Origin of the sequence: Streptomyces sp. NPDC101490 (genome assembly GCF_044767145.1) — a bacterium.
Classification (GTDB): domain Bacteria; phylum Actinomycetota; class Actinomycetes; order Streptomycetales; family Streptomycetaceae; genus Streptomyces.
In genome coordinates, this window is sequence record NZ_JBIWNI010000003.1 from 495,851 (window position 1) to 607,070 (window position 111,220).

At 72.8% G+C, this 111,220-nt stretch carries 104 protein-coding genes, 1 other RNA gene and 1 pseudogene (1 of these 106 only partly in view); 55 read left to right on the plus strand and 51 right to left on the minus strand.

Going from position 1 to position 111,220, the window contains the following annotated elements; all coding sequences use genetic code 11:
• Nucleotides 1-191: 191 nt before the first annotated feature.
• Nucleotides 192-1,469, minus strand: a complete 1,278-nt coding sequence (locus ACIRQY_RS09835; protein ID WP_403923381.1) for an extracellular solute-binding protein — start codon at nt 1,467-1,469, stop codon at nt 192-194.
• Nucleotides 1,470-1,816: 347 nt separating this feature from the next.
• On the opposite strand from ACIRQY_RS09835, the gene ACIRQY_RS09840 reads away from it, so the two are divergent.
• Nucleotides 1,817-2,851 (plus strand): LacI family DNA-binding transcriptional regulator, encoded by a 1,035-nt coding sequence (locus ACIRQY_RS09840; RefSeq protein ID WP_403923383.1) that lies wholly within the window; start codon nt 1,817-1,819, stop codon nt 2,849-2,851.
• Between the two features lie 76 nt (nt 2,852-2,927).
• Nucleotides 2,928-3,890, plus strand: coding sequence for a phosphatase PAP2 family protein (locus ACIRQY_RS09845; protein WP_403923385.1), 963 nt, complete (start codon nt 2,928-2,930; stop codon nt 3,888-3,890).
• Between the two features lie 99 nt (nt 3,891-3,989).
• On the opposite strand, the gene ACIRQY_RS09850 is transcribed toward ACIRQY_RS09845, so the two are convergent.
• Nucleotides 3,990-6,977 carry a bifunctional [glutamine synthetase] adenylyltransferase/[glutamine synthetase]-adenylyl-L-tyrosine phosphorylase gene (locus ACIRQY_RS09850; protein ID WP_403923387.1) on the minus strand — a complete coding sequence of 996 codons (2,988 nt, stop codon included), beginning with the start codon at nt 6,975-6,977 and terminating at the stop codon, nt 3,990-3,992.
• 845 nt (nt 6,978-7,822) lie between these two features.
• Between ACIRQY_RS09850 and ACIRQY_RS09855 the strand changes: the two genes are divergently transcribed.
• Nucleotides 7,823-9,964, plus strand: a complete 2,142-nt coding sequence (locus ACIRQY_RS09855; protein WP_403923389.1) for a PIG-L family deacetylase — start codon at nt 7,823-7,825, stop codon at nt 9,962-9,964.
• Nucleotides 9,965-9,971: 7 nt separating this feature from the next.
• Here the strand turns inward: ACIRQY_RS09855 and ACIRQY_RS09860 are convergent, their stop codons facing one another.
• The gene (locus ACIRQY_RS09860) at nt 9,972-10,181 is read right to left on the minus strand and encodes a hypothetical protein (protein ID WP_403923391.1); all 210 of its coding nucleotides are present in this window, start codon (nt 10,179-10,181) and stop codon (nt 9,972-9,974) included.
• Here ACIRQY_RS09860 and ACIRQY_RS09865 point away from each other — a divergent pair.
• Complete coding sequence (locus tag ACIRQY_RS09865) at nt 10,180-10,611, plus strand: VOC family protein (protein ID WP_351779690.1); 432 nt, start codon at nt 10,180-10,182, stop codon at nt 10,609-10,611. The two genes, ACIRQY_RS09860 and ACIRQY_RS09865, sit on opposite strands and share 2 nt — an antisense overlap.
• Nucleotides 10,612-10,756: 145 nt before the next feature.
• On the opposite strand, the gene ACIRQY_RS09870 is transcribed toward ACIRQY_RS09865, so the two are convergent.
• The 3 genes and pseudogenes from ACIRQY_RS09870 to ACIRQY_RS09880 form a co-directional block, all read right to left on the minus strand.
• Nucleotides 10,757-11,251: a GNAT family N-acetyltransferase gene (locus ACIRQY_RS09870; protein ID WP_403923393.1), complete on the minus strand. Its 495-nt coding sequence runs from the start codon at nt 11,249-11,251 to the stop codon at nt 10,757-10,759.
• Between the two features lie 70 nt (nt 11,252-11,321).
• Nucleotides 11,322-11,408, minus strand: a pseudogene (locus tag ACIRQY_RS09875) (glutamine synthetase); the annotation flags it as partial.
• Nucleotides 11,409-11,676: 268 nt separating this feature from the next.
• Nucleotides 11,677-12,036, minus strand: a complete 360-nt coding sequence (locus ACIRQY_RS09880) for an HNH endonuclease (RefSeq protein WP_403923395.1) — start codon at nt 12,034-12,036, stop codon at nt 11,677-11,679.
• Nucleotides 12,037-13,229: 1,193 nt separating this feature from the next.
• Here ACIRQY_RS09880 and ACIRQY_RS09885 point away from each other — a divergent pair.
• Nucleotides 13,230-14,006: a GntR family transcriptional regulator gene (locus ACIRQY_RS09885; protein WP_403923397.1), complete on the plus strand. Its 777-nt coding sequence runs from the start codon at nt 13,230-13,232 to the stop codon at nt 14,004-14,006.
• On the opposite strand, the gene ACIRQY_RS09890 is transcribed toward ACIRQY_RS09885, so the two are convergent.
• Both ACIRQY_RS09890 and ACIRQY_RS09895 read right to left on the minus strand, forming a co-directional pair.
• Nucleotides 13,990-14,280: a hypothetical protein gene (locus tag ACIRQY_RS09890; RefSeq protein ID WP_403923399.1), complete on the minus strand. Its 291-nt coding sequence runs from the start codon at nt 14,278-14,280 to the stop codon at nt 13,990-13,992. The two genes, ACIRQY_RS09885 and ACIRQY_RS09890, sit on opposite strands and share 17 nt — an antisense overlap.
• Before the next feature lie 259 nt (nt 14,281-14,539).
• A complete protein-coding gene (locus ACIRQY_RS09895; RefSeq protein ID WP_351779696.1) occupies nt 14,540-15,901 on the minus strand; it encodes a glutamine synthetase family protein in 1,362 nt (453 codons plus the stop codon).
• Nucleotides 15,902-16,149: 248 nt separating this feature from the next.
• On the opposite strand from ACIRQY_RS09895, the gene ACIRQY_RS09900 reads away from it, so the two are divergent.
• The 4 genes from ACIRQY_RS09900 (at nt 16,150) to ACIRQY_RS09915 (ending at nt 18,490) form a co-directional block, all read left to right on the plus strand.
• A complete protein-coding gene (locus ACIRQY_RS09900; protein ID WP_351779698.1) occupies nt 16,150-16,557 on the plus strand; it encodes a hypothetical protein in 408 nt (135 codons plus the stop codon).
• 71 nt (nt 16,558-16,628) lie between these two features.
• On the plus strand, nt 16,629-17,306 hold the full coding sequence (locus ACIRQY_RS09905) for a DUF3105 domain-containing protein (protein ID WP_351779700.1): 678 nt from the start codon (nt 16,629-16,631) through the stop codon (nt 17,304-17,306).
• A gap of 2 nt (nt 17,307-17,308) precedes the next feature.
• Nucleotides 17,309-17,929 carry a DUF305 domain-containing protein gene (locus ACIRQY_RS09910; RefSeq protein WP_403923881.1) on the plus strand — a complete coding sequence of 207 codons (621 nt, stop codon included), beginning with the start codon at nt 17,309-17,311 and terminating at the stop codon, nt 17,927-17,929.
• 141 nt (nt 17,930-18,070) lie between these two features.
• A complete protein-coding gene (locus tag ACIRQY_RS09915; protein WP_351779706.1) occupies nt 18,071-18,490 on the plus strand; it encodes a CBS domain-containing protein in 420 nt (139 codons plus the stop codon).
• Here the strand turns inward: ACIRQY_RS09915 and ACIRQY_RS09920 are convergent.
• From ACIRQY_RS09920 to ACIRQY_RS09930, 3 genes are read right to left on the minus strand one after another with little or no spacing between them, the layout of a single operon-like run.
• The gene (locus ACIRQY_RS09920; protein ID WP_403923402.1) at nt 18,475-19,383 is read right to left on the minus strand and encodes an alpha/beta fold hydrolase; all 909 of its coding nucleotides are present in this window, start codon (nt 19,381-19,383) and stop codon (nt 18,475-18,477) included. The two genes, ACIRQY_RS09915 and ACIRQY_RS09920, sit on opposite strands and share 16 nt — an antisense overlap.
• Nucleotides 19,380-20,213: a DUF998 domain-containing protein gene (locus tag ACIRQY_RS09925; RefSeq protein ID WP_403923404.1), complete on the minus strand. Its 834-nt coding sequence runs from the start codon at nt 20,211-20,213 to the stop codon at nt 19,380-19,382. Before ACIRQY_RS09925 ends, ACIRQY_RS09920 begins: the two co-directional genes overlap by 4 nt.
• 13 nt (nt 20,214-20,226) lie before the next feature.
• Complete coding sequence (locus ACIRQY_RS09930; RefSeq protein ID WP_403923406.1) at nt 20,227-21,705, minus strand: APC family permease; 1,479 nt, start codon at nt 21,703-21,705, stop codon at nt 20,227-20,229.
• 255 nt (nt 21,706-21,960) lie between these two features.
• Between ACIRQY_RS09930 and ACIRQY_RS09935 the strand changes: the two genes are divergently transcribed.
• Together ACIRQY_RS09935 and ACIRQY_RS09940 are read left to right on the plus strand one after the other, a co-directional pair.
• On the plus strand, nt 21,961-22,797 hold the full coding sequence (locus ACIRQY_RS09935; protein ID WP_403923408.1) for a DUF4190 domain-containing protein: 837 nt from the start codon (nt 21,961-21,963) through the stop codon (nt 22,795-22,797).
• 62 nt (nt 22,798-22,859) lie between these two features.
• Nucleotides 22,860-24,620, plus strand: coding sequence for an NAD+ synthase (locus tag ACIRQY_RS09940; protein WP_403923410.1), 1,761 nt, complete (start codon nt 22,860-22,862; stop codon nt 24,618-24,620).
• A 195-nt stretch (nt 24,621-24,815) separates the two neighbouring features.
• Here ACIRQY_RS09940 and ACIRQY_RS09945 read toward each other — a convergent pair whose 3' ends face one another.
• The 3 genes from ACIRQY_RS09945 to ACIRQY_RS09955 all read right to left on the minus strand — a co-directional run bounded on the left by ACIRQY_RS09945 (nt 24,816) and on the right by ACIRQY_RS09955 (nt 28,423).
• A complete protein-coding gene (locus tag ACIRQY_RS09945) occupies nt 24,816-25,838 on the minus strand; it encodes an endonuclease/exonuclease/phosphatase family protein (RefSeq protein ID WP_351779719.1) in 1,023 nt (340 codons plus the stop codon).
• 193 nt (nt 25,839-26,031) lie between these two features.
• Nucleotides 26,032-26,751, minus strand: coding sequence for a TetR/AcrR family transcriptional regulator (locus ACIRQY_RS09950; RefSeq protein WP_351779722.1), 720 nt, complete (start codon nt 26,749-26,751; stop codon nt 26,032-26,034).
• Nucleotides 26,752-26,773: 22 nt separating this feature from the next.
• A complete protein-coding gene (locus ACIRQY_RS09955; RefSeq protein ID WP_403923413.1) occupies nt 26,774-28,423 on the minus strand; it encodes an MFS transporter in 1,650 nt (549 codons plus the stop codon).
• Between the two features lie 431 nt (nt 28,424-28,854).
• Here ACIRQY_RS09955 and panB point away from each other — a divergent pair, with 431 nt between their 5' ends.
• From panB to ACIRQY_RS09975, 4 genes are all read left to right on the plus strand, one after another.
• Nucleotides 28,855-29,718 carry a 3-methyl-2-oxobutanoate hydroxymethyltransferase gene (gene panB / locus ACIRQY_RS09960; RefSeq protein ID WP_403923415.1) on the plus strand — a complete coding sequence of 288 codons (864 nt, stop codon included), beginning with the start codon at nt 28,855-28,857 and terminating at the stop codon, nt 29,716-29,718.
• A gap of 283 nt (nt 29,719-30,001) precedes the next feature.
• Nucleotides 30,002-30,463, plus strand: a complete 462-nt coding sequence (locus tag ACIRQY_RS09965) for a DUF2690 domain-containing protein (protein ID WP_403923417.1) — start codon at nt 30,002-30,004, stop codon at nt 30,461-30,463.
• 107 nt (nt 30,464-30,570) lie between these two features.
• Entirely contained in the window at nt 30,571-31,563 is a 993-nt protein-coding gene (locus tag ACIRQY_RS09970) for an ATP-binding cassette domain-containing protein (protein ID WP_403923419.1), read from the plus strand.
• Nucleotides 31,560-32,426, plus strand: coding sequence for an ABC transporter permease (locus ACIRQY_RS09975; protein ID WP_351779732.1), 867 nt, complete (start codon nt 31,560-31,562; stop codon nt 32,424-32,426). The genes ACIRQY_RS09970 and ACIRQY_RS09975 overlap by 4 nt, the downstream gene beginning before the upstream one ends.
• Before the next feature lie 25 nt (nt 32,427-32,451).
• On the opposite strand, the gene ACIRQY_RS09980 is transcribed toward ACIRQY_RS09975, so the two are convergent.
• A complete protein-coding gene (locus ACIRQY_RS09980; RefSeq protein WP_403923421.1) occupies nt 32,452-35,787 on the minus strand; it encodes an AfsR/SARP family transcriptional regulator in 3,336 nt (1,111 codons plus the stop codon).
• 107 nt (nt 35,788-35,894) lie between these two features.
• Here ACIRQY_RS09980 and ACIRQY_RS09985 point away from each other — a divergent pair, with 107 nt between their 5' ends.
• Nucleotides 35,895-36,689 (plus strand): site-2 protease family protein, encoded by a 795-nt coding sequence (locus ACIRQY_RS09985; RefSeq protein WP_351779738.1) that lies wholly within the window; start codon nt 35,895-35,897, stop codon nt 36,687-36,689.
• A 177-nt stretch (nt 36,690-36,866) separates the two neighbouring features.
• On the opposite strand, the gene ACIRQY_RS09990 is transcribed toward ACIRQY_RS09985, so the two are convergent.
• Nucleotides 36,867-38,198, minus strand: coding sequence for a tetratricopeptide repeat protein (locus ACIRQY_RS09990; protein WP_403923423.1), 1,332 nt, complete (start codon nt 38,196-38,198; stop codon nt 36,867-36,869).
• Between the two features lie 223 nt (nt 38,199-38,421).
• Nucleotides 38,422-39,423 carry an RNA-binding protein gene (locus ACIRQY_RS09995; RefSeq protein ID WP_403923425.1) on the minus strand — a complete coding sequence of 334 codons (1,002 nt, stop codon included), beginning with the start codon at nt 39,421-39,423 and terminating at the stop codon, nt 38,422-38,424.
• Nucleotides 39,424-39,728: 305 nt separating this feature from the next.
• On the opposite strand from ACIRQY_RS09995, the gene ACIRQY_RS10000 reads away from it, so the two are divergent.
• On the plus strand, nt 39,729-40,280 hold the full coding sequence (locus tag ACIRQY_RS10000) for a GH25 family lysozyme (RefSeq protein ID WP_351779743.1): 552 nt from the start codon (nt 39,729-39,731) through the stop codon (nt 40,278-40,280).
• A 46-nt stretch (nt 40,281-40,326) separates the two neighbouring features.
• Here ACIRQY_RS10000 and ACIRQY_RS10005 read toward each other — a convergent pair whose 3' ends face one another.
• Both ACIRQY_RS10005 and npdG read right to left on the minus strand, forming a co-directional pair.
• Nucleotides 40,327-40,518, minus strand: coding sequence for a hypothetical protein (locus tag ACIRQY_RS10005; RefSeq protein ID WP_366441469.1), 192 nt, complete (start codon nt 40,516-40,518; stop codon nt 40,327-40,329).
• Nucleotides 40,519-40,595: 77 nt separating this feature from the next.
• Nucleotides 40,596-41,327, minus strand: coding sequence for an NADPH-dependent F420 reductase (gene npdG / locus ACIRQY_RS10010; RefSeq protein WP_403923428.1), 732 nt, complete (start codon nt 41,325-41,327; stop codon nt 40,596-40,598).
• 102 nt (nt 41,328-41,429) lie between these two features.
• On the opposite strand from npdG, the gene ACIRQY_RS10015 reads away from it, so the two are divergent.
• Entirely contained in the window at nt 41,430-42,032 is a 603-nt protein-coding gene (locus tag ACIRQY_RS10015; RefSeq protein WP_403923430.1) for a hypothetical protein, read from the plus strand.
• A 414-nt stretch (nt 42,033-42,446) separates the two neighbouring features.
• On the plus strand, nt 42,447-43,781 hold the full coding sequence (locus ACIRQY_RS10020; RefSeq protein WP_351779755.1) for an MFS transporter: 1,335 nt from the start codon (nt 42,447-42,449) through the stop codon (nt 43,779-43,781).
• 174 nt (nt 43,782-43,955) lie between these two features.
• Here ACIRQY_RS10020 and ACIRQY_RS10025 read toward each other — a convergent pair whose 3' ends face one another.
• Complete coding sequence (locus ACIRQY_RS10025; RefSeq protein WP_366441466.1) at nt 43,956-44,186, minus strand: hypothetical protein; 231 nt, start codon at nt 44,184-44,186, stop codon at nt 43,956-43,958.
• Between the two features lie 61 nt (nt 44,187-44,247).
• On the opposite strand from ACIRQY_RS10025, the gene map reads away from it, so the two are divergent.
• The gene (gene map, locus ACIRQY_RS10030) at nt 44,248-45,105 is read left to right on the plus strand and encodes a type I methionyl aminopeptidase (protein ID WP_351779760.1); all 858 of its coding nucleotides are present in this window, start codon (nt 44,248-44,250) and stop codon (nt 45,103-45,105) included.
• Nucleotides 45,106-45,220: 115 nt separating this feature from the next.
• Nucleotides 45,221-45,871, plus strand: coding sequence for a biliverdin-producing heme oxygenase (locus ACIRQY_RS10035; RefSeq protein WP_351779762.1), 651 nt, complete (start codon nt 45,221-45,223; stop codon nt 45,869-45,871).
• Here ACIRQY_RS10035 and ACIRQY_RS10040 read toward each other — a convergent pair.
• From ACIRQY_RS10040 to ACIRQY_RS10050, 3 genes are all read right to left on the minus strand, one after another.
• Nucleotides 45,861-46,541 (minus strand): PhzF family phenazine biosynthesis protein, encoded by a 681-nt coding sequence (locus tag ACIRQY_RS10040; protein ID WP_384855602.1) that lies wholly within the window; start codon nt 46,539-46,541, stop codon nt 45,861-45,863. The two genes, ACIRQY_RS10035 and ACIRQY_RS10040, sit on opposite strands and share 11 nt — an antisense overlap.
• An 82-nt stretch (nt 46,542-46,623) precedes the next feature.
• The gene (locus ACIRQY_RS10045; RefSeq protein ID WP_403923433.1) at nt 46,624-48,333 is read right to left on the minus strand and encodes an HtaA domain-containing protein; all 1,710 of its coding nucleotides are present in this window, start codon (nt 48,331-48,333) and stop codon (nt 46,624-46,626) included.
• Between the two features lie 243 nt (nt 48,334-48,576).
• Nucleotides 48,577-50,019, minus strand: coding sequence for an HtaA domain-containing protein (locus ACIRQY_RS10050; protein WP_403923435.1), 1,443 nt, complete (start codon nt 50,017-50,019; stop codon nt 48,577-48,579).
• 126 nt (nt 50,020-50,145) lie between these two features.
• Between ACIRQY_RS10050 and ACIRQY_RS10055 the strand changes: the two genes are divergently transcribed.
• The 7 genes from ACIRQY_RS10055 (at nt 50,146) to ACIRQY_RS10085 (ending at nt 57,995) form a co-directional block, all read left to right on the plus strand.
• On the plus strand, nt 50,146-51,177 hold the full coding sequence (locus tag ACIRQY_RS10055) for a hemin ABC transporter substrate-binding protein (RefSeq protein ID WP_403923437.1): 1,032 nt from the start codon (nt 50,146-50,148) through the stop codon (nt 51,175-51,177).
• Nucleotides 51,178-51,218: 41 nt separating this feature from the next.
• Nucleotides 51,219-52,349 (plus strand): FecCD family ABC transporter permease, encoded by a 1,131-nt coding sequence (locus tag ACIRQY_RS10060; protein ID WP_403923884.1) that lies wholly within the window; start codon nt 51,219-51,221, stop codon nt 52,347-52,349.
• The gene (locus tag ACIRQY_RS10065) at nt 52,346-53,395 is read left to right on the plus strand and encodes a heme ABC transporter ATP-binding protein (RefSeq protein WP_403923439.1); all 1,050 of its coding nucleotides are present in this window, start codon (nt 52,346-52,348) and stop codon (nt 53,393-53,395) included. Before ACIRQY_RS10060 ends, ACIRQY_RS10065 begins: the two co-directional genes overlap by 4 nt.
• Nucleotides 53,396-53,597: 202 nt before the next feature.
• Nucleotides 53,598-54,758 (plus strand): iron uptake system protein EfeO, encoded by a 1,161-nt coding sequence (gene efeO / locus ACIRQY_RS10070; RefSeq protein ID WP_351779777.1) that lies wholly within the window; start codon nt 53,598-53,600, stop codon nt 54,756-54,758.
• Between the two features lie 50 nt (nt 54,759-54,808).
• Nucleotides 54,809-56,080: an iron uptake transporter deferrochelatase/peroxidase subunit gene (efeB, locus tag ACIRQY_RS10075; RefSeq protein WP_403923442.1), complete on the plus strand. Its 1,272-nt coding sequence runs from the start codon at nt 54,809-54,811 to the stop codon at nt 56,078-56,080.
• Between the two features lie 27 nt (nt 56,081-56,107).
• Nucleotides 56,108-56,989 (plus strand): iron uptake transporter permease EfeU, encoded by an 882-nt coding sequence (gene efeU, locus ACIRQY_RS10080; RefSeq protein WP_403923444.1) that lies wholly within the window; start codon nt 56,108-56,110, stop codon nt 56,987-56,989.
• The gene (locus ACIRQY_RS10085; RefSeq protein WP_403923446.1) at nt 56,946-57,995 is read left to right on the plus strand and encodes a hypothetical protein; all 1,050 of its coding nucleotides are present in this window, start codon (nt 56,946-56,948) and stop codon (nt 57,993-57,995) included. Before efeU ends, ACIRQY_RS10085 begins: the two co-directional genes overlap by 44 nt.
• 136 nt (nt 57,996-58,131) lie before the next feature.
• On the opposite strand, the gene ACIRQY_RS10090 is transcribed toward ACIRQY_RS10085, so the two are convergent.
• The gene (locus ACIRQY_RS10090; RefSeq protein WP_403923448.1) at nt 58,132-58,911 is read right to left on the minus strand and encodes a bifunctional DNA primase/polymerase; all 780 of its coding nucleotides are present in this window, start codon (nt 58,909-58,911) and stop codon (nt 58,132-58,134) included.
• Between the two features lie 103 nt (nt 58,912-59,014).
• Complete coding sequence (locus ACIRQY_RS10095) at nt 59,015-59,638, minus strand: TetR/AcrR family transcriptional regulator (protein ID WP_403923450.1); 624 nt, start codon at nt 59,636-59,638, stop codon at nt 59,015-59,017.
• A 282-nt stretch (nt 59,639-59,920) separates the two neighbouring features.
• Here ACIRQY_RS10095 and ddaH point away from each other — a divergent pair, with 282 nt between their 5' ends.
• Complete coding sequence (gene ddaH, locus ACIRQY_RS10100; protein ID WP_403923452.1) at nt 59,921-60,751, plus strand: dimethylargininase; 831 nt, start codon at nt 59,921-59,923, stop codon at nt 60,749-60,751.
• A gap of 81 nt (nt 60,752-60,832) precedes the next feature.
• Here the strand turns inward: ddaH and ACIRQY_RS10105 are convergent, their stop codons facing one another.
• Together ACIRQY_RS10105 and ACIRQY_RS10110 are read right to left on the minus strand one after the other, a co-directional pair.
• Nucleotides 60,833-61,816 carry a small ribosomal subunit Rsm22 family protein gene (locus tag ACIRQY_RS10105; RefSeq protein WP_403923454.1) on the minus strand — a complete coding sequence of 328 codons (984 nt, stop codon included), beginning with the start codon at nt 61,814-61,816 and terminating at the stop codon, nt 60,833-60,835.
• A 227-nt stretch (nt 61,817-62,043) separates the two neighbouring features.
• Complete coding sequence (locus ACIRQY_RS10110; RefSeq protein ID WP_403923456.1) at nt 62,044-63,450, minus strand: Bcr/CflA family efflux MFS transporter; 1,407 nt, start codon at nt 63,448-63,450, stop codon at nt 62,044-62,046.
• A gap of 82 nt (nt 63,451-63,532) precedes the next feature.
• Here ACIRQY_RS10110 and ACIRQY_RS10115 point away from each other — a divergent pair, with 82 nt between their 5' ends.
• The 5 genes from ACIRQY_RS10115 (at nt 63,533) to ACIRQY_RS10135 (ending at nt 68,706) form a co-directional block, all read left to right on the plus strand.
• On the plus strand, nt 63,533-64,531 hold the full coding sequence (locus ACIRQY_RS10115) for a Gfo/Idh/MocA family oxidoreductase (protein ID WP_351779801.1): 999 nt from the start codon (nt 63,533-63,535) through the stop codon (nt 64,529-64,531).
• Between the two features lie 369 nt (nt 64,532-64,900).
• Entirely contained in the window at nt 64,901-65,644 is a 744-nt protein-coding gene (locus tag ACIRQY_RS10120; RefSeq protein ID WP_403923458.1) for an SDR family oxidoreductase, read from the plus strand.
• A 350-nt stretch (nt 65,645-65,994) separates the two neighbouring features.
• Nucleotides 65,995-66,306 carry a hypothetical protein gene (locus tag ACIRQY_RS10125; protein WP_403923460.1) on the plus strand — a complete coding sequence of 104 codons (312 nt, stop codon included), beginning with the start codon at nt 65,995-65,997 and terminating at the stop codon, nt 66,304-66,306.
• 226 nt (nt 66,307-66,532) lie between these two features.
• Nucleotides 66,533-67,216: a polyprenyl diphosphate synthase gene (gene uppS, locus ACIRQY_RS10130; protein WP_403923886.1), complete on the plus strand. Its 684-nt coding sequence runs from the start codon at nt 66,533-66,535 to the stop codon at nt 67,214-67,216.
• Nucleotides 67,216-68,706: an oxygenase MpaB family protein gene (locus ACIRQY_RS10135; protein WP_403923462.1), complete on the plus strand. Its 1,491-nt coding sequence runs from the start codon at nt 67,216-67,218 to the stop codon at nt 68,704-68,706. Before uppS ends, ACIRQY_RS10135 begins: the two co-directional genes overlap by 1 nt.
• A gap of 83 nt (nt 68,707-68,789) precedes the next feature.
• On the opposite strand, the gene ACIRQY_RS10140 is transcribed toward ACIRQY_RS10135, so the two are convergent.
• The gene (locus ACIRQY_RS10140) at nt 68,790-69,113 is read right to left on the minus strand and encodes a nuclear transport factor 2 family protein (RefSeq protein WP_351779814.1); all 324 of its coding nucleotides are present in this window, start codon (nt 69,111-69,113) and stop codon (nt 68,790-68,792) included.
• 250 nt (nt 69,114-69,363) lie between these two features.
• Between ACIRQY_RS10140 and ACIRQY_RS10145 the strand changes: the two genes are divergently transcribed.
• Complete coding sequence (locus ACIRQY_RS10145; protein WP_403923465.1) at nt 69,364-69,801, plus strand: hypothetical protein; 438 nt, start codon at nt 69,364-69,366, stop codon at nt 69,799-69,801.
• Nucleotides 69,802-69,917: 116 nt separating this feature from the next.
• On the opposite strand, the gene ACIRQY_RS10150 is transcribed toward ACIRQY_RS10145, so the two are convergent.
• Entirely contained in the window at nt 69,918-70,379 is a 462-nt protein-coding gene (locus ACIRQY_RS10150; protein ID WP_351779819.1) for a VOC family protein, read from the minus strand.
• Between the two features lie 433 nt (nt 70,380-70,812).
• On the opposite strand from ACIRQY_RS10150, the gene ACIRQY_RS10155 reads away from it, so the two are divergent.
• Both ACIRQY_RS10155 and ACIRQY_RS10160 read left to right on the plus strand, forming a co-directional pair.
• Nucleotides 70,813-71,334: a DUF1203 domain-containing protein gene (locus ACIRQY_RS10155; protein ID WP_403923467.1), complete on the plus strand. Its 522-nt coding sequence runs from the start codon at nt 70,813-70,815 to the stop codon at nt 71,332-71,334.
• A gap of 130 nt (nt 71,335-71,464) precedes the next feature.
• Nucleotides 71,465-72,610: a Fic family protein gene (locus ACIRQY_RS10160; RefSeq protein ID WP_403923469.1), complete on the plus strand. Its 1,146-nt coding sequence runs from the start codon at nt 71,465-71,467 to the stop codon at nt 72,608-72,610.
• Between the two features lie 145 nt (nt 72,611-72,755).
• On the opposite strand, the gene rnpB is transcribed toward ACIRQY_RS10160, so the two are convergent.
• An RNA gene (rnpB, locus tag ACIRQY_RS10165) (RNase P RNA component class A) lies at nt 72,756-73,154 on the minus strand.
• 77 nt (nt 73,155-73,231) lie between these two features.
• On the opposite strand from rnpB, the gene ACIRQY_RS10170 reads away from it, so the two are divergent.
• Nucleotides 73,232-74,062: a MerR family transcriptional regulator gene (locus ACIRQY_RS10170; RefSeq protein WP_403923471.1), complete on the plus strand. Its 831-nt coding sequence runs from the start codon at nt 73,232-73,234 to the stop codon at nt 74,060-74,062.
• Nucleotides 74,059-74,919 (plus strand): hypothetical protein, encoded by an 861-nt coding sequence (locus ACIRQY_RS10175; RefSeq protein ID WP_403923473.1) that lies wholly within the window; start codon nt 74,059-74,061, stop codon nt 74,917-74,919. Before ACIRQY_RS10170 ends, ACIRQY_RS10175 begins: the two co-directional genes overlap by 4 nt.
• On the opposite strand, the gene ACIRQY_RS10180 is transcribed toward ACIRQY_RS10175, so the two are convergent.
• Complete coding sequence (locus ACIRQY_RS10180; protein ID WP_351786525.1) at nt 74,864-76,306, minus strand: RNB domain-containing ribonuclease; 1,443 nt, start codon at nt 76,304-76,306, stop codon at nt 74,864-74,866. The genes ACIRQY_RS10175 and ACIRQY_RS10180 overlap by 56 nt on opposite strands.
• Before the next feature lie 314 nt (nt 76,307-76,620).
• Here ACIRQY_RS10180 and yaaA point away from each other — a divergent pair, with 314 nt between their 5' ends.
• Both yaaA and eda read left to right on the plus strand, forming a co-directional pair.
• The gene (yaaA, locus tag ACIRQY_RS10185; protein ID WP_403923475.1) at nt 76,621-77,388 is read left to right on the plus strand and encodes a peroxide stress protein YaaA; all 768 of its coding nucleotides are present in this window, start codon (nt 76,621-76,623) and stop codon (nt 77,386-77,388) included.
• Nucleotides 77,389-77,629: 241 nt separating this feature from the next.
• The gene (eda, locus tag ACIRQY_RS10190; RefSeq protein ID WP_403923477.1) at nt 77,630-78,271 is read left to right on the plus strand and encodes a bifunctional 4-hydroxy-2-oxoglutarate aldolase/2-dehydro-3-deoxy-phosphogluconate aldolase; all 642 of its coding nucleotides are present in this window, start codon (nt 77,630-77,632) and stop codon (nt 78,269-78,271) included.
• Nucleotides 78,272-78,316: 45 nt separating this feature from the next.
• Here eda and ACIRQY_RS10195 read toward each other — a convergent pair whose 3' ends face one another.
• The 5 genes from ACIRQY_RS10195 to ACIRQY_RS10215 all read right to left on the minus strand — a co-directional run bounded on the left by ACIRQY_RS10195 (nt 78,317) and on the right by ACIRQY_RS10215 (nt 84,062).
• On the minus strand, nt 78,317-79,144 hold the full coding sequence (locus tag ACIRQY_RS10195; RefSeq protein WP_403923479.1) for a GNAT family N-acetyltransferase: 828 nt from the start codon (nt 79,142-79,144) through the stop codon (nt 78,317-78,319).
• Between the two features lie 52 nt (nt 79,145-79,196).
• Nucleotides 79,197-80,906, minus strand: a complete 1,710-nt coding sequence (locus ACIRQY_RS10200) for a bifunctional RNase H/acid phosphatase (RefSeq protein ID WP_403923481.1) — start codon at nt 80,904-80,906, stop codon at nt 79,197-79,199.
• Nucleotides 80,906-81,649: a C4-type zinc ribbon domain-containing protein gene (locus ACIRQY_RS10205; protein WP_351786592.1), complete on the minus strand. Its 744-nt coding sequence runs from the start codon at nt 81,647-81,649 to the stop codon at nt 80,906-80,908. Before ACIRQY_RS10205 ends, ACIRQY_RS10200 begins: the two co-directional genes overlap by 1 nt.
• Nucleotides 81,646-82,464 carry a Nif3-like dinuclear metal center hexameric protein gene (locus tag ACIRQY_RS10210; RefSeq protein WP_351786511.1) on the minus strand — a complete coding sequence of 273 codons (819 nt, stop codon included), beginning with the start codon at nt 82,462-82,464 and terminating at the stop codon, nt 81,646-81,648. The genes ACIRQY_RS10205 and ACIRQY_RS10210 overlap by 4 nt, the downstream gene beginning before the upstream one ends.
• Before the next feature lie 560 nt (nt 82,465-83,024).
• Complete coding sequence (locus ACIRQY_RS10215; RefSeq protein WP_403923483.1) at nt 83,025-84,062, minus strand: ABC transporter substrate-binding protein; 1,038 nt, start codon at nt 84,060-84,062, stop codon at nt 83,025-83,027.
• Between the two features lie 263 nt (nt 84,063-84,325).
• Here ACIRQY_RS10215 and ACIRQY_RS10220 point away from each other — a divergent pair, with 263 nt between their 5' ends.
• Together ACIRQY_RS10220 and ACIRQY_RS10225 are read left to right on the plus strand one after the other, a co-directional pair.
• Complete coding sequence (locus ACIRQY_RS10220) at nt 84,326-85,501, plus strand: hypothetical protein (RefSeq protein ID WP_403923485.1); 1,176 nt, start codon at nt 84,326-84,328, stop codon at nt 85,499-85,501.
• Nucleotides 85,502-85,551: 50 nt separating this feature from the next.
• Nucleotides 85,552-85,686, plus strand: a complete 135-nt coding sequence (locus ACIRQY_RS10225; protein ID WP_351786503.1) for a hypothetical protein — start codon at nt 85,552-85,554, stop codon at nt 85,684-85,686.
• Nucleotides 85,687-85,938: 252 nt separating this feature from the next.
• Here ACIRQY_RS10225 and ACIRQY_RS10230 read toward each other — a convergent pair whose 3' ends face one another.
• From ACIRQY_RS10230 to ACIRQY_RS10240, 3 genes are all read right to left on the minus strand, one after another.
• Entirely contained in the window at nt 85,939-86,883 is a 945-nt protein-coding gene (locus tag ACIRQY_RS10230; protein ID WP_351786500.1) for a 3-oxoacyl-ACP reductase, read from the minus strand.
• A gap of 11 nt (nt 86,884-86,894) precedes the next feature.
• Nucleotides 86,895-87,971 carry a Zn-dependent alcohol dehydrogenase gene (locus tag ACIRQY_RS10235; RefSeq protein ID WP_351786497.1) on the minus strand — a complete coding sequence of 359 codons (1,077 nt, stop codon included), beginning with the start codon at nt 87,969-87,971 and terminating at the stop codon, nt 86,895-86,897.
• 151 nt (nt 87,972-88,122) lie between these two features.
• Nucleotides 88,123-88,995: a MaoC/PaaZ C-terminal domain-containing protein gene (locus tag ACIRQY_RS10240; protein WP_351786495.1), complete on the minus strand. Its 873-nt coding sequence runs from the start codon at nt 88,993-88,995 to the stop codon at nt 88,123-88,125.
• A gap of 594 nt (nt 88,996-89,589) precedes the next feature.
• Here ACIRQY_RS10240 and ACIRQY_RS10245 point away from each other — a divergent pair.
• Nucleotides 89,590-90,195 (plus strand): response regulator, encoded by a 606-nt coding sequence (locus tag ACIRQY_RS10245; protein WP_403923488.1) that lies wholly within the window; start codon nt 89,590-89,592, stop codon nt 90,193-90,195.
• Between the two features lie 4 nt (nt 90,196-90,199).
• On the opposite strand, the gene ACIRQY_RS10250 is transcribed toward ACIRQY_RS10245, so the two are convergent.
• From ACIRQY_RS10250 to ACIRQY_RS10265, 4 genes are all read right to left on the minus strand, one after another.
• Nucleotides 90,200-91,648: an MFS transporter gene (locus ACIRQY_RS10250; RefSeq protein ID WP_403923490.1), complete on the minus strand. Its 1,449-nt coding sequence runs from the start codon at nt 91,646-91,648 to the stop codon at nt 90,200-90,202.
• A gap of 85 nt (nt 91,649-91,733) precedes the next feature.
• Nucleotides 91,734-92,924, minus strand: coding sequence for a lipid-transfer protein (locus ACIRQY_RS10255; RefSeq protein ID WP_403923492.1), 1,191 nt, complete (start codon nt 92,922-92,924; stop codon nt 91,734-91,736).
• A gap of 11 nt (nt 92,925-92,935) precedes the next feature.
• Nucleotides 92,936-95,377, minus strand: a complete 2,442-nt coding sequence (locus tag ACIRQY_RS10260; protein ID WP_403923494.1) for an acyl-CoA dehydrogenase — start codon at nt 95,375-95,377, stop codon at nt 92,936-92,938.
• A gap of 255 nt (nt 95,378-95,632) precedes the next feature.
• The gene (locus tag ACIRQY_RS10265) at nt 95,633-96,244 is read right to left on the minus strand and encodes a DUF6058 family natural product biosynthesis protein (RefSeq protein ID WP_403923496.1); all 612 of its coding nucleotides are present in this window, start codon (nt 96,242-96,244) and stop codon (nt 95,633-95,635) included.
• 244 nt (nt 96,245-96,488) lie between these two features.
• Here ACIRQY_RS10265 and ACIRQY_RS10270 point away from each other — a divergent pair, with 244 nt between their 5' ends.
• Nucleotides 96,489-96,950 carry a GyrI-like domain-containing protein gene (locus ACIRQY_RS10270; RefSeq protein WP_403923498.1) on the plus strand — a complete coding sequence of 154 codons (462 nt, stop codon included), beginning with the start codon at nt 96,489-96,491 and terminating at the stop codon, nt 96,948-96,950.
• Nucleotides 96,951-97,139: 189 nt separating this feature from the next.
• On the opposite strand, the gene ACIRQY_RS10275 is transcribed toward ACIRQY_RS10270, so the two are convergent.
• Together ACIRQY_RS10275 and ACIRQY_RS10280 are read right to left on the minus strand one after the other, a co-directional pair.
• Nucleotides 97,140-97,904 carry a hypothetical protein gene (locus tag ACIRQY_RS10275; protein ID WP_403923500.1) on the minus strand — a complete coding sequence of 255 codons (765 nt, stop codon included), beginning with the start codon at nt 97,902-97,904 and terminating at the stop codon, nt 97,140-97,142.
• A gap of 206 nt (nt 97,905-98,110) precedes the next feature.
• A complete protein-coding gene (locus ACIRQY_RS10280; protein ID WP_403923502.1) occupies nt 98,111-98,656 on the minus strand; it encodes a hypothetical protein in 546 nt (181 codons plus the stop codon).
• Between the two features lie 103 nt (nt 98,657-98,759).
• Here ACIRQY_RS10280 and ACIRQY_RS10285 point away from each other — a divergent pair, with 103 nt between their 5' ends.
• Entirely contained in the window at nt 98,760-99,161 is a 402-nt protein-coding gene (locus ACIRQY_RS10285) for a DUF4259 domain-containing protein (RefSeq protein WP_403923504.1), read from the plus strand.
• A gap of 142 nt (nt 99,162-99,303) precedes the next feature.
• Here ACIRQY_RS10285 and ACIRQY_RS10290 read toward each other — a convergent pair whose 3' ends face one another.
• Nucleotides 99,304-99,567 (minus strand): hypothetical protein, encoded by a 264-nt coding sequence (locus ACIRQY_RS10290; protein WP_403923506.1) that lies wholly within the window; start codon nt 99,565-99,567, stop codon nt 99,304-99,306.
• Nucleotides 99,568-99,763: 196 nt separating this feature from the next.
• Between ACIRQY_RS10290 and ACIRQY_RS10295 the strand changes: the two genes are divergently transcribed.
• Nucleotides 99,764-100,273 (plus strand): hypothetical protein, encoded by a 510-nt coding sequence (locus tag ACIRQY_RS10295; protein ID WP_403923508.1) that lies wholly within the window; start codon nt 99,764-99,766, stop codon nt 100,271-100,273.
• A 51-nt stretch (nt 100,274-100,324) separates the two neighbouring features.
• Here the strand turns inward: ACIRQY_RS10295 and ACIRQY_RS10300 are convergent, their stop codons facing one another.
• Entirely contained in the window at nt 100,325-100,819 is a 495-nt protein-coding gene (locus ACIRQY_RS10300) for a hypothetical protein (RefSeq protein WP_403923510.1), read from the minus strand.
• On the opposite strand from ACIRQY_RS10300, the gene ACIRQY_RS10305 reads away from it, so the two are divergent.
• The 5 genes from ACIRQY_RS10305 to ACIRQY_RS10325 all read left to right on the plus strand — a co-directional run bounded on the left by ACIRQY_RS10305 (nt 100,820) and on the right by ACIRQY_RS10325 (nt 103,958).
• Nucleotides 100,820-101,116: a hypothetical protein gene (locus ACIRQY_RS10305; RefSeq protein WP_403923512.1), complete on the plus strand. Its 297-nt coding sequence runs from the start codon at nt 100,820-100,822 to the stop codon at nt 101,114-101,116.
• Nucleotides 101,117-101,338: 222 nt separating this feature from the next.
• On the plus strand, nt 101,339-101,485 hold the full coding sequence (locus ACIRQY_RS10310; protein WP_351786461.1) for a hypothetical protein: 147 nt from the start codon (nt 101,339-101,341) through the stop codon (nt 101,483-101,485).
• A gap of 5 nt (nt 101,486-101,490) precedes the next feature.
• Nucleotides 101,491-102,615 (plus strand): methyltransferase domain-containing protein, encoded by a 1,125-nt coding sequence (locus ACIRQY_RS10315; RefSeq protein ID WP_403923514.1) that lies wholly within the window; start codon nt 101,491-101,493, stop codon nt 102,613-102,615.
• A 325-nt stretch (nt 102,616-102,940) separates the two neighbouring features.
• Nucleotides 102,941-103,360: a hypothetical protein gene (locus ACIRQY_RS10320; protein WP_403923516.1), complete on the plus strand. Its 420-nt coding sequence runs from the start codon at nt 102,941-102,943 to the stop codon at nt 103,358-103,360.
• A 418-nt stretch (nt 103,361-103,778) separates the two neighbouring features.
• Nucleotides 103,779-103,958, plus strand: coding sequence for a hypothetical protein (locus ACIRQY_RS10325; protein ID WP_403923518.1), 180 nt, complete (start codon nt 103,779-103,781; stop codon nt 103,956-103,958).
• A 195-nt stretch (nt 103,959-104,153) separates the two neighbouring features.
• Here ACIRQY_RS10325 and ACIRQY_RS10330 read toward each other — a convergent pair whose 3' ends face one another.
• Nucleotides 104,154-106,037, minus strand: a complete 1,884-nt coding sequence (locus ACIRQY_RS10330; RefSeq protein ID WP_403923520.1) for a hypothetical protein — start codon at nt 106,035-106,037, stop codon at nt 104,154-104,156.
• A 455-nt stretch (nt 106,038-106,492) separates the two neighbouring features.
• Here ACIRQY_RS10330 and ACIRQY_RS10335 point away from each other — a divergent pair, with 455 nt between their 5' ends.
• On the plus strand, nt 106,493-108,616 hold the full coding sequence (locus ACIRQY_RS10335) for an FG-GAP repeat domain-containing protein (protein ID WP_403923522.1): 2,124 nt from the start codon (nt 106,493-106,495) through the stop codon (nt 108,614-108,616).
• Here the strand turns inward: ACIRQY_RS10335 and ACIRQY_RS10340 are convergent.
• The 3 genes from ACIRQY_RS10340 to ACIRQY_RS10350 are packed head-to-tail and all read right to left on the minus strand — an operon-like array spanning nt 108,592 to nt 110,126.
• Entirely contained in the window at nt 108,592-109,032 is a 441-nt protein-coding gene (locus tag ACIRQY_RS10340; RefSeq protein ID WP_403923524.1) for a hypothetical protein, read from the minus strand. The two genes, ACIRQY_RS10335 and ACIRQY_RS10340, sit on opposite strands and share 25 nt — an antisense overlap.
• Before the next feature lie 4 nt (nt 109,033-109,036).
• Nucleotides 109,037-109,318, minus strand: coding sequence for a DUF397 domain-containing protein (locus ACIRQY_RS10345; protein WP_403923526.1), 282 nt, complete (start codon nt 109,316-109,318; stop codon nt 109,037-109,039).
• Nucleotides 109,278-110,126, minus strand: coding sequence for a Scr1 family TA system antitoxin-like transcriptional regulator (locus ACIRQY_RS10350; protein WP_403923528.1), 849 nt, complete (start codon nt 110,124-110,126; stop codon nt 109,278-109,280). Before ACIRQY_RS10350 ends, ACIRQY_RS10345 begins: the two co-directional genes overlap by 41 nt.
• Before the next feature lie 85 nt (nt 110,127-110,211).
• Between ACIRQY_RS10350 and ACIRQY_RS10355 the strand changes: the two genes are divergently transcribed.
• Nucleotides 110,212-110,619 (plus strand): ATP-binding protein, encoded by a 408-nt coding sequence (locus ACIRQY_RS10355; protein WP_403923529.1) that lies wholly within the window; start codon nt 110,212-110,214, stop codon nt 110,617-110,619.
• Nucleotides 110,620-110,665: 46 nt separating this feature from the next.
• On the plus strand, nt 110,666-111,220 hold the 5' portion of the coding sequence (locus tag ACIRQY_RS10360) for a class I SAM-dependent methyltransferase (RefSeq protein WP_351786430.1). Its footprint extends 75 nt past the window's final position; the window shows 555 of its 630 coding nt (coding positions 1-555); it begins with the start codon at nt 110,666-110,668; the stop codon falls past the right edge of the window.

Here is a 111,220-nt window from a genome sequence, read left to right on the forward strand (position 1 = left end):
TAACCCGCCTCGTCCGCCCACCCCCGGCAGGACCCCCCCCCGGGCGTACCTGTTGGTGGAGATGGCGCGCTGCGCCGCGCGGCGGGGCGTACCTGTGCCGCGGCGCCGGCCGCGGGCGACGCTGTCGCCCGCGGCCTTCGCCACCGACTGGCTGGGAGTGTCCACAGCCATGAGCCGGCCTGCCTTCTTTCTTACTTCCAGTCCTTCAGGAGCTTGCGGTAGGAGTCACCGATCGCCTTGGCACCGGCCTCCGGCGTGCTCTGGCCGGTGAGCACCTTGGTGTACTCGACCTTGACCGGCTCGAAGAGGCTGCCGCCCTCGGGGATCCACGGGCGCTGCACGGCCTTGTCCACGACGGGCTTGAAGAAGGTGATCATCTCGTTGGTCGCGACGTCCGGCTTGATGTAGACGGACTGGCGGGTCGGGAGGAGGCTGAGCTCCTTGGCGACCGTGGCCTGGGTCTCGGCCGAGGTCATGTACTCGGCGAAGGCGTAGGAGGCGTCGAGGTTCTTGGAGCCCGCGTAGACGGCGAGATTGTGGCCGCCCTGCGGGGCGCCCTGTCCGGCCGATCCGGCCGGGACCGGGGCGATGCCGAGGTTCGCCCTGTCGGCGAACTCCTTGCCCGCGTAGGTGTCGGCGACGGCCCACGGGCCGTTGATCATCATGGCGACCTTGCCGTCCTTGAAGGACGACTGCATGTTGTCCCAGCCGTTGGTCGCGTCGGTGATCGCGGCCTTCGAGTCGACGAGGTCCTTGACGGTCGCGAGCGCCTTCACGCCCTTCTCGTCGTCGATGACGATCTTCTTCTGCTCGGCGTCGACCAGGTCGCCGCCCTCGCCGTACAGGAAGGAGAGGAACCAGTACGGGTCGTCGCCGCGCAGGTACAGACCGGTCTTGCCGGTCTTCTCCTTGATCTTCGCGGAGACGGTCTTGAGCTCGTCGATGGTCTTGGGGACCGCGACGCCCGCGTCCTTGAAGATCTTCTTGTTGTAGAAGATGCCCATGGAGTCGATGACCTGCGGGACGGCGTACGTCTTGCCGTTGTACTTGGTCGAGGCCGCGGCCTGCTCAAGGAAGTCGTCGGCGCCCTTGAGCGCGGGGGTGCCGTCGAGCGGGGCGAGGTAGCCGAGGTCGGCGAACTCGGGGGTCCAGGCGACCTCGGAGCGGATGACGTCGGGGGCGCCGGAGCCGGACTGCGCGGCGTTCTTGAACTTGTTCTGCGCCTCGCCGAACGGGACGTTCACGTACTTGACGGTGACCTTGGGGTACTTCTTCCTGAAGTCCTCGGCGACCTTCTTGAAGACCTTGTCCTCGGAGCCGACCGTGGAGGTGTCCCACCAGGTCACGGTGCCGGAGAGCTCGCCCGAGCCCGTGGAGCCGCCGCCGTTCGAACCGCTGTCGCTCCCGCACGCCGCCAGGGTCACGCCGAGGGCCGCGACCAGCGCGGTGGCCGCTATGCCACGCCGCATGTGAACTCCTTCAACTGATCCCGGGGGACGAGGGTCTGGAACCTTCCTCATGCGACCGCTCCCTTGCGGCGCTCCGGGTTGCCAGGAACGTAACAGGGATGAAAACGAGCCGAAAGACCTTGCGGGAATTTTCTGCAAGGACCGGCGATCGTTACATCCACGTGTCCCTAAGGTTGCCGTCGCATCGCTTGACAGCAGCTGAGAGGGGGGTTCTGGGTGCGTTCCGGCCGCTTGTGCGCACCTCTCGCCCCCTGCGGGTGCCCCGCAAGAACTGCAAGACCTTGCGGGGTGGCTTGCACCAGCTGTCCGGTGGGCAATACGCGCGGTGACCGGTACAGTCCATCCACATGACCGCGCGGCTCTCCGACATCGCAGCCCAGGCGGGGGTCAGTGAGGCCACAGTCAGCCGCGTGCTCAACGGCAAGCCCGGTGTGGCCTCCGCCACCCGCGAATCCGTCCTCGCCGCGCTCGACGTGCTCGGCTACGAGCGTCCCGTCCGGCTGCGGCAGCGCAGCGCGGGGCTCGTCGGCCTCATCACCCCCGAACTCGACAACCCGATCTTCCCCGCGCTCGCGCAGGTCATCGGGCAGGCCCTGACCCGGCAGGGGTACACCCCGGTCCTCGCCACCCAGACCCCCGGCGGGTCCACCGAGGACGAGCTCACCGACATGCTGGTGGAGCGGGGCGTCGCCGGGATCATCTTCGTGTCCGGGCTGCACGCGGACACCACCGCCGACATGACCCGCTACGACCGGCTGCGCGGCAAGGGTGTCCCGTACGTCCTGCTCAACGGCTTCTCCCCCAGGGTGCGGGCGCCCTTCGTCTCCCCCGACGACCGGGCCGCGATGCGGCTCGCGGTGACGCATCTGGCGGCGCTCGGCCACACCCGGATCGGGCTCGCCGTCGGGCCCAAGCGGTTCGTGCCGGTGCTCCGCAAGATCGAGGGCTTCCAGCAGGGCATGGCGGAGCGGTTCGGCCTCTCCTCCGACGAGTCCGAGGCGCTGATCCAGCACTCCCTGTACACCCTGGAGGGCGGCCAGGCCGCCGCCGGGGCGCTGATCTCCCTGGGCTGCACGGCGGTCGTGTGCGCCAGCGACATGATGGCGCTCGGCGCGATCCGCGCGGCCCGGCAGCAGGGGCTCGACGTGCCGAGGGACGTCTCGGTCGTCGGTTTCGACGACTCGCCCCTCATAGCGTTCACCGATCCGCCGCTGACCACCATCCGGCAGCCGGTGCAGGCGATGGGGCAGGCCGCGGTGCGGGCGCTCCTGGAGGAGGTCGGGGGCACCCCGACCCCGCACTCCGAGTTCGTCTTCATGCCCGAACTGGTCGTCCGCGGCTCGACCGCGTCGGCCCCGTCATCCTCCAGGCCTCCTTCCTGAGACGGACCCGGGTGCGTCCCGAACCCGTCCGAGGGATGATCGGTCGGGGGGAAGGGATCTGGCAGACTCTCTCCCTATGGGTGAAGCGACCGTGAAGAGTGTGGACGACCGGACGACCCCGTCGCCACCCATGGTGGGCGACGGACGGCTGGCGCGCCTGCGCGCCCGGGTTCCCCGGCGCCCCACGATCTGGTTCGAGATCCTGCTCATCGCGGTGAGCTACTGGGTCTACTCCCTGATCCGCAACGCGGTGCCGGAGCAGAAGGCCCAGGCGCTGAAGAACGCGGACTGGATCTGGCAGGCCGAGGAGTCCCTCGGCCTGGCCTTCGAGCACACCGTCAACCACGCCGTGAACTCGGTGACATGGCTGATCGTGTCGATGAACTACTACTACGCCACGCTGCACTTCATCGTGACGATCGGTGTGCTGGTGTGGCTCTACCGGTGGCAGCCGGGCCGTTACGCGGCGTTCCGCACGGTCCTGTTCGCCACCACCGGTGTGGCCCTGGTCGGTTACTACCTGTACCCGCTCGCGCCGCCCCGGCTCATGAACGGCCAGGACTTCATCGACACCGTCCTGGTCCACCACACCTGGGGCTCGATGGCCTCGGGCAACCTCAAGCAGGTGTCGAACCAGTACGCGGCGATGCCGTCGATGCACATCGGCTGGTCCCTCTGGTGCGGCGTCACGATCTTCCTGCTCGCCAAGGCGCCCTGGGCGAAGATCCTCGGCCTGCTCTACCCGACGGCCACCCTGGTCGTCATCGTCGCCACCGCCAACCACTTCTGGCTGGACGCGGTCGGCGGCATGATCTGCCTGGCCTTCGGCTTCCTCGTCTCCTACTGCTGGTACGGCTCCCGGCCGCACCGCCTGCCCAAGCTGGTGGAGCCCAAGGCGGGCCCGGTGGCACGCGGCGGCCCCGCCCCGGCACGTACGGGCGACACGGGCGACACGGACGACTCAGGCGACACGGACGACGCCCACCGCACGCCGGAGAAGTCCGGCTCCGCGCAGTCCTCGGTCGGCTCCGGGCGCTGACCGGCGCGGCGACCGGCCCCAGGGGCCCGGCGCCCGAAGACGGGGGCCCGGCGCCCGAGAGCCGACGGCCGCCGTCCCACCGGTCCGCGCCCCCGAGGGCTACGCCCCGTAGAACAGCTCCTCGACGACGGCCCTCGCCCGGCGGGTGATCCGCCGGTAGTCGTCGACCATCTCCCCCACGTGCCCGGCCTCGTACCCCAGGTAACGGCCCACCGCCGCCAGCTCCCTCGGAGCGGTGGGGAAGGTGTCCCCGGCCCGGCCGCGCACCAGCATCACCGCGTTGCGCACCCGGCTCGCCAGCACCCACGCCTCGTCCAGGGTCGCCGCCTCCTCCGTCGGGATCAGCCCGGCCGCGTGCGCGGCGGCCAGCGCCCGCCGGGTGCGGGTCGTCCGCAGCCCCGGCTCCGCCCAGCCGTGCCGCATCTGCAGCAGCTGGACCGTCCACTCGACGTCGCTGAGCCCACCGCGCCCCAGCTTGGCGTGGAGCGTCGGATCGGCGCCGCGCGGCAGCCGCTCCGACTCCATCCGGGCCTTCAGCCGCCGGATCTCGCGGATCGCGTCCTCGCCGAGGCCCTCCGCCGGATAGCGCAGCGGGTCGACCAGCTCGACGAACCGCTCCCCGAGGTCCCGGTCACCGGCCATCGGCTCGGCGCGCAGCAGCGCCTGGCTCTCCCAGACCAGCGACCAGCGCTGGTAGTAGGCCGCGTACGACTTCAGGGTGCGGACCAGGGGACCGCTCTTGCCCTCCGGCCTGAGGTCCGCGTCGATGAGCAGCGGCGGGTCGGCGGTGGGCAGCTGGAGCAGCCGGCGCATCTCCGCGACCACCCGGTTCGCGGCCCGCGCCGCCTCCTGCTCGTCGACGCCCTCGCGGGGCTCGTGCACGAACAGGACGTCCGCGTCGGAGCCGTACGCCAGCTCGTGCCCGCCGAAGCGGCCCATGCCGATGACCGCGAACCGGGTCGGCAGCTCGTCGCCCCACTCGGCGCGCACGGCGGCCCGCAGCGCGCCCGCGAGCGTCGCCGCGTTCAGATCGGTGACGGCCTCGCCCACCCGGTCCACCAGCGCCCCCGGATCGGACTCCCGGGGGCTCTCCTCCGTGCCGTACGAGCCGATGAGGTCGGCGGCGGCGGTCCGGAACAGCTCCCGCCGCCGCACCCCGCGCGCCGCCGCGACGGCCTGCTCGGCGTCGTCCGCGCGGCCCACCGCCGCCAGGACCTCCTGCTCCAGGTGCTCCCGGCCGCGCGGTGTCAGACCGCCCGGGTCGCCGAGCAGCGCGACGGCCTCGGGGGCGCGCAGCAGCAGGTCGGGGGCGAACCGTCCGGCGGACAGCACCCGGGCCAGGTTCTCGGCGGCGGCGCCCTCGTCCCGGAGCAGCCGCAGGTACCAGGGGGTCTTGCCGAGGGCGTCGGAGATCTTGCGGAAGCCGAGGAGTCCGGAGTCCGGGTCGGCCGAGTCCGCGAACCAGCCGAGCAGCACCGGCAGCAGCGTCCGCTGGATCGCGGCCTTCCTGCTCACCCCGGAGGACAGCGCCTCCAGGTGCCGCAGGGCGGCGGCCGGGTCCGCGTACCCCAGCGCTTCGAGGCGCTGTCCGGCCGCCTTCGGGCTGAGCCGGATCTCGCCGGGGGCGAGCTGGGCGACCGCGTCGAGCAGCGGCCGGTAGAAGAGCTTCTCGTGCAGCCGCCGGACGACGGCCGCGTGCCGCTTCCACTCCTTGTTCAGCTCGGCGACCGGGTCGGTGCGCAGTCCCATCGAGCGGCCCAGCCGCCGCAGATCGGCCTCGTCCTCGGGGACGAGGTGGGTGCGGCGCAGCCGGTACAGCTGGATGCGGTGCTCCATGGCCCGCAGGAAGCGGTACGCCTCGTCGAGCTGGGAGGCGTCGGCCCGGCCCACGTACCCCCCGGCGGCGAGGGCGGCCAGCGCGTCGAGGGTGGTGCCGCTGTGCAGGCTGGGGTCGCTGCGGCCGTGCACCAGCTGGAGCATCTGGACGGCGAACTCGACGTCCCGCAGTCCGCCGGGGCCCAGCTTCAGCTCCCGGTCGACCTGGGCGGCCGGGATGTTGTCGACGACCCGGCGGCGCATCCGCTGCACGTCGGTGACGAAGTTCTCCCGCTCGGCGGCGTGCCAGACGAGCGGGGAGACGGCGGCGATGTACTGGGCGCCGAGCTCCGGGTCGCCCGCCACCGGGCGCGCCTTCAGGAGCGCCTGGAACTCCCAGGTCTTCGCCCAGCGCTGGTAGTACGCGAGATGGGAGGAGAGCGTGCGCACGAGGGGGCCGTTGCGGCCCTCGGGGCGGAGATTGGCGTCGACCGGCCAGATGGTGCCCTCGACGGTGGTCTCCGAGCAGATCCGCATCAGATGCGCGGCGAGCCGGGTCGCGGCCTGGATCGCCTTGCCCTCGTCGGCGCCCTCGACCGGCTCCCCGACGAAGATCACGTCCACGTCGGAGACGTAGTTCAGCTCATGGCCGCCGCACTTGCCCATCGCGATCACCGCGAGACGGCACTGGGCGGCGTCGGCGGGCGCGGCGGTACGGGCGATGGCGAGGGCCGCGCGCAGGGTCGCCGTCGCCAGGTCGGCCAGCTCGGCGGCGGTCTCCGACACGTCGGTGGTGCCGCACACGTCCCGGGCCGCTATGGCCAGGAGGCAGCGGCGGTAGGCGATCCGCAGGGCCACCGGGTCGTCGGCCGCCGCGAGCTCGTGCTCGAACTCGGGGACCCCCGGGTGCAGGTCGGCCGCCTCGTAGGTGACCAGGGACTCCCAGTCGCGGGGGTGCCGGGCCAGATGGTCGCCGAGCGCCTCGGAGGCGCCGAGCACCCCGAGGAGCCGGTCGCGGAACGGCTTCGCGGAGAGCAGGGTGGCCGTGAAGGTCTGCCGTTCGGTCTCCGGCTGCGCCTCGACCAGCCGGACCAGGCCGCGCAGGGCGAGGTCGGGGTCGGCGGTGGCGCCGAGCGCGTCGAGGAGGACGGAGTCGCCGCGCAGCGCGGACAGCTCGGGCACGTCCAGGAGCCGTTCCGCCCCGGACGGGTCGGTGAACCCGTGCCGCAGCAGCCGTGAGAACGTGCTGCTCCTGCGTCCCGGAACCGTCATTCCGCCGCTCCCTCCGAGCAGTCCGCCCCGGGGTGGAGCCGGGGTGGAGCGAGCCTATCCGGAGCGGACCACCGGAGTGCGCGGGCCGTGGCTTCACAGCGCGTCACGGGGTGGCTCGGTGCGGCCGGGACGACCGGGGTGTCAGCCGGGGTGTCAGGGGGACATCGCCGGGGTGCGGTCGGGGTGGCCCAGGAGGTGGCCGGGGGCAGGGCACGGAAGGGGCTCCCGGCACATCGCGTTCGAGGCTTCGCGGCCGGAGCCTCGGGTCCGGTCTCCGGGTCCGGTCTCCGGGTCCGAGGCGCGGGCCCCGGGCCGGGCCTCGGGGGCGCGGCTCCCGTGCGGACGCCCGGCGCTGACACGAATGGGCCTGTGGCAGACCACGGACGACACTCACGGCGTGTCACCGAACGGGCCTCAGGCGAGGTCGTGGAGGGGGCGGAGAGGGGGCAGGGAGGGGTCCGACCTCAGGGGCCGCGGACCCGCACCGCGCCACCGCCGGGGCCTGCGGCACGTCAACGGGGCGGGTGCTCGTCGTGGGCCGTGGCGGGGTGCTGCGGCACACCCTCCGGCGGGGCTCCCGGCACGTCGGGCGGCGGGCCCGTACGGGTCAGGGGCGGGGGTCACAGCGCGTCACGCGTGACGTCCGGCACAAAGGTGGCTTTTCGTGTCGGATGAACCGTATCCCTTGAAAGTTCGTCTTGCTCAGGGCGGATGGCTCAGTCCGCCGAGCCCGACCTCTCCGAACCCGCCGGCCCCTCGGGCCGCCCACCCTACAGAACCGTCTCCTGACCGCCCGACCGGCGCCCCCCGTCCGACCCCGGTCCCCGTCGAAAGCGCCATCGACCATGCCCGTACGACTTCGCCGCCGCCTCCCCCTCCCGTCCCGCCGCGGGACCGTGTCCGTCGTCGTGACGGCCGTCCTGGCGGGCGGCGCCTTCGCCGGACTGCTCTCGGTGACGGGCACGTCGAGGACTCCGGAGGCGCACGCGGCACCGGAGGCGAAGGGCCCGGGGACCCGGGTGACCGGTGTGGAGGCGGGCACGGACGCCGGTCCCGTGCGGCGGACGGGCCCCTGGACCGTGACGCCGAAGCAGCCCGGGAAGGGCGGCACCTCCGTCCTCCAGATCGTGGCGCACCCCGACGACGACCTGTTCTTCATGAACCCGGACACCTCCCAGTCGCTGCGCTCCGGCAACCCGCTGACCTCCGTGTACCTCACCGCGGGCGAGTCCGACGGGGTCAACGCGCGCCCCCGCGACATCGCCACGACCACGCCCGACAAGGCGGGCTACGCCGAGGCCCGGCAGAACGGCATCCGGGCCGCGTACGCGGAGATGGCGACCGGTGACCGGACCAGCCCCTGGGACCGGGTCTCGATCCCCACGGCGGGCGGCGGCGCCGCCGAACTGGACACCCTGCGCGCCCTGCCCCGGATCAGGCTGGTGTGGGTGCAGCTCCGCGAGGCCGGTTCGACCAGCGGCGACCGCCCGCACAGCATGAACGGCCTCTGGCACGGCCGGATCGGGACGCTGGAGTCCCAGCGGTCCGCCGGGACGCCGGTCGCGGCGGACTTCACGTACACGAAGGACCAGGTCGTGGCGACGATCACCGGGCTGCTCGACCGGTTCCGGCCGACCTTCGTCCGCATGCAGGACCCGACACCGGGCACGGACCCGAAGACGGGCCGGGCGAAGGACCACCAGGACCATCTGTACGGGGCCCGGTTCACCCAGGCGGCGCTGGCCCGGTACGCGGAGCTGCCCGGTCGCCCGCGCATCGGCGTGCAGAACTACCTGGGCTACCCCACCAGCGCCCTGCCGCACACCCTCGACCCCGAGACGGCCGGGGCGAAGCTGAAGACCCTCAAGACGTACGCCTGGCTGGACGGCGTCCGGTACTGCGGCACGATCGCGGGCTGCGGGGACCTGAAGGTGGCCGCCCGGCCCGCCGGGCGCGGCTGGGCGCAGACCGTGCGCTACGCCCGGGGCACCTCCACCTCCTGGGTGCAGCGCGACGGGAGGGGCGGGCTGAACGCCTTCTCCGTGCTCGACGGGCAGCTCGCGGCCTGGCGGATGCCCGCGCGCGGCGGCTGGCACGGCCCGACGCTGCTGCCCGGCGGCGGAATGGACAGCGGGGTCACCTCGGTGGCGCTGCCCGACGGCCGGATCGCGGTCTACGGCACCCGGACGACGCAGACCGGACTCACCGGGACGGGCACCGGCGGCTACCGCCGGGAGGTCGTGACCACCGCGCAGACGTCCCCGGGCGGCCCGTTCGGCCCGTGGCGCCCGCTCGGCACCCCCGAGCGGGACGACGCGAGCGGCACCTCGGACATCAGCGCGCCCGCCGTGACCGTGGACGGCGCGGGCCTCGCGACCGTACTACTGCGGGACAGCCACCACCGGCTGACCGCGCGCGAGCAGCGCGCGGACGGCAGCTGGGGGCCGTGGGCGGTGCTCGGCGGCACCGACGTGTACGGCGACCCGGTCGCGGCGACGGACGGCGAGGGCCGGAGCTACGTCTTCGCCAGCACCCCCCGCACGGTCCTGGTGTGGGCCCGGCCGGAGCCCGGCGCCCCTCTGAAGGGCCCGGTCAGGACCGGGCTCCCGGCGACGACGCTCGCCCTGAGCGCGAGCCCGGCACCGGACGGCGAGGGCGTACGGCTCTGGTTCCGCAAGCCCTCCTCCGGTGATCTGCGCAGTGCCGACTTCTCGGGCGCGGCCCCGGTCTCCCCGTTCACCGAGCTGCCCGGCGGGGTCGCGGGCTTCGGCCCGGTGAGCGGCGGTGACGGCATCCTCGCCGTCCGGTCGAGGACCGGTTTCCTGGCGACGGCCCCGCACGGCAGGACGGCGTCGGGCCCGGTGTGGACGCTGGAGCGGTTCCTGTTCTCGGGGGCGCCGGACGCGGGCCCGGACGGGGTCGCGGCGATCGGTCTGGACGGCCGGCTGCACTGGACCCCGGCGGGACCGATGAGTACCGCGCCGTAGCCCGCTATCAGGGGGGCGGGGGCGCCCGGCGGCGCGCGTGGGGGCGCGCGTAGTGGGGTGCGAGCGCGCGTTGCGGCCCGAAGTGCGGGACGGGGCGGTCCTGGGGGATGGTGGGTACGGCCCCGGTGTCCACGGCCGCGCCGCGTCCGGCGTACGGCTCCGCCCGGGGCGCGGCCGTACGGGCAGGACCGTCGGCCTCGCTGAGGAGACCCCCCATGAACTGGACCCTGGAAGTCGTCACCGTCCCGGTCACCGACCTGGACCGCGCCAAGAAGTTCTACGCCGAGAAGTGCGGCTTCACCATCGACGTGGACCGGGAGGTGGCACCGGGTCTGCGCGTCATCCAGGCGACCCCGCCGGGCTCGCGCTGCTCCATCTCGATGCAGACCGGGATGCCGAGGATGCCCCGGGCGGCGGAGATGGCCCCGGGCACGCTGAGCGGCCTCCAGCTCTGCGTCACGGACATCGAGGCGGCACGGGCCGAACTCGCCGACCGGGGCGTCGAGGTGTCCCCCGTGCTGCACGTGGGGGCCACGGGCTGGGAGGAGGGCAGGGGCGACACCTGGAACTCGTTCCTGTCCTTCGAGGACCCGGACGGCAACAGCTGGGTGGTCCAGGAGGTCCCGGCGGAACTGTCGGAGCGCTGAGGCGCGTTTCGGAGGTCCCGCCTGCGTGGCGGCGTCTGGCCTGCCCCCGGGCAGACGGCGCTCCTTTTGAAACACCCCCTGGGACCTGTCCGGCCCCACGCGTCGTCGCCTGAAGAGGGCGGCCTCGCGGGGCGGGGCCAGGCCGTCAGAGCGCCAGGTGGTGGTGGCTGAGGCCGTCGGCCTCCGCGACGCGCAGGAGGCCCGCGGCCTCCATGACCCGGTGCGAGGCCACGTTGTCGAGGTCGGCGTCGCCCTTCACCCCGGAGGCACCGGCCCGGCGGGCGAGGCCGACGAGCCCGCGCAGGGCCTCGGAGGCGTAGCCCCGGCCGCGCGCGCCCGGGACCAGCCCGTATCCGACGGTGACGACGCCCAGTTCGTCGGGCGGCCCGTGGAAGCCGATCCCGCCAATGGTCGCACCGCCGTCCCTGAGCCGTATCGCGTACGGCCGGAACACCCCCGGGTCGCCGCGCTCAGTGACCCCCCGCAGGAACCCGGTGCACGCCCGTACGTCCCCGTCGCCGGGATATCCCTCGGCCCACAGGTCCCCGTCCCCGGCGTCCCGGGCGACGGTCCGCCGGGCCTCGGCGACGCTCAACGGGTCCAGCAGGAGCCGCGCGGTGGTGACGCTCTCGTTCCTCACCGCCGCAGTGTGAACGCCCCGGGACCCCGGGGCAACGGAGTTTCCGCGGCCCCGGACCCCGGCGGAACCGCTACAGCACCGGCAGGTTCTTCCGCAGCTCGAAGGCGGTGACCTCGGAGCGGTACTCCTCCCACTCCTGCTTCTTGTTGCGGAGGAAGTGACGACCCGTCCCGGTCGCCTGTCGCGATCCCAGATGCTGCATGTGAGGACGCTCCTCGGTTGGTGGTTGTTGGCGGGTCTCAGTGGCCCTGGGCCGCCCTCGGATGGCCCAGGGACGGCCCAGGCCACCCGAGAGCAGAGTACGTTCAATCACTGCAGGCCCCAGGCCAGCCCTACGTAGAGGACTCATACGGTTCAAGACGAGCACGGCCTACCACGAGGGCGTCGCCTCCACTGAAAGCACGCCGCCAAGGGGAACGAAGAATTCACCCGACCGAACTCCATTGATCGTGCGCATCCTTGGCCACCTCCAAAAATATTACCTTCAACGCTTCGCGATTAGATCCACGTTCCTTCATTGCGTGACAGTTGGGACACAGGGCAATCATCTGAATTGGATGATCTCGACCACCTTCTGCAATACGCTCAACGTGATCCACTTCCAGTATCGCCTCACCGCTGTCTGTCACATCAACGGGCTGACCTCCACACGCGGGATTCTCGCAGGCCCCTTGGCAACGCAACAGCACCGCTTCACGGGCCTTCCTAAGACGGACCGGATCCCGACTTTCACTAACGCGTCGTCGCCCATAGGTATTCCCTTCACGTCGCTCGACACTCTCCACGAGTTTTCTGTACCTAGCGGATTCCGAGGGCGACGCCAAAAGGGAGAGCCCCTTCCCCGCTGCGACAGCTTCATTGTTCTCGGCGCGAATATTTTCACATCGCTGGTGCCGTACGCGTCCCCCAGTGACAGGTTTCTGGCACACAGGACATGGCAGGGTCGCCGTCTGAGGAACCCGCCCAAAGGAGGACTGGTCGCGGCTCGCTAGAGACCGCAGAGCTTCTTGCTCGACCCGCCCTTGCCGGGGCGGACTGGCGGCGCCCGAATCGATCGCCCCCAACGAAGGCGTGACAGCCGTGAGCGGGATTGGCCAGCTCGACGGCGGAGTCGCAGCCTTTCGGGGCAATTTGCCCCCCAGGTCGGGCTCTGGACTTTTCGCTCGAACCATCATGGCACGAATAGAAATTGACTCGCTCGCCACCGATCGACCTAGCCTGTTGAAGGTTTCCTTGATCCATTCCCTAGTGCGCTTAGCAGAATAGGCGTACGACTTCTCACTAGCCCCCGTCGATATCCATCGAATGGGTTGCGGGTGGATAACCCTAATGGTGGCCCGGCTCCTATTGAGTCGCACCTCGGATCCGAATTGCTCTTTAAGCTCCCCTTGTTCACTTCGAACTTGCCCGAATATCTGCGATAGGAGATCTTCAGGGATTCCGGACTCGAAAGAAAAGACTACCGCCACATGCCCATCCCCCGTCACATCGACAGTGGCCATGTACCACTTCTTTCGACTCTTTCCAAGGACGACGTTATGGCCGTGCACTGCCCACTGCCTACTGCCCTCCTTGACGAAATCGAGAAATTTCTCCCTTTCAATTCTTGTTGGTGATCGCATTCACCCTCCCCTATCGAAAGCCGCCCTGCCCCGTACTGGCTTTTTCCTTAGCGATGAGGAACCTGCCGGAAGCTGAGCACCTTGGCGACTCCGCCTCTTCGCCACTGGCAGTGACCAGCAAGCTTCCGGCGATGCCCCAACGCCGTCCTCCGCCGAACGAACAGGGATCTCTGGACCCCAAACGCTGCATGCATCTGAAAGCTGCTATGAGGCACCCAAGGCGCCTACCCCTCCATCGCCACCCGCCCACCGCAGGAGCCAAGAATTGCCGATGATTGAATCACCCCTCCAGCACAACCACACCCACCACTACGCTGGCAAGCACAATCCGCCAGCCAGGGAGTGTGCGCCCAAGGATGGGTCCCAAGACGCAGAGGGTCTACGAGACGATCCGATCCTGGATCGAGTCGGGGCGTTACCGCCCCGGCGACAAGTTGCCGTCCGAGCGGACACTGAGCACCGAGCTTGAGATCGGCCGTACCGCGCTGCGTCAGGTACTCGTACGTCTGGCCAACGAGCACTTCATTAAGGCTCACGACCGCCGCTCCTATCGGGTCCTCGGCGGCGAGAGCGTCCCCACGCCAGCGGAGATGGAGCCCTGGAAGATCCACGGCTCTCGCCATGTCTACGAGAACCGCTGGGTGAATCTGGACCTGGTCGACGTGGAGCCGCCCGGCGTCGAGCGCTTCGAGCATCACGTCGTTCGGCTCTTCCGTGTGGCCATCACCGCTGTGATCGACGACCAAGACCGCGTGCTCATGCTGTGGCGCTACCGCTTTGTGCCAGAGCAGTGGGGCTGGGAGCTGCCCGGTGGAATCGTGGACGCAGACGAGGATGCCGCTACCACTGCGGCCCGCGAGACCGAGGAAGAGACGGGTTGGCGTCCCGGCCCTGTCGAGCACGTCGTCAGCTACCAGCCGATGATCGGCATGGTCGACCCGCCGCACGAGATCTTCGTGGCGCGTGGCGCCGAGAAGGTTGGCGAGCCCACCGATGCCGAGGAGGCGGGCGAAAGCGCCTGGATCCCTCTCGGCGACATCCCGCGCCTCATGTCCGAGGGCAAGCTCATGGGGTCGGGCACGCTTGTGGCCCTGCTCCACATCCTGGCGTCGCGAGCTAGAGGCGACCGGTAAGGAGTTCCACTCGCAGGCGGAACCGCACGGAGCCCGTGCGGTTCGCCAGCAACCTGGCCTTCTGGAGATGGGACCGCGCGTCGTCCAACTCTCCCCGGGCAAGGTGCGCCTGGGTGAGGTCGCAGTACAGCCCGGAGTTCGCGCGTACAAAGGAATCGTCGGCACTGTCGAGCGACGCGTACAGCTCCTCCATCGCTGAGGCGTCGCCGAGCTTGGCGAGGACGTTCCCGCGCCACCGCGTCAGGTGACCGATGTTGAGGAAGATGCTCAACATGTCGGCGTCACGCGTCTCGCCGTCATCGGGGAGGAGCTCGGTCGCCCGCTCAAGTGCCGACCGCGCAGCCGGCCTACACCCATCCGCTTCAAAGCAGCGAGGGGCGGGCCCGCGTAGCCATGGACAAGGTGTACTTGGGCCGCCCGTCCGCGCTTGACGGCCCACAGACGGCCCAGAGCTGATCAGGACTGCGGGCGGGTCGCTTCGGTTGAACCGGGCGACCCGTCCTCACCGCGTTCCCTAAGTCCCTGACCTGCGGTTACAGCACCGGCAGGTTCTTGCGGAGTTCGAAGGCGGTGACCTCGGAGCGGTACTCCTCCCACTCCTGCTTCTTGTTGCGGAGGAAGAAGTCGAAGACGTGTTCGCCGAGGGTCTCCGCGACCAGTTCGCTCTTCTCCATCAGGGAGATCGCCTCGCCCAGGTTCTGCGGGAGCGGTTCGATGCCCATCGCCCGGCGCTCCGCGTCGGAGAGGGCCCAGACGTCGTCGTCGGCGCCCGGCGGGAGTTCGTAGCCCTCCTCGATGCCCTTGAGGCCCGCCGCGAGGAGGACCGCGTAGGTCAGGTACGGGTTGGCGCCCGAGTCGATGGAGCGGACCTCCACCCGGGACGAACCGGTCTTGCCCGGCTTGTACATGGGGACGCGGATCAGGGCGGAGCGGTTGTTGTGGCCCCAGCAGATGTACGAGGGGGCCTCGCCGCCCGAACCCGCCGTGCGGGACGAGCCGCCCCAGATGCGCTTGTACGAGTTCACCCACTGGTTGGTGACGGCGGAGATCTCGCCCGCGTGCCGCAGCAGACCCGCGATGAACGAGCGGCCCACCTTGGAGAGCTGGTACTCGGCGCCCGACTCGTAGAACGCGTTCCGGTCGCCCTCGAAGAGGGACAGATGCGTGTGCATCCCCGAACCCGGGTAGTCGGAGAACGGCTTGGGCATGAACGTGGCCTGGACGCCCTGCTCCAGCGCGACCTGCTTCATGACCAGGCGGAACGTCATGATGTTGTCGGCGGTGGAGAGCGCGTCGGCGTAGCGGAGGTCGATCTCCTGCTGCCCGGGGGCGCCCTCGTGGTGGCTGAACTCCACCGAGATGCCCATCGATTCCAGCATCGTGATGGCCTGGCGGCGGAAGTCCATGCCGACGTTCTGCGGGGTGTGGTCGAAGTAGCCCGAGTTGTCCGCCGGGGTGGGCCGGGTGCCGTCGAGCGGCTTGTCCTTGAGGAGGAAGAACTCGATCTCGGGGTGGGTGTAGAAGGTGAAGCCGAGGTCCGAGGTCTTGGCGAGGGCCCGCTTGAGGACGTAGCGCGGGTCCGCGAAGGACGGCGAGCCGTCCGGCATCAGGATGTCGCAGAACATCCGGGCCGTGCCGGGGGCCTCGGCGCGCCAGGGCAGGATCTGGAAGGTGCCCGGGTCCGGCTTGGCGATCATGTCGGACTCGTAGACCCGGGCGAAGCCCTCGATCGCGGAGCCGTCGAAGCCGATGCCCTCGTCGAACGCCTGCTCCAGTTCGGCCGGTGCGACGGCGACCGACTTGAGGAAACCGAGCACGTCGGTGAACCACAGACGTACGAAGCGGATGTCGCGCTCTTCGAGCGTACGGAGCACGAATTCCTGCTGCTTGTCCATTTCCACACCCATCCTCGCTGGTCAGGCCGCCTGCTCCCACCGCCTCGGGCAACGTCGGGGGGCACCTGAGCATCCCACCACATGGTTTCGCGCACGTTGCACACCCATAGTGCCCGCTCGGGTGTGACTCAGGTAACGGGAGAACACCCGTGCCCCGGTGCCGTACGCCGTCCCGCCACCGTCCCGTCGGCACCGAGAGGTACCCCGTTCGGCCCACGGAGCGTCCGCGCCCACTACGATCTGCGCACATGGGAGCCCCACGGCTCGAACGCCCGTCCCGGCACGCGCGTCCCGTGGCACTGATGAGTGCCGTGGCGACGCTCCTCGCCGCGCTCTTCTTCTGTCTGGGCGCGGGACCGGGCGCGGAACGCCACCACGGCGCCCCCGCCGAACGGGCCCCCCGGGCGGCCACCGCCCCGGCCGGGGTCTTCGCCGGGGTCTCCGCCGCCGAGTACGTCTGTCCGTACGACCGCGGCGGCTGCTCCCTCTTCCCGTCCCTCTCCCCCGCGGTGCTCAGCGCGCCCCCGCTCGATCCGCCGCACGCGGCGGACGGGCCGCCGCGCCCCGCGCCGTCGGCGCACGAGGGCCGGGCGGTGCGTTCGGCCGCCCAGCCCCGCGCACCCGACCTGTACGTCCTTCAGGTTCTCCGGACGTGACGGCGGCGGGCCCCCCGCCCCGCACGTCCCGCACCGAACTCCACCCCACCCCCGAAGAAGGACGACACACCATGGCCGCCAACCGCTCCACCACCGCCGACCGCCGCGCCCGAATAGAGGAGATGCGCCGCGCCGAGCAGGCCCGCGAGCGCCGCAGCCGGCTGATCACGATCGGCATCTCCGGTGTCGTCGTGCTGGGCCTCGTCGGCTTCGGCACCGTCGTCCTGATGAAGAAGTCCGACGAGCAGGACGCCAAGGACGCCGCCGCGAAGGCGCCGATCGCCGCCGAGAAGTCCTGGGACGCGAAGAAGCTCGGCCGCAACCACGTCGAGACGGCCGTGAAGTACGACATGAAGCCCGCGGCCGGCGGCGACCACCACCCGGTCTGGGCGAACTGCGACGGCGTCGTCTACAAGAAGACGATCGCCGAGGTGAACGCGGTGCACTCCCTGGAGCACGGCGCCGTCTGGGTGACGTACAACAAGAAGGCCTCCCCCGGTGACGTGAAGAAGCTGGAGGAGAAGGTTGGCAAGACCAAGTACACGATGATCAGCCCGGTGGACGACCAGGCCGGGGCGCTCATGCTCACCGCGTGGGGCAAGCAGGTCACCGTGGACAGCGCGAGCGACCCCCGGATCGACGCCTTCTTCACCAAGTACGTCCAGGGGCCGCAGACCCCCGAGCCCGGGGCCGCCTGCACCGGTGGCGTCGGTGAGGACGGCATGGGCGGCGCCGGGATGGGCCAGTGAGGCTGAACCGCACGCAGGGCGCGGCGGTCACCGCCGTCGCCCTCGCGCTGCTCTTCGCCGGGGGCGCGGTCACCGTCGCCTCGGGCGGTGAGGAGGCGCCCCGTACGCCCGCCTCCCTGTCGGCGGACGCCGGGTTCGCCCGGGACATGTCCGTCCACCACCAGCAGGCCGTCGAGATGTCGTTCATCGTCCGGGACCGCACCCGGAACGAGGAGGTGCGCCGTCTCGCGTACGACATCGCCAACACCCAGGCCAACCAGCGGGGCATGATGCTCGGCTGGCTGGACCTGTGGGGGCTGCCCAAGACCGAGTCCGGGACCGAGCCGATGGCCTGGATGGGCATGGGCGCCTCCGGTGACACGGGTCCGCTCGACGGGGCCCTCATGCCCGGGATGGCGACCAACGCGCAGCTGGACGAGCTGCGGAAGGCCGAAGGCCGTGCGGCCGAGGTGCTGTACCTGAAGCTGATGACCGAGCACCACAGGGGCGGTGTCCACATGGCCGAGGGCTGCGTCCAGAAGTGCTCGGTGGACGTCGAGCGGAACCTCGCGCAGGGCATGGTCGACGGGCAGCGGTCCGAGATGGCGCTGATGGCGGACATGCTGAGGAAGCGCGGCGCCTGAGGCCCCGCGGACACCGGCGGCACCGGTCCGCGTACGACGGGGCCCCCGTGACCACTGCGGTCGCGGGGGCCCCGTCGCGCGCCGAGAATGAGGGTGCTCGGGGACGTACGCCTGACCGCGTCCGACGAAAGGTGCTCCCCCATGACCACGGCGAAGGACATCATGCATCCCGGGGCCCAGTGGATCCCGGCACACGAGACGCTCGACCGCGCCGCCCAGCTGATGCGGAACCTGGACGTGGGCGCGCTGCCCATCGCCGACGAGAACGAACGCCTCTGCGGCATCCTCACGGACCGGGACATCGTGGTCGGCTGTGTGGCCATGGGGCACGATCCGGCCAAGGTGACCTGCGGGGAGATGGCGAAGGGCACCCCGCGCTGGGTGGAGGCGGACGCGGACGTCGGCGCCGTCCTGGAGGAGATGCAGAGCCATCAGATCCGGCGGCTGCCGGTGATCGAGGAGAAGCGGCTCGTCGGCATGATCAGCGAGGCCGATCTGGCGCAGCACCTGTCGGACGAGCAGATCAAGGGGTTCTGCGCGAGCGTCTACGCGGCCTCCTGACCGGACCCGCGGGATTCCCCCGACCCCGATCCGGACCCGGACCGGCCCAGCCCCTCCGGACCTCCCGGTCCGTGCGGTCCGTGCGGTCCGTCCGGTGCGCCGACGCGCAGGACCGCGTCCGCCACCGCGTCCGGGCGGTCCAGCATGACCAGATGGCCCGACGGCACGGCCGCCTCGTAGCGGGCGCCGAGCCGTCGGGCCAGTGCGCGCTGGCGGGCCTCCCAGCGGGCGGAGCCGTCGGGTGCGGCGAGGACGGTGACGGGCAGGCCGGGCGGGAGCGGGTGGGCGGCCCGCAGGGCGTCGAGTCCGGCGGCGACGGCTCCGTAGCGCGAGTTCTCCAGGAGGGTGCCCCGGAAGACCCGTGAGGTGCGGTAGACGCGGCGGACCAGCTCGGCGGGGGCCGGGTCGTGGCGGACGGCCGCGCGCCGGAGCGCGGGGCCGAGGGCGGCGGGCAGACCGGCGGCGGCGAGTACGGCCCCGAGGGCGCGCGGCACGGCCCGCGGCAGACGCGCGGGGCGGGGGTGCTCCTCCACGGAGGAGTCGACGAGCACGAGGGCGGCGGTCCGGCCGGGGTGGAGCCGGGCGAAGCCCTCCGCGTGGAACCCGGCGATCGAGTGCCCGACGACGGTGACGGGTCCGGGGTGGCCGAGCGCGTCGAGGAGGGCGGCGATCCGGTCGGCCTCGCCCTCGGCGGTGGGCGGCGAGGCGGCGGGGGCGGAGAGGCCGTGTCCGGGCCGGTCGAAGCGGACGACGGTGCGGTGCGGGGCGAGGAGCGGCACGACCGGGTCCCAGTCGAACCAGCTGAGGCCGAGGCCCGCGGCGAGGACGCAGACGGGTCCCGCGCCCTCGACGGTGACGTGGTGGACCGTTCCGGCGATCCGGACGAAGGTCATGGCCGCTCCCGGCGGTCCTCGGTGGCCAGCGCGTACGCGAGGACCCCGATCCAGACGGCGACCAGGAGGACCTGGAGCCGCTGGCCCGCGCCCAGCGACCAGATGCCCTTCCCCGCCTCGAAGGCGGCGACGGCGACGAGGGTCCAGGCGGTGGCGGCGAACTCCAGGACGACAAGGACGGGACCGGTCCTGGCGAGGGGGCGCAGACGTCCGTGGCGGCGGGCGGCGACGGTCAGGGCGACTATGGCGACCAGCGCGCCGGTCATGGCGAGACTGGAGCTGACCGCGTGGGCCGTATGGGTGGCGGGCACGAGCCCGGCGGTCTCACGGGCGGCGCACGCGGGGTCCACGGTCGGGGCGCAGCTGAGCGGGAGGCGGGAGTCGGCGACGGTGGCGGCGCCGAAGAGCGCGAGGGCCGCCCAGCCGACGACCTCCCAGGGCCGTCGGCGTCGGGGCGGGGAGCCCTCGGGGCCCGCCCCGGCCCGGGGTGCCGGGCCGACCGTGGCCGCCCCGGCCCCGGGCGCCGACCCGGCTGCGGTCGTTCCGGCCCCGGGCGGGGAGCCGACGGCGGTCGTCCCGGCCCCGGCCCCGTACCGCCGTGTCGTGGTGAGGAGGCCCGCGAGCGCGCCCGCCAGGACGAGGGCGCCGGCCGCGAGGTCGGTGGCGCGGAAGAGGCCGCCGAGCGGCTGGTCCTGGGCCGCGAGTTCGGAGACGTACGTCCGGATCGGGTCGAGGCCGGTCTGGACGACGACCTCGACGACCCAGGTGGTGTACGCGAGTGCGCCGAGGGCGAGCAGGACGGCGGCGGCGCGGGTGACCTTTGCGGGCATATCGGGTGGGACGTCAGATCGCGTCGGAAGGTTGCCTGTGATCCGGATGGATCCAGCCGGGCTTGCGGTACTTGAGGAGCGCCGCCGGGATGACGAGCCCGAGGACCAGCAGTCCGCCGCCGACGATCAGCAGATAGCGCCAGAGCGGCTGGCCGCCGAACTGCTCCGGCGGAACGAAGCCGATGGCGAGCGCGGCGACCGAGGCGACGAAGCCGGTGCCCGCGACCCAGGCGACGGCGGGCACGCGGAAGCCCCGTTCGACGTCGGGCCGGGTCCTGCGGAGCTTGACCACGGCGACGAACATCAGCAGGTACGCGATGAGGTAGATCTGCACGGTGACGACGGAGAACATCCAGTACGCGCTGGAGACGTCGTCGCTGAAGGCGTAGAGGACGCCGATCAGGGTGGTGACGACGCCCTGCGCGACCATGATGTTCCGGGGTGCGCCGTCCTTGTTGAACTTCTGGAGCGAGGGCGGCAGATAGCCCTCCTGCCGGGAGAGCAGGACGAGCCCCTTGGCCGGTCCCGAGAGCCAGGTGAGCATCCCGCCGAGGGCCGCGCAGACCAGCATGACGCCGACGACCTTCGTCATCCAGCCGATGGAGAAGTGGTCGAAGAACGCCTGGAACGCCTGCATCAGACCGGCGGTCAGGCTGAGCTGCGAGGACGGCATGACCCAGGCGATGGCCAGGGCCGGGAGGATGAAGATCAGCAGGACCAGGCCGGTGGCCAGGAACATGGACCTGGGGTACTCGCGCCCGGGGTCGCGCAGCGAGGAGACGTGGACGCCGTTCATCTCCATGCCCGCGTAGGACAGGAAGTTGTTGACGATGAGGACCAGGCTCGCCAGGCCGGTCCACGGGGGCAGCCAGTGGTCGGGGCTCATGGGCTGCGCGGAGGGGTTGCCCTGGCCGAGGAAGACGATGCCGAGGGCGACGAGGAGCACCCCGGGGACGAGGGTGCCGATGATCAGTCCGAAGGAGGAGAGCCCGGCGATCGTCCGCGTGCCGCGCGAGGAGATCAGGACCCCTGACCAGTAGACGACGACGATGACGATCGCGACGTAGAGGCCGTTCTCGGCGAGGGAGGGGTCGATGACGTACGCGAAGGTGGAGGCGACGTACGCGAGGAGGCTCGGGTAGTACGCGATGGTCATGGCGAACTGGCACCAGACCGCGAGGAAGCCGAGCGGTTTGCCGAGCGCCTCGCTCACCCAGCGGTAGATGCCGCCGCTCCAGCCGGAGGCCAGCTCGGCGCCGACGAGGGCGGTGGGGAGCAGGAAGACGACGGCGGGCAGCAGATAGAGGAAGATCGCGGCGAGGCCGTAGATGGCCATGGTCGGCGAGGGCCGGAGGCTCGCGACCGACGCGGTGGTCATGAACGCGAGGGTCAGCCAGGAGATGAACTGCCTCTTGGTGCCGTCGCCCTGAAGGTCCGCCGGGCCGGCCCCGGCGGACCGCTCCGACTCCGCCGGATCGTCCGTGGTCGTCATGGGGCCATGATCGGCGGGGCCCGTCCGCCCCGCATGTCGAACGGCGGGGGCGGCGGCGGGCACGGAGGCGAGCCCGGGGTGGGCGGGATGTCGGATACGACCCGGTGCGGGGCCGGGGCGATCGGTCGGGGGCGGTCGGGCGCCCCGGCTCCTCGCCTTCGGCCGGTCACGATGCCGCATCGGCGACGAATCCGCTGGCCAGACCCTGTGCGGGCGGTCTAACGTCGGATCTTCTGACCAGCTCGGAGGACTCGCATGACCACGCCCACGCACACCCCCGGACCGCCCGTCTGGGGTCCGCCGCCGCCGTTCCAGGCACCGCCCGCCCGTACGGCGCTCGGGGTCGGCGCCATGGTCGTCGGCATCGTGGGACTGGTCTTCGCGATCGTCCCGTTCCTCTTCTGGCTCGGCGGGATCATGGGCGTCGTCGCCCTCGTCCTCGGCATCGTCGGCCTCGGGCGCGCCAGGCGGGGCGAGACGAACGACCGGGGGCAGTCCGTCGCGGGCATCGTCCTCGGCTCCGTGAGCCTGGTCGTCGCGGCGGTCTGGCTGCTCGTCCTCGCCCTGGCGGTGAACACGATCGAGGACGAGGGCGGGATCCTCCAGATCGAGGCGTCCGCCACGCCCGGCGGGACGTCCGCCACGCCCGGGACCACGCCCGCACCGGAGCCCGAGCCGACCGAGACCGGCCCCGCCGTGCTGGCGTTCGGGAAGACCCACACCTACGACGACGGGGTGAAGGTCACCGTCTCCGCGCCCCGCCACTACCGCCCCGACGCCTTCGCCGCCGGGTACGAGAAGGGCCAGAAGGCGGTCCAGTTCACCATCACCATCGTCAACGGCGGTGACCGGGCCCTGAACGTCACCTCGGCGCTGCCGATGGCGAAGGACGCGAAGGGCGCCGAGGCGGGGACGATCTTCGACGGGAGCCGGGCGACCGAGATGTTCCGGGGCACGGTGCTGCCGGGCAAGCGGGCCACCAGCGACTTCGCCTTCGCCCTGCCGGCCGATGCCGACAAGGAGATCCAGGTGGAGCTGGAGCCGGAGATTCTGCGGTACGACACGGTGATCTGGAGCGGCCCGGTGAAGTAGCCGCCGGTTCCGCGCCCCGCTTTCCCAGGACATCGCGTCGGTCTGACGATTAGACTGGCCGTGTGCCTCAACTACGCCTCGCGCTGAATCAGATCGACTCAACCGTCGGAGACGTCACCGGGAACGCCGAGGCGATCGTGCGCTGGACCCGGCACGCCGCCGGGCAGGGCGCGCACCTCGTCGCGTTCCCCGAGATGGCGCTGACCGGGTACCCCGTCGAGGACCTCGCGCTGCGGCCCTCGTTCATCGAGGCGTCCCGGACGGCGCTGCGCGCGCTGGCCCGCCGCCTCGCGGACGAGGGCTTCGGGGAGGTGCCGGTCGTCGTCGGCTATCTGGACCGGTCCGAGCGGGCCGTGCCCCGGCTCGGCCGTCCGGCCGGTTCTCCGGAGAACGCCGCCGCCGTGCTGTACGGCGGCGAGGTGGTGCTGCGCTTCGCCAAGCACCACCTGCCCAACTACGGCGTCTTCGACGAGTACCGCTACTTCGTGCCGGGCGACACCCTGCCGGTCGTCCGGGTGCGCGGTGTCGACGTGGCCCTGGCGATCTGCGAGGACCTGTGGCAGGACGGCGGCCGGGTCCCGGCGGCGCGGGCGGCGCGGGCCGGACTGCTGCTGTCGGTGAACGCCTCGCCGTACGAGCGGGACAAGGACGACACCCGGCTCGCACTGGTCCGGGGGCGGGCCCGGGAGGCGGGGTGCGTGACCGCGTACCTGGCGAGCACCGGCGGCCAGGACGAGCTGGTCTTCGACGGCGACTCGATCGTGGTGGACGCGGCGGGCGAGGTGGTCGCGCGGGCCCCGCAGTTCGTGGAGGGCAGCGTGATCCTGGACCTGGAGCTTCCGGCCGCCGCCCCGGACGCGCCGGAGGGCGTGGTCGACGACGGGCTGCGGATCGACCGGGTGGTGCTCTCCGAGGAGCCCCTGGCGCCGTACGAGCCGGAGCTGACGGGCGGCCTGGCGCACCGGCTCGACGACGAGGAGGAGGTGTACTCCGCGCTGGTCGTCGGGGTGCGCGCCTACATCGCGAAGAACGGTTTCCGTTCGGTGCTGGTCGGGCTGTCCGGCGGCATCGACTCGGCGCTGGTCGCGGCCGTCGCCTGTGACGCGCTCGGCGCGGAGAACGTGTACGGGGTGTCGATGCCCTCCGCGTACTCCTCGGCCCACTCGCGCGACGACGCGGCCGAGCTGGCCCGGCGCACCGGGCTGCACTACCGCACGGTGTCGATCGAGCCGATGTTCGACGCGTACATGGGGGCGCTGGGGCTGACCGGGCTCGCGGAGGAGAACCTCCAGGCACGGCTGCGCGGCACGACGCTGATGGCGATCTCCAACCAGGAGGGCCACATCGTCCTCGCGCCGGGCAACAAGTCCGAGCTGGCGGTGGGCTACTCGACGCTGTACGGCGACTCCGTCGGCGCGTTCGGGCCCATCAAGGACGTCTACAAGTCGGACGTGTTCCGGCTGGCGCGCTGGCGGAACCGCGCGGCGGCGGAGCGCGGCCGGACCCCGCCGATCCCGGAGAACTCGCTCACGAAGCCGCCGAGCGCGGAGCTGCGCCCGGGGCAGCTGGACACGGACTCGCTGCCGGACTACGCGGTCCTGGACGCGGTCCTCGCGCTGTACGTGGACCAGGACCGGGGGCGGGACGAGATCGTGGCCGCCGGTTTCGACGAGGAGCTGGTGACCCGGACGCTGCGGATGGTGGACGCGGCGGAGTACAAGCGGCGCCAGTACCCGCCGGGCACCAAGATCTCCGCGAAGGGCTTCGGCAAGGACCGGCGGCTGCCGATCACGAACCGCTGGCGGGAGAGCCCGGCCGGCTGACCGCCGGTCCGGCCACCCCGAGGGGGCTTCCCGCCACGACGCGGGAGGCCCCTCGGGCGTACGGCGGTCGAGGAGGCCCGCCGTGACGGCGGTCACCGGTGCGACGGCGGTGAGGCCCGCGCGGACCGGGGCCGGGGAGGTCCGGCTCCGTCCGGCGACGGCGCCGCCGCCCGCCCCGGTGTGGGCGGGTTCGCTTCAGAGCCGGACGCGGGCGGCGATCGGGAGGTGGTCGCTCTTCGTCGCCGGGAGCGCCCAGGAGGACATCGGCTCGACGCCCTTGACCATGATCTGGTCGATGCGGGCCAGCGGGGAGGAGGCGGGCCAGCTGAAGCCGAAGCCGTCGCCCGCCGCGCCCTGGGTGGAGCGGAGCTGGGAGGTGACGGCGTTCAGCGCGCGGTCGTTCATGGTGCCGTTGAGGTCGCCGAGGAGGACGATCCGCTCGTTCGGGTCGTGGGAGATGGCCTCGCCGAGGGCGTTGGCGCTGGTGTCGCGCTGGTTGGCGGTGAAGCCCGCGTTGAGCTTGACCCGTACGGACGGCAGGTGGGCGACGTACACGGCGATGTCGCCCTTGGGGGTGACGACGGTGGCGCGCATGGCGCGGGTCCAGCCGAGCCGGATGTCGACGGGCTGCGCGGCGCGCAGCGGCAGCTTGCTCCACAGACCGACGGTGCCCTGGACGGAGTGGTACGGGTACGCCTCCGCGAGTCCCTTGCGGTACGTGGGGACCATGTCGCCCTTCAGTTCCTCCAGGGCCAGGACGTCGGCGCCGGATTCGGCGAGCAGCCGGGCGGTGCCCTCGGGGTCCGGGTTGTCCGCGTTGACGTTGTGGGTGGCGACGGTCAGGTCGCCGCCGGGGACGGACTTGTCGGCGGCGAGCCCGCCGAAGAGGTTCAGCCACACCACGGCCGGGAGGAGCACGGCGATGAGGGCGGTGGCCGAGCGGCGGACCAGCGCGAGGACCAGCAGCAGCGGCACGAAGAGGCCGAGCCAGGGCAGGAAGGTCTCGGTGAGGCTGCCGAGGTTGCCGATCCGGTTGGGGATGTCGGAGTGGAAGACCATCAACAGGGTGAGGGCCACCGAGCAGAGGGCGAGCAGGATGCCCCGGCGCCAGATGCCCCGGCTGCCCCGGAGCCGTTCGAGGGTGGTCCGGAATCGGGAGGCGGCCGGGCCGTTCCCGGTGCCGCCGTGCTCGGTCTCCGTCATGTCCACCCGTGCCATCGCACTGTCCTCACTGCCTTGCCGCCGTGCTGTCTTGCCCCGTGACCCGGTGTCGACACTAGGCGATGACGGGTCCGTCGTACTCCCCCAGGGACGACACGGGCGCGTGGCGAGTTCCTGGGGACGGCATGAACAGCGGGGCTGTGACAGAACGCGCACATTCGTCCGGGTCCGTGCCGGGGTGCCGCCGGGGTCAGCCGCGCGGACGGAGTCCTTCCAGGACGGTGTCGACGACCCGTTCGGCCAGGCCGGGCTCCAGGGAGCCGCCGGGGCGTATGACGGTGCGCAGCAGCAGCGGGCCGGTGAGGAGGTCGTTGACGAACTCCAGGTCGAGGTCGGCGCGGATCTCGCCGCCCGCCATGCCGCGCCGGACGGCGTCCAGGGCGAGGCGGCGGCGGGGCTCGATGACGGTGTGGTGGTACGCGTCCCAGAGCTTGGGGTAGAGCTGCATCTGCGCGAACACGTTGTGGAGCAGGGTGGAGTTCCGCTTGGCGACCCCGCGCACGCGCATCGACTCCAGGAGGGCGACGAGGTCCGCCCGGACCGAGGTGCCGGGCAGCACCGGGTCCGGGGGCTCGATGGAGCGGAGCAGGTCGACGAGGAGTTCCTCCTTGCCCGCCCAGCGGCGGTAGAGGGTGGCCTTGCCGACCCCGGCGGTGCGGGCGATCCGTTCGACGGACAGCTCGGCGAGCGGCAGCCCTTCGTCGAGGAGCCCGACGACCGCGTCGAAGACGGCCGCCTCGACGCCCTCGCTGCGCGGCCTGCCCCGCCGGGCACCGGCCGTCTCGGGGAGGGCGTCGCACGGCGCGGCGGGCGGGGGCCCGGCCGGGGCCGGGCCGGGGCCTTCGGCGGACGGCCCGGACCGTCGTCCGGCGTCGTGGGGTTCCGGGGTCCCGCCGTCCTGCCGCGACACGTGCGCTCCACCTCTCGTTCGGTTACCGACGTCGGGCCGATTCTCCCGCCCCGGCGCCCGGCGCGGGCACCGAGGCCCCCGGGGCGCCGCCCTCCGGGCCGGTGGCGGCGGCGGTCGCCGGGGCGCGGCCCGGCAGGAAGGCGGCGACGACGGCCGCGCCGACCAGGCCGATCAGCGCGGAGGCGACGGCCGTGACGTGCATGGCGCTCAGGAAGGCGTCGTACGCGGGGGCGATCAGGTCGCGGCCCGCCGGGCCGAGCTTCTGCGCGACGGCGAGGGTGGCCTCGATCGACTCGCCCGCCGTTCCGCGCAGGGCGGCCGGTACGGCGCCGAGGTGCCCCTCGATCTCGCCCCGGTAGGTGGAGGAGAGGACCGAGCCCAGGACGGCCACGCCGAGCGCCCCGCCGACCTGCCGGAAGGTGTTGTTGACGGCCGAGCCGGAGCCCGCCTTCTCCCGGGGCAGCGCCTGCATGATCGCCACCGTGACCGGCGGCATGATGTGCGCCATGCCCACGCCCTGGACGAAGAAGACGGCCTCCATCACCCAGACCGGGGTGCCGGCGTCGAAGAAGGCGAACGCGGCGAGGCCGAAGGCGACCAGGAGCATTCCGGCGGTGCACACGACGCGGGCGCCGAAGCGTTCGACGACGAGCCGCGCGCGGGGCGCGAACACCATCTGCGCGACGGCCAGCGGCAGGATGAGCAGGCCCGACTGGAGCGCGCTGTAGCCGCGCACGCTCTGGAGGTAGAAGGCGGAGAAGAACGTGACGCCCATCAGCGCGAAGAAGACCAGCGCGATGGCGGCGACGGCGGCGGAGAACGCGGGCCGTCTGAAGTACGTCATGTCGATGGCGGGGTGGTCGCTGCGCCGCTCGTGGAGGACGAAGAGGGCGAGGACCGCGAGGCCGCCGAGGGCCGGGGCGAGGGCGGTGACGTCGGTGAAGTCGGCCAGTTCGCCGCCCCGGATGATCCCGTACACGAGGAGGACGAGGCCGACGACGGAGAGGAGTACGCCCGGTATGTCGACCTTGCCGGGGTTCGGGTCCCGGGAGTCGGGGACGAGCCAGGCCATCAGGACGAGGGCGAGCAGCACGACGGGCACGTTGATGAGGAAGATCGATCCCCACCAGAAGTGTTCGAGCAGGATGCCGCCGGTGATCGGGCCGATGGCGATGGCCAGGCCGACGCTGCCCGCCCAGATGCCGATGGCCTTGGGCTGCTCGTCGCGCTCGAAGACGTTCATCAGGACGGCGAGGGTGGCGGGCATCACGAAGGCGGCGCCGAGGCCCATGACGGCCCGGTAGGCGATCAGTTCGCCCGGGGAGCCGGAGAGGGCGGCGAGGGCGGAGCCGATGCCGAAGACGGTGATGCCGAAGAGCAGCACCTTCTTGCGGCCGAGGCGGTCGCCGAGCAGGCCGGAGGTGAAGAGGAGACCGGCGAAGACGAGCGTGTAGGAGTTGATCGACCACTCCAGCTCGCTCTGGGTGGCGCCGATGCCGGTGGGCGCGGGCGCGGCGATCGTCCTGACGGCCACGTTGAGGATCGAGTTGTCGAGGACGACGATCAGCAGGCTGAGCATCAGGACGCCGAGGACGGCCCAGCGGCGCCGGTGGACGGCCTCGGGGACGTGCGGCCCCGCCGGTACGGCGGGTGCGGTGGACGGTTGTGACATGAGCGTCACCCTAAGGTCCATTTCGATACGAGACCGTCTCGTATCGAAAAAGCTGACCGAGGTTTTACGTGGGGCGCCTCCCGCGCCACTCCCGCACCGCGCGAGACCGGAGCCGGTCCCGGCACCGGTCCCGACACCGGGGCCGTACGGCACTCCGGGGCGGGGGCGAGGGCCTGGGCCGGGGCCGGGGCGGGAGCCGGTCCCGACGCGGGGACCCCGACCGGGGTGGGCGCCGTACGGCGCCGGGGCCGTACGGCACGCCGACGCCGGGGCCGTACCCGCCCGCGACCCACCGGAGGACGCCCCGCGACCCGCCGGTGTGAACAGCGCCACTGCGGCCCACTTCCCCGGCCGCCGGGCGAGGTGCCACCATGGATGTGATCCGGGGACGCCGTCAGGGCGCCTCGAGATGACACGAGGAGCCGTTCGCCATGACGCTTCAGGCTGCCCAGAAACCGCCCGCCGACAGCAGCGGGGCGCTGTACGGCGGCAAGGGCACGCGCCGCATCACCGTCCACGACATCGCCGCCGCCAAGACCCGCGGCGAGAAGTGGCCCATGCTCACCGCCTACGACGCGATGACCGCCTCCGTCTTCGACGAGGCCGGCATCCCCGTCCTCCTCGTCGGCGACTCCATGGGCAACTGTCACCTCGGCTACGAGACCACCGTGCCCGTCACGATGGACGAGATGACCCTGCTCTCCGCCGCCGTCGTCCGGGGCACCCGGCGGGCGCTCGTCGTCGGCGACCTGCCCTTCGGCTCGTACCAGGAGGGGCCCGTCCAGGCCCTGCGCAACGCCACCCGGCTCGTGAAGGACGCCGGGGTCGGCGCGATCAAGCTGGAGGGCGGCGAGCGCTCGCTGCCGCAGACCGAACTGCTCGTCCAGGCGGGCATCCCCGTGATGTCCCACCTGGGCCTCACCCCGCAGTCCGTGAACACCATGGGCTACCGGGTGCAGGGCCGTTCCGACGAGGCCGCGCACCAGCTGCTCCGCGACGCCAAGGCGGCCCAGGACGCGGGCGCGTTCGCCGTCGTGCTGGAACTCGTACCGGCCGAACTCGCCGCCGAGGTCACCCGCTCGCTGCACATCCCGACCGTCGGCATCGGCGCGGGCCCCGACACCGACGCCCAGGTCCTCGTCTGGACCGACATGGCCGGGCTCACCGGCGGCAGGGTCCCGCGCTTCACCAAGCAGTACGCCGACCTCCGCGGGACGCTCGGCGACGCCGCCCGCGCCTTCGCCGAGGACGTCGGCGGCGGGGCGTTCCCCGCCGAGGAGCACACCTTCCACTGACCACCGCGGCACCACCCGGCGCCCGCCGACATCCCCCATCGGCGGGCCGCCGGTCACGGCCGGGGCCCGTACGCGCGGGCCCCGGCCGTCCGCCGTCCCGGCCCCCGGGGACGGGAGGCGGCGGGGACGGGGCGAGACGCCACGGGAAGCGACGGGACGGGGACGGGAAAGGGGCGGGAAGGGGACGGGACCGGACGGGACGGGGACGCCGTTGTCCGGCGGGGCGGCCGTGTGGAACGTTCACCACCGCACGCTCCACCCACCCCACTCCCCGGAGGACACCTTGCGCGTCTCCCCCGCCCTCCAGCGCGCCGCCGCCGTCGTCGTCGCGGGCACCGCACTCCTCGCCGGGCTCTCCGGCAGCGCCCAGGCCAACCCCGGCCACGACCTCCGGCACCCCATCGACAGCGGTTGCGCCGCGGACGCCATCACGGCCAGGTCCGCCGCCCTGTACGCGGACGGCGCCCGGATCGGCACCATCCAGCTCCGGTACAGCCCGTCGTGCCGCTCGGTCTGGACCCGGGTCTACTCCGACGGGCCCCGGGTGGATGGCTCCACCCACCGCAACGAGACCAGCACCTACTCCGGCCACTGCTACGGCACCCTCTGGGACTCGGCCCTGGGCCAGTACTACTGCTACACCCCCATGCTCGACGACGCCGGGTACACCTCCTTCGGCGAGGGCATCGCGAGCAACCGCGCGAACACCAGGACCTCGGTCTGGGGCGTCACCGGCTCCTACTGATCCCGAGGGCCCCGCCGACAGACAGCCGACAGCCCCGGCGGGGAGCGCCGGCGGGGCTGTCGGCCGTCTGTCGGGGCGTTGTCGGTGGCGCCGTGTTCCATGGGGGCATGACGCGATCACACACCAACGCCGTCGAGGTCCGGGGCCTCGTGAAGCACTTCGGCGCCACCAAGGCCCTCGACGGGGTCGACCTGGACGTCCGGGAGGGCACCGTCCTCGGCGTGCTCGGGCCGAACGGCGCCGGGAAGACCACTCTCGTCCGCTGTCTGTCCACCCTCCTCGTCCCGGACGCCGGGACCGCCGTCGTCGCCGGGTACGACGTGGTGAAGCACCCCCGCCAGCTGCGCCGCACGATAGGTCTGACCGGGCAGTACGCCTCGGTCGACGAGAAGCTGTCCGGCTGGGAGAACCTCTACATGATCGGGCGGCTGCTCGACCTCTCCCGCCCCGCCGCCCGCCGCCGGGCCGACGAGATGCTGGAGCGGTTCTCCCTCACCGAGGCCGCCAAGCGGCCCGTGATGAACTACTCCGGCGGGATGCGGCGGCGCCTCGACCTCGCCGCCTCGATGATCGGCAGCCCGGCCGTGCTCTACCTGGACGAGCCGACCACCGGCCTCGACCCCCGCACCCGCAACGAGGTGTGGGACGAGGTCCAGCGGATGGTCGCCGAGGGCGTCACCGTCCTGCTCACCACCCAGTACATGGAGGAGGCGGAGCAGCTCGCGAACGAGCTGACCGTCGTCGACCGGGGCAAGGTCATCGCCCGGGGCGGGGTGGACGAGCTGAAGGCCAAGGTCGGCGGCCGGACCCTGAAGGTGCGGCCGATCGACCCGGGGCAGCTGCCCGCGATGGCCGCCGCGCTCCGCGAGACCGGCCTCGACGGCGTCGCCGGTTCGACGATCGTCGCCGACGAGGGCGCGCTGTACGTGCCGATCCTCGCCGACGAGCAGCTGACGGCCGTGGTGGCGCTGCTCGGCGCGCGCGGATTCGGCATCGCCCACATCGGCACCCATCTGCCCAGCCTGGACGAGGTGTTCCTCGCGATCACCGGCCAGAAGACCGCCGATTCCGACGAGATCCACGAGGAGGTCGCCGCATGAGCACGACCACGGTCACCAAGTCCCCCGGCGGCTCCCCGGCCCAGGCTCCGGCCCCGGCCCGGGCGCGGCGCGCGCCCGTCGCGGAGGGCCGGATAGGCCTGCGCGGGAACCTGCGCCACATCGGCGCCCTGGCCCGGCGCAACGCGCTCCAGATCAAGCAGGACCCGGAGTCGATGTTCGACGCCGTCCTGATGCCGATCATCTTCATCCTGCTGTTCGTGTACGTCTTCGGCGGGGCCATCTCGGGCAAGGGCAACAACGAGGTCTACGTCAACTACGTGACCCCGGGCCTGATGGCGATGATGGGCATGAACATCGCGATGGCCGTCGGCGTCGGCATCAACGACGACTTCAAGAAGGGGGTCATGGACCGGTTCCGGACGATGCCGATCGCCCGGTCCTCCGTCCTGATCGCGAAGATCGTCGTCGAGGTCGGCCGGATGCTGATCGCCACCGCGATCCTGCTCGGCATGGGCTTCCTGCTCGGACTCACCATTCACACCTCGGTCCTGCACCTCTTCGCCGCCATCGCCCTGTCGATGGTCTTCGGAGCGTCGCTGATGTGGATCTTCATCCTGCTGGGTCTCACCGTGAAGACCGCCCAGGCGGTCCAGGGCATGGCGATGCTGGTCCTGATGCCGCTCCAGTTCGGCTCGTCGATCTTCGCCCCGCCGACCTCGATGCCCGACTGGCTGGAGACGTTCACCGACTACAACCCGCTGTCGAACCTCGCCGACGCCGCCCGCAACCTGGTCAACGGCGGCCCGGTCGCCCACTCCGTGTGGATGACCCTCGGCTGGTCCCTGGCGATCACGGTGATCACGGCGCCGCTCGCGGTGGCCAAGTTCCGCAAGAAGACCTGAGTCCGCCACGGGGGTGAGCGGGGGATCAGGACTCGGCGCGCCCACTGATCGCGTCGGCGGCGCGACCGAGCAGGGCGGCGGCCTCTTCGAGAGAGAGGCCGCCGCCCTCGGCGCGTGCCGCCTCGAAGTCCTCGTCACCGAGGGCGGACCGGACGGTCCCGGTGGCCCGCCGCAGGTTCTCCGCCTCGGCGGGCGGCAGCAGGTAGCCCGGCGGGAGCAGCCCGCCCCTGGCGCCGAGGAGCACCGCGCCGGTCCGGGCCCACGGCCCGCCGAGCCCGCCGAGCGCCCAGGCGGCGACGACCAGGTGGTTCGCGGGCATCTGCGGGGCGACCGTCATCGACAGGGTTTCGAGCGACCGCTCGTACCCCTGTACGGCGAGGCCGAGCGCGGTGTCGTACGAGCCGTCGAGGGCGTCGAGCCAGCCCAGGCAGCCCAGGGTGAAGCCCTCGAAGAGGGAGAGGGCCACGGTGTCGAAGTCCCGGCGCAGCGCGAGGAGGTGTTCGCGCGCCTCGGCGGTGCGGCCACCGCGGCCGAGCGCGAGTCCGAGGTACATCCGGGTGCCGAGCTGGATCTCGTGGGCGCGGCCCGCGGGGCCGTCGAGGATGTCCCGCAGGATGGTCTCGCCCTCGGCGAACCGCCCGGTCTCGATGAGGGTCCCGGCGTACCGGGCGCGCAGGAGCGCCGTCTGCGACTGGGCGCCGAGCCGTTCCGCGTAGCCGATGGCGGCGGCGAAGTCGGCGGCGGCCAGGTCGAATTCGAGCCGTCGTTCCCTGGCCTCCGCGCGGGAGGAGAGGGCTTCGGCCGCGCCCCAGGAGTCGCCGAGCCGGACGAAGATCTCCAGGCTCTCGTCGGCGTCGCGGATGGCTTCGGCGGCCTGGTCTCCCCGGTTGGCGAGCATGTTGGCGCGCAGTTGGAGGGCGTTGGCGAGGTCCCACTCGTAGCCGTATCCGCGGCAGGCGTCGACGCTGGCGTCGAGCAGCTCGTGCATCCGGCCGGGGTCTCCGACGAGGAGGACCGCGAAGAAGGTGAAGGAGCCGGGGAGACGGCAGGTCTGGGGCAGTCCGGGGTGGTAGCCCGCGGTCATCTCGCGGAGCCGGGCGGTGCCCTCGGGGGTGGTCCAGCGGCTGGTCTCGTGGTTCATGTTGATCAGCTCGACCAGTCGCACCCCGCGTCTGGCCTCCCAGCGCTGCTCGGTGGAGAGCGGCGGCGGGGTGGCCGTGCACGCCTCGTGGAGCGGGACGACGGGCGGGGCGGGCGGGGTGAACGGGTCGGGTCCGAGGGCGGCCACGGCCCGCGCCCAGTGCAGGGCGTCGGTGCGCAGGTCGCGCATCTGCCAGTACCAGAGCAGGGAGTGGACGAGGACCAGGGCCTCGTCCTCCTCACAGGCGTCGACGGCCCGGCGCAGGGCGGTGCGCAGGTTGCCGTACTCGGTGCCGAAGCGGGCCGTGGCGGCCGTCTGTCCGGCGCCGCGGAGTTCGGGGTCGGTGCGGCGGGCCAGTTCCCGGTAGTGGGTGAGGTGGCGGCGTTCGACCCCGGCGCGTTCCCCGGTCTCGGCCAGCCGTTCCCGGGCGTACTCGGCGACGGTCTCCAGGAGCCGGTGGCGCATTCCGGGGCCGTCGGGCGCGGAGACGACGAGGGACTTGTCGACGAGCGAGCCGAGGGCGTGCAGGACGTCGGTGCCCGTGTCGTCGCCGCAGACGGCCTCGGCCGCCTCCAGGTCGCAGCCGCCGGTGAAGACGGACAGCCGGCGCAGGACGGCGCGTTCGTCCTCGTCGAGGAGGTCCCAGGACCAGTCGACGACCGCGCGCAGGGTCTGCTGCCGGGGCAGGACGGTCCGGGAGCCGGAGGTGAGGAGCCGGAAGCGGTCGTCGAGGCGGTCGGCGATCTGGCGGGGGGTGAGGAGCCGGAGCCGGGCCGCGGCGAGTTCGACGGCGAGCGGGAGCCCGTCGAGGCGGCGGACGATCTCGGCCGCCGCCTCGGGGTCGTCGTCGACGCGGAATCCGGGTCGGGCGGCGGCGCCGCGTTCGCCGAGGAGCCGCAGGGCGGTGGCGGCGGGCAGCGGGCCGAGCGGCCGGAGGGTCTCTCCGGGGACGCCGAGGGGTTCCCGGCTGGTGGCGAGGACGCGGAGGCCGGGGCAGTGGGCGAGGAGGGTCTCGGCGAGTGCGGCGGCGGCGCCGACGAGGTGTTCGCAGTTGTCGAGGAGGAGGAGCATCCGGCGGTCCGCACAGTGCTCGACGAGCCGGGCGACGGGGTCGTCCCCGGTTCTGAGCTCCTCCGCGCCCGCGCCGCGCAGGACCGTCTCGCGGGCGTCGACGGCGACGAGGACGGCCTCGGCGACGGCCTCCGGGTCGGTGACGGCGGCCAGCTCGGCGACCCAGACGCCGTCCGGCCAGGCGCCGGTCCCCGCGCCGCGTTCGGCCGCCTCCTGGGAGAGCCGGGTCTTGCCCGCGCCGCCGGGGCCGAGGAGGGTGACGAGCCGGGCGGCCCGCAGGTCGTCCTGGAGGGCGGCGATCTCCTCGTCGCGTCCGACGAAGCTGGTGAGCCGGGCCCGCAGGTTCCCGGGCGGCGGGGCGGCGGGCCCCGGCGGGACGGTGTCCGCGCGGGCGGGCGCGGGTCCGGTGGGGGCGGCGGGCGGCTCCGGGGCCGCGAGCAGTTCGGCGTGCAGGGCGCGCAGCGCCGGGGAGGGGTCGGTGCCGAGGCGGTTGGCGAGGGCGCGGCGGACCGATTCGTAGGCGGCGAGGGCCTCGGCGGCGCGTCCGGTGTCCCGCAGGGCGCGGATGCGCAGGGCCTGGAGGGTCTCGTCCAGCGGGTGGGCGGCGCACAGCGAGGTCAGTTCGGGGAGGGCGGCGGGGGCCCGGCCGAGGGCGAGGGCGGCGCCGAGGGAGGCGCGGCGGGCGTCGAGGCGGCGGGCCTCCCAGCGGGCGGCCTCCGCGTCACGGTCCGGCAGGTCGGCGAGGGCGGGCCCGCGCCAGAGCCCGAGGGCCTCGTCGAGGAGGGCGGCAGCCTTCGCGGGGTCTCCGGCGCCGAGCGCGGTGACCCCGTCCGAGGCGAGGTGCTCGAAGCGGCGGGCGTCGACGTCCTCGGGCCGGGCGTCGAGCCGGTAGCCGCCGCCGTCGGAGACGATCCGGTCGCGGCCGAGGGCCTTGCGGAGCCGTCCGACGAGGGCCTGGAGGGCGGCGACGGCGTCGGCGGGCGGCTGGTCGCCGTGCCAGACCTCGTCGACCAGCTCGGACACGGGGACGGTCCGCCCGGCGCGCAGCGCGAGGACGGTGAGCAGCGCTCGCACCCGGGGGCCGCCGACGGGCACGTCGGTGCCGTCGGGCGCCTGGGCGAGGGTCGGGCCGAGAACGGAGTAGCGCACGGGCCCATTGTCCGTGAGCCGGTGCCCGGTTCCGGAACTCGGCCCGCGACCCGGTACGTTTCCCGCACATCAGGCACCGTACGACCCCGTCCCCTGGAGCTTCCGAGATGACCACGGCCACCAACCGGCGCCACGAGCGGCGGATCAGCCCCGTCTTCCTGGCGATCGTCGCCGTCATGGCCGTCACGGGGTGGGCGGTGTGGACGGACTTCGCCGCCTCGCCCGGCCTCGCGGTCTTCCTCTTCGTGACCTCGGCGTGGGTGGTGTCGCTCTGTCTGCACGAGTACGCGCACGCCCGTACGGCCCTGCACGGCGGGGACATCACGGTCGGCGCGAAGGGGTACCTGACGCTGAACCCGCTGGCGTACACCCACGCGGTGCTCAGTGTGGTGCTGCCCGTGCTGTTCGTGATCATGGGCGGGATCGGTCTGCCGGGCGGCGCGGTCTTCATCGAGCGGGGCCGGGTCCACGGCCGCTGGAAGCACAGTGTGATCTCGGCGGCGGGCCCGCTGGCGAACGTGCTGTTCGCGGTGGTCTGCACGGCTCCGTTCTGGCTGGGCGCGCTGGACGGGGTGCCGGTCGCCTTCCAGTTCGCGCTGGCGTTCCTGGCCTTCCTCCAGGTGACGGCCGCGCTCCTGAACCTGCTTCCGGTGCCGGGCCTGGACGGCTACGGAATCCTGGAGCCCTGGCTGTCGTACAAGGTGAAGCGGCAGGTCGAGCCGTTCGCCCCGTACGGCTTCTTCGTGGTGATCGCGCTGCTGTTCGTCCCGGCGGTCAACGGAGCCTTCTTCGACCTGGTGGACACGCTGCTGCGCTCGCTGGGAGTGCCGGAGCTCACCCGCTACTGCGGCTCGCAGCTCTTCCGCTTCTGGGAGTCGGCCCCGGAGTTCTGCGGGATCTAGACCGGGCTCCAGACGGTGCGGCAAGGGCTTCCCGGCCGAGCTGGTTGACGTGGGACCCCAGGCAGCCGCCTGCGCTCGGCAGAGAGGACGCTGACGCCTCGGACATGCGAGATCGGCCATCAACCATGGCGAACCCCTGCACCTTCACCCGTATCGAGGTAGAGGTGCAGGGGATTCTCATTTCCCACCTAGCGCAATGGCCCGTTCGGAAGTTCGCCGGGCAAGCGAATTTCCTTGATAGGGTGAAAGTAGAGACGGAATTGCTCCGATCTGTCCATCAATTCGCCCTGAGTGAATCGCTGGATACTCATCCAGAACGGCGCCCCAAGTAGCACATGCCGCTTCCAGGTGACCGATTTCAAGCTGCCTCTCGGCGAGTAGTGAGCTAAAAATAAGCTTACTCCGCTGCATGTCCGATGAATCCCGTAAACGGAAATGGTCGTGCAGGGATTCAACACTTCCCTTTACGTCACCTAAAGCATGTCGGACTTCCGCCGTGGAATACGCTAAGGTGGCCGAGCTGAAACCACCGAAGGTTCCCAGTTGACTCTCCGCCTGGTTGACCGCACGTTCCGCCTCGCGCAGGCTGGTGAGCGCGTTCGCCTTTTCTCCGGCGAGGGCGTGGGCGTGTGCCTGCTGTCCGGCCATGAACGCACGCATTCGAGGGGTGGACTCCGGCGCCGCTTCTGCGGCTGCGGTCGCGAGCCTCGCCGCCGGTACTCCATGCCCGAGGTTCGCGGCTTGTACGGACATGCCTCGCAGGACATGGCAGTAGGTGGTGTGGTCCCCGCCCGCACCCGCGAGTTCCAGGGCTTTCACGTAATACTGCTGCGCTCGCCCGTGGGCACCCTCGTCAACGGCCATCCAACCGGTCAGGTAGCAGAGGAACGCGGCAGCCGAAAGCATGGATTTCTGCGTCTCACTGGACGTGTCCGCCTTGAGGTACGGGGTCACGGTGTTGACCAGGAAGGCCGCCGCCATGGGCCGTGCATAGCGCCCGCCGAAATCGTCATCGAGGTCCGAAAGGCGTTCGGTCATCGCCTTGACCGCCTGAACCTCTGGTTGACCGATGCGCAGTCTCGGATTCTTCTTGATTGCCTCCATGCGCCCGACCACGTCTTGCCAACCTGGCACGGTCAGCGCGACGGAGAACAGTCCCGCGCCCAGGACGCTGCGGCGCGAGGGGTCCATGTCCTGACTCCCGAGGTCGATCAGGCCTTCCACGGTGGCCGGGCGACGGTTCGACTCTCCCGGGGGCGCGGGGAATCCCGCTTCGGTGTACGTGACGGGACGGAGCAGCTTTCGTGCGAACGCTTCCAGGACCAGGGGCCGGACGGATTCCTTCGGCAGGTGGCCGCTCAACCACTGGTGCACTGAGGGCTGTTGGTACCTGAGGGGGGTGCCGTGTTCGGTCCCGACGCGGTTGACCGCCTGGGCGAGCTGCCGCATGGTCCACCCGCTCTCGCGGAACAGGCGTTCAAGCGCGGTGTTCGGCTGTCGTGTCGTCACTGGCCCCACTCCCATGCATCAGACCCTCAACGCTCTTGTCCCCCACCCTCTTTCCAACGGTACCGCTGTGCGTAGTCGGACAGTTGCCCAGTGCGAGCACGAGACGGTGCCGCGACAACGTGAGGGGCAGGCCTGCCCTCCGGGCAGACGGCGCACAATCCGAACTCCGACGGCACTTCGGAAGCTCGTTGCCGTTTGGGGTGGGACGTGCGGGTCGTCGCGCTCACCCTTGGTGATGGCGAAGAGCCCAGTGCCGGTCGTTCGGCGTCGGCTGGGTCCGCCAGCGAGCTCGGAGAACTCCGTCGTCGTCAGGCATGACAGCGGTGAACAGAGGCACACGTTCATCCGCGGAGACGGGCAGGAGTGCGGCGGCGGGGGCACTGGACATCCGCGCGGTCAGCTCCGGGAAGTCGTCCTCGTCGGCGATGGCGCTGAGGATACGGCCGGCATCGTCCAGCCAGACGCCTTCGATGAGGCCTTCGGCGGGGAGTGCTCCCAGAACGGTTCCGACGTCGGGGGACAAGGGAGGCCATACCCCCAGGCGGGCCCGGGGAGCCAGTTCGGCGCGGACTGTGCTGAGGGTGTCGACGGCGAGATGGTGCCATCGTGTGGCACCTCCGAGGGGGTTCTCTTCCAGGACTCCGGCGACACCGTCGCGGACGGCCCGGTGCAGGCAAGCCCAGAAGTCGTCGTCGCCGGGCCGCTGGATTCCTTCTTCCTCGTCCTCGAAGCTGTAGGGGGAAGCGTCCATGGTTTCTGGGAACAGCCCGAGTTCGCGGGTCCGGGCCAGCGCCTCCGCGCATGGCCGACTGCTGCTGATGTAGAGGTACTGGTCCCACCCCACGTGGGCCGCGAAGGTGTCCTCGACCTCCAACCTGCACCACGCGCCGTTGTCGCGCAGCATGGCCCGCACCAGTTCCAGCCCGATATCGAGCGGCACTTCGGCCCCGTCGTGGAAGTCGGCCGGACCGGACGGGAAGAGCCCGTCCAGTCCGAAGCCGGCTACCGGAGGCTCGACGCCGAAGTGTGCCAGGGAGGGGACTTGCGGTTCGCGTACGGCCAAGTGATCGATTCCGGTGTCCCTGGCGAATGCCGCGACCGCCTGGAGATAGGCCGCCTCGACCTCGCCGTGATCGCTGGCGGTGTCCTCCGGGCCGGTGTAGGAACCGTGTTCGTCGCGGTCGGAGGGGTCGTACTTGGTGACACAGTAGAAGTAGCTCAGCACGGCACCATCCTCCAGGAAATGCCGAAATGAGACACCGGAGGCAGGGGCACCCGCTGGCACATCGGAGGCCTACTGGCCAGCAGGGCGCCTTGCGCCTTGCGCCTTGCGCCTTGCGCCGCAGGAACCTACGGCTCGATCTTCCCCGACCCGTCACCGCCCCCGAAGCGACCGCATCGGCCGTACGGCGCCCCTCGTACGGGGGACGGGTTCATGCGGACGTTCGAAGTGGGGGCCGGGGATCGTCCTCGGCGGGGCGGGGTAGCCAGCAGGCAGTCCCTCCCTGCTCAGGCACGACGAGGAATCCCATGCTGTACGGCATCGACGTGAGCGCGTTCCAGTCCTCCTACGACACCGCCGGTCTCTCCTTCGTCTTCATCAAGGCGACGGAGGGCCGTACGTACGTCAACCCCAGGCTCGCCAACCAGACCAAGACCGGCCGTGACGGCGGTCTGGTAGTCGGCTTCTACCACTTCCTCTGGCCCGGCGACCTCGCCGCCCAGGCCGCGTACTTCGTCTCCAAGGCGTCCGCGAAGGACGGCGACCTGCTGGCCGTGGACTGGGAGACCACCGGCGACGGCACCCGCGCGAGCTGCGCCGAGAAGGACGCCTTCCTCCGCGAGGTGAAGCGGCTCAAGCCGCGCAACAAGGTGGTGCTCTACACGAACCGCGACTTCTGGCTGAACGTGGACACCACGTCGTACGCCTGTGACGGTCTCTGGATCGCGGACTACGTGCCCGCCGGGCAGCCCCGCGTCCAGACGGCCTGGACCTTCCACCAGTACACCGACACGCCCCACGACAAGAACGTCGCGGCCTTCGCGGACGTCGCGGCCCTCCGCGCCTGGACGGCGGGCTGATCCGGCGGCGGGTCGGTGGGGTCTCCCCCGTTGGCGACCCCGCAGGTCAGGCGTCGGCAGGTCCGGCCGCGGCCTTCTCCACCTTCGCGCGGCGGATGTAGTACCAGGCCATGTTGGAGGAGAGTCCGGCGATCAGGACCCAGACGACGCCGAGGAAGCTGCCCTCGACGAAGGAGACGACGGCCGCGGCGACGGCCAGGGCGCAGACCACGAGGGCGTAGAGGGCGAGGCGGGGCATGGGGGTCGGCTCCTGTCCGGGTACGGCTGCTGTGCCCGTCCAGTGTCCCCCATGCGCCCCGCCCCGCCGGGACCGGCTCAGATGTCGGTGACGCGGAGCCCGGCGTGGGCCTTGTAGCGGCGGTTCACCGAGATCAGGTTGGCGACGAGCGACTCGACCTGGTGGGCGTTGCGCAGCCGCCCCGCGAAGACGCCCCGCATCCCGGGGACGCGCCCGGCGAGGGCCTGGACGATCTCGACGTCCGCGCGCTCCTCGCCGAGGACCATCACGTCCGTGTCGATCTCCTCCAGGGAGGTGTCCTGGAGGAGGACGGCGGAGAGGTGGTGGAAGGCGGCCGTGACCCGGGAGCCGGGGAGCAGCGCGGCGGCCTGTTCGGCGGCGGAGCCCTCCTCGGGCTTGAGGGCGTAGGCGCCCTGCTTGTCGAAGCCGAGCGGGTTGACGCAGTCGACGACGAGCTTGCCGGTGAGCTCCTCGCGCAGCGACTCCAGCGTCTTGGCGTGGCCGTCCCAGGGGACGGCCACGATCACGATGTCGCTGCGGCGGGCGCACTCGGCGTTGTCGGCGCCCTCGACGCCGTGGCCGAGCGCGGCGGCGGCCTCCCGGGCGCGGTCGGCGGCGCGGGAGCCGATGATCACCCGCTGGCCGGCCTTGGCGAGCCGGAAGGCGAGGCCCCGGCCCTGGTCGCCGGTGCCGCCGAGGACGCCGACGACGAGGCCGGAGACGTCGGGGAGGTCCCAGGGGTCCTTGGCCGCCGCCTTGGCGGGGACGGCGGGGGCGGCAGGGGCGGCGGGGTCGCTGGAGGAAGTCATGGGGCCGACATTACCGACCGGTCGGGTGCCGGGAGCCCCGTACGGGTGGAACCCGTACGAGCGCCCGCGCGGCGGCTCCGGTGCCGGGCAGAATGCGGGCGCATGGATGCCGTGAGGGTCGCGTTGCTGCGGGAAGTGCTGGCCGGGACGGAGTGGCCGGGGGCGGCCCGCCGGTTCGCGGGGGCGCTCCGGTCCTCGGTGGTCCCGCACCGGGGCGGGCTGCTGCTGGTCGGCACGGAGGAGTACGAGCCGTGGCACCTGACGGCGCACCTGGTCGACGAGGCCGCCTGGTCGGGTCAGCCGGAGCTGGCGCCGACGCTGGTGCGGCACCGGGTGCTGCCGGGCGCCCCGGCGCATCTGGCGGTCGGCCTGGGGCGGCTGGAGGCGGCGGGGCGCGGGGAGACGCTGCTGATGGTGGCGCCGGAGCGGCCGCACGAGGGGCTGCTCCAGCGGGTGCACGACGCCCGGCGGGCGGGGGCGACGGTGCTGTCGCTGGACGGCGGCGACCCGGAGGTGCGGGGTCTCGCGCACGAGACGCTGACAGTGGCGGAGGGCTCGGAGGTGGACCTCGACACGGTCCAGCACCTGGTGAGCGCGGCGGCCGGGGAGAACAGCCTGCCGTCACCCCGTGGCGCCCGCCGCTTCCGCGACCGCCTGGCGGACCTGGCGGACCGCCTGACGGCCCCACCACCGAACCGGTGGTGAGGGGGGCGGGCGGGGGCTACGGCCGGGGGGCCTGGGACGGAACCGCCCGGGACGGGCTGGGGGCCGGGACCGCCCGGGGCGGCTGGGGACCAGGGCCACACGGGACGGCTTGCGGCCGGGATGACAGCCGGGGTTCGGGTGGTGGGTGGGGCCTGGGTGGTGGATGGGGCCCGGGTGACAGCCGAGGCACGGGCCGCCCTGCGGAGCCCAAATGACAGCCGAGGCACGAGGTGACCAGCGGAGTCCAGGTGACAGCCGAGGCTCAGGTGACAGCCGAGGCCCAGACGACCGGTGAAGCACATGTGACACCTGAGGGACGGGTGACCCGTGGAGCCCAAGTGACGGGCGGGGTGCGACCCGGATGGCCCCTTAATCGGTTGCCGGGAGTGCCGGGGGATCGGAACATGGCCCCTCGTGTCCCCCGCGCTCGCCAAGCTCTCCGCCCTGCTGCCCGACCTCGCGCCCTGGCGCGCCTCCGCCGAGTTCCGGCTGCTGTGGGTCCAGGGCCTCGTCACGTACTTCAGCGGCGCCATGGCGATGATCGCCCTGCCGCTCCAGATCAAGGAGCTGACCGGCTCGCCGCTCGCGGTCGGCGCGATGGGCGCGGTGGAGCTGGTGCCGCTGGTGGTGTTCGGCCTGTACGGCGGGGCGCTCGCCGACGCGGTGGACCGGCGGAAGGTCATCCTGGCGACGGAGGCGGGCCTCGGGCTGCTCGCCCTGCTCCTGCTGGTCAACGCGCTGCTCCCCGAACCGCTGCTCTGGCCGCTGTACGTGGTCGCGGCGGGCGTCTCGGCGCTCGCGGGCCTCCAGCGCCCGGCGCTCGACTCGCTGCTGGCCCGGATCGTGCCGCACGAGCACCAGACGGCGGCGGCGGCGCTGAACTCGCTGCGCTGGCAGATGGGCTCGATCGCGGGCCCGGCGCTGGCGGGCCTGGTCGTGGCGTACGCGGGTCACGCGCCCGCGTACGGGGTGACGATCGCCGGTTTCGCCGTGTCGGTGGTGCTGTGCGTCAGGCTCTCCCCGGCCCCTCCGGCGCACGACGCGGAGAAGCCCTCGCTGCGGGGCATCGCGGAGGGGGCGCGGTACGCCTGGTCGCGGCCGGTGCTCCTGGGGACGTACGCGGTCGACCTGGCGGCGATGTTCTTCGCCTTCCCGAACACGATCTTCCCGTTCCTCGCGGACGAGCTGGACGCCGACTGGTCGCTGGGGCTGATGTACGCGGCGGGCTCGGTGGGCTCCCTGGTGCTGGGGCTGACCAGCGGCTGGACGTCCGGGGTGCGGCGGCACGGGCTGCTCGTGGTCGGCGGCGCCGCCGGATGGGGGCTGGCGATCGCGGCGGCCGGCTGGTTCGGGAACGTGTGGGCGGTGCTGGTCTGTCTGGCGTTCGCCGGGGCCGGGGACATGCTGAGCGGGCTGGGCCGGGCGACCATCTGGAACCAGACGATCCCGGAGGAGCTGCGCGGCAGGCTGGCGGGCATCGAGGTGCTCTCGTACAGCGTGGGTCCGCAGCTCGGCCAGGTCAGGGCGGGTGCGATGGCGGGCTGGACCGGCACCCGGACGGCGGTCTGGACGGGCGGTGTGGCCTGCGTGGCCTCGGTGGGCCTGCTCTGCCTGGCGCTGCCGAAGCTCCTCACGTACGACTCGGACACGGACGAGGACTCGCGGCGGCGCCGCGCCCAGCAGGAGGCGGCCCGGAGGCCGGACGGCCAGGAGACGCCGGAACGGCGGGGAGCGCCGGACCCCGTCTGAACGCGCGGGGCCGCCCGCCGGAACCGGACCCGGAACCGACCGGAACGACCGGAACGACCGGAACGACCGGAACGACCGGAACCAATAAACCACCCGGATCACCCGGGTCACCCGGACCGCCGGATCACCCGGAGGACCGCCCCCGGCGCCCTCTCCGTTTCCCGCGCGGGTCGGTCAGTCCGGGTCCCCCTCCGTGCGGTTCTTGTCGTGCCAGCGGGGGTCCGTCTCCCATTCCAGGTTCCGCTCGCGGGCGGTCTCCATGGCGTGGGCGGCCTCCTCACGGCTGGCGTAGGGGCCGAAGCGGTTCTTCGCCGGGCACTCGGGGCCCTCTTCGACCTTCTTGTGCTCCAGGCAGTAGTACCATTCGCCCGGTTTGCCCACGGTGCGCTTCTTGAACAGGGCCATCGTCGTCGGCTCCTTCCTTCGGGACCATGCTGCCCCAGACCCGGTCGTTAGACTCGCTGGCATGTCTGGCCAGTCGCTTCTCGTACCGGGGGAACTCTCCCCCCATCGTTCCGTCCCGGGCTCCATCCGCCGTCCCGAGTACGTCGGGAAGCCCGCCCCGACCCCGTACACAGGGCCCGAGGTGCAGGACTCCGACACCGTCGAGCGGATGCGGATCGCAGGCCGCATCGCCGCGCAGGCGATGGAGGAGGCCGCCAAGCACATCGCTCCGGGGGTCACCACCGACGAGCTCGACCGGGTCGCGCACGAGTTCATGTGCGACCACGGTGCCTATCCGTCCACACTGGGTTACCGCGGGTTCCCGAAGTCGCTGTGCTCCTCGGTCAACGAGGTCATCTGTCACGGCATCCCGGACTCGACCGTCCTGCGGGACGGCGACATCGTGAACCTGGACGTCACGGCGTACATCCACGGGGTCCACGGCGACAACAACGCCACCTATCTCTGCGGCGACGTCGACGAGGAGTCCCGGCTGCTCGTGGAGCGGACCCGGGAGTCCCTGAACCGGGCGATCAAGGCAGTACGGCCGGGCCGTCAGATCAACATCATCGGCCGGGTCATCGAGTCGTACGCCAAGCGCTTCGGCTACGGCGTCGTGCGGGACTTCACCGGGCACGGCATCAACTCGTCGTTCCACTCCGGTCTGATCGTGCCGCACTACGACTCGCCCCACCACACCACGGAGATCAAGAAGGGCATGACCTTCACGATCGAGCCGATGCTGACGCTCGGCACCCACGACTACGACCTGTGGGACGACGGCTGGACCGTGGTGACCAAGGACCGCAAGCGGACTGCCCAGTTCGAGCACACGCTCGTGGTGACCGACGACGGGGCCGAGATCCTGACGTTGCCCTGAACCTCGCACGGGGTAGTTCTTTTACCGACAGGACGTCGGGAACCAGTTGACTTAGGCAAGCCTAACTTGGCAGGATCGTCACTGGTTCCCGTCCCATCGGTCCCGGAGGCATGCCTTGGACACCCCTTTCTCGACGCTCATCCGCACGGCTTCGCACGAGCAGCACACCGAGGCGGAGACGTCGTCCTTCATGGGTGACCTGCTCGGCGGGCGGCTCGCCGTCGACGCCTACGCCCGCTACACCGAGCAGCTGTGGTTCGTGTACCGCGCCCTGGAGGAGGGCGCGGAGGCCCTGCGCACGGACCCGGTCGCCGGGCCCTTCGTCCAGCCCGAGCTGTTCCGCACCGAGGCCCTGGAGCAGGACCTCGCCCATCTGCGGGGCCCCGACTGGCGCGCCGGGGTCTCCCCGCTGCCCGCCACCGTCGCCTACGCCGAGCGGATCACCGAGTGCGCCCGCGACTGGCCCGCCGGCTACGTCGCCCACCACTACACCCGCTACCTGGGCGACCTCTCGGGCGGTCAGATCATCCGCGACAAGGCGGAGCGCACCTGGGGCTTCGACCGCAAGGGCGACGGCGTCCGCTTCTACGTCTTCGAGGGCATCACCAACCCCGCCGCGTTCAAGCGCGCCTACCGGGAGCTGCTCGACGGGGTGGACGCCGACGACCTGGAGAAGCAGCGGATCGTCGACGAGTGCAAGCGCGCCTTCGACTTCAACAGCGCCCTCTTCGGGCAGCTGGGCGGTGAGTTCCCGCTCAGCGCGTGAGCGTTCCCTCCAGGCGGACCCGTCCGCCCAGTTCCACGATTCCGTCAGGGCCGGGGGCAGTGAGCAGCTGCGAACCCCGGCCCTGCGTGATGTTCAGGGCCCGGCCCAGCTCCGCCGTGAGCAGCAGCGCCGCCGCGCCGGTCGCCTCGTCCTCGTCGATGCCGTCGCCGCGTCCGGGGAAGGCCCGCGCCCTGATCCGGCCCGCCGCCTCCTCCTCCCAGGCCCAGGCGTAGATCCACTCCCCCGGCGCGGGCACGGCGAGGGCCTCGACCTCGGCGGCGGAGCCGTACTGGCGCAGGGTCCTCGGCGGCGCCCACTCGGCGCGCGCCTCGATCCAGGTGAACTCGCCGTCGCCGCGCACCCACACCTCGCCCGCGGGCGGCTGGACGACCTCCAGGTCGAGCAGCCAGGCGGTGCCGACGAGCGGGTGTCCGGCGAACGGCAGCCGCAGTCCCGGGGTGTAGATGTCGACGATCCCGCGCTCCGGGTCGTCCACGAACACCGTCTCGCTGAAGCCGAGTTCCCTGGCGAGTGCCTGACGCGAGGTCTCGTCGGGGTGGGCGCGGGCGTCCCTCACGACTCCGAGCGCGTTGCCGTACCGGCCGTCGCCCGCGCAGAAGACCCGGAGGACGTCGATGTCGGTGGCGGTGCCGTACGCGGTCGTGTTCATGGCGGAATTGAAGCATCCAGGAGAAGGCGGCAGGGCCGCACCCGGAGAAACGGGTGCGGCCCTGCCGTGGCGGGGTGGTGGTTCAGGAGCCCTGCGCGCGGCGGCGCACGGCGACGACGACGCCCGCGCCGGCCGCCACGGTGAGGGCGGAGGCGGTGATGAGGAGGGTGGTCGGGACGTCCGAGCCGGTGGCGGCGAGGGAGCCGGAGCCGCCCATCGGGGAGGTGCCGCCCACGCTGCCGCCGCCGACCGTGCCTCCGCCGCCGACGGTTCCGCCGCCGAAGCTCCCGCCGCCCGTGGTGGCGGAGCCGTCGCCGCCGGAGGTGCCTTCACCGCCGGTGCCGCCGGAGCCGTCCGTGCCGCCGGTGCCCGGGGGCAGGGTGGCGTCGCCGTCGAGCGCGACGCTGACGGTCAGCGGGTCCAGCTCGGTGCCGGCCGGGTAGCCGCCCTGGCCGCCCGGGGCGGTGAAGGTCGCCGAACCGGCCTCGGTCAGCGTCGCCGGGATCCCGGCGAGGGTCACGACGCCCTTGTTCACGGCCCAGTCGGCCTTGGAGAGGTCGAGGGAGGCGAGGGCCACGCCCTTGCGGGTGCCCTGCGCGCTGGTGACGTCGGCGAGGAGGGTGCCGGTGGTGCCGGACGCCTTCACCTGGAGGCCGCCGACGGTCCAGTCGATGCCGTGCGCGTCACAGACGAAGGAGACCTTGCCGGAGAAGGAGGCGTCGAGCTTGCGGGCGTCGGAGTCGAGGTCGGCCTTGAGGAAGCCGAAGTCGTAGGCGGCGCCGTTCCGCTCCGCGCCGTCGGCCGCGGTGACCTTGCCGCCGCAGGTCCGGCCGACGTACCGCTGCCAGCTCTCCTTCACGCCCCAGGTCAGCTTGCCGTTGACCGTCGTGGCTGGGGGCTCGGTGGTGGGCGGGGCGGTCGTCGGAGGGGCCGTGGTGGGCGGGGGCGTGGTGGGCGGGGTCGTCGGAGGCGTGGTGGGGGGTGTGGTGGGAGGCGTGGTGGGCGGGGTCGTCGGGGGCGTGGTGGGCGGCTCGGTGGTCGGAGGAGGCGTCGTCGGGGGCGTCGTCGGCGGCGTGGTGGGCGGCTCCGTCGTCGGAGGCGTGGTCGGCGGCTCCGTGGTCGGCGGCGTGGTCGGCGGGGTCGTCGGGCGACTGCCGACCTTCACCGTGAGGGTCGCCGCGTCCAGCGCGTCCCCCTCCTTGTAGAAGCCCGCGAACGCCGCCGCGCCGTCCTTCGTCAGCTTCGCCGGTATGTCCTTGAAGACCATGGCGCCGCCCGCGCCCTGGCCCGGCCTGACCCGGCTCATGTCGAGGGCCGCGAAGTCGATGTCGTCGTGGGTGGTGAAGGAGCCGTCCTTCTCCTTGGTGACGACGTCGGCGACGATCTCGCCGGTCGGCGCGGCCGAGCCCTTCGTCTTCAGCCTGACGTCCGAGATGCGGATGTCGAGGGCGCCCTGGTGGGCCTCGAAGCGGACCGTGCCCTTGAAGGAGTTGGCGGTGCCGTGGGTACCCATGTCGTACGTACCGGTGCCCTCGACGAAGGTGAAGACGCCGTTGCCGTCGGCCTGGCGGGCGCCTCCCCCCACCGTGGTCTTGCCATGGGCGAACGGCTGGGCGAGGTACGAGCGGAACGACTGCTTGATGCCCCAGTCGAGCGTGCCGTCGACCAGCGTCATCGGCGGCGCGCTCTCGGCCGCGGCGGGCAGGGCGAGGGCGACGGCGCCCGCGCCCAGGGCGGCGGCCGTGGCGACGGCGGCGGCCATGGTGACGGATCGGCGCAGGGGGATGGCCATGACGGGTTTCTCCTAGTGGGGGACGCGGTGCGCGAAGGGGGGGCGCGGGAGGGGAGGTTCGGGGGGCCAGGGCGTGTTTCGAAAGTGGCGTCGTCTGCCCAGAGGGCAGGCCTGGCGGCGTCTGGTGCGTGCGATCGCAAGGCGGAGGGTCGCCCCGATACTGGATGTATCGGGGTGATCCCGACAACGCGGCGAGCGTGCGTGCCAGGCGTCGCCAGGCAGGCGGGACTTTCGAAACCCGCCCTAGGCCGTGGGGCTCTCGCCGCCGGTACGACGACGGCGTACCGCGACGAGGACGCCGAGTGCGGCCACGAGCAGGACGCCCGCGCCGATCGCGAGGTACAGGCCGAGGGACGGCGCGGAGGCCTCGGCGGCGGCGGGTGCCGGGGCCGCCGAGGCGGACGGGGAGGCCGGGGTGGCGGGGGCGGACGGGGCGGCGGACGGGGCGGCGTCGCTGCCGAGGTCCGGGAGCGCGGGCAGGGCGGCCCCGGCGTCGACGGCGACGGCCAGGGACACCGGGTCCATCGCGGTCCCGGCCCGGTACATCCCGCCGAAGGCCTTGGAACCGCCCTCGGTGAGGGTGGCGGGGGCCTCGGTGACGACGGCGAGGCCGTTCTCCGGGGTGAGGTTCCGGGCGGCGAAGGTGACGAGGGGGACGGCCCGGTCGGTCTTCCCTGCGCTGGTGACGTCGGCGCTGAGGGTGCCGGTGCCGCCGGTGACCTTCACCGTGACCTTGCCGAGGGTGAGGTCGAGGTGGGCGCCGGTGAAGCGGACGCTGCCCGCGAAGGCGGCGTCGAGGGTGCCCTTCCCGGGGTCGTACGCGCCCTTGCCCGAGGGGAAGCGGAAGAGCGCGCCGCCGTCCTGGGCGCCGTCGGCGAGGGTCCACCGGCCCTGGGAGACGGCGCCGGTGACGTACTCGCGGAAGGTGCGGCGGACGCCCCAGTCCACGGCGGCGGCGCGGAGGCTCCCGGTGACGGGGGCCTTGGTGGCAGAGGGGCTCGTGGAGCCGGTCGGGGCGGGCGGGGTGGTGGCCGGCGCCGTGCTGGGGGCCGTGGCCCTCGGGGTCCTGACGTCGACGGTGAGGCTGACCGGGTCGAGCCGGGTGCCCGCCGGGTAGTACCCGGCGAAGGCGGTGGCTCCCTGCGCGGTGAGGGTCGCGGGCACGCCGGTGAGGGAGACGGGGCTGCCGCCGCCGCGCATGTCGATGCCGCCGACGGCGAGGGTGGCGAGCGGGACCTGCGCGGAACTGGTCGTCCTGCCGCTGCCCTTGGCCTTGCTCGCCATGTCGGCGTAGAGGGTGCCTCGGCCGTCCCTGATCACGATCCGGGGGCGGCTGATGCTGAGGTCCAGTTCGTTGCCGCCGTCGGGCTTGCGGTGGCCGGTGAAGCGGACGCCGCCGGAGAAGGCGGCTTCGAAGGCGCCGGTGGCGGGGTCGTACGAGCCCTGGGCCGAGTGGAAGCGGAACTGGCTGCCGCCGACCGTGGCGGCTCCGCCGGTGAGGCCCCAACTGCCCTGGGCGACAGGGCCGGTGACATAGCTCTGGAAGGAGGACTTGATGCCCCAGTCGAGCCGTCCGCCCTGCACCGTACGGCTCTCCGCGTGGGCGGCACCCGCGGGAACGAGGGCGGCGAGCAGTGCCGTGAACAGGGTCACGGCGAGCACGCGGGCAGGTCTGGGCAACAACATGGAACCCCTCCGAGGACTGGTAAGTGAGGTAAGGCTAACCTAAGGTATATCCGGCCCGAGAGGGAGCCCTCCGGGGCGGCCAACCTCACGGCCCTACGAAGCGGAACGAAGACAGGACGGTGTCCGGTGCGCAGAACTCGCCTCGCGGGAGCACTGACAGCAGTGCTCGCGCTTGCCCTCGCGGCAACAGGCTGTGGCGGAGGAGGCGGCCAAGCAGGCCCGGACGGAGCAGGAAACGGAACCGGAGCCAGTACATCCGGTCCGGCTTCCACCGGCCCCGACCGGGTCGAGCCGATCACCGACCCGGCCACGCCCCGACTCCCCGTCACCGTCCCCTCCGCCGACGGCCGCCGGGTCACCGTCACGTCCACCGAGCGGGTCGTCCCGCTCAGCGGCTCCCTCAGCGAGATCGTCTTCACCCTCGGCCTCGGCGGGCACGTCGTCGCCAAGGACGTCACCGCCACCTTCGAACAGGCCGACGGACTCCCGGTGGTGACCCGGGCCCATGACGTCTCCGCCGAGAGCGTGCTCTCGCTGCGGCCCACCCTGGTCATCGCCGAGGGCACCACGGGACCGGCCGAGGCCATCGCCCAGATCCGGGAGGCGGGCGTCCCGCTCGTCGTCGTGGCCCCCGCCAAGGGGCTCGCGGACGTCGGCACCCGGATCGACGCGGTCGCCGCCGCCCTCGGCGTGCCCGGCTCCGGCGAGACGCTGAAGAAGCGCACCCAGCAGCGGATCGACGCCGTACGGAAGGGGATTCCGGCCCACGCCGAGCACCCCCGGGTGGCGTTCCTGTACCTCCGGGGCTCGGCCGCCGTCTACCTCCTCGGCGGGGCCGAGTCCGGCGCGAGCTCCCTCCTGGAGGCCGCCGGGGCGATCGACGCGGGCAAGGAGTCCGGTCTGACCAAGGACTTCACCGCCATCACCAGCGAAGCCCTGGCGAAGGCCGCGCCCGACGCGATCCTCGTCATGAGCAAGGGCCTCGGCTCCGTCGGCGGGATCGACGGCCTGGTGAAGATCCCCGGCATCGCCGAGACCCCCGCCGGGACGGACCGCCGGGTCGTCAGCGTCGACGACGGCGTCCTCCTCAACTACGGCCCGCGCACGGACCGGGTCCTGAAGTCCCTGGTCGCCCAGTTGTACGGGGAGTCCAAGTGACCGCGCTCCAGAAGACCCCGCCGGAACCCGGGACGGCGTCCCTGCCGGGAGCGGCCCCCGGAACGGCCACGGGGAAGGCCGCGGACCCCACCCCCGTACCGGCCACGGCGAAGTCCGCCGGACCCGCCCCCGGGAGCCGCGCCGCCCGCCGCACCGCGCCCCTCCTCACCGTCGGCCTGCTCGGCGTCCTGCTGCTGCTCGCCCTGCTCTCCGCCGGGATCGGGGCGTACGAGATCCCGCTCGGCGACGTCCTCTCCTCCGTGCAGCACCGGATCGGGCTGGGCGGGCAGGCGCTCGACCGGACCGCCGAGAGCGTCCTGTGGAACATCCGGTTCCCCCGGGTCGTCCTCGCCGTCCTCGTCGGCGCCTCGCTCGGCTGCGCGGGCGCCCTCATGCAGGGCGTGTTCGGCAATCCGCTGGCCGAGCCGGGCGTCATCGGCATCTCGGCGGGCGCGGCCGTCGGCGCGGTCGGCGCCATCTCGCTCGGACTGACCTTCCTCGGCAACTGGACGGTGTCCTTCTGCGCCTTCGTCGCCGGGCTCGCGACCGTGCTCCTGGTGTACGCGCTCTCCCGTTCCGGCGGCCGTACGGAAGTCGTGACGCTGATCCTCACCGGCATCGCGGTCAACGCCTTCGCGGGCGCCCTCATCGGCCTCTTCATCTTCTTCGCCGACAACGCCCAGGTCACCCAGATCACCTTCTGGCAGCTCGGTTCGCTCGCCCAGGCCACCTGGCCCAAGGTCCTCGCCGTGCTGCCGTGCGCCCTCCTCGGCCTGGCCGTCGCCCCCTTCTACGCCCGCAGGCTCGATCTGCTCGCCCTCGGCGAACGGCCCGCCCGGCACCTGGGCGTGGACGTGGAGCGGCTGCGGATCGCACTGATCCTGGTGGTCGCGCTGCTCACGGCGGCGGCGGTCGCGGTGGCTGGGATCATCACCTTCGTCGGGCTGCTCGTCCCGCACCTGCTGCGGATGGCGAACGGCCCCGGACACCGCTTCCTGGTGCCGGGCAGCGCGCTCGGCGGGGCGGTCGTCCTCAGCGCCGGCGACCTCGCGGCCCGTACGGTCGCGGCCCCGGCCGAACTCCCCCTGGGCGTCCTCACCGCCCTCATCGGCAGCCCGTTCTTCTTCTGGCTGCTGCGCAGGACCCGTCGCAGGCAAGGTGGTTGGGCATGACATCCGCAGCATCCGGAACGACCAGCACGACCAGCACGACCGGAACGACTGGGACGACTGGGACGACTGGGACGACCGGCGCATCCGAGACGGCGGCGACGGCCGAGACGACCGCGACGGCGGTGACGGCGGTGACGGCCCGGACATCCGTGACGCCCGAGGCACCCAAGGCACCCGAGGCGTCCGTGGCCTCCCTGGCGGCCGTACGGCTGCGCGCGCTGCTTCCCCAGCGGCGCACGCGCGCACTGCCCTCCCCCGCCGCTCCCGGCGAGGTGGTCGCCGAGGCGGTCGGCCTGCGGGTCTCGCTCGGGCGGCGGGCGGTGCTCGACGGGGTCGGCGTCCGGGTGCGGGCCGGGGAGGTGCTGGCCCTGGTGGGCCCGAACGGGGCCGGGAAGTCGACCCTGCTCGGCGCGCTGGCCGCCGACATCGCCCCCGCCGCCGGGGAGATACGGATCGGGGGCCGCCCCGCGGCCGACTGGTCCCCCGGCGAACTGGCCCTGCGGCGCTCGGTGCTGCCGCAGTCCGCGGCGCTCGCCTTCCCGTTCCCGGTCGGCGAGGTCGTACGGATGGGCCGGGCGCCCTGGGCGGGCACCGAGCGGGAGGACGAGGACGAGGCGGCCGTCGCCGCGGCGATGGCGGCCACCGAGGTCGAGGAGTTCGCCGCGCGGCCCTTCTCCGGGCTCTCCGGCGGCGAGCGGGCCCGGGTCGCGCTGGCCCGGGTGCTCGCCCAGCGGACCGGTCTGCTGCTGCTCGACGAGCCGACGGCGGCCCTGGACCTGCGGCACCAGGAACTGGTCCTGCGGGTCTGCCGGGAGCGGGCGGCGGCCGGGGACGCGGTGGTGGTCGTGCTGCACGACCTCGGGCTCGCGGCGGCGCACGCGGACCGGATCGGGGTGCTGCACGGCGGCCGGATCACGGCCGAGGGGCCCCCGTCGGAGGTGCTCGACGCGGAGCTGCTGAGCCGGGTGTACCGGCAGCCGGTGGAGGTGTTCCCGCACCCGGGGACCGGTGTTCCGCTCGTCGTACCGAAACGTACTTCCGAGTAACCGAAATCCGTACAATATCTGTCAATCCGCCCGCCCTTGACTCCCTCTTGACCCGGCCATGAAGACCCCGTGGAACCCCCGTTATCCCCTCGTGTCCGGTCTGTCGGAGCTGAGAGGTGAATCACTGGACGGGCGGGTATGGCTGAGGTAAGCCTCGGTTAAGTTAGGTCCGCCTCAGCCGTCCCGTGTTCCTGGAGTCCCCATGCGAGCCGTCCGCCTCTCCGTCGTCACCGCCGCCGCGACCGCGGCGGCTCTGGCCGCCGTCACGGGCTGCACCCAGAAGAGCGACGCGGAGGCGGGCGACGGCACGATCACCGTCGTCGCCAAGGACGACTCCTGCGAGGTCTCGAAGAAGGAGTTCCCGGCCGGGCACGTCAAGCTGTCCGTCGAGAACCGCGGCTCCAAGATCACCGAGGTCTACGTCCTCTACCCGGACGACCGGATCGTCACCGAGCGCGAGAACATAGGCCCCGGCACCAAGGCCAGCCTCACCGCCGAGATCAAGGCCGGTGACTACGAGATCGCCTGCAAGCCCGGCATGAAGGGCGACGGCATCCGCCAGCAGGTCACGGCCACCGGCGGCGGCGTCGCGGGCGGCCCCAAGCGCTCCCCCGAGATGGACGCGGCCGTCGCCGCCTACCGCCAGTACGTGCGGGCCCAGGCCGAGGCGACCCTCCCCAAGGCGAAGGTCTTCACCGACGCCGTGCGCGCCGGTGACATCGAGGCCGCGAAGAAGGCCTACGCCGAGTCCCGCATCGGCTGGGAGCGCACCGAGCCGGTCGCGGAGTCCTTCGGCGACATCGACCCCAAGGTCGACGTCCGCGAGGACGGTCTGGAGGAGGGCCAGGACCCGGCGAAGGACTGGACCGGCTGGCACCGCCTGGAGAAGGCGCTCTGGCAGGACAAGAAGATCGGCACCGCCGAGAAGAGCCTCGCCGACACCCTCGACAAGGACCTCGCGGACTGGGTGAAGCGGGTCGGCAAGGCCGAGATCACCCCGACCTCCATGGCCAACGGCGCCAAGGAGCTCCTGGACGAGGTCGCCAGCGGCAAGGTCACCGGCGAGGAGGAGCGCTACTCGCACACCGACCTCGTCGACTTCAAGGCGAACGTCGAGGGCGCGCAGAAGTCCTTCGACCTGCTCAAGCCGGTCGCGCAGAAGAACGACCCGGAGCTCGTCGCCGAACTCGACAAGCAGTTCGCCGCGCTGAACACGCTCCTCGACAAGTACCGGGCCGACAAGAGCGGTTACGACTTCACCTCGTACGACAAGGTCGGCAAGGCCGAGCGCAAGGAGCTGTCCGACGGCGTCAACGCCCTCGCCGAGCCGCTCTCCAAGCTCGCCGCCGCCGTCGTCAAGTAGTCGCCGGGTCGGCAGGGACGGGAAACGCGGACATGGCAGGGACTGCGGACATGGCAGACGAGACGGACGCACCGGAGGCGGCCGGGGCGCCCGCGCCCTCCCGCCGCAGTGTCATCGGCTGGGGCGGTGCCGGGCTCGCGCTCGGTGCCGCCGTCGCCGGGGGCGCCGCCGCCCTGGTGCACCGCGGGGACACCCCGGTGCCGGTGGCCGACAGCGGTGCGGCCGTGCCGTTCCACGGGGCGCACCAGGCGGGCATCGCCACCGCCGTCCAGGACCGGCTGCACTTCGCCTCCTTCGACGTGACGACGGAGGACCGCGCGGAACTCGTCCGGCTCCTCAAGGACTGGACCCGGGCCGCCGAGCGGATGACGGCCGGTGCCGAGGTCGGCGAGGGGGCGTACGGCGGACTGCCGGAGGCTCCCCCGGACGACACCGGCGAGGCCCTCGGCCTCAGGCCGTCCCGGCTCACCCTCACCCTCGGCTTCGGCCCCTCGCTCTTCGACGGGCGCTTCGGCCTGAAGGACCGCCGTCCCGGCGCCCTGGTGGAGCTGCCCCGGTTCCCCGGCGACAACCTCGACCCGGCCCGCAGCGGCGGCGACCTCTGCGTCCAGGCCTGTGCGGACGACCCCCAGGTCGCCGTGCACGCCATCCGCAACCTGGCCAGGATCGGCTTCGGCAAGGTCGCGGTGCGCTGGTCGCAGCTCGGCTTCGGCAAGACGTCCTCGACGACCCCGGACGCCCAGACCCCCCGCAACCTCTTCGGCTTCAAGGACGGCACCCGGAACATCGCGGGCACCGAGACCGGGCGGCTCGACGAGCACGTCTGGGTCTCCGGCGAGGACGCGCGGGGCGGTGCCGCCTGGATGGACGGCGGCTCGTACCTGGTCGCCCGCCGCATCCGGATGCACATCGAGACCTGGGACCGCACCTCGCTCGTCGAGCAGGAGGACGTCTTCGGCCGCGACAAGAAGGAGGGCGCGGCCGTCGGCAAGGCCAAGGAGCACGACGAGCCGTTCCTGAAGGCGCTGAAGCCGGACTCCCACGTCCGGCTGGCGCACCCCGACACCAACGCCGGGGCGACGATCCTGCGCCGCGGCTACTCCTTCACGGACGGCACGGACGGTCTCGGGCGCCTGGACGCGGGCCTGTTCTTCCTGGCGTACCAGAAGGACGTCCGGACCGGTTTCATCCCCGTGCAGACCTCGCTGGCCCGCGCGGATGCCCTCAACGAATACATCCAGCACGTGGGTTCGGCGCTGTTCGCGGTCCCGCCGGGAGTCCGGGACAAGGACGACTGGTGGGGCCGGGCGCTGTTCTCCTGACGGAGCTGACGGAGAAGGAGCACCGACGTGTTCGGTAACTATCTGATCGGCCTGCGCGAGGGCCTCGAAGCCAGCCTGGTCGTCTGCATCCTCATCGCCTATCTGGTGAAGACCGGCCGCCGGGACGCCCTGAAGCCGATCTGGATCGGCATCGGGGTGGCCGTCGCCGTCGCCCTCGCCTTCGGCGCGGGTCTCGAATTCGGCTCCCAGGAGCTGACGTTCGAGGCGCAGGAACTGCTCGGCGGCTCGCTGTCGATCGTCGCCGTCGTCCTGGTGACCTGGATGGTCTTCTGGATGCGGCGCACGGCCCGGCACCTGAGGTCCGAGCTGCACGGACGGCTGGACGCGGCCCTGCAGATGGGCACGGGCGCGCTGGTCGCCACGGCCTTCCTCGCGGTGGGCCGCGAGGGCCTGGAGACGGCGCTCTTCGTCTGGGCGTCGGTACGGGCCTCCTCCGACGGCACGTACGCGCCGCTGGCCGGGGTGCTCCTGGGCCTGCTCACGGCGGTGCTGCTCGGCTGGCTGTTCTACCGGGGCGCGCTGCGGATCAACCTGGCGAAGTTCTTCACCTGGACCGGCGGGATGCTGGTCGTGGTGGCGGCGGGCGTCCTCGCGTACGGCGTCCACGACCTCCAGGAGGCACGTTTCCTCGGCGGTCTCGCGGACAAGGCCTTCGATATCTCGGCGACGATCCCGCCGGACAGCTGGTACGGCACGCTCCTGAAGGGCGTGTTCAACTTCCAGCCGGACCCGACGGTCCTCCAGGTCACGGTGTGGGCGCTGTATCTGGTCCCGACGCTCGCGCTGTTCCTCGCCCCGATAGGGTCGGGTCCGTCCGCGCGGGTGAAGAAGCAGAAGGCGACCGATGAGACGGCTGAGGCTGGGGCGAACGCCGGAACGAGCGCGTGAGCGGTCGTCGGCGCGGCGGCACACACGGCTCCCGGGCGCGGCGGCCACGGCCGTCGTCCTGGCTCTGACGGCGGGCGGCTGCGTCACCGTCCACGGTGAGCTGGCGCTGCTGCCCCCGGCGACGGAGGCCGAGGCGGCGCGGGCCCTCGCCGACTTCACCACGGCCTACAACCGGGCCGACAAGGCCAACGACCCCGCCCTGTCCGCGAACCGGGTCACCGGTCCGCTCGGGGAGATCAACCAGGCGGGGCTGCGGGCGCGGGCGGCCACCCAGCCGGGCGGCAACACGGGCCACCGGCCCCTGGAACTGACGGACGCGCGGTTCGTCCTGCCCCGCAAGGCGGGCTGGCCGCGCTGGTTCGTCGCGGACACCGATCCCAACACGGACGTCGACCGGGGCGCGGGCGACCAGCGCTGGCTGCTGCTCTTCGTGCGCAACGGGCCCCGGCAGCCCTGGGAGGCCGGGCATCTGGTGATCCTCGGGCCGTCCCAGGTGCCCGCGTTCGCCGAGGAGGGCGGGTTCGCGGTGCCGGTCGCGGCGGACGCCGGGGGTCTGGCGGTCGCGCCGGGGAAGCTCGGCGCCGCGTACGTCGCCGCCCTCCAGAAGGGCGGTCCGGGGCCGTTCGCCGCCGGGCCCCACACGTCCCTGCTGCGGGAGCGGCGGCAGGGCGCGGCCCAGCGGCCGGGGCTCGCCACCCAGTTCCTGGACCAGGTCACGGACCGGGGCGACTTCACGCCGTTCGGGCTGCGGACGGAGGACGGCGGCGCGTTCGTCTTCTTCTCCACCCGGTCCTTCGAGCGGCAGACGGCGGCGGCGGGCTACCGGCCGAAGGTCGATCCCGACGTCAAGGCGCTGCTGACCGGTCAGGTCAAGAACACCGTCACCAAGGAGTGGGTCTCCGACCAGGTGGCCCTGGTGCGTCCGGCGGGCGGTGCCGGCCGGGAACAGGACGGGGTCACGGTCCTGGCCCGGCTCCAGGGCGTGGTGGGGGCGCAGGGCTCGTAGCGCGACGGTCACCGTCCACCGGACGGGCCGTGGACGAACCGTGCGCGCCGGTGGGCCAAGTGGACCGCGTGGACCCAAGTGGGCCCGGTGGGGTCAGGTGGGCCCGGTGGGGTCAGCGGGTCAGCGGGTCAGCGGGTCAGCGGGTCAGCGGCCAGGCGATCTCGTGGTCGGAGTGCCCGCCGTCGCCGTCCGCCTCGCGCTCGGCGACATGGCGGGCGCAGACGTCCTGGAGGGTCTCCAGGAGGTTCAGCGGGTCGGGCAGCGGGTGCTCGGGGCCCCGGAGCCAGGCGACGACCGGGTGGGCGCTCTCGTCACCGGGGAGGCGGGCCGGGGGCAGCAGCACATAGCTGCCCCGGCAGTGCCAGCGGAGTCCCGGATGCTCGTCCATGGTCTCCGGATGACAGTCCAGCTCGCACGGCCACCACTCGTCCTCGTCCTCGGGGGTGCCCCGGGTCGCGGTGAAGAAGAGCATCCGGCCGCCGACGGTGTCGGGGTCGGCGGACTCGGCGACCGGGCCGACCTCGACGCCCTCGGCGAGCAGGCGCTCCAGGGCGGCGCGGCCCGCGGCGAGGGGCACGTCGAGGACGTCGTGGACCATGCCGGTGGCGGTGATGAAGTTCGCCTCGGGCTCGTTGCGCGCCCAGCGCTCGATCTGGGCGCGGTCGGTGGTCGACTGCGTCTGCCAGGCGAAGGAGACGGGGTGCCGGGCGGGGGTGGGACAGCCGATCCGCTCACAGGAGCAGCTGTAGCCGACGGGGTACGCGGCGGGGGCCAGGGGCATGCCCGCGGCGGCGACGGCCAGGAGCAGCTTCTCGCGGTCGTTCCCGTCGGGGGCCGCGGTGCGCGCGGGGCGCCTGCGCAGCCACTGTGCGAGTTTGCTCTCCGTGCCGCGGTAGCGGCCGATGCCGTCGCCCATCTATCCCCTCACACCTCATGCTCGCCCGTTCGGCTCTGCCCATGGTCCCACCATCCTGCGCCCCGGGTGACCGGAGTGCGGAACCGGGGTACCGCGGGACGCGTCAGGGCCTGGGCGCGAGGCCGCGCAGGGCGAGGTCGACGAGGGAGTCGGCGTAGGCGTGGGTCAGCGGCAGGGTGCGGTGCAGCCACCGGTGGTGGAGCGGGCCGACGAGGAGTTCGAGGGCGGTGCGCGGGTCCACGTCCGGGTCGATGTCACCGGCGGCCCGCGCGGCCTCCAGACGGCGGACGTAGTGCTGGAGCTGGGGTTCGAGCAGGGCTTCGGTGAAGCGGGCGCCCAGCTCGGGGTCGACGACCCCCTCGGCGGCGAGGGCGCGGGTGGGGCCGTCGACGGCGGGGTCGTTCAGCTCGTCGACGGTGGCGCGCAGTACGTACCGGAGGTCGGCGGCGAGGTCCCCGGTGTCGGGGATGCCGCCGCTCCCGGCGTCGTCGCCGTGGGCCTCGGCCGCCCGGTCCTGGAGGTCGAGGAAGGCGTCGAGGAGCACGGCCGCCTTGGAGGGCCACCAGCGGTAGATGGTCTGCTTGCCGACGCCCGCGCGGGCGGCGATGCCCTCGACGGTCGTCTTCGCGAAGCCGCTCTCGGAGACGAGCGCGAGGGCCGCGTCGAAGATGGCACGTCGGGAACGCTCGCTGCGGCGTGAGGCGTCGGGAGCCTTGGTGTCGGACATGGAGCCAATCTACCAGCGGACGAGACGCAGCGTCTCGCTGAGATGGGTGCCGTACGGGCGGAGGGGCCGATGCCGTACCGGCGGAGGGTCCGGTGCCGTACCGGCGGAGAAGCCCGGTCCGTTACGGGCGGAGGGGCCCGGTCCCGTACCGGACCGGGTGGCGGTGAACCACCCGAACGGTCCACAGCGCGCGCGGCTCCGAAGGCGGACCATGGGGTCCACCGATCCGGCGGAACCTCCGCCCACCGGCCCTTCCGTCCGCCCGTCCGTGAGGAGCCCTCCTTGCGCACCACCCCGCGCACGCCCTCGCCCCGCCGTTACCTGATGTGCCCACCCGCGCACTTCTCGGTGACGTACTCCATCAACCCGTGGATGGACCCCACGAAACCGGTCGACCTGCCGCTCGCCCTCGCCCAGTGGGAGGACCTGCGCGACCGCTACCGTGCGCTCGGCCACACCGTCGACCTGCTCGTGCCCGATCCCGCCCTGCCGGACATGGTCTTCGCCGCCAACGGCGCCACGGTCGTCGGGGGCCGGGTGCTCGGCGCGCGGTTCGCCCACCCGGAGCGCGGGGCGGAGGCCGCCCGGCACCTGGAGTGGTTCCACGGGAACGGCTGGGCCGAGGACGCCGTCCGGGTCCCGGAGCACGTCAACGAGGGCGAGGGCGACTTCGCCGTCACCGCCTCCTGGATCCTGGCCGGGCGCGGCTTCCGGTCCAGTCCGCTCGCCCAGGGCGAGGCGCAGGAGTTCTTCGGCCGCCCGGTCGTCGGACTGGACCTCGTGGATCCGCGCTACTACCACCTGGACACCGCGCTGTGCGTCCTGGACGACGCGGCGGACGAGATCATGTACTACCCGGACGCCTTCTCGCCCGGCAGCCGCGCGGTGCTCGCCCGGCTCTTCCCGGACGCGCTGATCGCGTCGGCCGAGGACGCGGCGGCCCTCGGGCTCAACGCGGTGAGCGACGGCCGTCACGTGCTGCTGCCGCAGGCGGCCGTGGGCCTCTTCGAGCCGCTGCGCCGACGCGGCTTCGAACCCCTGGGGATGGACCTCGGCGAACTCCTCAAGGGCGGCGGCAGCGTGAAGTGCTGCACCCAGGAGCTGCGCCCGTAGGCCGCCCGCCCGCGCGGGAAGGACGGACCCGACCCCTCTCCGCGCGGGCGAACTCCCAGGTCAGAGGGGCGGATAGGGCGTTCAGTCCGTGTCCTCCGGCGGCCACGTGTCGCCCCACCCGGTGTCCCTGGCCCGCTTGTAGAGCGGGCCGTGGCGCTTGGTCACCGTCTCGCGGGCGAGGCCGTCCCGGCCGCACAGTTCGAGCAGGACCAGGCCCTTGCGGATCTGCGGCCTGCGGGTGACCCGGGAGACGGCGGGCGTCACCGGGAACCGGGTCGCCGCCACGTACGCGTACTTCTCGTCCTCGTACGGCAGTGAGCCGCCCTTCACCTGCCGGTGCAGCGAGGACCGGCTGACCCGGGCCGCGAAGTGGCACCAGTCCGTGCCGGGCTCGATCGGGCAGGCCCCGCTGTGCGGGCAGGGCGCGGCGACGGTGAACCCGGCGTCGACGAGGAGGGTGCGGGCCGCGATGATCCGCTCGTACCCGTCGGGCGTGCCGGGCTCGACGACCACCACGGTCCGGGCCGCCCGCGCCGCCTCGGTCACCAGCGCCGTCCGGTCGGCGGGGGTGAGTTCCTTGAGGACGTACGAGACGGTGACGAGGTCCGTGTCCGCCAGGCGGAGCGCGCCGCCGATCCGGGCGGTGCGCCACTCGGCGTCCAGGGCACCGGCCGCGAGTTCACGGCCGAGCGCCAGGGCGGGTTCGGCCCAGTCGAGGACGACGGTGTGCGGCGGTCGCTCCCCCCACGCCTCGGCGACGGCCCAGCTCGCCGCGCCGGTGCCGCCGCCGACGTCGGTGTGGGTACGGGGTTCCCAGTCGGGCGCGGCCCCGCGCAGGGCGCCGAGGGCGCCGCGTACCGCCTCGAAGGTCGCCGGCATCCGGTACGCGGCGTAGGCGGCGACGTCGGAGCGGTCGCGCAGCACGGGGGCGTCCGTCGGGGTGGTGCCCCGGTAGTTGGCGATCAGCCGCTCGACGGCCTGGGCGGCCCGGTTGGGCGGCAGCCCGTCGAGGAGCCCGGCGAGGGCGGCGCGCAGGGAGTCGGCGGAGGGGGCGGAGACGTTCACCGAGACAGTCTAGGCGGGCCGGTGGGGTGGCGGGCGGGGGCGGCCCGGGGTCGCGCACGGGTGGGCCCCTCACGCGGGGGCGCGTACGAGGGGCGCGTACGAGTACGGCGGGTGGGCCGGGAGCGGCCGGGCCTGGGGCGGGCGGCCGGGCCTGGTGGCGGGAGCGGCCGGGGGGCGGGAGCGGCCGGGCGTCGGGCGGTGGGCCGGGAGGCCGCCCCCGCCCGGGCCTACGCCCCCGTCACGGTCTTCGTGCGGGCCGTCTGCCACGGACGGCACAGCCCCAGGAAGCAGGCGACGGCGAGGACGCCGCAGCTCAGCTGGACGACGGCCATCGGGACGGCGGTGTGCTCGCCCGCGATGCCGACCAGCGGGGAGGCCACCGCGCCGACGAGGAAGGACGTGGTGCCGAGCAGGGCGGAGGCGGACCCGGCGGCGTGCGGGGTGCGCATCAGGGCCTGGGCGTTGGTGTTCGGCATGGCGAGGCCCATCGCGGACATCAGGACGAAGAGTCCGGCGGCCACCGGTACCAGCCCGACCTCGCCGAAGACTCCGCTGGTCATCAGGAGCAGCGCGATTCCGGCGAGCAGGATGGTGCCGAGGCCCCAGCCGAGCGCCTTGTCGAGGCTGACCCGGCCGACGAGCAGCTTGCCGTTGACCTGGCCGACGGCGACGAGCCCGATGGAGTTGAGGCCGAAGAGGAGGCTGAAGGTCTGCGGCGAGGCACCGTAGATCTCCTGGACGACGAACGGCGAGGCCGAGATGTACGCGAAGAGCGCCGCGAAGGCGAACCCTCCGGTCAGCATGTAACCGGTGAAGACCCGGTCGGCAAGGAGGCCCCGCATGGTGCGCAGGGCCTCGCCGACCCCGCCCTCGTGCCTGCGCCCCGGCGGCAGCGTCTCACCGAGGAAGCGCCAGACGACGAAGGTGAGGAGGATGCCGATCACGGTGAGGACGTGGAAGACGCCCCGCCAGTCGGTGATCCGCAGGATCTGGCCGCCGATGAGCGGCGCGATGATCGGGGCGACCCCGGAGATCAGCATCAGGGTGGAGAAGAAGCGGGCCATCTCCACGCCGTCGTAGAGGTCGCGGACGACCGCGCGGGCGATGACGATGCCCGCGGCGCCCGCGAGGCCCTGGAGCAGACGGAAGCCGATGAGGAGCTCGGCGGTGGGCGCGAGGGCGCAGACGGCGGTGGCGAGGACGTACACGACCATGCCGATGAGCAGCGGGCGGCGGCGGCCCCACTTGTCGCTCATGGGGCCGACGACGAGCTGTCCGAGGGCCATGCCCGCGAGGCAGGCGGTGAGCGTGAGCTGCACGGTGGCGGCGGGGGCGCCCAGTGCGCCGGTGACCTCCGGGAGGGCCGGGAGGTACATGTCCATGGAGAGCGGCGGGAGGGCGGTGAGCCCGCCCAGGACGAGGGTGACGAGGAGGCCGGTCCGGCGCGCCGCGGTGGGGGCGGTGGCCCCGGTCGGCGCGGTGGTCCCGGCCGTCCCGCCGGGCGCGGTGGTCCCGGGCGTCCTGCCCGTCGCGGTGGTCCCCGGCGCTTCGGCCGCCTGGCCTCCCGGGCTTCCGGGGGCCGGGGCGGCGGTGGCTATGTGTCCCGGCGTCGTGTTCTGACCGCTCTCCGGCATCGACGGCTCCATTCGTTGAATCCTTGCCTATGCTCTCAGCTCGACCGGCATGGTCGGGAACTCTGTGGGACGGGTGGGGAACATGGGGAAGACAGTTCGCTGGGGGATCCTGGCGACGGGCGGTATAGCGGAACGGTTCACCTCCGACCTGCTGGCGCTCGACGGCGCGGAGGTCGTCGCCGTGGCGTCCCGCACCGAGGCCTCGGCGAAGTCCTTCGCCGACCGGTTCGGCATCCCCCGGGCGTACGGCGACTGGGACGGGCTCTTCGCCGACGACGACGTGGACGTGGTCTACGTGGCCACCCCCCACCACGCGCACCGGGAGGCCGCGGGCCGCGCCCTCGCGGCGGGCCGGGCGGTCCTGTGTGAGAAGGCCCTCACCCTGAACGCCCGCGAGGCGGCGGAGCTCGTCGCGCTCTCCCGTGAGCGGGGCGTCCTCCTGATGGAGGCCATGTGGATGTACTGCAGCCCGCTGGTCCGCCGGCTCGCCGGACTGGTACGTGACGGGGCGATCGGCGAGGTCAGGACGGTGCAGGCGGACTTCGGGCTCGCGGGCCCGTTCGCGCCCGACCACCGGTTGCGGGACCCGGCCGTGGGCGGCGGGGCGCTGCTGGACCTCGGGGTGTACCCGGTGTCGTTCGCGCAGCTGCTCCTGGGCGAGCCGGACACGGTCCACGCCCACGCGCTGCTCTCCCCCGAGGGCGTCGATCTGAACACGGGCGTGCTCCTCGGCTGGGCGGACACCGGCGCCTCCGCGCTCCTGTCCTGCTCGATCGTGGCGGACACCCCGCTGACGGCTTCGGTGACGGGCTCGCTGGGCCGGATCGACGTCCCGCGCGGCTTCTTCTACCCGGAGCGCTTCACCCTGCGCAGGCACGGCCACGAACCGGAGGAGTTCGTGTCCGGCGACGACCCGCACTCCCTGCGGCACGAGGCGGCCGAGGTGATGCGCTGTCTGCGCGCGGGCGAGACGGAGTCCCCGCTCGTCCCGCTCGACGGCTCGCTCGCGGTGATGCGCACCCTCGACGCGATCCGCACCCGCATCGGCGTCCGCTATCCGCAGGAGGCGGGAGGGTTCTAGGGCCCGTCTGACAATTCCCGTCGTCGCCCGCAGGGCGGCCGCGCGGCGTCAGGTGCGTGCTCTCGGCGTGCCGGCCCCAGGCCCTCGTACTGGACGTACGTGGGTCTGGGGCCGGTGCGCCGAGAGTGCGTGCATGGCGTCGTGAGGCAGGCGGGAATTGTCAGACGGGCCCTAGGGAGCGCTTCAGGGGACGGGGCCGTGGAGGGGGTCCTGGTGCCTGTGAGGGACTCGGGGGCCGTAAGGCATACGGCACAGCCGCGTACCCCTCGCGCCGGACGGCCGGGGGTCCCGTTCGGCGTCGGGCTCCGAACATCCGCCTGACGGAATGGTGATTCCACTCGACGCGCGTCTCGCGTACGCTGCCCGGCCATGAGCATCGCAGTGGTGACGGGAGCGGGGTCGGGGATCGGCCGGAGCGTGGCGCTCGCCCTGGCCTCGGCCGGGTGGTCGGTGGCACTCGCGGGACGCCGGGCGGAGGCCCTGGAGGAGACGGCCGCGGCCGCCCCGGACGGCGACTTCCTGGTCGTGCCGACGGACGTGACCTCTCCGGAACGGGTCGCGGACCTGTTCCGGGCGGTACGGGACCGGTACGCGCGCGTGGACCTGCTCTTCAACAACGCCGGTACGTTCGCGGGCGGCGGCGTCCCGGTCGAGGACCTCGACCCGGACACCTGGCGGACGGTCGTGGACGTCAACCTGACGGGCGCGTTCCTCTGCGCCCAGGCCGCCTTCCGGCTCATGAAGGAGCAGGACCCACAGGGCGGCCGGATCATCAACAACGGCTCCGTCTCGGCCCACGCACCGCGCCCGCACTCGATCGCGTACACGGCGACGAAGCACGCGATGACGGGCCTCACCAAGTCCCTGTCCCTCGACGGGCGGCCGTACCGGATCGCCTGCGGCCAGCTGGACATCGGGAACGCGGCGACGGAGATGACGGTCCGTATGCGGACCGGCATCCTCCAGGCCGACGGGCGGCTCGCGCCGGAGCCCGTGATGGACGCGGCGGACGTGGCGGCGACGGTGGTGCACATGGCGGCCCTGCCCCTGGAGGCGAACGTGCAGTTCGCGACGGTGATGGCGACGGGAATGCCCTACATCGGACGCGGCTAGCACGCGGCCGGGCCGGAACCGGGAGACGGGTGGGACGGGGTCATGACGAGCCGCTCGGGCCTCGCCCCGCCCGCCGGGACCGGATCGGGAGCGGGACCGGGACCGGGACCGATTCAGGTCGGCTCGGTCGCCGGACCAGGCTGACCGGGCGTACCGGCGAGACCGGACGACCGGCCACACAGACCGCACAGACCGCACAGACCGCACAGACCGCACAGACCGCACAGACCGCACAGACCGCACAGACCGCACAGACCGCACAGACGAGACTACGGCGGGCCCCTGGGCCCGGGCCCGCACGCCCCCGGGCCGCCGCGCGCGCTCCGAGTCGCCGGTGGTGGGATGGCTCCATGCGACCCGAACACTGCGTGACCAGGAATCACATCGAGGTGTGGAACAACCGCGTGCTGCCGCCGGGACCGGCGCGGATCGGGTTCTGGACGGTCCTGCGCGGCTCGCTCCTGCCGGCGCTCCTCTGGACCGGCGCCCTGTGCCTGGTGTACGTGGGTTACGGCGTCCTCGTGGGGGCGGTTCTCACCGCGCTTCTCCCGACGCCGTTCCTCGTCGGTTTCGGGCTCCGCCGCAGGGCGGGGCACTCGGTCCGCTGCGCCGCCTACGGCGCGCTCGGCGGAGTCCTCGACACGTCCATGTGCGGACTCTGAGACCTCACCGCGCGGGACCTCTCGACCGGACGTACGCGCCAAGGGTGAAGCTCGTCGTCCCTCGCCCCCGGGGCCGTCCCGCGCTGCCACAATCCCGTCCGGGTGGGGGCGCGCGAGGGCGGGGGCGGTCATGGCGGAACACGGCGGCGCGCACGGACGCGCCGGGCGCGACGGAGCGGGCGGGCGGCCGGGGCCGCGCGCCGTACCCCGGCACGTGGCGTGCGTGATGGACGGCAACGGGCGCTGGGCGCAACGCCGTTCGCTGCCCCGCACCGAGGGTCACCGGGCGGCCGAGACCACGGTCATCGACGTCGTCGAGGCGGCCAGGTCCGCCGGTGTCGAGTGGCTGAGCCTGTTCGCCTTCTCCACCGAGAACTGGACCCGCCCCGACGACGAGGTGGACCAACTGATGCGCCTGGTGCGCCGGGCGGTCCGCAGGCACGCGCCGCTGCTGCTCGCGCGCGGTGTCCGATGCCGGTTCCTCGGAGTGACGGATCCCCGCGTCCCGCGTGAACTGGCGCGCGACTTCGCCGACCTGGAGACGCTGACCGGAGCCAACCGGGGCATGACGCTGACCGTCGCCTTCGACCACGGCGGACGGCGGGACATCGTCGAGGCGGCCCGCTCTCTGATCCGCAGCGGAACACCGGCCGAGGCCCTGACCGAGGACCTCTTCGCGGCCCATCTGCCATTCCCCGACACCCCGGACGTGGACCTGGTGATCCGTACCTCCGGCGAGCAGCGCATCTCGAACTTCATGCTCTGGCAGGTCGCCTACGCGGAATGGCTCTTCCCGCAGGTTCTGTGGCCGGACTTCCGCGCGGCGCACTTCGCCGAGTGCCTGCACACCTACGCGCGACGGGACCGCCGCTTCGGCGGCGTCCCGTCCCGACGAACGGAGACCGAGTGATGCCGACCCGTACCGAAGCCCGCGCGGACGGGCCGCCCCTGTTCGGACCGGGCTCGCAGTTCGACGCGCTGTTCGACGATCCCCGGTGGGCGCTGGCGATGGTCCGCGCGACCGTCCTGGAGGCGGCGCACCCGCAGATCGGCGCGGCCCTGACCGACAACTCGACCTTCGTGGCCCATCCTTGGCGCCGCCTGCGGAACACCTTCCTGAGCATGCGGCGGATGTTCGGCGCCGACGAGGAGGTGCGGCGGCGGGAGGCGGCGCGGCTCAACCGGCTGCACGCCCGGATGGCCGGGAGCGACGCCCTGGGCCGCCCGTACGACGCCATGGACCCGGGCGCGCGGGCGTGGGTGACGGCGACGCTGTTCGAGAGCGCCGTCACCATGTTCCGGATGAGCGGCCAGCCGATGGCGCAGGAGACCATGGAGCGCCTGTACGCCGAGTTCCTGGCCTTCCACGCCTCGATGGGCGACGGCCCCGGGCACCTGCCGGAGGAACTCCACGACTTCTGGCCGTACTTCGACCGGACCGTGGAGGAGGTGCTGGCGGACACCGAGGCGGCCCGCGTCATCCTGTACCGGCTCTTCGACCACCTTCCCGTACCGGCGCTGCTCAGCGGGATGCCGACGCTGTGGGCGGCGGGCCGGTCGCTCGCCGGGCCGGTCATCGGCACGCTCACCGTCGCGTCCCTGCCGGAGTCGTACCGGCGGCGCGCCGGGCTGCCGGAGACGCCCGGCGCGCGGACCCTGATGCAGGGCGCCTACGTCGCCGCCGGGCTGGCCCGCTTCCTGCCGGACGGCTGGCTGCGCGCCGAGGCGGTCATCGAGCTGCTCTCGCTGTCGCCGGAGAGCGACGACCCCCGGGTCCGGGCCGTCACCGGTCTGCACGAGCGGGTGAAGCGGGCCGGGGCCCTGCTCCGGCTCGTCGCCCCCTTCGCCCCGGCGGGCGGGGAACCGGGGCCGGTCCCGGCGGCGGGCGGGCCCGCGCGGACGGGGGGAACGGAGGAGGGCGTACGGCGTTCGGCGGAGGAGTTCTTCCGGGAGGTCCTCGACCAGACGGGCGACGGGTACCTCGACTGGCCCGATCTCGCCGCGATGGCCCGTGAACTGGCCACCCGGCTCGACCTGGACGAGCCCGAGGAGACCCGGCTCTACCAGGCCTTCGCCGACTGGTGGCGCGAACTCCAGACGGCCCTCGACACGGACGGCGACGGACGGATCAGCGCCGGGGAGTACGCCGTGGCCGTGCCGTCGCTCGCGGGGCCCGCCCTCGTCCGGGTCGCCGAGGTCCTCTTCGACGTGACCGACGCGAACGGCGACGGGACCATCGACGCGGACGAGTACCGGGCGCTGTTCCGTACCGCGTTCCACCGCGACGACTCGGCCGCCGGGGGCACGTACACGCGCGCCGCCTTCGTCCGCGACTTCCTGTCCTTCATGTCCGCGCGCCGCCGGACGACGACGTACGACCCGCTGCTCGCGGACGGGTGACGGGCAGGCGGACGGGCAGGGGGCTGGGGACGGGGGTGCGGCGGCGAGGCCCTGAGCTGGGGCGGGCGGGGCGGGGCCGTCCGTCAGGCCTGGCCCGTCTCGAAGCGGGCGACGGCGCCGTCGGTGACGGTGAAGCGCCAGCTGGTCCGCATCTCGCCCCAGGTGTCGTTGCGGTAGAGGGCGACGAGTTCCAGACCGCCGTCCGCCTCGGACTCGATCTCCATGTGCCCGCCGGAGGAGAACACCTCCCGCTCCGTCCACTCCGCCAGGTCCCGGTCGGACCCGTCGTCGGACATGGTCGCGCCGGGCGCCAGGGCGCTCCGGAAGGCCGCGCGGTCGTTGGCGTTGAGGGCCGTGACGAAGGCGCGTACGGCGGGATCGCTGAGCTGGTCCACGGGGATGGTCATGCCCCAGCCGTACACCGCACCGGACCCAGGACGCGCGGCACGCGCCGAGCGGCCCCGGCGGGCTGCCCCGGATGACCGACATCGACGGCGGCACCGACGCCGACGCCCACGAACCGGAAGGCGGGCGGAGGCGTCCCCTCCCCGGCGACTTCTCAGCGCCACACAGCCTATGACCTGTGTGTTCACCGGCCCTTCGGGGGCCCATGGGGGCAGGGTGCGGGTATCGGCCCCGTGAACCCCAGGAGGAGAGATGCCGAAGCCCGGCAAGATCGTCAAGCTGTACGCGAAGGGCGCCCCGGTCGGGGTGGACGGCGAGGCCCTCATCGCCTGTCCCGACGATCCGTCCCGTGCGGTGGAGTGGCTGATGACCTGGGAGGACGACGGTTTCCGCCTCACCGCGAAGGGCACGGAGGGAACTGTCGTCGCGGAGGGCACCGACCGCGCGCCCGTCACCGTCCGGCCCGACGACTCCCCCGCCTCGGTCTGGCGCCTCCAGCGGGTGGACGCCGAGGGCGGCGCGACCACGATCACCTCGCTGGACGGTCTGCGGGACGGGACGTACACGATCGACCAGAACGGTCTGGCCCTCGGCCGTGACCTGTTCGAGGACCGGTCCGCGCTGCCCAAGCGGATCTTCGTCCGCACGGACGACCGCGACGCCCGGTGGACGGTCGAGGTCCTGGCCTGAGGAAGACCCGTAGGGGCGTACGGGTCCCCGCTCCGTAAGGGATGAGGGACCCTTACGGGGAGGGGACCCCGTAAGGGACGGCGGAGCCCGAGCGGTACGGAGGTGCCGAAGCCGCCTCAGTCGAGGCAGAACTCGTTGCCCTCGGGGTCGGCCATCACGAGGAATCCGGCACTCATCGGCGGCGCGGGATCGAAGCGGCGCACCCGGGTGGCGCCCAGCGCGACGAGCCGTTCGGACTCGGTCTCCAGGGCGGCCATCCGCTCCTCCCCGGTGAGCCCGGGAGCCGCGCGGACGTCGAGGTGGACGCGGTTCTTGGCGGCCTTGCCCTCCGGCACCTGCTGGAAGAACACCCGGGGCCCCTGCCCGTCCGGGTCCTCGATGGCGGACCGGGTGTTGCGCTGGTCCTCCGGGACGCCCATCCGGCCGAGGAAGTCGTCCCAGGCGGCCAGCGGGTCGGCGCCCTCGGGCAGTTCCACTCCGGGCGGTCCGGGATGCGCGTAACCGAGCGCGTCACGCCAGAAGGAGGACAGCGCCCGGGGGTCGTGGGCGTCGAAGGTGACCTGGAAAGCACGGCTCATCAGGGGGGCTCCGTTCGGGGCGGTCGGGTACGGGGAGGAACGGCGGGCGGCAACCCTGAGGGGGTCGGCCCGCGTCCCTGACCTCACCCTGACAGGGAAGGCGGACAGCACCGGTCCGCCTTCCCCACGTCTCTGCCAGAGCGCGCCCATGGGCGGAACGGCGACGGCGGACGGGGCACGACCGGAACGGGTATGCACCCTCCTCGGGCCGCTCCAGGGCGCAGGAGGTGGCCGGGCTCCGGATCTGCCCGATCGGCTCGGGGTGACGCCCCCGCGCGGTCCGGCGCGGTGCCGAACGGCTCCGGACCCTCGGGCGCCCGGTGCACGCGGGTCAGGCGTCGGCGGCGGCCACCGGCGGCGGAAGGGTGACGGCCCGGAGCGCGACGTCCGAATCACGCCAGCGGACGGAGCGGCACGGCGGGAGCCTGAGGGCATGAGCACCGAGACCGTACCCCTGACCACCACGTACACGGCCCGCCCGATCCCCGCCGGGGCCCTCGCCGAACTGCGGACGACCGACGACGCGGGGCGGGCCTGCGCGCCGTACACCGCGCCCGAGGGCGGGGAGCCGCTGCGCTGCTGCCTGCGGCGCGCGGAGCGGGGCGAGCGGATCGCGCTCGTCTCGTACGCCCCGCTGCGCCGCTGGGCGGCGGAGACGGGCGCGGAACCGGGGGCGTACGACGAGCAGGGCCCGGTCTTCGTCCACGCGGCCCCCTGCGGGGGCCCGCAGCCCTCGGGGACGTACCCCTTCGCCCACGCGGGCGCCCTCCGCGCCCTCCGCCGCTACGACCCGGCGGGCCACATCACCGGCGGCCGTCTCCTCCACCTCGCGGACGACACCACGAAGCCCCTGGACGAAGCCCTCACGGAAGCCTTCGAAAACCCGGAGACGACCCTGGTCCACGTACGGGCGGTGGAACACGGCTGCTTCCTCTTCGAGATACGCCGTCCCTGACATCGCCCCTGGCGTCGGCCCCGGCACGGGGCTGACGAAAAAGGGATCAGGCGTTGCCCAGTGCCACGATCAGGCACCTCACTCCAGTCACGAGCATGATGCGATGACACCGTATGGGTATCATTGCATCATGCTGTACAAGACACCTCGGCTCTCCAGCGCCGACCATCACGTCCTGACCGAAGTCGCCGAGATGCGTCGCGCCCTGCGTGACGCTGTGCAGCAAGCGCCTACCAAGTGGACCCTCGATCTGCGCCGCCACCTGACCGCTTCGGCCATCGCCGCTTCCAACACCATCGAGGGGTACAAAGTCGACGCTCTCGATGTCGCCGACCTCATGGACGACGCGCAGGAGAAGGTGAACGTCACCGAGGCAAACCGCGCCGAGACCGTCGCCTACCAGCAGGCCATGACCTATATCCAGTCACTCCACGGCGCCCCCGATTTCGAGTACAGCAAGGGCCTCCTCAACGCGCTGCACTGGATGCTGCAGGGCCATCACCCTCGCAGGCTCGCCGGGCAATGGCGTCGGGGCCCGGTGTTCATCACGGCCGTCGGCGACCCCCACGCCACGGAGTACGAGGGTCCCCACGAAGACGATGTGCCCGCGTTGATGGGCGAGTTGATCGACTGGCTCAACACCGGCGACCTCGACGCCGACCCACTCGTCCGCGCCGCGATGGCCCACTTCAACCTCGTGAAGATCCACCCGTGGGTCGACGGCAACGGCCGGATGTCCCGTTCCCTGCAGACCCTCCTCATCGCCCGAGAGGGCGTCCTCGCCCCCGAGTTCTCCTCCATCGAGGCTTGGCTGGGCATGCCCGGCCACACCTGGGACTACTACAAGGTGCTCCGCGAGGCAGGAGGCCCCGTCTACAGCCCGGCACGGGACGCCGCCCCCTGGGTGCGCTTCAACCTGCGCGCCTATCACGAACAGACCCAGAGCGTCCGGCACCGCGTGAACCGTTCCAACCGGTGCTGGATCCAGCTCGACGAGCAGCGCGAGACGCTCGACGTCACCGAACGCCAGATCACCGCCTTGCACGAGGTCGCCGTAACCGGCCGGGTACGCCGCTCCCGCTACGAGAGGGCGGAAGGAATCAGCGAGCAACAGGCCCAGCGCGACATGCAGCACCTGATGCGCGGGAACCTGCTGACCCCGGTCGGCAACACCAAGGGACGCCACTACGTGCCCGGCTCCCGCTACCCGCAGAACGTTCTGGCCACAGCCGCCGCACGCCACACGATCCGCAACCCCTACGAGAGCATCGGCTGACACCGCTCCATGGCTGCCATCATGGCTACTCACATGTCCGCGAGGGCCGGTTTCAACCGGTACGGAACGGGGCTGCGGCGCTGGGCGCCGCTACACAGAAAAACCCTCTGACCTGGGGTTTCCCTGGCCAGAAGGGCCTGGGCGGCAGACGAGTCGGGCTGTACGCCGGGTTCTGTTCCCCGGGACCTCGCGGTCGTCGGGGTGACGGCCATCCATCTAGGGCCGACGTTGCCGTCGGCCTCCTGCGGTCTACCCGCGGACTCGGGCGAGCAGCCCTCGGACATCCGCGCAGGGACACCGGGGTGTCCCCTCTTGACCTTGCTCCGAGTGGGGTTTACCTAGCCGCCTGAGTCACCTCAGGCGCTGGTGGTCTCTTACACCACCGTTTCACCCTTACCTGGGACCGAAGCCCCCGGCGGTCTGTTTTCTGTGGCACTGTCCCGCGGGTCACCCCGGGTGGCCGTTAGCCACCACTCTGCTCTGTGGAGCCCGGACGTTCCTCGGGGAGATCCTGGGATCTCCACGCGGCCGCCCGCCCGGCTCGTCTGCCGTGCCGACCATGCTACCCGGCACACCGGCCTCGCTTGACCCTGCCGCAGCGTCAGGGTTTCTACTGGGGTCATGCGCATCGGCGAGATCGCCGCGCTGGTCGGGGTCACCCCCCGGGCCGTGCGGCACTACCACCAGTCCGGGCTGCTCCCCGAGCCCGCCCGGCGGGCCAACGGCTACCGGGACTACGGCGTCCGCGACGCCGTCCTGCTCGCCCGCGTCCGGCGGCTGACCGAACTGGGCCTCGGTCTCGACGAGGTCCGGGCGGTCCTCGCCGACGACGAGGGACGCGGGCTCGTGGACGTCCTCCAGGGGCTCGCCGACGACCTCGCCCGGCAGGAGGCCGTCATCCGACGCCGCCGCGAGCGCCTCGGCGTCCTCCTCGACGAGGCCCGTGCCGGGCGGCTGCCCGCCGACGGGCCCCTGTCTCCCGAGCTGGCCGCCCTGCTCGCCCGGGCCGGCGAGCTGCCCGACTCCCCCATGGCCGCGAAGGACCGCGAGATCCTGGTCCTCCTCGACGTGGTCGTCCCCGAGGACGAGCGGGCCCGGCTGATGGGCCTCATGGCGGGTGCCGCCGAGCAGGCCCGTGAGGTGTACCCGCTGCTCGACGCCCTCGCCGACGCCGATCCCGGCGACCCCCGGGTCGCGGAGGCCGCCCGGGCCCTCGCCGCCTGCCTCCCCGACGAGCTGGGCGTGGAGATCCCCGAGCCCCCCGGGGCCCCTGGTACCTCCGGGGCCCCTGGTGCCTCCGGGGCCCCTGGCGCTCCCGGCGCCTCCGGCCCCTACGGGTCCCCCGGTGACTCCTTCGCCGACGCGCTCTTCGAGGACCTCGCCCCCGCCCAGTCCGCCGCCGTGCGGCTCGCCGTCCGGCTGGTGGCGGAGCGCCGGGACGGACGCGCGTGACCGGCCGGGGGGCGCGCGCCCGTTCGGTCCGGTTCCTGCGGCCCTTCGCGTACGCCGTGCTTCCCTGCGAGGTCCTCCTCGTCGGCTGTGTCGTCGCGGGCGTCTCCGTGCCCCGCCCCCTTCTCCTCGCGGCCGAGCTGCTCGTCGTGGCGCTGCTGCTCGCCGAGGTCCTCGCCTGGCTGCGGCTGCGGCGGCGCGGGCTCGGACGGCGGGAGGCCCTCGCCGAGCTGGTGCCGGAGCCGGTGCTGCGGCTCGTGGCGCACGAGCTGCGCCTCGCCGCCGGGCTCGGGCGCTGGGTGGCCCGCAGGCCGCACGGGACGGCCGGGGCGGACGGGGTGTTCCCGCACGCGCGGGACCAGGCCGCCCTCATGTACGGCTTCGCGTTCGTGTGCGTCGTCGAGACCGTCGGCCTGTCGTTCCTGCTCGCCCGCTGGCCCCTCGTCCACACCGTCGTCCTCGTCCTGGACGTCTACACCGTGCTCTTCGTCCTCGGGCTGCACGCCGCCTCCGCGACCCGGCCGCACACCCTGACCGGTGACGTGCTGCGGCTGCGGCAGGCCGCGCACGTCGACGTGCGCGTGCCGCTGGACCTGATCGCCTCCGTCCGCCACGAGCCGCTGTTCTCGCACGAGAAGGCCGACGGCGAGCTGAACCTCGCCGTCGGCTCGCAGACCTCCGTCACCGTCGAGCTGACCGGACCGGTGGACGCGCCCCGGCTGTTCGGCGCGCCCCGGCCCGTACGGGTCATCAGGGTGCACGCCGACGACCCGCGCGCCCTGTACGGGGCGCTCTCGGGGGCGCTCACGCGGGCGCGAACAGCACCTTCGCCGTCCCCGGGTCCGCCTCCGCGAGTCTGACCCGCAGCCACTCCCCCAGCGGCAGGCTGGACGTACCGCCCTCGATGCGGGCGACGACCGCCGGATCGTCCAGATGGACGGTGCCGACGGCCGGTTCGCGTTCCTTCACGTCGATCACGTACGCGTCGAAGATCTCGCCGACCCGCCCCCGGAGCAGTGCCGCCTCGACGATGTCGACGCTCTCCCGCTCGACGGTGTTGGCGCGGCGGGCCCCGGTGGCCATCTCGCCGGGCAGGGCGGGCAGCGCGGCTCGTACCCACTCGGGCGGTTCGTCGCCCGCGACGGCGGCGACGCACAGCTCGCCCGCGTACCGGTCGACGAGCCTGCGCAGCGGCGCGGTGCAGTGGGTGTACTCGTCGGCGACGGCGGCGTGCACGGCGGGGGTGGGGACGCGGCCGTCGGTGAAGACGGTGTATCCGGCGCCGCGCAGCAGCGTGGTGCACTCCTGGAGGAAGGCGGCCTGCCGGGGGTCGGTGGGGTCGGCCGCGCGGACGACCTCGGCGTACGGGACGTGGTGCGGCCAGTCGACGCCGAGGGCCCGCGCGGAGCGGCGCAGCCGGGCGACGGCGCCGTCGGGCGCGGTGGGGAGGGTGCGCAGGATGCCGGTCCCGGCGGCGGTCATGAGGTCGGCGGCGGCCATGCCGGTGAGCAGGGAGATCTGCGCGTTCCAGCCGTCGGCGGGGAGCGGGGCCCGGTAGGCGAGGGTGTAGGTGTGGTCCCGCTCGACGATCTCCTGTTCGGGGACGTTGAGGGAGATCCCGCCGCGTTCGACTTCGAGGGCCTCGCGGAGGCGGCCGATGTCACGGAGCAGCGCCACGGGTTCCTCGGCGGTGCCGGTGTCGATCCGGCGCTGCACCTCCGCGTAGTCGAGTCTGGCCCGGCTGCGGACGAGGGCGCGGCGGACGTCGGTGGCGACGCGGCGGCCCTCCGCGTCGAGGTCGATCCGCCAGAGCAGGGCGGGGCGGGGTTCGCCCGGGAGGAGGCTCGCGGCGCCCTCGGAGAGGACGGCGGGGTGGAGGGGGACCCTCCCGTCGGGGAAGTAGAGGGTGAGGACGCGGCGGTGGGCCTCGGCGTCCAGGGCCGAGCCGGGGGCGACGAACGCGGCGACGTCGGCGATGGCGTAGTGGACGCGGTAGCCGCCGTCCGCCCGGCGGGCCAGGTGGACGGCCTGGTCGAGGTCGGTGGAGGACGGGGGGTCGACGGTGAAGAACGGCAGGTCGGTGGCGTCGTGCGCGGGCAGTCTGGGTGCCTTCGCGGCGGCTTCGGCCTCGGCGAGGACGGCGGGCGGGAAACCCTCGGGGATCCCCAGCTCGGTACGGAGTGCGCGCAGGGCGGCCCGCAGCGGAGCCTCGGCTGCGCCGGTCACGTGGATGTGGCGGCGGGGCATGGACCGAGCGTATGGGGAGGGGGGACAAGGGGCATCCCGTAGGGGCTTGCCCCCCGGGGGACCGAACCCTTGAGGGGAGGGTGCGGGCGTCGGCCCCCGTAGGGGAAGGGTGCGGGCGTCGGCCCCCGTAGGGGAAGGGTGCGGGCGTCGGCCCCCGTAGGGGAAGGGTGCGGGCCTCGGCCCCCTTACGGGAAGGGGCCCCGGGCCGATGCCCTGTGGGATGGGCCCGGTGACGTTCGGGCGGGCGTCCCGTACCTCGTACGCTGGCTTCCGGGGCCGCACCCCCATCCCCGTACCGACGAAGGAGAACCACCGTGCTCGTGCTGTTGCCGCCCTCCGAGGGCAAGGCCTCCTCGGGGCGCGGGGCGCCGCTCAAGCCGGAGTCGCTGTCCCTGCCGGGGCTCGCGGAGGCGCGGGCCGCCGTCCTGGACGAGCTGGTCGAGCTGTGCGCGGCCGATGAGGAGAAGGCCCGCGAGGTGCTCGGGCTGAGCGAGGGCCTGCGCGGCGAGGTCGCCAAGAACGTGGAGCTGCGGACGGCGGGCGCGCGGCCCGCCGGGGAGGTCTACACCGGCGTCCTGTACGACGCGCTGGGCCTGGCGAGCCTGGACGCGGCGGCCCGCAAGCGGGCCGGGCGGTCCCTGCTGGTGTTCTCGGGGCTGTGGGGCGCGGTGCGGGTGACCGACAGGATTCCGTCGTACCGCTGTTCGATGGGGGTGAAGCTGCCGGGGCTCGGCGCGCTGTCCGGGCACTGGCGGACGGCGATGGCCTCCGTGCTGCCCGAGGCGGCCGGTACGGGCCTCGTCCTGGACCTGCGGTCGGCCGCGTACGCCTCGGCGTGGAAGCCCAAGGGCGAGGTGGCCGGGCGGACGGCGACGGTGCGGGTGCTGCACGCGCCGACCCGGAAGGTGGTCAGCCACTTCAACAAGGCGACGAAGGGGCGGATCGTGCGGAGCCTCCTGGAGGCCGGTGCGGAGCCCGCGTCGCCCGGGGAACTGGCGGGGACCCTGCGGGAGCTGGGGTACGTGGTGGAGGACGGCGGGAAGCCGGGAGCGCTGGACGTACTGGTGGACGAGATCCACTGACGAACGGTCCGCCGTGGCGACCGTCCCGTCCGATGACCGGCACATCCGATGACCGAACCATCCGGTGGCCGGTCCGCCCGGCGACGGTCCCGCCCGATGGCTGGCCCGACCGGCGATGGTCCCACGCGATGACCGGTCCACCCGGCGACCGGTCCGCCCGGCCGTCGACCCTCCCTCACATCCGTTGCACAGAACGCAACGTGCGTTGCGGGTGGCGCTCGGGGTGGGCAGGATGAGGGGCATGACGAGTGTGTTCGACCTTGCCCCGGAAGCCCCCGTCGTCCCCGTGGTCGTGATCGAGGACGCCGCCGACGCCGTGCCCCTCGCCCGCGCCCTGGTCGCGGGCGGCCTGCCGCTCGTCGAGGTCACCCTGCGCACCCCGGCCGCGCTCGACGCCGTACGGGCCATCGCCGCCGAGGTGCCGGACGCGGTCGTCGGCGCGGGCACGGTCGTCTCGGCCGCCGGGGTCGCGGACGCGGTGCGCGCCGGGGCCCGCTTCCTGGTCACGCCCGGGTGGACCGGGCGGCTGCTCGGCGCGCTGCGGGAGTCGGGGGTGCCGTTCCTGCCGGGCGTGTCGACGGTCTCCGAGGCTGTCGCGCTCCTTGAGGAGGGCGTGGAGGGGATGAAGTTCTTCCCCGCTGAGGCGGCGGGCGGCGTCCCGTACCTGAAGTCCCTCGCGGGGCCGCTGCCCCAGGCCCGGTTCTGCCCCACCGGCGGCATCTCCGCCGCCTCCGCCCCGGGCTATCTGGCCCTGCCGAACGTCGGCTGCGTCGGCGGTACGTGGATGCTGCCGCCCGACGCCCTCGCCGCCCGCGACTGGGCCCGGGTGGAGTCGCTGGCCCGCGAGGCGGCGGCGCTGCGGACGCCGTCCATCGGTCCCTAGGGCGGGTGTCGAGAGTCCCGGCTGCCTGGCGACGCCTGGCGCGCCCTAGGGGGCGGTGAAGACCGCGCTCAGGTGGTCCGTCACCGGGCGGTAGCCGAGGCGCCGGTAGAGCCCGTTGCTGGTGGGGTTGGCGAGGTCGGTGAAGAGCAGGACCTGCTCGGTGCCCGTGGCGAGGGCGGTCCGGGTGACCGCCGTGGTGACGCCCGCCGCGTACCCCCGGCCGCGCTCGGCGGGCGGGGTGTAGACCAGGTGGACACACGCCTGGCCCTCCAGGGTGCGGGAGACGGCGGCCATCGACACCGGGTGTCCCCCGGGGTCCTCCCAGAGCAGGAGCCTGCCCTCGGTGACGCGTTCGGTGACCGGCCCGGTGAGGTCCCTGGCGTCGGGGTCGTCCCCGATGTCCCGGGCGAACTCCCGCGCCCAGCCGGTGGCCAGGGGTACGTCCTCCGGACCGGCCACGCGCGCGCGTCCCACGGGCTCGGGGTCCGGCGGGACGAGGGTCCCGAGCCGGAAGAGGCGCAGCCGGACGCCCGGCGCCCAGGACCGGCCGGTGGCGCCCGCGAAGGCGTCCGCGAACGCCTCGACGGGCCCCGTCTCGCCCCGTACCTCCGTCGGCGCCTCCCCCGGGCCGTACGGCAGTACGGAGGCGAGGGCGCGCGCCGCCGCCACGGTCACCGCCCCGAGGAGGGGCACGCACGGCGGGGCCACCGCGACCGTCCCGGTGACCCGCCCGTCCGGATCGGCCCACCAGCCGAGCCGGACGGCGCGGTCCATCAGGGTGAGCACGGTGGTGTTGCGGGCGGGCTCGGCGGCGAGCAGCGGACCGGCGGCGGCGCGGAAGACGGCCGGGTCCTCGGTGAAGTACCAGGTCATGAACGGCGATGGTGGTACGGGGACGGGCGCCGCGCCAACCCCTTCGCAGGGGCTATCTCAGATGGGACGTGTCGTTGAGGAGGCGGACGGAGGCGTTGCCGTCGCCGTAGTAGGCCACGGCGGAGATCGAGGCGGCCGACAGTTCCATCCGGAACAGCGACTCGGGCGGGGCGCCGAGCGCGAGCCTGACCAGGGTCTTGATCGGCGTCACATGGGTGACGAGGAGGACCGTGCGGCCCGCGTGGGCTGCGGTCAGCCGGTCCCGGGTCGCGGCGACCCGTCGGGCGACGGTCGCGAAGCTCTCGCCGCCGCCGGTCGGGGCGGCCTTCGGTGAGGCCAGCCAGGCGTCGAGGTCCTCCGGGTACCGCTCGCGGACCTCGCCGAACGTGAGGCCCTCCCAGGCACCGAAGTCGGTCTCGCGCAGGCCCTGTTCTACACGGACGTCGAGCCCGAGCCGGGCGGCGACGGCGGCGGCGGTCTGGCGGCAGCGGGTGAGCGGCGAGCTGACGATCTCCTGGACGGTGCCGCGCGCGGCGAGGGCCGCAGCGACGGCCTCGGCCTGCCGCAGCCCGGCCGCCGAGAGCTCCGGGTCGGTGCCGCCGCTGCCCGAGAACCGCTTCTCGGGCGTGAGCGCGGTCTCGCCGTGCCGCAGCAGCACGAAGGTGGCGGGAGCCCCCATGTCGGGGCCACCGGACCAGCCCTGCCGGGGCGCGGTCGCGGCGGGGGCGTCGGAGGCGGAGGTCAGGGGCGGGGCGTCGGCTACGGGGCCGTGGCCCGGGGCGGAGGTGTCCTGAACGGAGGAGCCGGGGGCGGCGGAGGCCCCCGGTGCCGACGCGTCCAGTGCGGTCAGATCCCGAGCGGAGTCGTCCCCGTGCGTGCGGGCCGATGCCGGTACGGAGCCGGGCACAGCCCCCGAGGCAGGTGCGGGGGCCCGGCCCGACGGGGAAGCCCCGCCCGACGTGGTGAGCCTGTCCGACGCGGTGAGCCCGCCCGGCCCAGGGGTCTCGTGGGCGCGGTCCGCGGCTCCCGTTCGGGCCGCCGCTCCCGCCGCCGCCTCGAAGTCTCCCGAGTCCGGGAGCAGCATGTCGGGGGCGAACAGGCCGTCGTCCGGGGCGGTGGGCGCGGTGGAGGGCCGGGTGCCCGTACCCGTGACCGGCGAGGCGTCCGTACGCCATGCCGACCCCGACCCCGACCCTGACCCCGATCCCAGCCCCGGTGCCGGTGTCGTGGCCGTCAGGGCTGCTCGGGCGCGGGCCGCGCCCGCCGCCTGGTCGCCGGGCGGGCCCGACGGGGGCGGGGCGGCGGCGTTGCGGGCGGCCTGGGCGTCGCTGGACGACGGGGTCCACCGCTCGCCGCGCTTGGCCGCGTCCATCGCCTCGTTCGCGAGCCGGTCCGCGTGCTTGTTGCGTTCGCGGGGGATCCACTCGTAGCGGACCCGGCCCGCGGGGAAGATCCGGCCCGCCTCGGCGGCCAGCGGCTTCATGTCCGGGTGCTTGATCTTCCAGCGGCCGGACATCTGCTCGACGACCAGCTTGGAGTCCATCCGGACGTGCACGTCGGCGTCCGGGAACAGGTCCCTGGCCGCCTTCAAACCCGCGATCAGGCCCTTGTACTCGGCGACGTTGTTCGTCGCCACACCGATGTGCTCGGCCGTCTCCGCGAGCGTCTCGCCCGTGGCCGGGTCGAGGACGACGGCCCCGTAACCGGCGGGCCCGGGGTTGCCCCGGGAGCCGCCGTCCGCCTCGACCACGAGCGCGCGCATTACAGGCCGGACTCCGAGGTGCGGACCAGGATGCGGCGGCAGTTCTCGCAGCGCAGGACCGTGTCCTTGGCGGCGGCGCGGACCTCGTTCAGCTCGGTGATGTTGAGCTCGATGTGGCAGCCCTCGCACTTGCGCTGGTAGAGCCGGGCCGCGCCGACGCCACCCTGCTGCTCGCGCAGCTTCTCGTACAGCTTCATGAGGTCGGCGGGGACGGCGCCGGCGACGACCCCGCGCTCCTTGGTGACGCCCTCGGCCTCGGTGTCGAGCTGGTTCTGGGCGGCGTCGCGCCGGGCGGTGGCGTCGTCGGTCTTCGCCTGGACGGCGGAGACCCGCTCGGTCAGCTCGGCGATGCGCTCCTGGACGGACTCGCGGCGCTCCATGACCTCCAGGACGATCTCCTCCAGGTCGCCCTGGCGCTTGGCGAGCGACACGATCTCGCGCTGGAGGCTCTCCAGGTCCTTCGGGGAGGACACGGCGCCGGAGTCCAGTCGCTGCTGGTCGCGGGCGGCGCGCTGGCGGACCTGGTCGACGTCCTGCTCGGCCTTGGTCTGCTCGCGGCCGCAGTCGCTCTCCTGGGTCTGCGCGGCGACGAGCAGGTCGCGCAGCTGGGTGAGGTCCTTGGTCAGCGACTCGATCTCGGCGTGCTCGGGCAGCGAGCGGCGCTTGTGGGCGAGCTGCTGGAGGCGGACGTCCAGGGCCTGGACGTCGAGGAGGCGGATCTGGTCGGCGGGCGCGGCGTTCAGTTGGGGGCTCCAGGAGAGGTGTGGTGGGAGGACCAGGGGTCGGTGACCGTCTTCGAGACGTGCACGCGGAGGTCCCAGCCGTGGCGGTCGGAGATCTCGTCGAGCTGGGCGGCGGCCTGCTCGCACCAGGGCCATTCGGTGGCCCAGTGGGCGGCGTCGACCAGCCCCAGCGGAGACCGCTGGGTGGCCTCGGAGACGGGGTGGTGGCGCAGGTCCGCGGTGAGGAAGGCGTCCACGCCCGCGGCCCGTACGGCGTCGAAGAGGCTGTCGCCGGAGCCGCCGCTGACGGCGACCCGGCGCACGGTCATGTCGGGGTCGCCCGCGACCCGGATGCCCTGCGCGGTGGCGGGCAGCCGCTTCGCCGCGCGGGCGGCGAACTCGGCGAGGGTCTCGGGGTGGTCGAGCTCGCAGATCCGGCCGAGGTTGTTCTCGGGGACGAGCGGGCCGGTGACCCGCAGGTCGAGCGCTCCGGCGAGGGCGTCGGAGACGCCGGGATCGGCGGTGTCGGCGTTGGTGTGGGCGACGTGGAGGGCGATGTCGTGCTTGATCAGGGTGTGCACGACCCGGCCCTTGAAGTGGCCGGCCGCGACCGTCGTCGTACCGCGCAGGTAGAGCGGGTGGTGGGTGACGACCAGGTCGGCGCCGAGGGCGATCGCCTCGTCGGCGATCTCCTGGACGGGGTCCACGGCGAAGAGGACACGGGTGACCTCGGCGTCGGGGTCGCCGCAGACGGTGCCGACGGCGTCCCACGATTCGGCCCGCTCGGGAGGCCAGAGGGCGTCGAGCGCGGCGATGACTTCAGACAGACGGGGCACGGGGAAAGGCTACCTGTCTCCTCTTTCCGCCCGCACCGGTGCGGGTCCCGCCGGGCGGCGGGGGTCTTCCGGGCCCGCGCCGGCCGGGGCGGCCCCCCAGGGCCGGACGGCCCCTCGCGGGGCCCGGAGCCGCCGCCGGAGACGCCTTTGGCACCGGTACGGGTGTCCCGTAGGGGCCCGGAAGCCAGAGGAGCCCTGGTACGGGTCTCCCGGCGGGCGTGGAATGCCGTAGGGGCGGTACGGGTCTCCCGGAGTGGGCCCTGAACCCCTGGGGATCCGGGACCGGGCCTCCCGGAAGGGGCGGAACCCGTAAGGGTCCGGCCTGCCCGGCTGCCCCGGCGGCCGCGATCCGCAAGCGGTCCCTGATGCCGCAACGCCCCGGGAGGCTCTGGCACGGGAGGCCCCGGCACCGCGCCGCACCCCGACGGGTCCACGCTGTGACGGGGGGCCAGGCCCGGCCGCGTACCCGGGACCGTCTCCGGGGAAGGGCCAGGCACCCCGCCCCGGCGGCTCGGAGCTCGGGGACTCGGGGGCTCCGGGGCTCCGGAACTCCGGAACTCCTACTTCTTCACGAGGTCCGCGCGCAGGTCGTCCAGGACGCTGTTCGCGGCGGTCACGCCGAGGCCCAGGTACCAGGTCTCGTCCGGGACGTCCTTGGCCTGGCCCGCCTTCACGGCCTTGAGGTTCTTCCAGAGCGGGTTGGTCTGGGCGGTGTCCTTCTTGGTGGCCTTGGCGTCGCCGTAGACACCGGTGAAGATCCAGTCGGCGTCGGCCTCGTCGATCTTCTCCGGGCTGATCTCTGCGGCCAGCTCGTCGATCTGCTGGTTCGCGGGCCGGGGCAGGCCGGTGTCCTCCAGGATCGTGCCGATGAAGGACGCCTTCGCGTAGAGGCGGATCTTGCCGGGGAGGTAACGGACCATGGAGACGGTCGGCTTGTTCGGGCCGATGTCGGTGCCCAGCTGCTTCGCCTTGGTCTCGTACGCGGCGAGCTTGCCCTTGGCCTCGGCGGTCTTGTCGAGCGCGGCGGCGTTGAGCAGGTAGTTCTCCTTCCAGGTGAAGCCCGGACGGATGGAGAACACGGTCGGCGCGATCTTCGACAGTTCGTCGTACTTGTCGGCGGCGCGGAGCTGGCTGCCGAGGATGAGGTCGGGCTGGAGGTTGGCGATGGCCTCCAGGTTGAGGTTGTTGATGGTGCCGACGGACTTCGGGCTCCCGGCGTCCTTCGCGAGGTAGCCGGGGATGCCCTCGTCGCCCTCGGCGGGGGCGTAGCCGACGGGCTGGACGCCGAGGGAGACCACGTTGTCGAACTCGCCGACGTCGAGGACGACGACCCGCTTGGGGGCGGCCTTCAGCTCGGTCTTGCCGAGGGCGTGGGTGAGGGTGCGCGGGAACTGTCCGGCCGACGCGTCGGTGCCCATGGCGGCGGTCTTCGCGGCGGCGTCGCCGAAGTCCTTGCCGCCGGTGGCGACGTCCTTCTTCTTGGCCGTGTCGGGCTTGTCGGCGGCGGCGTCGCCCCCGTCACCCCCTCCGCAGGCCGCGAGGGAGAGCGCGGCGGCGAGGGCGACGACGGTTGCGGTGCCTCGGCGGCGGAGGGACATGGTGAGGGCTCCTGTACGGGTCCTGGCGGGGATGCGGGCGCGACCTCGTGGCAGTCGGCGGGCTCCGGCGCGGACGGACCGGGCGGAGCCGCAGACTCCGTTTAGGTTCGCCTTACCTTACTCACCGCGGCTCACTCCAGCACAAGTGCCCCCCTCGGCTCAGTCGAACCGCCCCCGGGCCACCCTTATGTGTGAAGTGACCCGTCTCGTGTTGTTCGGCTGGGAGTGCGAAAACTAGCTTCGTCGCCGGAGGTGACGAGTCGATGACAGCGTGTGCCATCGAGACCACGGTCCAGAACGGCGACCACCACGGGGTACGTCCCGGGGACGCCGACCGGCCGACGGGGTTCACGATCACGGCGAACGGCGCGTACGCGGCCAGGCTCGCGAGCGCCGGGGACGCCCTGTACGCGGAGCGGTGGACGCTCGACGGCCCGGAGCCGTACGCCGTGCCGCTGCCCCTCGCGCAGCCGGAGGAGCCGGGCACCCCGCTGCTGCCGCTCGCGGACGGGCGGGTGCTGGTCGCCCGCCGGGTGGACGGACGGCGGAACACGTTCTCGCTGCTCTACCCCACCGGCCCCGCCACCGGTGAGCTGCGGCTCGGCTCGGTCGACGCGCCCGGTTCCGAGCGGCTGGTGCTGCTGCCGCCCGCGCCGGACGGCGTCCGCGCGTACGCGATGTGCGTCGGCCCGGAGACGACCACGCTGTGGCTGGTCACGGGCGGCACCTTCGGGCCCGAACGGGTGGCGGAGGTCCCGGGGCGGTGCTCGGGCGGGGTGTGGCTGGACCGTACGGGCCGGATACTGGCGCTCGACCGGCGGCTCGACGGCGGCCCGGTGAAGACGGTCACGGTGGACCTGGAGCGGGGCGGCGAGGTGACGCCACTGCTCCAGATCACCGAGGGGAGCGACGACCGGCTGCTCCTCGCGGACCCGGACAGCGGGCTGCTCCTGATCCGTTCCGACGCGCCGTCGCCCGGCAGGGACCGGCTCGGCTGGGGGGTGCTCGGGAGCCTGCTGCCGGTGCGCTTCCCGGAGTGCCTGCGGATGGACGACGCGGTGGTGACGCCGTTCGCGGTGCAGCCGGGGCAGGCGCTGGTGCCGGAGAGCTGCGGGGTGGCGCTGCGGATCGACGGGGCGGGCGGGAGCTGGGTGGGGACCTGGCAGCCCGCGTCCCGGCGGATGGGACAGCTGGCCGCCCCCGTGGGCTGGCTGCCCGGTGCGGGCCTGTGGACGCCGGAGGGCGTGCTGCGGCTGCCGTACGCCACGCCGGGGACGTCGTGCGGTCTCGTGGACGTGGAGGCGCCGCCGGAACCCCCGGCCGGCACCGGGTCGGGGCAGGGTGCGGGGCCGACGGGGGCGGTGGAGGAGGAGCCCCGGGTGTGCCGTCCGGTGCCGCTCCAGCAGGCACCGCTCACGGACCGCAGGCCGGCTGGCTAGAATCGCGGGCTGCACCAGCACGACCGATGTCAAACGGGGTGAGTTCGACCATGTCGCAGAACAGCACGGACGGTCAGGAGCCGAACGGCTCGGGCAAGCACCGCGGGGACGCCGCGCCGCCGGAGGACTCCGCGTCCTCCCCGCACGGCCGTCACCGCCGCGAGCCCGAACCGCAGTCACACTGACCGCGTTCCACCGGCCGCCGCGAGCGGTACGACGAAGGGCCCCGGGTCTCCCCGGGGCCCTTCGTCCGTCCCGGCGGCACCCGATGGCGGGGGCGGGGCCCTTCGTCGATCCCGGCGCCACCCGATGCCGGGGGGGGCGGGGTCCTTCACCGATCCCGGTGGCACCCGATGGCGGGGGCGGGGTCCTTCGTCGATCCTGGCGGCACGGGCGGCACGGGGCGTCCCTTCCCCGCGCCGCCCGCGCCCACCGCGTCAGTCCTTCTTCAGGCCGAGCACCTCGGTCGCGGCGAAGGTCTCGTTCGCCGGGCGGGCCGCGTAGTGCGGGGTCAGCAGGCCGTCCAGTTCCTCGTACGTGAACGCCTCCTTGGCCGTGTCGAACTTGGCCGACACGCGCGGCCGGTCGACGAGCGCCACCATCCCGCCGTGCACGACGAGGAGCTGTCCGTTGACGCCCGCCGCCGCCGGGGAGGCCAGATAGCCGACCAGCGGGGCCACGTGCTCCGGCGACAGCGGGTCGAGCTCGCCCGCCTCCGGTTCGCCGAAGCCCGCGAAGACGTCCTCGGTCATCCGGGTCCTGGCCCGGGGGCAGATCGCGTTGACGGTCACCCCGTAGCGGGCGAGGGCGGACGCCGACGAGGTGGTGAGGCCGACGATGCCGCCCTTGGCCGCCGCGTAGTTGGGCTGTCCGGCCGAGCCCGCGAGGAACGCCTCGGAGGAGGTGTTGACGATCCGGCCGTAGACGCCGCTCTCCCCCGCCTTGGCCCGGCCCCGCCAGTGCGCGGCGGCGAAGTGGGTGGTGTTGAAGTGGCCCTTGAGGTGGACGCGGATCACCGAGTCCCACTCGTCCTCGGTCATCGAGAAGACCATCCGGTCCCGCAGGATGCCCGCGTTGTTGACGAGGACGTCCAGTCGGCCGAACTCGGCGACGGCCAGGCCGACCAGGGTCCGCGCGGTCTCGAAGTCGGCGACGTCGCCGAGGTGCGCCACCGCCCGGCCGCCCGCCGCGCGGATCTCGGCGGCGACCTCCTCGGCGGGCGCGGCGGAGGCGGCGCCCGAGCCGTCGCGGCCGGGCTGCCCGTAGTCGTTGACGACGACGGACGCGCCGAGCCGGGCGAGTTCCAGGGCTTCGGCGCGGCCGAGCCCCCGGCCCGCGCCGGTGACGATGGCGCTGAGTCCTGCCAGCGGAAGGGTGGTCATCCCGGTCTCCCTCAGATCTCGATGCAGGTGCGGAGCGCGACCCCGGTGCGCATCTGCTCCAGGGCCTCGTTGACGCCGGAGAGCGGGACGCGGTGGGTGATGAGCGACTCCAGGTCGATGCGTCCGGCGCGCCAGAGCGCGATGGTCCGTTCGTACGAACGGAGCACGTCCCCGCCGCCGTACATGGAGGGCAGGACGCGCTTCTCGTCGAAGAACAGCTCGAACATGCTGAGCTGGAGGAAGTCGTCGAGGGCTCCGGCGCCGACGACGCAGAGGGTGCCGCCGCGCCGGGTGGTCTCGTACGCGGTGCGGGCGGTGGCGGACCTGCCGACGACCTCGAAGACGTAGTCGAAGCCCTCGCCGCCGGTGATCCGCTGCTTGGCGTCGGCGAGGGCGTCGGGGGCGACGGCCTCGGTGGCACCGAAGCGGAGGGCGGCCTCCCGGCGGGACTCGACGGGGTCGACGGCGACGATCTGGGCGGCGCCCTGGAGCTTGGCGCCCTGGATCGCGGAGATGCCGACGCCGCCGCAGCCGATGACGGCGACGGAGGAACCGGCCTCCACCTTCGCGGTGTTGATGGCGGCGCCGAGTCCGGTGGTGACGCCGCAGCCGATGAGGGCGGCGATGTCGAAGGGCACGTCGTCGGGGATGGGGACGGCGCAGCCCGCGTCGACGACGACCTCCTCGGTGAAGGTGCCGGTCCCGGCGAAGCCGAAGACGTCGCCGCCGGGGCGCCGGAAGTTGGGGGTGCCCGCGTTCATGAATCCGGCCAGGCACAGCTGGGTCTGGCCGCGCTTGCAGGCGGGACAGTGCCCGCAGGAGGGCAGCCAGCAGAGCAGTACGCGCTGGCCGGGGGTGAGCCCGGTGACGCCGTCGCCGATGTCGAGGATCTCGCCCGCGCCCTCGTGGCCGGGGATGAAGGGGGCGGGCTGCGGGAGGACCCCGCTCATCGCGGAGACGTCGGAGTGGCACAGGCCGGTGGCCCGGACCCTGATCCGGACCTTGCCGGGGCCGAAGCCCACCGCCTCGACGTCGTCGAGGACTTCCAGTTTGTCCTGGCCGATCTCGTGCAGTACGGCTGCGCGCATGGCGCTGCTCCCCTCGGTCGAGGTGGTGGCGGGGCGGGTGCGGGGTGGTGGAGCGGGAGTGCGGGTGGCCGGGAGTCCCGGTGTGCGCGGATACGGGTGTCCGTGGATACGGGTGTCCGTGGATACGGGTCTCAGGGGCCGGGTGTCCGGGTCAGGCGTGTTCGACGACCGTGTCGGCGAGTACGGGCGCGTCCTCGCGCTCCACCGCCGTGACGGTGGCCTGGACGCGGCCCTCCTCGGCCCACATCCGGATGCGCAGGGTCTCGCCGGGGAAGACGATCCCGGCGAAGCGGGTGCGGTAGGCGCGGACCCGGCCGACATCGCCGTCGAGCAGGGTGTCCACGATCGCCTTGAGGGTCATGCCGTAGGAGCAGAGCCCGTGCAGGATGGGCCGGTCGAAACCGGCGAGCTTGGCGAACTCGGGGTCGGCGTGGAGCGGGTTCCAGTCGCCGGAGAGCCGGTAGAGCAGGGCCTGTTCCTCGCGGACGGGACGTTCGGCGGTGGCGTCGGGGGCGCGCTCGGGGACCGCGAGGCGTACGGAGGGGCCCCGGTCGCCGCCCCAGCCGCCCTCGCCCCGCACGAAGATCTGGGCGTCGCTGGTCCACAACGGCCCCTGCTCGTCGGCCACTTCGGAGCGCAGGACGAGGACGGCGGCCTTTCCCTTGTCGTACACGGCGGCGACGCGGGAGGTGGAGACGGCGCGGCCGGAGACGGGGACGGGCCGGTGGAGGGTGATCGACTGGCCGCCGTGCAGGACGGCGGTGAGGTCGATGTCGATGCCGGGCGCGGAGAGGCCGCCGACGACTCCCATGCCCGCGCCCGCGACGGTGGCGAAGCTGGGCAGGACGTGGAGCCGGGACTCCAGGGTGTAGCGGAGTTCGTCGGGGTCGGTGGCCGGGTCCGGCTTTCCCTGGTGCGCTCCGGCGCCGAGGCCGAGGTGGTAGAGCTGGACGTCCTTGTGGTCCCAGGTGATCTCGGCGCTGCGGGGTTCGGCGGCGACGGCCTGGGCGGGGTCGATCGGCATCGGGCTGCTGCTCCTCGTGGCGGGGAAGACCTCGGCACGGCCGTCCGCACCGTCGGCCGCACCGAGGCCGTGCGGGGACCGTCCCGTACGCGGCCGTTCTAGAACGCGTTCTAGGTCGGTGGATCCCATGTATAGCCCAGCCCGGGAGAGTTGGGAACCCTCCCCGCGCACCACACCTGACGATACGTCAGCTGACTCGCCCCGGGACATTCGTCACCGCCGGGTCCGTACGCGCGGGCCCGCCCGGCGGCGCGCCGGATTCGTGGCGTCGTACCCATGAACGGACCTCACGCACGTGAGGACGGACCGCGCGCGGGTCGCGGACATCGAGGGCGTCGCCCGGCGGGCGCCCGCCGGGATCCGCGAGGCCGTCACCGGCTACCGGGAGGTCGGCCTCGCCACCGACCGGGTCGGGCTCTCCGTCACCGACGACGGGCGCGGGCCGGCGGACGGGCCGCCGGGCAGCGGGGCCCCGCGAGCGGCTCGCGGCGGCAGGCGGCACCCTGGACTAGGGACCGGCGCCGCGCGGCGGGTTCCGGGTCGTCGCGGAACCGCCCGTGGAGACCCCGACCCGCACGAGGGAGAGCCGAGGAAATGATCAGAGTCCTCCTGGCCGGGGACCAGGGCATGACGCGCGGGGCGCTGGCCCTGCTGCTCGGCATGGAGCACGACATGGAGGTCGTCGCCCAGGTGGGGCGGGGCGACGAGATCGTGACGGCGGCCCTGGAGACCCGGCCCGACGTGGCGCTCCTCGACATCGAGCTGCCGGGCCGCTCGGGTCTGGACGCGGCGGCGGACCTGCGGACGGAGGCCCCGGACTGCCGGGTCCTGATCCTGACGACCTTCGGCCGCCCCGGCTGTCTGCGCCGGGCCATGGAGGCGGGGGCGGTCGGCTTCCTGGTGAAGGACGGCCCCGTGGAGGAACTGGCCGAGGCGGTGCGCAAGGCCCTGCGCGGCGAGACGGTCATCGACCCTGCGCTCGCGGCGGCGGCCCCCGGCGCGGGCCCGAACCCCCTGACGGCCCGCGAACGGGACGCGCTGGCCGCCGCGGTGGACGGCGCCACGGTCGCGGACATCGCGGCGGCGCTCCACCTGCCGGAGTCGACGGTCCGCGACCACCTGTCGTCGGCCATCGGCAAGACGGGCACCCGCAATCGCGTGGAAGCGGTCCGGGCGGCCCGGCGGCAGGGGTGGCTGTAGGGATTCACGCCGGTCGGCCGCCGCCCTCGTTCCTCCTGTTCGGCAGCCAGAAGTACATCAGGACGGCGGCGGCCAGCAGGATCGCCGTCGAGACGTGGAAGGCCGCCGCGTAGCCCGGGACCAGGGTGCCCTGGTGCGGGGTGGCCGCCGCCGCGACCGTGGAGAGGACCGCCAGGCCCAGGGCGCCGCCCATGGTGCGGGAGGTGTTCACGAGGCCCGAGACGAGGCCCGCGTCGGACGGGGAGGCGCTGGAGGTGGCGAGGGTGGCCAGCGGGGTGGTGGCCAGCCCGAGGCCCGCCATCATCAGGATGCCGGGGCCGAGGATCGTACCGAGGAAGGTGCCGTCGACGGTGAGCGTGGACTGCCAGGCGAAGCCCGCCGCGGCGAGGAGCGCGCCCACGACGGCCAGGTTCCGCGCGCCGGTCCTCGGCATCAGCAGGGGCGCCGCCTTGGAGCCGAGGACGACGGCGAGGGAGCTGGGGACCAGCGCCAGGCCCGCCTGGAGCGGGGTGTAGCCGAGGACGTTCTGGGCGTATGTGGTCATGAAGAACCACATGCCGAAGGAGGTCGAGCCGCACAGCAGGATCGCCACGTTGGCCGCCGCCACCGCGCGCGTGCGGAAGATCTTCAGCGGCATCAGCGGGGCCGCCGTGCGGGCCTCCACCAGCAGGAAGACGGCGAGCAGGAACACTCCGCCGAGCAGCGGGACCAGGGTCGCGGGGGCGGTCCAGCCCTCCTGTTCGGTCTGGACGATGCCGTACGCGAGGGTGGCGAGACCGGCGGTGACGAGGACGGCGCCGGGCAGGTCGAGGCGGCGGCGTCCGGTGCCGGTGCCGGTGGTGCGGAGCCAGAGCAGCGCGCCCACCAGGACGAGGACGCCGACCGGGATGTTGATGAGGAGGACCCAGCGCCAGGAGAGCAGGTCGACGAGGAGCCCGCCGACGAAGCCGCCCGCCGCGCCGCCGGCCGCGCCGACCGCCGTCCAGGTGCCGATGGCCCGGGTGCGGGCGGCTCCGGCGGGGACGGCGTCGGTGACGAGGGTGAGGGTGGCGGGGGCGAGGACGGCGGCCCCGAGGCCCTGCACGGCGCGGGCGCCGATCAGATAGGCGCCCTCCGGGGCCAGTCCGCCGACGGCGGAGGCCGCGGTGAACAGACCGAGCCCCAGGAGGAACATCGCCTTCCGCCCGTAGAGGTCGGCGGCCCGCCCGCCGAGCAGCATGAATCCGGCGAAGGCGATGGCGTAGGCGTTCAGCACCCACTGGAGGCCGACGGCGGAGAGACCGAGGTCGGTGCGCATCGACGGCAGCGCCACGTTCACGACGGAGACGTCGAGGACGACGAGGAACTGGCCCGCGCAGGCGATCGCGACGACCGCCCACGAGCGGGCCGGGCGTATGGCGGAGGGGGTGGGGGAGGTACTCGTGACGGAGTCGGTCTGCGGCATGGTCGTCATGGTCGCAGACCGCTTCCGCCCCGTACATGGGGATTCGGTCCTACGCCCCCCGGCCGGTACGAACCCCTGCCCGGGGGGGGCGGTCCTACGACCTGCGCAGCAGCGTGACCACGGCGGCGCCACCGAGGCCGATGTTGTGCGCGAGGCCGACGCGGGCTCCCGTGACCTGCCGGGGTCCGGCCTCGCCGCGCAGCTGCCGGACGAGTTCGGCGGTCTGCGCGAGGCCGGTGGCGCCGAGCGGGTGGCCCTTGGAGATGAGGCCGCCGGAGGGGTTCACGACCCAGCGCCCGCCGTAGGTGGTGGCGCCGGACTCGACGAGTTTTCCGGAGGCGCCGTCCTCGCACATGCCGAGCGCCTCGTAGGTGAGGAGTTCGTTGACGGAGAAGCAGTCGTGGAGCTCGATCACGTCGACGTCCTCGATGCCGAGTCCGGAGCGTTCGTACGCCTGGCGGGCGGCGGCCCGGGACATCGGGCGGCCGACGACGTCGATGCAGGACCCGGAGGCGAAGGAGTCCCCGGTGTCGGTGGTCATGGCCTGCCCGGCGATCTCCACGGCCCGGCCGCGCAGCCCGTGCTCGTCGACGAACCGCTGCGACACGACGAGGACGGCGGCGCCCCCGTCGGAGGTGGGCGAGCACTGGAGCTTGGTGAGCGGCCGGTGGACGGTCTTCGCGGCGAGGACCTCCTCGACGGTGTAGACGTCCTGGAACTGGGCGTCGGGGTTGTCCGCCGAGTGCCGGTGGTTCTTGGCGCCGACGGCGGCGAGCTGTGCCTCGGTGGTGCCGTACCGCTCCATGTGTTCGCGGGCGGCGTTGCCGAAGATCTGCGCGGTGGGCGGGGCGGCCTCGAAGCCGTGGCTCTTGGCCATGATCCCGTAGTGCCGGGCGACGGGTGAGGTGGCGAAGTCGCCCGCGCCCGCGCCGCCGCCGAGCGAGCCCCGGCTCATCTTCTCGAAACCGACGGCGAGCACGCAGTCGGCGATGCCGCCCTCGACGAACTGCCGGGCGGTCATGAGGGCGGTGGCGCCGGTGGCGCAGTTGTTGTTGAGGTTGTAGACGGGGATGCCGGTGAGGCCGAGTTCGTAGACGGCCCGCTGCCCGGCGGTGGAGGCCTGGAAGCAGTAGCCGACGACGGCCTGTTCCACGCGTCCGTAGGGGACGCCCGCGTCGGCGAGGGCGGCGGTGCCCGCCTCCTTCGCCATGTCCCAGTACTGCCAGTCCCGGGTCTCCGGCTTCTCGAACCTGGTCGTTCCGACGCCGACGACGTACGCCTTCATCGCGTGCCCTCTCAGTCCCTGGGGAGGCCGAGCAGCCGCTCGGCGACGACATTGAGCTGTACCTGGGTGGTGCCGCCCGCGATGGTGAGGCAGCGGGACATGAGCAGTCCGTGGACGGCCCGTTCGCCGGGGCCCTCGCGCACGGCGCCTTCGGGGCCGAGGAGTTCGAGGCCGATCTCGGCGAGTCTCTGCTGGTGGAGGGTCTGGACGAGCTTGCGGACGCTGGCGCCCGCGCCCGGTTCCAGACCGGACACCTGGAGGAGGGTGGTGCGCAGGCCGATGCACGCGAGCGCGTGCGCCTCGGCGAGGAGCGCTCCGATCCGTACGCGGACGGAGCCGTCGACGGTTCCGGCGCGGGCGATGAGCGCTTCGAGGCCGGTGTCGAAGGCGACCTGGTCGGCCATGTGGACGCGTTCGTTGCCGAGGGTGTTGCGGGCGACCCGCCAGCCGTCGTCGACCTCGCCGACGACGGCGTCGGCGGGGAGGAGGACGTCGTCGAACCAGACCTCGTTGAAGAGGGAGTCGCCGGTGATCTCCTTGAGGGGCCGGATGTCGATGCCGGGGGTGTTCCGCATGTCGACCAGGAAGTAGGTGAGGCCCCGGTGCTTGGGGGCGGCCGGGTCGGTGCGGGCGAGCAGGATGCCGTGGTGGGCCCACTGGGCGGCGCTCGTCCACACCTTCTGGCCGTTGATCCGCCAGCGGCCGTCCTCGGTGCGTTCGGCGCGGGTGCGCAGAGAGGCGAGGTCGGACCCGGCGCCGGGCTCGGAGAAGAGCTGGCACCAGAGGCGTTCGCCGCGCAGGGTCGGGCCGAGGTGTTCGGCCTGCTGGGCGGGGGTGCCGTGGGCGAGCAGGGAGGGGACGACCCAGGTGGCGATGCCGAGTCCGGCGACGCTGATGCCCGCGTCGTCCAGTTCCCGCTGGACGGCGAGCTGTTGGAGGGGTCCGGCGCCGAGGCCGTACGGCTCCGGGAGGTGCGGGGCCGCGTAGCCGGTGGGGGCGAGGGTACGGCGGGCGGCGGCCGGGTCGAGTCCGGCGGCGGGGGCGACGGCGGCGCGGGCGGCGGCACGGTACGGGTCGGCCTCGGGCGGCAGGTCGAGACGGAGGCCGCGCCGGGTGCCGGCGGCGGCGTGCCGGAGGGCGGCGAGGCGGTGCCGGTCGCCGGTGCCGAGGAGCTGGCGGGCGACGACGGCCCGCCGGAGCAGCAGGTGGGCGTCGTGTTCCCAGGTGAAGCCGGTGCCGCCGAGGACCTGGATGCAGTCCTTGGCGCAGGTGTAGGCGGCGTCGAGGGCGGTGGCGGCGGCGAGGGCGGCGGTGAGGGAACGGACGCCGTCGGACGTGGAGTCGCCGGGTCCGGTGGCGGGTCCGGCGGCGGGTCCGGAGCCTTCGGGTCCGGTGGCGCGGTCGGGGCCTGTGCCGTCGGGGCCTGTGCCGTCCGGGCCTGTGCCGTCCGGTGCCTTCTCGTGCGCGGTGGCCGCGCGGGCCGCGTCCCAGGTGAGGGCGCGGGCCTGTTCGAGGCGTACGAGCATGTCGGCGCAGAGGTGCTTGACGCCCTGGAACTGTCCGATGGGGCGGCCGAACTGTTCGCGGGTACGGGCGTGTTCGGCGGCGGTCTCGACGGCGCGGGCGGCGGTGCCGCAGGCGTCGGCAGCGAGGAGGACGGCGGCGAGGTCGTGGACGAGGGGGGTGTCGAGGGCGAGTTCCCGGGCGGCGGGGACGTAGAGGGCGCGGGCGGTGACCTCGGCGGTGGGCCGGGTCGGGTCGGCGCTCTCGTGGGGCCGGACGGCGAGCCCTTCGGCGTCGACGGCGAGCCAGACGCCGCCGTCGGCGGTGGCGGCCCGCAGGACGATCAGATCGGCCTGGGCGCCGCCGAGGACGGGGGGCGCGGTGCCGTCGAGGAGGTGGCCGCCGGTCGTGCGGACGGCGGTGAGGGGGGCGGCGGGAGTCCGGGCGCCGTCCGGTCGGCCGCCGCCCGCGTCCGCGCCCGTACGGGTACCCGTACCGCCGCCCGGGTCCGTACCCGTATCCGGGTCCGGGTCCATGCCCGGGTCCATGCCCGGGTCCATGCCCGGGTCCGTGCCCGTGCCGGTGAAGGCGACCGCCCCGATGCGTTCGCCACGGGCGAGGGCTGCGGCGAGGTCGTGGTGTCCGGCCCGGTGGAGGAGTTCGGCGGCGAGGACGGAGGGCAGGTACGGCCCCGGCAGCAGCGCCCGCGCGGCCTCCTCGACGACGACCGCGAGGTCCCCGAGACCGCCGCCGCCTCCCCCGCGTTCCTCGGGGAGGTGGATCCCGAGGAGCCCCTGTGCGGCGGCGGCGTCCCAGTGGGCGGGGCGGCCGGTGGCGGTGCCGGGGACGTCGAGGTGCTTGCGGACCTCTTCGGGGGGTACGGCGCGGGTGAGCCAGCCCCGGACGGATCGGGCGAGCTCCCGCTGTTCGTGCGTGATGGCGATGCCCATGGGCCGCAGACTAGAACACGTTCCATTCTGACGGAAGGTCAGATACGGGTCGGATGCGGGTCGGGGGTCACCTCGGGCGGACGGGAGCCGGGTCCCGGGCCCCGGGAGACGGGAGACGGGAAACGGGAGACGGGGGCGGACCGGAGCCGGGGGGAGACGGGAGCCGGGCGGGTACGCATCAGGTCCGCTCCGGGCGCGCCGGGGCGGGCCGGGCCGGGGCGCGCCGGGCCGGGGCGGGCATCCGCCCCCGCAGGTTCAAGTCCGGTCGACGCGGAGGGGAAAACGGGCGCGCATCGCGGTGACGCAGGTGTCCCGGGAGGTGGGACCACCGAACCTGAGCCGGTCGTACGTCGTGAACTCCGGCTCCAGCAGGTCGAGTTCATCGATCCGCGCATGCAGTCGCCGCAGCCAGGCGACGGACCCGGCGTCCGGTTCGCCCTCCGCCGCGCCGATCTCCGCCGTCAGGTGCTCCTTGCGCCGGATGGTGGCCGGGGTGACCGAACGCAGGCACACGTACTGGCCGCTGAGGTACGCGGCCCACTCCGCCCGCCCGATGGCCGGATCGGCCCAGTGGCCGGTGAACCATGCTTCGAGCCGGTCCACGCCCCCGGCCTCGTCCGCGAGGGCGAACAGATCGGCCGGGACCATCTCGGCGCCGTCGGAGCGCAGGTAGCCGGGGAGGGGGAGGCGGCCTTCCAGCATCAGGCGGCGGACTTCGTCGCCGTCGCGGGCGCGGTCGGCGCACAGCTCGTCCAGGACGACGAACTGCGTGCTGACGTACGTGTCGTCGGCGCCGGTCATCGGATGGTCGCCGTTGACCTCGCGGAACCGGCGGGTGAGGCGCGCTCTCGGGTCTGTCTCGTGCATGGGCCCCTCCGTGATCACCGGCGGGGCGTGTCCCGCGCCGGATCCGGCACGCTACCCAGGGGACGGTTCGGTACGGGCCGAACCGTCCTGGCGGCAAGCGGGAGCGAGTCGCCACCAGATGCACCCCAGCTCGGCCCGTGCGGTCTCAACTCCTCCCGCACGGGCCACCATTACAACATGAAACGAATTTTATACCTTGCTACCGTTCCCTCCACATCACCCGGAAAGAGAAGAAGGGGAAGGCATGTTCACCGTGGAGGAGATACCGGAATCCCGCATCGCCTACTGGAGGCGGACCGGCCCGTACGGAGAGGCGAACGGGGCACAGATGGAGAGCTTCACGTCCTGGGCCGCCGCGAACGGCCTGCTGCGTGCCGGATCGACCGTCCTGGGAATCGCCCGCGACGACCCGGGCAGCACTCCGGCCCGCGACTGCCGCTACGACACCTGCGTGGTACTGCCCGACAACGCCGGACTCCGTCACCCCGAGGCCCTGGAGGCCCTGGAGGCCCGTCTCGACGGCGGCCGTCACGCGGTCCTCACCGTCGCGCACACCCCCGAGGGCCTCGCGAGCGCCTGGACCGGTCTGTTCGAGAACCTCGCCGCCCACGGCCTCGCCTTCGATCCCACCCGGCCCGTCCTCGAACGCTACCGGCCCCGCCTGCTCGCCGAGCACCTCTGTGAGGTCTGTGTCCCCGTGAGGTGACCGGGCCAGGCCACCGCCGCCCGCGAGGAGGCCGCCACCGGGGGCTCCGCCGGGAAGGTCGCCGACCGTACTGAAGCACGTCGGCGCGGGTCAGGAAGTGCCGGCGCCCGGCGCGGTGGCCGCGAGGGCGGCGGCACCGCCGCAGATGTCGCCGTCCACGGAGCGGGCCACGGGCACGGGGTCACGGGGTCACGGCCGGTCCTCCGTCGTGACGGTGAACGGCCCGGTGGCGGGGACCACGCACGGGTTGACGTCCGACACCTCTCCCGCCGCCAGGCCCGCCTCGCACAGCTGGCCGCCGCTCTCGCGCAGGTCGAGGTAGAAGCGGGTGGTCCTGCCGTCCTGCTGGAGACCGTGGATGTGCTCGTCGATGTAGCCGAGGCCGTTCAGGGCCTTGCGGACCTTGGCGGGGGTGGGCTCCGCGACCTTCTGGAGCGCCCCGAGGATGCGGTATTCGTGCTGGACGCTCGCGCACCAGTCGCGGCGGTTCAACTCCGCCCCGGGTCCGGTGAAAGGGCCGAGTTCGATCGGGTCGGTCGGGGGCGTCTCCCCGGGGGCCAGGCTCCGCACCGGCTCCGTGACGTGGGGAGAGGCGGGCCTGATCGGTTCGGTCGCGGGCGTGTCCCTGGGGGCCTGGCTCCGCACCGGCTCCGTGCCGGTCGACGCCCCGGGCGGTACCGAGGGGTCCCCTCCGGGCCGAGGGCACGTCCGCACCTCGGTGGCGAGCATCGCCTCGAACGCCTTCTGCCCGGGGGACGGCGGCTCGGGGGACGGCTGCGCGGGGCCGCTCGTCCGCGTGTCGACGTTCTTGGCCGACGTCCCCTGCGGAGCACCACCGGCCACCTCGCTTCCGCAGCCGGTGAGCGCCAGGGAGGCGAGAGCGGCGAGAGAGACGGCGGTGAGGCCGTGCCGGTGACGGGCGAACGCCTTTACGGAGAAACGGTTTTGCGTCATGGGTGGAGTCTCCTGCCGACACCGCTGGCCCCGCTTGAGTACACGTACTCATCCCTGGTGGGTCATCTCCCCCGGTCAGCGCTCCTCCGGCCACCGGACCACTCCCGACCACTCCCGACCGGGCCTGACCAGGCCAGGCCCGGCCCGGCCCGGCCCGGGCCCGCACCGGGCCACCGCCACCCGGCCCTCACCCCTCGCCGCCGTCCTCAACCCGCGTCCGGAAACGGCTCCGCGCAGATCACCGCGATGCCCGCCTCGCCCGCCTCGAAGAGGGCGGTCAACTCGCCGGGGCCCGACGACGGGCCGCCGTCGTGGTCGATCAGGAGGACCGGCCGGGGTTCCCCGTCCTGTTCGGCGGGGGCGAAGGCGGTGGCCAGTTCGCGGCGGAGCAGGACGACCCGGTTGTCGTCCTGCGGGTCGGCCGGGAGCGCTTCGGGCAGGGCGCGCTCCTCGTCGGGGGCCGTGAGGAGGACGTGGGCGAGGACGTCCCGGCGGGCCAGGAGCGTCACCGCGAGCAGGCCGGGGATCCGTTCACAGCGGGCGCACAGGTCTTCCGGGAGCAGGTGGAACACCCCTTCCTCGCCCTCGTGGCCCCGGTCGAGAAGGCGCCGGACGAGCCGGGTCCCGGGGTCGTCGGCGTCCGGCCCGAGCCCGAGGAGCACCTCGCGTCCGGCGGGGTCGAGCGAGGGCACGGCACCGATCCACAGGTCGGCGGAGCCCTCGGTGGGGTACGTGTCGCGGTCGGTCGTCATACCGGGATGCAAGCACACCGCCCTGACAGCCGGGGGCCGTTGTCAGTGGCGGATGCCACGATACGGAGACAGGTTCGGGAACGACGGAAAGCGTGGACGCACCATGGGTACCTGGGACATCGGCCCGTTCGACAACGACACGGCGGCGGACTTCTCCTACCGGGTGGACGAGGCTCCGGAGGAGAAGAAGGCGGAGGTGCTGCGGACGGCGTTCCGCGAGGTTCTGGAGACGGGCGACGGCTTCCTCGACTCCGACCTGGGGGTGGAGGCCATCGCCTCGGCCGCCCTGCTCGCCGCGCAGTGCCCCGGCGGCACCCCGGTCACCTCGTACGGACCGAAGGAGCCGCTGCCGCCCCTCCCGGTGGACCTGCGCCCGCAGGCCGTCGCCGCGCTGGACAGAGTCCTCACCGGCGAGTCCGAACTGCTGGAACTGTGGGAGGAGTCGGACGGCGACGCGTGGAAGGCGGGCGTCCTGAAGCTGCGGGGGGTGCTGGCGGGGAGCTGACCTCCTCGGGCAGGAGGCCGGGGGGCCGGGGTCTCAGGGCCAGGGGCTGGGGGCCGGGGGGCCTCCGCCCCACGGCTGCTGCCATCGGGTCGCCCCACGGCCGCCCGGCGACCCGATGGCAGCCGGGTCCGCCGGACAGTCCTCAGCGCCGCTTCCGCTTGTACAGCAGGTAACCGGCGCACGCCAGGGCGAGGCCGATCATGATCAGCCCGAGGCTGGCGTACTCCACCGTCCGCCACAGCACGCTCGGGACGATCCGGCACGACGTCCCCTCGCACTCCCACAGGACCGCCGCGTCCCGGTTCGCGTACCACAGGGCTCCCAGGCCGGGCAGGATCAGGGCCAGCCCCCAGAGGAACAAGGCACGGGCCAGACGCACGTATCCCGGCATTCCGGTGTCCACCATGGGGTCATCGTCCTGTCGATCGTCTCCGGGGACAAGACGCCCGAGCGCGGCGCCCCGGACCATCGCCTCCAGGCACGGCCCCGGGAATGCCTTCTCCCCTCCAGCCTTGCTGTTCACAGGAGTTCGGGGCGTCTGCCAGCATGAGGGCCATGGCGAGAGAGACGTCGACGCACGGCATACGACCCGGGGTCGCGCCGTGACGGGCGACGGGGTGCCCGAGGCCGAGGGTCCGGTGGACCGTCCGGCGGGATTCTTCGAGCAGCCGTTCTGGACGGCGCTCGGGCTCCTGGTCGTCTGTGCCGGTCCGGTGATCCTGCTGGCCGGTGTCAGTGGGTACGTCCCCGACGAGGACAGGTTCGGCCTCGTCGTGACCGGCCTCGTCTGGACCCCGTTCACCGTGGTCGTCCTGGTCCTGGCCGTCGTCGGCACCGTGCGGGACCGGCGCGTGTGGCGCGAGCTGGAAACGGCCGGGGTGCGCGTCATGGGCGAGGTGACGTCCGCCCGGCGGGTGTGGTGCGGCGAGGACCGCTGCACCCGGGTCCGGATGCTGGTCACGGTGCCGGGCCGACCACCGTTCGCCACGAGCCACCTCGTCCACGGGGAGGAGATCGTCGAAGCCGGGACGCGCTTCACGGTCGACGTGCACCCGACGCGCGACCTCTTCCGGCTGGTCCCCGAGCCGTCCACGGGCGGGGCCTCCCGGTAGTACGTCCCCGGCGGGCGGCGTTCCGGGCGGGGCGGCCCCCCTCACCCGGGCTCACCTCTCGCCGTCCGCAGGCCGGCCGGACATGTCTCCGCCGTCGCGGACGTCACCACGGGCCCTGAGGGCGGCGAGCCGGACGGACCACTCCCGTTCGGCGACGGCGAGGCCCCGCTCCAGCGTCTCGGCGAACGCCGTCCGGCTCACCGACACCGCCGTCGGCTCACGCGGGGCTTCGACGCCCCCGGCGGCGCCACTCTCGTACACCCGGCAGACGAGGTGTACGCGGTCCCCCTCGGGGAACGCGAGCGCCGTCACCTGGTGGGTGCACTCCCCCCAGTCCAGGAACTCGCACCGTGCGAGCGCCGTCTCGGCCTCGGGCGTGAGGCCCGCACCGGCGTCGTCGTCCATCCAGCTCTCGGCGAGGCGGAAGAACGCGGACGGCGAGGTGAACAGCACCGGCGGCACGGTCGGCGTGCGCAGGCGACCGAGCTCGTCCCTGAGCTTCTTGACCAGCAGCGGCGGATAGAACGCGTTGTCCCACGCGTTCACATGGAGCCCGCCAAGGAAGACGTCGACGCACAACAACTGCGGGTCCCGTTCGACATGGAACTCCAGACCGAACCCGGTCCGCGACCCGAACGCCACAACTGCCTCCCCGACACAGACACCGACGCCGACGCCGACGCCGACGCCGACGCGAAGAGCGGAACTGGAACCGACACCGGCACCGGCACCGGCACCGGCACGAACACCGCCGCCCCACCACCCCGCCACTCCGCCCACCCCGCCCACCCCGCTCCCGCCACTATGCACTCCGCCACCGACGGCGGGGCGGCCATCGGGTGAGGGCCCCGCACGGACGCGGTCACCGGCAGGTGGCCCGCGCGCCGGTCGCACGCCGGTCGCGCGCGCCCGGCGGCGCCCCGGCCTGCGGAACCGGCCGACACGCCATCCCGGCCGACCACCCGCGCGGTCCCGGCCATTCCGGGTCCCCGGGCGGAACAATGCGTTATCTCCGTGTCCCTTTCGGGCACGCCCGGCTCGACGGAGCCATCAAGGAGGTCGAGCATGGCGGACAAGAGCACGCCCGGCGCGGACGGCAGCGGTGAGCGCCGGAAGCCCGATCCCCCGCTCTCCCAGGGCACACCGCCCCCGGGGAATTCCGACGGGAAGGTCCCGGCGTCACCGCCGCCGAGCGGCAAGCGGCGCCGGTAGCGGCCGTGGGGACGCTGGAGGAGCGGCGCGCGGCGGGCGCGGCCGTGATGGACGAGCGGAAGCTGTGGCCGAGGGAGCCCGACGCCGCCTGGGTCCGTGAGGCCGTCACCGGGCTGCCACGCGACGCCTTCTGCCCGGACCGGCTGTTCGTGTGGGACGGGGACTCCGCCTACGTGCCCGTGGACCGTGGCACCGACCGGGACGGGTGGGCGCGGGCCGTCCACCCGGACAGCCCGTTCGACGGCACGGTCACACAGATCGGCGCGGACGGGCTGCCGTCCTCCAGCGTCTCCTGCGTCACGGTCGTCGCCGACATGCTCGACTCGCTCGTCCTGGAAGAAGGCCAACAGGTCCTGGAGTTGGGTACGGGGGCGGGCTGGAACGCCGGGCTCCTCGCGCTGCGGGCCGGGCCCGGACGGGTGGTCAGCGTCGAGATCGACCCCGGTCTGGCCTCCGCCGCCGGGGCCCGGCTGAAGGCGGCGGGGCTCGATGTCGACGTACGGACGGGAGACGCGGCCTCCGGCGCTCCCGACCGTGCTCCCTACGACCGGGTGATCGCCACGTACGCCGTGGAGCGGGTGCCCTGGGCGTGGGTGGCGCAGACCCGGCCGGGCGGGCGGATCGTCACCCCGTGGGGGCGGCTCGGTCATGTGGCGCTGACCGTCGCGGACGACGGGCGGCGGGCCGAGGGCTGGGTCCAGGGCCTGGCCACCTTCATGCCCGCCCGGGGCGTCGGCCAGGGGCGCTCGCTGGACGCGGTACGGGCGTCCGCCCCGGTCACGCGGGAGACGACGGTACGGCGCGATCCGGCGCCGCTCACGGAAGGGCACCTGCTCTTCGCGCTGCGGGTGAGCCATCCCGCCCTCCGGGTCTTCGCGGACGGCTTCACGGTCGCCGTGCACGACGGCGTCTCCTCCTGGGCGGTGGCCCGGCCGGGGACGGACGGGCTCCTCCGGGTGACCGGCGGCGGCCCCGAGGACGTCTGGGCGGACGTCCTGACCGGCTGGGACCACTGGACCGCCCAAGGCTCCCCGGAACTGTGGGACTTCGGCATGACGGTCACCCCGACCGAGCAGACCGTCTGGCTCCACGACCCGCAGAAGGGGCCCTACGCGTCCCCCGTCCGCTGACACGGGCGCGAGGTGGTCGATGCCCTGGCGCGGGCCACCGAAGAGACGTTCCGTTCCCACCCGGACGCGGCGATCATGCTGATCTTCCCCCGGGGTCGGCCCCCAGGCGGGTGCCCGCATTCTGGCGGGACCGGCGATCGAGGCGGCAGAGCGGCAGCACACCAGCGTGGCCGGAGAGAAGACGGTCGCCCCTGTTCCTTGCCGCCATGAGCAGCATCAGTCGCCGCCCAATGGAACCTCATGCCGATCGCGAACCTGATCGACCCAAGCCGACTTCTCAGGGAAGATCCCATCAGCACTGACTCATGACGCTGAGGAGATTCCTGTGATCACGCAAGGAGTACGGGTCACAGGCCGGTGCAGTTCCTGCGGAGGCACGACGACCTGCGATGTCGGCCAGTTCTTCGACCACGGCATGCTCTGTTGGGGCACCGAAGGACGATGCGCAGACTGCCCGAACACATGGTGCGAGAAAGACAGCGGCCTCGTCACGCCTGAGAACATTCGAGAGGTGCTGCTGCAAGCACACGGGCCGGCGCGGTTGCGCCTGTCTGGTGACGTGCCGAGCCTTGTTCCAGTGCTGCAGGCCCTCCGCGATGCACATGAACTGTCCCTGGGCGAAGCACGAGCGCGGGCAACGGAACTCGCCGAGACCGGTCTCATCGGCACGCTCGTCGAGATGGAAGTCCTGGCGGTTCACCTCCGGAACCGAGCCATTGCGGTAAGCGTTGAATCAGCTGCGTAGCCCCGTCCGGGCAACACCCGCGCGGCTTGACAACGGCATTGAGAAGTCTTTCCTCGGCCCAAGCCCTGTGGCAGGAGGGGGCACACCACCGGTCGAGCCGGTCACCCTGTGGGGCGGAGACCGCGCGTGATCGTGGAGTCCTTGATGGGAGGCCACCGCCGGACGGGCGCCGGACCGGCCACCCCCTGGCGCCTGCCCGTCCCGCGCCGAGGAGCGGCCCGTTGCCCCGCGCTTCGGCCTCAGACCGACCGCAGCCGCCACCGAGGCGTCTTCACCTCGATCCTCCCCGCACCGGGGAGATGGCTCACTGCCGCATCGGCAACATAGCCTGCGCCTACTCGTATCCCTGGGTGAAGACCAAGGTCTACGGCAACGGCAGCGTCACCTTCAGCACCGGCTCGTAGTACTGGGAGATTCCATGAGAACGCTCATCCTGCAGATCGTCCTCGTCCTCATCGCCTTCACCGCGGGCTTCGCGGTCATGGGCGGCGGCTTCGGCCCTCTGGAGATGGGTCTCTGGCTCGTCCTCCAGGTCGCCGCGATCGGCTGGGCCGTCCTCCGCTACAAGAAGCGCGCGGCGGCAACAGCCACGAGCTAGTGCCGCATCAGGCAACCTCCGTCCCGTACTTGCTGGGCGAGTGCGGATCGCGGTGCGTGAGTCCTCCGCCGAGGCCTGGGCCGCCTTCGCCCGCTCCGCCGGAATGAGCGAGTTCGGCTGCGTCCGTCCCGACGCCATGGCCCCACCATCGGGATGGCGGGGCCCCTTCGGCCTGCGGCCGTTACTCAGTGGCCGTCAGCTGTTCCCGTGAACCGCACCGTGGACCCGCAGGTCGCCTTGGACCGACACCAGGCCCTCGTTGACGTGCATGATCCAGTCGCGCCCGGACCGGACCGCCAGAAGCCCGTTCGCGTTCATCTTCCCCGCGAACTGCGACGCCCCTTGGACTACCAGTGCGAAATTCGTGCTGACGGTCGTCAGCTTGTCCCTGGCCGTCAGATCGCGTGCGACGACTGCGCCCGCGACCTCCAGGTCCCCCATCGGGCGGAGCACGCCCGAGACCACCAGAGCCCCTTCCACGACAGCGTTCGAAGCAGCGTGCAACTCGCCCTTGGCATAGGTCCGGCCGAGGACGGTGAGATCACTGCCGACCTCCAGCTTCCGCAACGGCCGGAGATCTCCGCTCACCGTCAGCCCCCCGCCGACCGTGGCGTCCCCGCCGACACCGAGCACGCCCTTGAGTTCCGCCTGGCCGCCGACCTCCAGGCCGCCGCTCACGGTCACGTACTGGCCGGCATGCACGGCACCCTTGGCCTCGGTCGAACCGGCGACCATGAGATTGCCGCCGACCTCCAGGTTCTGCAGCGGCCGGAGGTCACCACGGACCGTCAGACTCCCGTCGAGATCGGAGTCCCCGCCGACGTGCAGATCACCCTCCGCGTCGGTTCGGCCCCTGACGGTCAGGCCGCCGCCCACCACCACGTCACGGCCGACAGCCAACTCGCCCTTGGCCTCCGTCCGGCCGGTGACAACCAACTCCCCGGCGAGAGCGGTGTTCCCGCCCACGTGCAGCTCGCCCTTGGCCTCCGTCGGACCGGTAACGGTCAGGCCCCCTTCGACCTTCACATCCTGACCGGCACGCACAGCACCCTTGACAGTGGCCGCACCGATGACGTCCAGATTCCCGCCGACCACGGCGTCCCCGCCGACGTACAGCACACCCTTGGCATCCGTCTGGCCGTCGACCTCCAGCTTCCCGAAGATCCTCACGTCCTGACGGGCACGCACAGCACCCCGGGCTTCGGTCTCACCATCGACGGCCAGCCCCCCGCCGAGCGCCGTGTTCCCGTCGACGTTCAATTCGCCCTTGGCATCGGTCCGCCCCTTGACGAGAAGATTCCCGTCGACCGTGACGTTCTCGAACTCGGGGCTGGCCAGGTGAACGGTGGTGGTGAGGAAGTACCCCGGCTGCTGCCCGGTCGGTGAGGTGGCGATGAGGGTGTACGTGGCGTCCCGCTTCGGCTCCTTGCCCTGCTGCGGCTTCCACTTCCAGCTGCCGCCTCCCGCCCTCGGCGCGACGGGCTCCACGGAGCCGTCCGGCCCCTGGACCTGGTACGCGAGCGAGTCCGGTCCGTCCCACTCAAGGACGACGGCCGTGCCGTCGTCCACCAGCGACTTCTCCGGGCGGAAGTTGCGCGGCACCTTGGGCGCCAGCTTCTGCAGGGCGAGCGGCGATTCGAAGGGCCCGCCCGTCACCAGATCCTGCCGGGCCGTCAGCAGGACCAACCCCTCCTTGCTGGAGACGGGGAAGCCGTGGAACCGCACAACCATGTACTCGCCCACGGGGAACTGCCCGGCGGTGAAGCTGACGGACAGCGTGAGGAGCGAAGTGTTGGGGTTCCTGGGGTTCCTGGTCTCGAAGCCGGAGACCACCTGGCCGCCGAACCTCCGCCTGTACTCCCGGTCGATCGCATAGCTGATCTTGTCGGGATCGGCCGTCAGGTCGCCGTCCCCGCCCCCGTGCGGGATCTCCAGCTCGATGGAGTACCAGTTCACCGGCTTGTCGGTCCGGTTGGAGATGACGACGTACACCGTCCCCGTGGACTGCTCGTTCTGTCCCGTACCGGACACCTGGAGCGGCGCAGGGTCGGTGAGGATGTCAAAACTCAGAGAAGTCACTGGAAGAGCCCCCTCGCTCAGCTCAGTGGACGCTCGTCCCCCATTGGGCGTGCGGTCCCTGTGCCTCCCAGCGTCAACCCTCGGGCCATTCGACGACCGTCACCGTTCGATTACTGACGCGAATCGGAACATAACTGTCCGAAAAGGGAGCGATCCGGTTCCGGACGGTGGAACATCCACTTCGCGCGCCCAATCCAAAGCCGAACACCTCACCCATCGCGCGCCAACTCGGCTTCGGTGCAGATCACTTGAGCGATCTGCACCAACGGACCGGCCCCGCGCGTGGCCCGGGTACGGATGATCGGCTGGGCAGGGGCGGCTCTCGCGCCGCGCTCGTCGTCGGTGTCAACTCGGCTGGATTCGGGGGCCGATGGCTTACAACCCTTCGACGCGGTCGGGGGTCTTGGGGGTGTAGCGGGTCTCGTCACGCCCGCCGCCCGGGAGGTTCCACCGTTTTGATCCGTGTCCGTGTCTCCCGTCGTCGGCTCGCTTTCGCCGCCACCGCCGCACTCGCGGTGACGGCCGGGACCCTCACGGCCGGTCCCGCCACCGGGGTCCCGGCCGCGTCCGCACAGGCGACCGCACAGGCGTCCGCGCGAGTCACCGCGCACGCGGCCGTGCGGGCGGCCTCCCCCGTGCCCCCGCAGAACGTCCCCTTCCCGGTCGACGGCACGGTCGTCGGCGTCGGCCCGACCGGCTTCCTGAGCGCCCAGTCGGGCCCGCAACTCACCTGGCGGTGGACCCGGTTCGCGGACGGCGCCACGACGGTGCTGCCCGAGAAGTCGTACCGGAGCGCCGGACGCACGGACATCGTGGCGAACAACGACGGCAGCGGTGTCCACAAGCTGTACGACATGGGGACCGGCGCCGACCCGGTGGAGATCGTCGGCGTCCCACCCGGCAGCGGCCGTACCGTCGTCGGATTCACCACGACCGGCCTCCTCGTCAAGGAGCCCGGCCCGACCGGTGGCACGGTCCTCCACGTCGTCGGCAAGCGGGAGGGCGTCCCGTTCGACCACACGGTCACGGGTCTGCCCGACGACGCCTTCCTCATCCAGGTCAAGGTGGACTCGCCCGGCACCGCCCTGGCCCTGTTCTCGACCACCGTAGACGGGGTCCAGCGATATCGCGCGGCCGTCGTGGACCTCGCGGCCCACAAGGTCGTCGAGGAGTACGAGACCGCCGAGGGCGCCAGGCTCCCCGCCCTGTCGGCGACCCACATCGCCTGGTCCGAGGAGCGCGAGGGCGCCACGACGAAGATCGCCCTGACCCGGCGGGGCTCCGGCGAGACCGTGCGCCACGACATGGGGACCAAGGAGGCCGTCGTCCCCGATCTCATCGGCGACTGGTGGACCCACCGGCAGTCCAGGCCCGAGATGACCGGGCCCGCACGCCCCGAGTACGCCCTGTACGCGCGGTCCCTGGCCACCGGCGAGACGGTCAAGCTCCTGGAGCACACGCTGAACGCGGCCATCGCGCCCGGCGGTACCCAGGTGGTCCGGGGCGGGACGCTCGAACACGGCGAGGGCCTCTACCGGATCTCCCCCGGCGCCGACGGCGCCCGGCCGACCGTGGCCCTCATCGCCTCCACCGGCCAGCCCACCGCGCTGGAGCTGAAGGGCCACGACGTCCCCGACACGATCGACCTCAGCCGCCCGACCGAACCGATCATGCTGAGATGGAAGTTCAGCAAGTACACGACGCGCGTGCGCGTCGAGCTGGTGCACACCGCGTCGCAGAAGACGTGGAAGGCCGAAGTGGGCCACTTCGAGGGGGCCGTCGTCGGCTTCCCCTGGGACGGCGTGTACACCAAGTTCTGGAACTGGCAGAGCAGTTACGGCGACGGCGTACCCGCACCCAACGGCGCGTACACCTGGCGCATCACGGCGGAGCCCCGCGACGGCATCGGTCCCGCCGTGGAGAAGACCGGTGCCTTCACCGTCGTCCGCGACCCCGAGCCGCACGACTTCGACGACGACGGCGCCCCGGACCTGCTGGCACGGCTGGGCTCCGGCACGCTCTACCGCCTCCACACGAGCATCCCCCTGGGCTCGTGGCCCCTGATCATCGAGAAGCCGATCGCCGAGGGCTGGGACGTGTACGACGAACTCCTGGCCCCCGGCGACGTCACGGGCGACCGGCGCGGCGACGCCGTCACCCGCGACCGGTCCGGCGTCCTCTGGCTGCACCCGGGCACCGGGACCGCCTTCGCGCCCCGCGTGAGGGTCGGCGGCGGCTGGCAGGTCTACGCGCAGCTCACCGGGGGCAGCGACCTGACCGGCGACGGTCTCCCCGACCTGGTCGCCACCGACAGGTCCGGCGTCCTCTGGATGTACCCGGGCACGGGCAACGTCTCCGCGCCCTTCGCCCCCCGCGTCAGGACCGGGCACGGCTGGAACGTCTACGGCGACCTCCTGGGCTTCGGCGACGCCGACCACGACGGCCGGCCCGACCTCGTGGGCGTCACCTCCCAGAGCCGCGAGACCTTCGTCTACCGGGGCACCGGCGACTGGAAGGTCCCCTTCCAGCCCCGCGGCAGGGTCTACTCCTACGACTACGCGCCCGGCACCGTCTTCTGACCTCGGGCCCGTACCGCCAGGGTGACGGACGCGGCGGTCGCCGTCGTGCCCGTCACCGCGAGCGCCAGCAGTCCCGGGTTCACCCACCACGGGACGATCTCCCTGCCCCGGCACACCAGGCTCACCGGGAGCGTCCCGCTGGAGTCCGGGTACGCCTTCACTCCCGCCCCGAACCAGCACGCGTCCTCCGGGAAGAGGAACGGCAGATACGACATGCCGTACAGGTGCAGCACCCCGCCCGCCACGAACGCCGACACCGCCAGCCACGCGCACTTCCGCGCGGGCGACCAGCGGCGGCGGGGCGGCCGGGGCAGTCCCCCGCCCTCCCGGCGGGTCCGTACCAGCCCCACGAAAGTGATCCCCGCCCACGCCGGGAGGGCGAGTGCGAGGATCACGGTCCCTACGAGGGTCGCCACGGTCTCAGTGGCCGACGCGCCCCTCTGCGGCGGCACTCACGAACGCCGTGAACGCCACCGGTGAAGCCAGGAAGGCCGGGCCTTCCGGATTCTTGGAGTCCCGCACCGCAATGTGCGCGGTGAGGTCGGCGACCTCGACGCATTCGCCGCCGTCGGAACCGCTGAACGACGACTTGCGCCATGCGGCTGCGCCGAGCGGGGCGCATTCGATGCACTCGCCGCCGGTGTCGCCGCTGTACGAGGACTTACGCCAACTCTCGCCCGTCAGGTTCAGGTTGGTCCCCATAGTGTTCCTCCATGATGCGGGCGATCAGTGCGACCGAGTCCTCCACAGAGAGGGCAGCGGCCCTGATGTGATCGTAACGGAGCGAACCCTCGCGGAAGGCAGCCGGATTGGCAGTCATATGCCCTTGCACGAAGTCCTCCGTATAGACCAGATCAGGATCGTCCTCGAAGCGCAACAGGGTGAACGAGCCCATAAGCCCCGCGTGCGCCCCGACCTCGAACGGCAGGATCTGAATCTTCACCCACTCCCGTTCCTGCAGCGCCAACAAGTGACGGAGTTGGTTCCGCATGACCTCCCGGCCACCGATTTCCTGCCGGAGTACGGCCTCACTCAACACGACCCAGAGCAGCGGCGGTGTCTCTCGATCCAGGATCCGCTGCCGCTCGATCCGAGCCGCAACCTTCACATCGAGGTCTCCCTCGGTCCTGGCACCGAGAACCGCCCGCGCGTACTCCACCGTCTGGAGCAGCCCGTAGACCAGCTGCGACTGGTACGTGGAGATGTACGTGGCCCGTGCCTCCATGTCCGCGTACGGCTGGAACCACGTCGGTAACTGGCTCTTGAGGACCAGGCCGATCATGCGGGTGAAGAGGCCGCCCGTCATCAGTGCCGCGTCGAGCTGCTCCGAGAAGCGTCTCGTCGGGACCTTCTTGGCCGTCTCGATCTGTCCGATCAGGGAACCCGTGCAGTACACGACGTCCCCGAGCTGCTGCTGACTGAGACCTGCTTCCTCTCTCAGGCGGCGGAGTTCCGACCCGTAGAAGTCCAGCGGCGAGGCGCTGGGATCGAGGCTGCGGATGTTGACCATGCCGAGGTCACCCCCCAAGCTCACGCGGTGAGGCGTTGCGTTCTTTCCGTAGCCGAGCGTAATGAAACGCCTCCACTCTGGTGGCATGAATCACGCAACAGACCTCTACCCTGCGGAGCTTGGCACGAGCTACCCGGTGGGGTTCACCGTGGGTGAGCACTCGGCCCGTCACATGCGTCGCATCCTGCGCCTGTTCCTCACGCGTTGGGAACTCGACCGGGTGTACGACTCCGCCGCGCTGGCCCTCACGGAACTGGTGGCGAACGTCGTCCGGCACGTACCGGACCGGCGGTGCACGATCCTGATCCTGCGCGAGCCGTACGGGCTCCGGGTCGAGGTGGCCGACGACGTGCCCGGGGCCGTACCGGCGAAGGTGGCCGGGCCGCTGGACGAGGGCGGGCGGGGACTGTTCCTGGTGGCGGCGGTGACGGACCGCTGGGGGACGGAGGAGCGGGCGGACGGGAAGACGGTGTGGTTCGAGTGCGACGCGTAGGGCACGATGGGCGCCCGTAGCCCGTACCCGCCAGTAGGAGACCCGTATGTCCGTGCCCGAGCCCGAGATCCTTGCCGCCTTCGAGGGTGCGAAGGGCTTCATGCCCGTGGGAGAGGGGCTGGCGCTGTACGCGGCGGCCGAGGAGGCCGCGAAGCTCGGGCTGCCGCTGCTGGAGGTCGGCACGTACTGCGGGCGGTCCACGATCCTGCTGGCGGACGCGGCCCGGCGGGCGGGCACGGTCGCGGTCACCGTGGACCACCACCGGGGCAGCGAGGAGCAGCAGCCGGGGTGGGAGTACCACGACGAGACGGTGGTGGACCCCGAGGTGGAGCTGATGGACACGCTGCCGACGTTCCGGCGGACCCTGCGCAAGGCGGGTCTTGAGGACCACGTGATCGCGGTGGTCGGGCGGTCGCCGCAGGTCGCGAAGGTGTGGGCCGGGGAGCTGGGCCTGGTGTTCATCGACGGCGGGCACACCGACGAGCACGCCGGGAACGACTACGAGGGCTGGGCCCCCAAGGTCGCCCCCGGGGGCCTGCTCGTCATCCACGACGTCTTCCCGGACCCGGCGGACGGCGGCCAGGCGCCGTACCGGATCTAT

Coding starts and splice junctions, on each gene's coding strand:
- ACIRQY_RS09835 (WP_403923381.1), bottom strand. CDS start 1,469: ATGCGGCGTGGCATAGCGGCCACCGCGCTGGTCGCGGCCCTCGGCGTG.
- ACIRQY_RS09840 (WP_403923383.1), top strand. CDS start 1,817: ATGACCGCGCGGCTCTCCGACATCGCAGCCCAGGCGGGGGTCAGTGAG.
- ACIRQY_RS09845 (WP_403923385.1), top strand. CDS start 2,928: ATGGGTGAAGCGACCGTGAAGAGTGTGGACGACCGGACGACCCCGTCG.
- ACIRQY_RS09850 (WP_403923387.1), bottom strand. CDS start 6,977: ATGACGGTTCCGGGACGCAGGAGCAGCACGTTCTCACGGCTGCTGCGG.
- ACIRQY_RS09855 (WP_403923389.1), top strand. CDS start 7,823: ATGCCCGTACGACTTCGCCGCCGCCTCCCCCTCCCGTCCCGCCGCGGG.
- ACIRQY_RS09865 (WP_351779690.1), top strand. CDS start 10,180: ATGAACTGGACCCTGGAAGTCGTCACCGTCCCGGTCACCGACCTGGAC.
- ACIRQY_RS09860 (WP_403923391.1), bottom strand. CDS start 10,181: ATGGGGGGTCTCCTCAGCGAGGCCGACGGTCCTGCCCGTACGGCCGCG.
- ACIRQY_RS09885 (WP_403923397.1), top strand. CDS start 13,230: ATGGGTCCCAAGACGCAGAGGGTCTACGAGACGATCCGATCCTGGATC.
- ACIRQY_RS09890 (WP_403923399.1), bottom strand. CDS start 14,280: ATGTTGAGCATCTTCCTCAACATCGGTCACCTGACGCGGTGGCGCGGG.
- ACIRQY_RS09895 (WP_351779696.1), bottom strand. CDS start 15,901: ATGGACAAGCAGCAGGAATTCGTGCTCCGTACGCTCGAAGAGCGCGAC.
- ACIRQY_RS09900 (WP_351779698.1), top strand. CDS start 16,150: ATGGGAGCCCCACGGCTCGAACGCCCGTCCCGGCACGCGCGTCCCGTG.
- ACIRQY_RS09905 (WP_351779700.1), top strand. CDS start 16,629: ATGGCCGCCAACCGCTCCACCACCGCCGACCGCCGCGCCCGAATAGAG.
- ACIRQY_RS09915 (WP_351779706.1), top strand. CDS start 18,071: ATGACCACGGCGAAGGACATCATGCATCCCGGGGCCCAGTGGATCCCG.
- ACIRQY_RS09920 (WP_403923402.1), bottom strand. CDS start 19,383: ATGACCTTCGTCCGGATCGCCGGAACGGTCCACCACGTCACCGTCGAG.
- ACIRQY_RS09925 (WP_403923404.1), bottom strand. CDS start 20,213: ATGCCCGCAAAGGTCACCCGCGCCGCCGCCGTCCTGCTCGCCCTCGGC.
- ACIRQY_RS09930 (WP_403923406.1), bottom strand. CDS start 21,705: ATGACGACCACGGACGATCCGGCGGAGTCGGAGCGGTCCGCCGGGGCC.
- ACIRQY_RS09935 (WP_403923408.1), top strand. CDS start 21,961: ATGACCACGCCCACGCACACCCCCGGACCGCCCGTCTGGGGTCCGCCG.
- ACIRQY_RS09945 (WP_351779719.1), bottom strand. CDS start 25,838: ATGGCACGGGTGGACATGACGGAGACCGAGCACGGCGGCACCGGGAAC.
- ACIRQY_RS09955 (WP_403923413.1), bottom strand. CDS start 28,423: ATGTCACAACCGTCCACCGCACCCGCCGTACCGGCGGGGCCGCACGTC.
- panB (WP_403923415.1), top strand. CDS start 28,855: ATGACGCTTCAGGCTGCCCAGAAACCGCCCGCCGACAGCAGCGGGGCG.
- ACIRQY_RS09970 (WP_403923419.1), top strand. CDS start 30,571: ATGACGCGATCACACACCAACGCCGTCGAGGTCCGGGGCCTCGTGAAG.
- ACIRQY_RS09975 (WP_351779732.1), top strand. CDS start 31,560: ATGAGCACGACCACGGTCACCAAGTCCCCCGGCGGCTCCCCGGCCCAG.
- ACIRQY_RS09985 (WP_351779738.1), top strand. CDS start 35,895: ATGACCACGGCCACCAACCGGCGCCACGAGCGGCGGATCAGCCCCGTC.
- ACIRQY_RS10000 (WP_351779743.1), top strand. CDS start 39,729: ATGCTGTACGGCATCGACGTGAGCGCGTTCCAGTCCTCCTACGACACC.
- ACIRQY_RS10005 (WP_366441469.1), bottom strand. CDS start 40,518: ATGCCCCGCCTCGCCCTCTACGCCCTCGTGGTCTGCGCCCTGGCCGTC.
- npdG (WP_403923428.1), bottom strand. CDS start 41,327: ATGACTTCCTCCAGCGACCCCGCCGCCCCTGCCGCCCCCGCCGTCCCC.
- ACIRQY_RS10015 (WP_403923430.1), top strand. CDS start 41,430: ATGGATGCCGTGAGGGTCGCGTTGCTGCGGGAAGTGCTGGCCGGGACG.
- ACIRQY_RS10025 (WP_366441466.1), bottom strand. CDS start 44,186: ATGGCCCTGTTCAAGAAGCGCACCGTGGGCAAACCGGGCGAATGGTAC.
- map (WP_351779760.1), top strand. CDS start 44,248: ATGTCTGGCCAGTCGCTTCTCGTACCGGGGGAACTCTCCCCCCATCGT.
- ACIRQY_RS10040 (WP_384855602.1), bottom strand. CDS start 46,541: ATGAACACGACCGCGTACGGCACCGCCACCGACATCGACGTCCTCCGG.
- ACIRQY_RS10045 (WP_403923433.1), bottom strand. CDS start 48,333: ATGGCCATCCCCCTGCGCCGATCCGTCACCATGGCCGCCGCCGTCGCC.
- ACIRQY_RS10050 (WP_403923435.1), bottom strand. CDS start 50,019: ATGTTGTTGCCCAGACCTGCCCGCGTGCTCGCCGTGACCCTGTTCACG.
- ACIRQY_RS10065 (WP_403923439.1), top strand. CDS start 52,346: ATGACATCCGCAGCATCCGGAACGACCAGCACGACCAGCACGACCGGA.
- efeO (WP_351779777.1), top strand. CDS start 53,598: ATGCGAGCCGTCCGCCTCTCCGTCGTCACCGCCGCCGCGACCGCGGCG.
- efeB (WP_403923442.1), top strand. CDS start 54,809: ATGGCAGACGAGACGGACGCACCGGAGGCGGCCGGGGCGCCCGCGCCC.
- ACIRQY_RS10085 (WP_403923446.1), top strand. CDS start 56,946: ATGAGACGGCTGAGGCTGGGGCGAACGCCGGAACGAGCGCGTGAGCGG.
- ACIRQY_RS10090 (WP_403923448.1), bottom strand. CDS start 58,911: ATGGGCGACGGCATCGGCCGCTACCGCGGCACGGAGAGCAAACTCGCA.
- ACIRQY_RS10095 (WP_403923450.1), bottom strand. CDS start 59,638: ATGTCCGACACCAAGGCTCCCGACGCCTCACGCCGCAGCGAGCGTTCC.
- ACIRQY_RS10110 (WP_403923456.1), bottom strand. CDS start 63,450: ATGCCGGAGAGCGGTCAGAACACGACGCCGGGACACATAGCCACCGCC.
- ACIRQY_RS10115 (WP_351779801.1), top strand. CDS start 63,533: ATGGGGAAGACAGTTCGCTGGGGGATCCTGGCGACGGGCGGTATAGCG.
- ACIRQY_RS10120 (WP_403923458.1), top strand. CDS start 64,901: ATGAGCATCGCAGTGGTGACGGGAGCGGGGTCGGGGATCGGCCGGAGC.
- ACIRQY_RS10125 (WP_403923460.1), top strand. CDS start 65,995: ATGCGACCCGAACACTGCGTGACCAGGAATCACATCGAGGTGTGGAAC.
- uppS (WP_403923886.1), top strand. CDS start 66,533: ATGGACGGCAACGGGCGCTGGGCGCAACGCCGTTCGCTGCCCCGCACC.
- ACIRQY_RS10135 (WP_403923462.1), top strand. CDS start 67,216: ATGCCGACCCGTACCGAAGCCCGCGCGGACGGGCCGCCCCTGTTCGGA.
- ACIRQY_RS10140 (WP_351779814.1), bottom strand. CDS start 69,113: ATGACCATCCCCGTGGACCAGCTCAGCGATCCCGCCGTACGCGCCTTC.
- ACIRQY_RS10145 (WP_403923465.1), top strand. CDS start 69,364: ATGCCGAAGCCCGGCAAGATCGTCAAGCTGTACGCGAAGGGCGCCCCG.
- ACIRQY_RS10150 (WP_351779819.1), bottom strand. CDS start 70,379: ATGAGCCGTGCTTTCCAGGTCACCTTCGACGCCCACGACCCCCGGGCG.
- ACIRQY_RS10155 (WP_403923467.1), top strand. CDS start 70,813: ATGAGCACCGAGACCGTACCCCTGACCACCACGTACACGGCCCGCCCG.
- ACIRQY_RS10160 (WP_403923469.1), top strand. CDS start 71,465: ATGCTGTACAAGACACCTCGGCTCTCCAGCGCCGACCATCACGTCCTG.
- ACIRQY_RS10170 (WP_403923471.1), top strand. CDS start 73,232: ATGCGCATCGGCGAGATCGCCGCGCTGGTCGGGGTCACCCCCCGGGCC.
- ACIRQY_RS10180 (WP_351786525.1), bottom strand. CDS start 76,306: ATGCCCCGCCGCCACATCCACGTGACCGGCGCAGCCGAGGCTCCGCTG.
- eda (WP_403923477.1), top strand. CDS start 77,630: ATGACGAGTGTGTTCGACCTTGCCCCGGAAGCCCCCGTCGTCCCCGTG.
- ACIRQY_RS10195 (WP_403923479.1), bottom strand. CDS start 79,144: ATGACCTGGTACTTCACCGAGGACCCGGCCGTCTTCCGCGCCGCCGCC.
- ACIRQY_RS10200 (WP_403923481.1), bottom strand. CDS start 80,906: ATGCGCGCGCTCGTGGTCGAGGCGGACGGCGGCTCCCGGGGCAACCCC.
- ACIRQY_RS10215 (WP_403923483.1), bottom strand. CDS start 84,062: ATGTCCCTCCGCCGCCGAGGCACCGCAACCGTCGTCGCCCTCGCCGCC.
- ACIRQY_RS10220 (WP_403923485.1), top strand. CDS start 84,326: ATGACAGCGTGTGCCATCGAGACCACGGTCCAGAACGGCGACCACCAC.
- ACIRQY_RS10225 (WP_351786503.1), top strand. CDS start 85,552: ATGTCGCAGAACAGCACGGACGGTCAGGAGCCGAACGGCTCGGGCAAG.
- ACIRQY_RS10230 (WP_351786500.1), bottom strand. CDS start 86,883: ATGACCACCCTTCCGCTGGCAGGACTCAGCGCCATCGTCACCGGCGCG.
- ACIRQY_RS10235 (WP_351786497.1), bottom strand. CDS start 87,971: ATGCGCGCAGCCGTACTGCACGAGATCGGCCAGGACAAACTGGAAGTC.
- ACIRQY_RS10240 (WP_351786495.1), bottom strand. CDS start 88,995: ATGCCGATCGACCCCGCCCAGGCCGTCGCCGCCGAACCCCGCAGCGCC.
- ACIRQY_RS10245 (WP_403923488.1), top strand. CDS start 89,590: ATGATCAGAGTCCTCCTGGCCGGGGACCAGGGCATGACGCGCGGGGCG.
- ACIRQY_RS10250 (WP_403923490.1), bottom strand. CDS start 91,648: ATGACGACCATGCCGCAGACCGACTCCGTCACGAGTACCTCCCCCACC.
- ACIRQY_RS10255 (WP_403923492.1), bottom strand. CDS start 92,924: ATGAAGGCGTACGTCGTCGGCGTCGGAACGACCAGGTTCGAGAAGCCG.
- ACIRQY_RS10260 (WP_403923494.1), bottom strand. CDS start 95,377: ATGGGCATCGCCATCACGCACGAACAGCGGGAGCTCGCCCGATCCGTC.
- ACIRQY_RS10265 (WP_403923496.1), bottom strand. CDS start 96,244: ATGCACGAGACAGACCCGAGAGCGCGCCTCACCCGCCGGTTCCGCGAG.
- ACIRQY_RS10270 (WP_403923498.1), top strand. CDS start 96,489: ATGTTCACCGTGGAGGAGATACCGGAATCCCGCATCGCCTACTGGAGG.
- ACIRQY_RS10275 (WP_403923500.1), bottom strand. CDS start 97,904: ATGACGCAAAACCGTTTCTCCGTAAAGGCGTTCGCCCGTCACCGGCAC.
- ACIRQY_RS10280 (WP_403923502.1), bottom strand. CDS start 98,656: ATGACGACCGACCGCGACACGTACCCCACCGAGGGCTCCGCCGACCTG.
- ACIRQY_RS10285 (WP_403923504.1), top strand. CDS start 98,760: ATGGGTACCTGGGACATCGGCCCGTTCGACAACGACACGGCGGCGGAC.
- ACIRQY_RS10290 (WP_403923506.1), bottom strand. CDS start 99,567: ATGGTGGACACCGGAATGCCGGGATACGTGCGTCTGGCCCGTGCCTTG.
- ACIRQY_RS10305 (WP_403923512.1), top strand. CDS start 100,820: ATGGAGCCCGCCAAGGAAGACGTCGACGCACAACAACTGCGGGTCCCG.
- ACIRQY_RS10310 (WP_351786461.1), top strand. CDS start 101,339: ATGGCGGACAAGAGCACGCCCGGCGCGGACGGCAGCGGTGAGCGCCGG.
- ACIRQY_RS10325 (WP_403923518.1), top strand. CDS start 103,779: ATGAGAACGCTCATCCTGCAGATCGTCCTCGTCCTCATCGCCTTCACC.
- ACIRQY_RS10345 (WP_403923526.1), bottom strand. CDS start 109,318: ATGGGGACCAACCTGAACCTGACGGGCGAGAGTTGGCGTAAGTCCTCG.
- ACIRQY_RS10350 (WP_403923528.1), bottom strand. CDS start 110,126: ATGGTCAACATCCGCAGCCTCGATCCCAGCGCCTCGCCGCTGGACTTC.
- ACIRQY_RS10355 (WP_403923529.1), top strand. CDS start 110,212: ATGAATCACGCAACAGACCTCTACCCTGCGGAGCTTGGCACGAGCTAC.